Source organism: Streptomyces sp. NPDC056128 (genome assembly GCF_042263835.1).
Lineage (GTDB): Bacteria > Actinomycetota > Actinomycetes > Streptomycetales > Streptomycetaceae > Streptomyces.
The window spans coordinates 160,582-275,025 of the sequence record NZ_JBHJVQ010000002.1; the positions used below are offsets into that span (position 1 = coordinate 160,582).

Sequence of the window (114,444 nt, forward strand, 5' to 3'; positions counted from 1 at the left end):
AGGGGGGTTCCCGGCGTCCCCCCTGCCGGCCCACCCCCGCCAGCCCCCGCGGGCCCCCGGGCGCCGTGGCTAACCCCCCTTTCCGGGGTGGCGCGACGGCCCTTTCTGTATTTCCGCCTTTCTGTCCTTCCGTCTTTCGAGGGTCCGGAGATCTCATATGTCTTCCGGACGGTGGAGTTTCCGTGCCCGGTACAGGTCGTTGGAGAGGGCGTCAGTATTTCCTCCGGTGACACGGGTCGCCGAAGAAAGGAACACGATGAAGTCCCTCAAGGCCGCCGCGGTCGTCGCCGGTTCCCTGGTCGTCGCCGGCTCCGCCGTGCCCGCGTTCGCCTACGACGCCGACACCGCGAAGCTCACGCCCACCAGCCTCAACGGCGCCGTGAACGCGCTGACCGCGGAGCCCATCGACGTCATGCCGCTCAAGCATCAGTCGGACGCGCTCGACACCGAGAACAAGGACTCCGTGCTGCACACCGTGAAGGGTGCGACCACCGACCTGAACTCGAAGAGCGGCCGGCTCGGGGGCCTCCCGCTGGGCGGCTGAGTCCCGGGCCGTTTCCGCGTGCGCTCTTCCCGCCCGTTCCTCCCGCCTTCCCGCATTCTCGAAAGGGACCGTGCCTGACATGAAGTCGACCACCAGACGAACCCTGGCCGCCGTCGTCACCGGAGTGGCGGCCGCCGTGGGCGTGTCCGCGGCCCCCGCCGCCGCGGCCGACGCGATCCCCGTACCCGTGCCCCTGGGCGGCGCGGAGACGGCCCTCGGCATGGAACTGCCGGAGGCGACCGGGGAGCTGCCCGTGCCGACGGTGGGCGCACCCGAGGGGCCGCGCTACGTCGAGGGCCGGCTGCTGCCGGAGCGGACACTGCCGCAGTTGCCGGTGCACGGCGGGCTGCCGGGCGCCGACCTGCGCCAGCCCGTGCCGCACGTCCTCGGCGACGACTTCGACCATGCCGCCATGGACGCCCCCGCCGCCGGGCTGCGCACCCTGGCACCCGGTCTGTCCCTGGACGCGCCGCTCACCGCGCCGCGGGCCGACGCCCTCGGCCTGCCGGCGGCCAAGCTCCCGGAGGCCGGTGTGACGGCCCCCGTCGTCCAGACGGTCCCCGTGGCCGACCTGGGCGTCGGACCGGGGCTCTAGCCCGCTCGGACCGGGGTTGTAGCCCGCTCGGCCCGTCACGCGCCCGGGCCGTCCGTGCTCCGACTGGCCCTGCGAGCGGTGACCGAGTGGCCCGTCGACGGGTTAGCGGTGCGGACCACCGGAACCGGACGAGGAGCGAGCCATGGCCGTTGACGCGGGCGCGGCAACGAGCGACACCGAGCAGGAGCAGTATCAGAGGCACGAGCGGGATCGCGGGGCGGAGAGCCGGGCGAGAGGCGGCCCGGCGCACGGCACCCGGCGGCAGCTGATGCGAGGGCTGCTCGCCCCCGCTCTCGCGGTCACCCTGACACCGCTGGTCGCCGCCTCCCGCCCCGAGCCGCACACCGCCGAGCCGGCAGGGAGCGGCGCCTTCGACGAGACCTACCGGGGGCGCCGGATCCGCGGCATCCGGTCCGCCGCGGGACGCGCCGTCGGCGCCGGCACCTGGCACGTCACCGTGGACGGTCGCCCGCTGCACCTGATGCGCCGGGCCGACGGCAGCTGGCTGACCATGATCGACCACTACCGGTCGTACCCCACCCCCCTTTCCGCGGCCCGCCGCGCCGTCGATGAACTCGGCCCCGGCGAGCACCTGCGCGACACGCCGGCCGCCGAGGAGCACGACTCCCAGGGGCACGACCACCGCTCCGGGGGGCGGCATGGCGTACACGCGTAGGGACGTCAGCACGCTGACCCGCACCGAGCGACGACGGTTCGTCAGCGCGCTGCTGGAGATCAAACGGCGAGGCGAGTACGACGAGTTCGTCCGCACCCACATCGAGTACTACGTCTCGGACGGCGAGAACGGGCTGCGTACGGCGCACATGGCGCCCTCCTTCCTGCCCTGGCACCGCAGGTTCCTGCTGGACCTGGAGGAGGCGCTGCGCCGGGTCGACTCGTCGGTCACCGTGCCGTACTGGGACTGGACGAAGGACCGCAGCACCACGTCCGCGCCCTGGACCGCCGACTTCCTCGGCGGCACGGGGAGACGCTCCGACCACCGGGTCACCACCGGGCCGTTCGCGTACGCCGAGGGCAACTGGACCCTGAAGGTGAACGTCACCGACACCGAGTACCTCACCCGGGACCTCGGGCGGGCCGGCGATCCCCTCAAGCTGCCCGCCAAGAGCGACCTGGAGTGGGCCCTCGACGACCCGGTGTACGACACCGCGCCCTACGACTCCACGGTCCGCAAGGGGTTCCGCAACAAGCTGGAGGGGTGGGGGACCGGCCGGGGCAGCGTCTCCTGGCGCAACCACAACCGGGTGCACCGGTGGGTCGGCGGGGTCATGGTCGGCGGCGCCTCCGTCAACGACCCGGTCTTCTGGCTGCACCACGCCTTCGTCGACCTCCAGTGGTCCCGCTGGCAGGCCCGCCACCGAGGCGCCCGCTACCTGCCCGCGAAGCCGCCCGGCCGGGGCAGCGCACAGCACGGACGGATCGTCGCCCGGCACGAGCGGCTGCCGCCGTGGGACGTGACGCCGGACGAGCTGGAGGACGTCGGCCGGATCTACCGGTACGCCTGAGGGACCCACGGGAAGAGCCCCGGCTGGGAAGGCCGGGGCTCTTCGGGTGCCTACGGGACTCAGCCGCCGTAGCCGGCGTTCTTGCCGTTCTTGCCGTTCTTGCCGTGCTTGTCGCTCGTGTCCTTCTTCTTGTCGCTGGTGTCCTTCTTCTTGTCGTCGTCGCCGTTCTCGCAGCTGTTGCCGAACGCCGGGTTGAGCAGAGCGAAGATGTTGACGGTGTTGCCGCACAGGTTCACCGGCACGTGCACCGGGATCTGGATGACGTTGCCGGACAGGACGCCGGGCGAGCCGACGGCGGCGCCGCTGGCGTCCGCGTCCGCCATGGCCAGGCCGGTGCCGCTGAGCACCATGGCGCCGGCGCCGAGAGCGACGCCGGCAGCCTTCGCGATGCGAGACATCACGTTTCTCCTTCTGACTCGGGGAACACGGCGGCAGGACGCGCCGCCGCGCGGCCGGTTCAACGCACATGGTCGAAGCGGGTCACGGGCAGAATGTGAGGATCACCCTTTTTGCACAGAGGGCGAGGGGCGGCGAGGGAGCGGGCGGCGCCGGAAAACCAGTGCCGCTCCCGCGCGGACGTCCACTAGCCTCCCCGCCATGTCGAACGACCTGCCCGACGCGTCCATCGATCCCTCCGAGCCCTTCGAGGCATCCGCGCTCGCCGCGCTGCCCGGCCTCTTCTCCGAGGAGAGCAGGGTGCGCGCCTTCGCCGCCGTCGCCCTGGGCGCCGGCGGCAACGCGGAGGTGGCCCGGATGGCCGGACTGTCCGCGAAGGAGACGGCTGCCGCGCTGCGCCGACTGCGGGAGCAGGGCGTGGTGGCGTCCGGGGACGGCGGTGAACTCGTCGTCGCCCACGACCGTTTCAGGGAACTGGCCCGCGCGGCCCGCCCCACGGCGGCCCCGGCCGGTGCCCCCGCACCGGTGGCCGACGGCGACCGCACCGGCATGATCCTGCGGACCTTCGTGAAGGACGGGCGCCTGGTCCGCCTCCCCGCCCGCTGGACGCGCAAGAAGGTGGTGCTGCGGCACATCGCCGAGCGGACCTTCGCCCCCGGCGTGGAGTACCCGGAGCGCACCGTCGACCAGAAGCTGCGGGCGTGGTGCGAGGACGGCGAGGTCGACCATGTGACGCTCCGGCGCCATCTGGTGGACTTCGGACACCTGCGCCGGAGCGGCGGAATCTACTCGCGCCCGGCGGAATCCGCCCGGGTGGGAACCGCCTGAGCGTCCTGGGCCGGGGCCACGGGCAGGCGGCGTACGGGGGAGCCGTCGAGGTGGGCCCGGATCGCCTCCACGGCCTGGCCGTAGTACGTGGCGTAGTTGGCCTGTGAGACGTAGCCCAGGTGGGGCGTCGCGAGCAGGCGCGGGGCCGTGCGCATCGGGTGGCCGGCGGGCAGCGGCTCGGTGTCGAAGACGTCGACGCCCGCGCCGGCGATCCGGCCCTCGTGCAGCGCGGCGAGCAGGGCGTCCTGGTCGACGATCGCCGCGCGCGAGGTGTTGATCAGGTAGGCGGTCGGCTTGAGCAGGGCCAGTTCGGCGGGGCCGAGCAGGCCGCGGGTGCGGTCGCCGAGCGCCAGGTGGACGGAGACGAAGTCGGCGTCACGCAACAGCGCCTCCTTGGAGGGGGCGAGTTCGACGCCCACCTCGTCGGCGCGCTCCCGGGTGAGGTTCCGGCTCCACGCGCTCACCCGCATGCCGAAGGCGAGGCCGACCCCGGCCACCCGGCTGCCGATCTTGCCGAGGCCCAGCAGGCCCAGGCGGCGGCCGTGCAGGTCGGCACCCACCGTCTGCTGCCAGGGGCCGCCCTCGCGCAGCCCGTTGCCCTCCTGGACGATGCCGCGGGCCAGGCCGAGGAGCAGCGCCCAGGTCAGTTCGACGGGCGGGGCCGAGGAGGAGGCCGTGCCGCACACGGTGACGCCGTGCGCCTCGGCGGCGGCGTAGTCGATCACGCTGTTGCGCATGCCGGAGGCGACGATGAGTCTCAGCCGGGGCAGCCGGGAGATCAGCGATCCGGGGAAGGCCACGCGTTCGCGCAGCGTGACCACGATGTCGAAGCCGGCGAGGGCGGCGGCGAGAGCGTCCTCGTCGCCGAAATGGGTGTCGAAGGACACGACGTCCACGTCGTCGGCGACCGGGGACCAGTCGGCGATCTCGGTCGCCACCCGCTGGAAGTCGTCGATTACGGCGCAGCGCAGTCGCACGTGGTCCGGTCCCCCTCGCCAAACGGGCAGTGGCGCCCCCGGCAGGACTCGAACCTGCGGCCAAGCGCTTAGAAGGCGCCTGCTCTATCCACTGAGCTACGGGGGCCTGGTGTGGTGGCCTCGTTCGTGGTGCCCGGGTGTGGGCGGGTCCGTGACGTTGCCGGGGACAAGGATAGGGCTCCCGGCTCCATGTCCCTGATGCTTCCCCTCCGTGGCTCGATGTGGAGGTTCGGTGAAGCGGTTCTGATAATCGCAGGCAGGTACGAATCGTGCATCGCTTTTGGCCGCTCGCGCATCGGGTGTTGTCCACTCGTTATGCCTGGACTGCGCTCACGTCCCAGTAGTGGCTTCCGTCCGGAGTGTCCGGTCGGCGCGCAGACATGCTCATATGCTTCAGAATTCCCCTAAAATTGGGCATTCTTCACATGTGGTGACCTTGGACGTACGGCCTCAGCTGCTTGACGCACTCTCCGCGCTGCGCGACCGCGTCGCGGCCGCACGCTTCCCGCTGCCCCTGGCGGGTGCGCCACGCGCGCGTGCCAACCGCGACGAGCTGCTCGCCCAGCTCGACGACTACCTGATGCCCCGGCTGAAGGACCCCGAAGCACCCCTGCTGGCCGTGGTGGGCGGATCCACCGGCGCCGGGAAGTCCACCCTGGTGAACTCCCTCGTGGGGCAGCGGGTCAGCGAGGCCGGCGTGCTGCGGCCCACGACCCGCACGCCGGTGCTGGTGTGCCATCCGGAGGACCACCACTGGTTCAGCGGGATGCGGGTGCTGCCCGACCTCACGCGCGTGTGGGTGCCGCACCGGGAACCGGACGACGACCTGCTCCTGCCCGGCGAGAACCCCGCGCGTGTGCTGCGGGTCGAGACCGCCGACACCCTGCCGCCGGGCGTCGCCCTCCTGGACGCGCCCGACATCGACTCCCTCGTCGCCGACAACCGCGTCCTGGCGGCCGAGCTGATCTGCGCCGCCGACATCTGGGTGATGGTCACCACGGCCGCCCGGTACGCCGACGCGGTGCCCTGGCACCTGCTGCGCACCGCCAAGGAGTACGACGCCACCTTGGTCACCGTCCTCGACCGGGTGCCGCACCAGGTGGTGGCCGAGGTGTCCCGGCAGTACGCGGCGCTGCTCACCAAGGCCGGCCTCGGCGACGTACCCCGCTTCACCGTGCCCGAACTGCCCGAATCGGCCTGGGGTGGCGGGCTGTTGCCGGCCAGCGCCGTGGCGCCGCTGCGGGCCTGGCTCGTGCACCGGGCCCAGGACCTGGACGCCCGGCACCACACCATGGCCCGTACGGCGCACGGCATCCTGGACTCGCTCAAGTCCCGGATGCCCGAACTGGCCGGCGCCACCGCGGCGCAGTACGCCGCCGCGCTGCGGCTCACCGCCGCCGTCGAGGGTGCGTACGACGGCGAGCACGCGCGCGTGCGGGGGCGGTTGCAGGCGGGCGCCGTGCTCGCCGGGGACGCCCTGAAGCGCTGGCGGGCCTTCCCCCTCGACTGCACCCCGGAGGAGCTCCTCGACTCCCTGGTGGAGAGCCTGAGCGCCCTGCTGCTGTGCGCCGTCACCGCCGCCGACGAACGCGTCGACGAGGCGTGGCGGGGCGAACCGGCCGCGTCCGCCCCGGAACTCGCGCGCCACGACCCCACCCCGGAGAGCGCCGAGCACCGGATCGGGCTGGCCGTACGGCGGTGGCGGCGGGAGCTGGAGGAGTACGCCGAGGACGAGGTCCGCGAGCTGGACCGGAACCTCGCCCCGGATCCCGGGGTGGTGGCCGGGCTGGTCGCCACCGTGCTGCTCGGCGGGCGACGCGCGCGGGTCGCCGGGGAGCGGCTCGCCGAGCGGATCGGCGCCCACGGCGCGCTGCGGCTGCGCGACCGGGGCGGACGGCTGCTCGACGAACACGTCGACCGCGTCCTGCACGTCGAGCGCGAGCGCCGGCTGGCGCCGCTCGACGGGCTGGAGGTGCATCCCGAGCCACAGGCCGAACTCATCGCCGCGCTGTCCGTACTGCAGAAGGAGAGGTGACCGGTGACCGCCGTCACTGACCAGGACCCCACCGAGCACTCCGACCACACGACCCAGGAGGCGGACCGGACGGGCCGGGCCGGCGACACGGAGCCCGGGGACGGCCGGGCCCCGGAGAGCGCCACCGAGCCGGAGACCACGCGTGCGGACGGCGCCGAGGGCGCGTCCGGGGAACCGGTGCGGGGGACGTGGCTGCGGCGGCGCGGGGGCCGTACGGGGGGCGTGGTCGACCGGGAGCGGGCGGGCGGGGCCGAGGGGGCGGGAGGGGCTGAGCGTGCGGGAAGGGCTGAGCGTGCGGGAGGGGCGGAACGTGGGGGAGGGATGGAGCGTGCCGGAGGGATGGAACGTGCGGGAGGGGCCGAGCGTGCGGCGAGGGCCGAGCGTGTCGCCGGTGGTCCGTCTGGCTCCGGTGGTTCGTCCGGCTCGGGTGGTCCGTCCGGCTCCGGTGGTTCCTCCGGCCCCGGTGGTTCCTCCGGCTCCAACTCGGGCGGCGGTTCCGGGGACGGGGAGGGTGCCTGGGGTGACGGGCTGATCGCGCGGCGGGTGGACGAGAACGGTGGCACGGAGCAGTACGCGGTCCTGCCCAGCAGGCCCGCCGCCACCTCGGCCGCCCTGATGCCGCTCGCCTACGACGGACAGCTCAGGTCCCGGCTGGACGCCCTGCGCGAGCTGGTCGGGCTCTCCCGGGCCCGCCTCGACGGCGGGACCCTGGCCGAGGCGGGCCGGGTCCTCGACGAGGCCGCCGCGCGGCGCAGGCTCTCCGGGCAGCACACCGTCGTCGCCATCGCGGGCGCGACCGGCAGCGGCAAGTCGCAGCTGTTCAACACCCTCGCCGGGGTGACGATCTCCGAGACGGGTGTCCGCCGGCCGACCACCGCCGCGCCCATCGCGTGCAGTTGGAGCGACGGCGCGGCCAGCCTGCTGGACCGGCTCGGCATCCCCGGCCGCCTGCGCCGCCGCCCGATCCAGCACCCCGACTCCGAGTCGCCGCTGCGCGGGCTGGTCCTGATCGACCTGCCCGACCACGACTCGGCGGCCGTCCAGCACCGCGAGCAGGTGGACCGCATCCTGGAGCTGGTCGACGCCGTCATCTGGGTCGTCGACCCGGAGAAGTACGCCGACGCGGTCCTCCACGAGCGCTATCTGCGGCCGATGGCGGGCCACGCGGAGGTCACCCTCGTCGTCCTCAACCAGATCGACCGGCTGCCCGGCGAGGCCGCCGAACAGGTCCTCGACGATCTGCGGCGCCTGCTCGACGAGGACGGCATCGCGCTGGGGGAGTACGGCGAACCCGGCGCGACCGTGCTCGCCCTGTCCGCGCTCACCGGGGAGGGCATCGGCGAGCTGCGCGAGGTGCTCGGCCAGTTCGTCGCCGAGCGGCAGGCCCCGGCGCGCCGTATCGCGGCCGACGTGGACGCCGCCGCCTGGCGCCTGCGCTCCGTGTACGTCACCGGGCGGCGGACCGGCCTCAGCGAGCAGGCCCGGGAGGAGTTCTCGGACCGGCTCGCGGACGCGGTGGGCGCCACCGCGGCGGGCGACGCGGCCGAGCGGGCCTGGCTGCGCAACGCCAACCGCGCGTGCGGTACGCCCTGGCTGCGGCTGTGGCGCTGGTACCACGAGCGGCGTGAACCGGCCACGGGGCGGCTCCCGCTGCGCGCCCAGCCCGACGAGGAGGCCACCGCGCGGCAGCGCGTCGAGCAGGCGGTGCGCACGGTCTCCGAGCGGGCGTCGGCCGGACTGCCGGCGCCGTGGGCGCAGGCGATGCGCGAGGCGGCCGTGCGCGGCGCCCAGGGGCTGCCCGAGGCCCTGGACGAGCTGGCGGAGCGCACGGGGCTGCCGCCGGGGCGCCCACCGAGGCCGGGCTGGTGGCCGGTGGCCGTGCTCGCCCAGGCGTCCATGACCCTCACCCAGGTGGTGGGCGGCCTGTGGCTGCTGGGCCAGATCGTCGGCTTCATGCCACCGAACCTGGGCGTGCCGGTGCTGCTGATGCTGGCGGGCATCATCGGCGGTCCCCTCATCGAGTGGGCCTGCCGCATGGCGGCCCGCGGCCCGGCACGCCGCTACGGCCACGAGGCGGAACGCCTGCTGCGGGAGGCGGCCGCCGGGTGCGGCCGGGCCAGGGTGCTGGATCCGCTGGCGGCGGAACTGCTGCGGTACCGGGAAGTGCGGGAGCAGTACGGGCGGGTCACGGGGGTGGGGACTGCGGCGAGGTAGGCGCGGATCGGCGACTCTCACCCGCAAGGGTGACGGAGTTCTCCACAGGCGGGGCGGCGGTCCACAGCCCTCGGCGGGCCGGGGGCTGGCCGGGGCAGTCTGGCCTCGCGGCGGTCGCGACGAACGCGGTCGCCGGACGCAGCCGTACGGGACGGGCCCGTGCGGGAGGGAGGACTCGCGATGAACGAGACGATGATCTGCGCCGTGGGCAACGTGGCCACGCAGCCGGTCTTCCGGGACCTGGCGAACGGACCGTCGGCGCGCTTCCGGCTCGCGGTCACCGCGCGCTACTGGGACCGCGAGAAGAGCGCCTGGACGGACGGCCACACCAACTTCTTCACCGTGTGGGCCAATCGGCAGCTCGCCGCCAACGCGTCGGCGTCGCTGGCGGTGGGCGACCCCGTCGTCGTCCAGGGCCGGCTGAAGGTCCGCACGGACGTGCGCGAGGGGCAGAACTGGACCTCGGCGGACATCGACGCGGTGGCGATCGGCCACGATCTCGCGCGCGGCACGGCCGCGTTCAGGCGCACCGGGAAGGCGGAGGCGGCGGAGGTAGCGGCCTCCCCGCCGCGACCGGAGCCCAACTGGGAGACACCGGCGGGGGAGTCGGCCGACTCGGACCTCGAACAACGCCCGGAGCCCGCCCCGGTGGCCTGACACGGGCGGCTCCGCCGGAACTGACCGAAGTACGGGCTTATCGACCCATGCGCCCGGACGAACCCGGGTGGATTTGTCGATAAGCCCTGCTCACAGGGCCGGTCGGCGATAACGATTCCGATTCGGATCACCGTGTGGGCGAACATCACCCGGGGGCACGGTCCGTCAGGTCCTTAGGATGCCGAACGAGCCCTGTGGGGCTGCTGATTCTGCTGGTGGGACCGTTCCCCCCATGCCAACGGGTCCTGCTCGAAGGGGAATTTGGTGTTTTCTTCGCTCGCTGCACTGTCTCTGCCCGGCCGGAGGACGGCACGTACCGCCGCCACGGCCCTGGTGTCCGCGGCCGCCGTCGCCGGTCTGGTGACCGGTGCGGGACCGGCCGCCGCCCAGGAGAGAGCGGGGGGTCAGGGCGGGGCGACGGCCACCATAGGCGGGCTCAAGACGCACGGCACCGCGGTCATCCACGGGGAGGGCGGCGACCAGGAGGTGCCGGCCGGCCTGTTCGAGATGTCCGTCGAGGGCGGCGGGATGCTGCAGACGTACTGCGTCGACATCCAGAACCCGACGCAGAAGGACGCCAAGTACTACGAGACGCCGTGGAGCGGCACCTCGCTGGGCACCAACAAGGACGCCGGCCGCATCCGTTGGATCCTGGGCAACTCCTACCCCCAGGTCAACGATCTCGCCGAGCTCGCGAAGAAGGCGGGTGTCCGCGGCGGGCTCACCGAGCAGGACGCGGCGGCCGGCACCCAGGTGGCCATCTGGCGCTACTCCGACCACACGGACGTCGAGGCGACCGACCCGCAGGCCGAGCGGCTCGCCGACTACCTGGAGAAGAACGCCCGCGACCTCGCCGAGCCCGCGGCCTCGCTCACCCTGGACCCGCCCGCGGTCTCGGGCCGTCCCGGCGAGCGGATCGGTCCGGTGACCGTCCGCACCAACGCGGGCGGCGCGACGGTGACGCCCCCGGTGGACGCCACCACCAGCGGCGTGCGGATCGTCGACAAGAAGGGCGAGCCGGTCACCGAGGTCACCGACGGCACCCAGATCTTCTTCGACGTGCCCGAGGACGCGGAGGCCGGTACGTCCGCGCTGACCGTCCAGGCGTCGACCACCGTGCCGGTCGGTCGGGCCTTCGCCTCCGAGAGCCGCAGCCAGACCCAGATCCTGGCGGGCTCCAGCGAGTCCACGGTCGCGGCGACGGCCACGGCCACCTGGGCCGGCCAGGGGGCGATACCCGCCCTGTCCGCCGAGAAGAACTGCGCCGAGGGCGGCCTGGACGTCACCGCCGTCAACAAGGGCGACGAGCCGTTCACCTTCGCGCTGCTCGACGCCGAGTACACCATCGCGGCCGGTGAGACGCGCACCGTGACCGTCCCGCTGCCGGAGGACCGGCCCTACGACTTCACCATCCGCGGCCCCGCCGGTTTCGAACAGCGCTTCTCCGGCGTCCTCGACTGCCGCACCCAGGGCGCCACGACGGGTGACGCCACCCAGACCCTCGGCGAACCGGCCCCCGCGACGGCCGTCACCCCCACCCCGAACCCCAACCTCGCCGAGACCGGCAGCTCAGGGGCGACCCCGCTGATCGGCGGCGCGGCGATCGGCCTGGTGGTCATCGGCGGTGCGGTGCTGGTGTTCCTCCGGAGGAAGAACGAGCGGTGACCCTCTAGGGCTCAGGTTCCAGATCCCCGTCCGAGTCCCCGGCTGCCGCGTGCGCGTGGCGCCGGGGACTTTGTTCGGAAGGCTTGACGAGACGAACCGTATCGTCTAGCTTTACGGACGTGCCAGTTGGTGGGCGAGCTTCCGGCTCCCGCTGCCACCGGCCCCCTACTCCCTCCCGCCAAAGGACTGCCCTTGCGCCCTGCTTCCTCCGTCACCACCGTGAACGCCGCCCCCGTCCGCCCCACGTCTCAGATCGCCCTCGCCGACGTCACCAAGCGCTACGGCGACCGAGTCGTCCTGGATCGCGCGTCCCTCACCGTCCGACCGGGCGAGAAGGTCGGCATCGTCGGGGACAACGGCTCGGGCAAATCCACGCTGCTGCGGCTGCTCGCCGGACAGGAGCCGGTCGACAACGGCACCCTGACCGTGACGGCACCGGGCGGCATCGGTCATCTGGCCCAGACCCTCGACCTGCCCGGCACGGCGAGCGTGGGCGACGCCGTGGACCACGTACTGCGCGAACTGCGGTCCCTGGAATGCCGTATCCGGACCGCGGAGTCCGCACTGGGCACGGCCGGTCCCGAGGCCTTCGAGGAGTACGCGGCGCTGCTGACCGAGTACGACGCACGGGGCGGCCAGGGAGCGGACCGGCGTGTGGAGGTGACCCTGCGCCGCCTCGGTGAGCGCGCGCCGCTCGACAGCGAGCGTCCGCTCGGCACCCTCTCCGGAGGGCAGCGCTCCCGCCTCGCGCTCGCCGCGACGCTGGCCTCCGACCCCGAACTGCTCCTGCTCGACGAACCGACCAACGACCTGGACGACGAGGCCGTGGCCTGGCTCGAAGCCCGCCTGCGCCGTCACCGGGGCACGGTGATCGCGGCCACGCACGACCGGGCGTTCCTGGAACGCGTCACCGGCACCGTGCTGGAGGTGGACCAGGACCGGCGCACGGTACGGCGCTACGGCAACGGATACGCCGGCTACCTCACCGCCAAGGCGGCGGCCCGGGCGCGCTGGGCGTGGGAGCACGAGCAGTGGCGCGACGAGGTCGCCCGGCAGCGCGCCCTGGCGGACTCCGGCATCGGCATGCTGTCCGAGATCCCCCGCAAGGGCCCGTGGGCCTTCAGCGGCGCCGGCGCCTTCCGGGCACGCTCACGGTCCCACGGCGCCCAGAGCCGCATCCGCAACGCACGCGAGCGCTTGCAGCGGCTCACGGAGCACCCCGTACCACCGCCGCCGAGCCCCCTCCGCTTCACCGCCCGGGTCGAAGGCGCGCCGGTGACGGGCGAGTCGGCGACGGCAACCCATCTGGAAGGGGTGAGAGTTGGGGGCCGCCTCTCCGTCCCGCACCTGACACTCGCCCCCGGCGACCGACTGCTCGTCACCGGCCCCAACGGCGCGGGCAAGAGCACGTTGCTCCACGTACTGGCAGGTGAGCTGACACCCGACGCGGGCACCGTCCGCCGCCCGCGCCGGATCGGCCACCTGCGCCAACAGTGCGCACCCGAAGCCGCCTTCGACGCCCGCACCCTCCTCGCGGCCTACGCCGCCGATCGGCCGGGCCACCCCGACGACCACGCCGACGCACTGCTCGCACTGGGCCTGTTCCACCCCGCGGACCTGTCCGTCCCCGTACGCGACCTGTCCGTCGGCCAGCGCCGCAAGCTCGAACTGGCCCGCCTGGTCACGTCCGGCCCCCTCGACCTGCTCCTCCTCGACGAACCGACGAACCACCTCTCCCCGTCCCTGATGGAGGAGATCGAGGCGGCCCTGGCCCACTACACCGGCACCCTCGTGGTGGTGACCCACGACCGTCTCCTGCGTGAGCGCTTCCAGGGCCGACGCTTGGACCTGCCCTCGGCCGGCAGCTGATTGCTCCTCAGTTCAGGTCGAGGATCCAGTTCTGCCCGACGAGATCATGACCGAAGCTGTGATGGGGCTCCTCGTCCGCCAGACGGAAGCCGAAGCGCTGGTAGATCTTGCGGGCGGCCACCAGGACGTCGTTGGTCCACAGGGTCACCTGCCGGTAGCCGGCCCGGCGGGCGAAGTCCAGGCACTCCTCGACCAGGCGGGCGCCGACACCGAGCCCCCGAACCGTCGGCGCGACGAGCAGGATGCGCAGCTTCGCGACGCCCGGCTGGTCACCGGCGACGAGGAAGACGCAGCCCGCGCGCTCGCCGTCGACCTCGGCGAGCCAGGCGGCTTCCGTGGCCGGGTCGTGCTTGGCCGCGTACTCGGCGACGATCTTGGCCACGAGGGCTTCGAAGTCGGTGTTCCAGCCGAACTGCCGGTCGTAGATCTCGCCGTGGGCCATCACGACCCAGCCCAGGTCGCCGGGGCGGTCGGCGCGGCGTATGACGAGGCGCCGCTGGTGGTCTCGCTCGGACATGGATCGCACTCCGTGCCAATAGGTAACGCTTCGACTACTCCCCGATACTGAAACAATCGTGTCAGTAGATTTAGGCTAGGCCCATGTCCCCGAAAACGGCAACCCCGTCCGCGCGCCAGGTCGAGCTGCTGGAGGCGGCCTACCGGTACGTACTCACCCACGGCCTGGCCGACCTGTCGCTGCGCCCGCTGGCCGAGGCCATCGGCTCCAGCACGCGGGTGCTGATGTTCCTGTTCGGCAACAAGGACGGCCTGGTGCGGGCGTTGCTGGAACGGGCCCGCGCGGACGAACTGGCGCTCCTGGACCGCCTCCGGGACACCGACCGGCCCGTCGGCCTGGTCCCGGCGGTCGAACACGTCTGGGCCTGGCTCTCCGCCCGCGAACACCGGGCCCTGCTCCGCCTCTGGTCCGAGGCGTACGCGCGCTCTCTCGTCGAGCCCGAGGGCGCCTGGTCGGGCTTCGCCCGCGCCACGGTGCACGACTGGCTGGACGTCCTCGCCGCGTGCCAGCCCCAGCCCGAGCGGGACAGCGAGGACGGCGCCACCCGCCGCACCCTGGCCCTGGCGGTCCTCCGCGGCGCCCTCCTCGACCTCCTCGCCACCGACGACGAGCCCCGGGTCGGGGCGGCGGTCCGACGACAGGCCGTCCTGCTGGGCTCTTAGGCTGCGGCGTATGCACAGCACCCTGACCGAGCACGCCCGATGCCTCTACGGAGACGAGTACCGTCCGACACCGGCGTGCGGCAAGCAGCACAGAGAGCACTACTTCGTCGAGGAACTGACGTTTGCCGACGCGGACGCGATCCTCTCGATGATGCGTGAACTCTGCCCGAACGAGGTCGACGGTCACCTTCCCGTGTGGATCCGCAACCTCGCCTACCGCCTCGTGCTCCTTCAGCGGCCGGACGAGCCGGTTCTGCTGCGGGAGGCCGCGCAGAGCCTGTGGCTGCACGGGCCGGAATGGGACGACATCGCGGCAGAGCTGACGCGGCGGGCCGAGACCTTGGAAGCCGGCTGACCGGACTGGACCGGCTCGGTTCGACGAAGACTCCTCGCCGGGACCCGGTGTCCGGCGAGACGCTTGTCGGCGACCCAGCCGGTCACGGTCAGGCCCATCCCGACGAGTCGAGCCACCTGGCCAGTGCCGAGAAGTCGGCGTCCGTCAGGCCTCTCGCCGGGGCGACGTGATGGAGAAGCGAGGGCCCAGGGTGTTGGGCTGCTACCCACAGGCGATCCATGTCGCCGATCTCGTCGTCGACCCAGATGAACGGTCGGCGATCGGCCCACTCGACAAGGCGGGGTGTCTTCCAGTGGAGGCCGCGCGGGCCGGTCACGGCACTGTCGGCCGGCCACGGCACCACCGGCAGACGCGGCAGGCCGATCAGCGGGGCGACGATCGCGTTCGCGTCCTCTCCCCACGTCGTCGCCCACACCAGGTCACATCCCAGTGCCATGAGGCGCTGCCCGATCCCGGGGGTGAGGCGATCGAGGAGCGGATGCCCTTCGGCCGGAGCGGTGACGGATGCTTGCGCGCGGTCCGGTGACGAGCCGAACGGGATGAGCGGGCCGTCCACGTCGAGGAAGAGGAGGGGGCGCTCCGGTGCGCTTGTCACATCGCCACCCTAGTTCGGCAGGGCGCGAAACCCCAGGTCAGCATCCCGCCAGAGAACGCGCTTCCTCCCAGGGGTGGCGGTGCGGCAAGATGGGGTGTATCTGCCCACTGCCTGATTCAAGCTGCCGGACGGTTTCTCTTGGCTGAGTACATTTACACCATGCGCAAGGCGCGCAAAGCGCACGGCGACAAGGTGATCCTCGATGATGTCACCCTGAGCTTCCTGCCCGGCGCGAAGATCGGCGTTGTCGGTCCGAACGGGGCCGGTAAGTCGACCGTGCTGAAGATCATGGCGGGGCTGGAGCAGCCGTCCAACGGTGACGCGTTCCTGTCGCCGGGCTACACGGTCGGCATCCTGCTGCAGGAGCCCCCGCTGAGCGAGGACAAGAACGTCCTGGAGAACGTCCAGGAGGGTGTCGCCGAGGTCAAGGGCAAGCTCGACCGGTTCAACGAGATCGCCGAGCAGATGGCCACCGACTACTCGGACGCGCTGCTCGAGGAGATGGGCAAGCTCCAGGAGGAGCTCGACCACGCCAACGCCTGGGACCTCGACGCCCAGCTGGAGCAGGCCATGGACGCGCTGGGCTGCCCGCCCGGCGACTGGCCCGTCGCCAACCTCTCCGGTGGTGAGAAGCGCCGCGTCGCGCTGTGCAAGCTGCTGCTCGAGGCGCCCGACCTGCTGCTGCTCGACGAGCCCACCAACCACCTCGACGCCGAGTCGGTGAACTGGCTGGAGCAGCACCTCGCCAAGTACGAGGGCACCGTCGTGGCCGTGACCCACGACCGGTACTTCCTGGACAACGTCGCGGGCTGGATCTGCGAGGTCGACCGCGGCCGGCTGCACGGCTACGAGGGCAACTACTCCAAGTACCTGGAGACCAAGCAGACCCGTCTCAAGGTCGAGGGCCAGAAGGACGCCAAGCGCGCCAAGCGGCTCAAGGACGAGCTGGAGTGGGTGCGGTCGAACGCCAAGGGGCGGCAGGCCAAGTCCAAGGCGCGTCTCGCGCGGTACGAGGAGATGGCCGCCGAGGCCGACAAGATGCGGAAGCTGGACTTCGAGGAGATCCAGATCCCGCCGGGCCCGCGCCTGGGCAGCGTCGTCGTCGAGGTCAACAACCTCAGCAAGGCCTTCGGCGAGAAGGTCCTCATCGACGATCTGTCGTTCACACTGCCGCGCAACGGGATCGTCGGGGTCATCGGACCCAACGGTGCCGGCAAGACCACCCTGTTCAAGATGATCCAAGGCTTCGAGGAGCCGGACTCCGGGCAGATCAAGGTCGGCGACACCGTCAAGATCTCCTACGTCGACCAGAGCCGCGAGAACATCGACCCCAAGAAGACGCTGTGGGCCGTTGTGAGTGATGAGCTGGACTACATCAATGTCGGCCAGGTCGAGATGCCCAGCCGCGCGTACGTCTCCGCCTTCGGGTTCAAGGGGCCGGACCAGCAGAAGCCGGCGGGCGTCCTGTCCGGCGGTGAGCGCAACCGGCTCAACCTCGCGCTCACCCTCAAGCAGGGCGGCAACCTGCTGCTCCTCGACGAGCCGACCAACGACCTCGACGTCGAGACCCTCAGCAGCCTGGAGAACGCCCTCCTCGAGTTCCCCGGGTGCGCCGTGGTCGTCTCCCACGACCGGTGGTTCCTGGACCGGGTCGCCACGCACATCCTCGCCTACGAGGGTGAGTCCAAGTGGTTCTGGTTCGAGGGCAACTTCGAGTCGTACGAGAAGAACAAGATCGAGCGGCTTGGCGCGGACGCCGCACGTCCGCACCGCGCCACCTACAAGAAGCTGACCCGGGGCTGATCGATCTTGCGGCACATCTACCGCTGCCCGCTGCGCTGGGCGGACATGGACGCGTACGGCCACGTCAACAACGTGGTCTTCCTCCGCTACCTGGAGGAGGCACGTATCGACTTCCTGTTCCGCCCGGAGAAGGACTTCAAGCAGGGGTCTGTGGTGGCGCGCCACGAGATCGACTACAAGCGGCAGCTCGTCCACCGGCACCACCCGGTCGACATCGAGCTGTGGGTCACGGAGGTGAGGGCGGCCTCCTTCACGCTCACCTACGAGGTCAAGGACGGAGACGTGGTCTACGTCCGCGCCTCGACCGTGATCGTGCCGTTCGACTTCCAGACGCAGATGCCCCGCCGCATCACCGCTGAGGAACGGGAGTTCCTGCGGGAGTACACGGACGACAAGGAGGAGGCCGTCGCCGCATGACGGTGCTCCATCTGGCCGACGAGGGGGAGGCCGCGGATCTCGCGGCCTTCCTCTCCCGGCTGCTCCACTACGACCGTTCGGCCGCCGTCCGTCTGCAGGCCGCCGGTACGGCTCTCGCGGTCTTCGGCCGGCCTCCCTCCTTCGAGGTGCTGGCCGTGCGCGCGGTACGGCTGGCCAAGCCGTACGAGAACGGGCTCGACGTCACGCTGGACGTGACCGTGTCCGCCGGTGAGCTGCTGGAGACGGTGGACGAGCAGTCGGCCACCGCTGGGGTTCCGGGTGCCGTGACCGGGCCGCCCTGGGCCGGGGTGCTGCCCCCGCGCGGCGGCTGGCGGCCCGAGCCGGGACTGCCCGCGCCGGACGCCCTGCGCGCGCTGGTCGCCGCCGCGGTGGCGGAGTTCCGTTCCCGTACGGGGGAGTTGGCGGCGGACATGCGTACCCGGGCCGAGCTGGACCGGATCGGCCGCGAGATCTGGTCGCGGACGGTCGGCGACACCGGGCTGCCGGTGCGGGCCGTGCACGCGGCCCAGTCACTGGGGTTCCTGCGGCCCGGGGCGGAGTCCGCCGAGGACGCGCCGGTTCTGTTCTCCTCGGGCGCCTGGCTTCGGCTCCGTACGCCCTACGGGTCCGTCGCGCTGCGCCGGGCGGGCACCGGCGCCCTCGGCATCAGCGTGCGCTGACCTCCGCCGGGGGCACCATCACTGATCGCTGTCGTCCGGGCGTACGGCGATGTGGTCGGCCTCCAGTTCCAGGGCGACGCGGTCGCGCATGCCGAGGGCCGCGGTGTAGTCGGCGGGCAGCTGGAGCCGTCCGGCGCGGTCGAGCATGGCGTACTCGCGGGCCACCACCGTCTCGTGGCCGGTCGCGGCGTCCACCTCGCTGCGGCGCAGGACCTCCGTGGAGGTGCGGCCGTCGCGGATGGCGACCGTGCGGCGGACCTCGCCCGCCACCGCCTGGTCGTGGGTGACGATGACGATGGTGGTGCCCAGGCGCTCGTTCGCGGTGCGGAACGCGGCGAAGATCTGCTCCGCCGTGTGGGAGTCCAGCTCGCCCGTGGGCTCGTCGGCGAGCAGCACCGAGGGCGCGCCCGCGAGGGCCACCGCGATGGCGACGCGTTGCTGCTGGCCGCCGGACATCTCCCGCGGGCGGCGGTCGCGGCAGTCGGCGACGTCCAGCAGCTCCAGGAGTTCCAGGGACCGTTCGGCACGGGCCCGTCGGCCGGTCCGGCCGCGGGTGCCCGCCAACCGCATGGGCAGGGCGACGTTCTGGGCCGCCGTCAGGTATGGCAGGAGGTTGCGTGAGGTCTGCTGCCAGACGAAGCCGACCACCTCGCGGCGGTAGGCCAGCCGGTCCTTCGCGGTCATCGTGAGCAGGTCGCGGTCGGCCACCCGGGCCGCCCCGGCGGTGGGGGTGTCCAGGCCGGCGAGGATGTTCATCAGCGTGGACTTGCCGCTGCCCGACGCACCGACCAGAGCCATCAACTCGCCCTCGCGGACCAGCAGGTCGAGGCCCTGGAGGGCCTGCACCTCCACGCCGTCCGCGCTGAAGATCCGGACCAGGCGGTCGCAGGTGATCAGCGCGTCGTGGCCGTAGGCGGGCCGGTCGCGGGACGCGGTGGCGCGGTCGGCCAGGTCGGCGAGGGTCGGGTTCGTCGTCATCGTGCCTCCTGCGCGGATGCGGCTCGTCGTCCAGGGGTGGCGGTGGGGGAGCGGTCCTGCAGACCCGCCGGGAACGCCCGGCCCGCCGGGGACGCCCTCACCGCGCGTCCCCCGCCCTCAGTTCGGTGACCGACCCGCGCCGGCCCGACCACCACGCCTGCACCGCGGCGACGCCCACCGCCACCACCAGTACCGCGACCGCCGGCAGGGCCAGTGACCACGGGTCGGTGCGCAGTTCGGCGCGGCCCACCGGGGACGCGGCGCCCGCCAGGGCGATCGTGGTCAGGTCGAGGCCGGGGGCGAGCAGGCGGATCGCCGCCCAGCCGGTCAGGGCGCCTCCCGCGGCCGCCAGGACGGCCTGGGGGAGGGACTCCAGGACGAGCAGGCGGCGGCCCTGCGCCCGGGTGAGGCCCATGGTGCGCAGCCGGGCCAGCAGGGCGGCGCGTTCGGGAGCGGCGCGCAGCAGGGACAGCAGCAGGGCGAGGACGGCGTAGCCGGTGCCCGCGGCGACGGCACCGGCGTAGACGCGTTCGGCGCCGGACTGGAGGGGCGAGTCGACGTACCGGTCCCGCTCCTCGGACCGCAGCTTCACGGCACTGGTCTCGGCACCGGCGTCGTCGCCCGCGGCACGGCGCAGTGCGCCCGCGTCCACGTGGTCGCCGGTCAGCAGCAGTACGGTCGGGCGGGCCGCCTCGGCGGAGAGTCCGGCCCGGTCCACGACCAGGAAGTCCTCACCGGAGACGGCGGGGGTGCGGTCGCGGACGAGGGCGATCCGGACCGTGACGGAGGTGCCGTCCTCCACGCGGATCCGGAACGGCCCGGTGCCGAACCGCTCGGCGATGGACGGCGAGGCCAGCGCCCGCAGCGGCTCCTCGGAACCGCCGCGCCGCTTCAGCTCGGCCGCCTCGAAGGCCCCCAGCCCGGTCTCCGCCGCGAGCCGCGCGTAGGCGGCCGGGTCCACGCCGGCCACCGGCAGGGTCTGGCGGCCGTCCGAGCCCTTGGCCTGGTAGGTCAGTCCGACCTCGACCACGTCCCGGACCCCGGAGGTGCCGCGCACGCGGTCGGGCAGGCCGGCCGGGAGCGGCCCGGTCTCCTCGATCCGGGCGTCGGCGCCGACGGTCAGCAGCGCCGCCCGGTCGCGGGCGTCCGTCACCCCGGCGAGTACCGAACCGCCGAACGCGGCCGTGGTGAGCGCGGTCAGCAGGGCGAGGAGCGGCAGCACCGCCGAGACCGACGTACGGCCCGCGCGGGCCAGCGCCAGGTGGCCCACCGCGCCGCGCAGGCGTCCCGCCGGGCGGGCGAGGCGGCGCAGGGGCAGCGGGTACAGGCGTACGAGCACCAGCGCGGCGATCACTCCGACCAATACCGGTGCCGCCGACACCAGGTCACCGCCGCTGCCGGACGCGCCGCGCCGGCGCAGGGTCTCGACCGCGCCGAGCGCCAGGGCGACGGCGGTGAGTTCGGCGACCGTACGCCGCCGGGACGGACGGGCGGAGGCCACGTCCCGCCGGCCGTCGTGGACCCGTACGGTGCGGTGCGCGACGGCCGCGCGCAGGGGCAGTGCGGCGCAGGCCACGGCGGTGACCGCGACGGCCGCCCAGACGGCGGGGGCGAGCCGGCCACCGGGCAGCGCGAACAGCGCGGCGGCGAGGCCGAGGGCGCCCGCGGGCAGCGCGACCACGGCGGTCTCGGCGAACAGCCGTCCGGCGACGCCCCGCAGGGAGGCGCCGCGGGCCCGCAGCAGGGCGAGTTCGGCGCGGCGGCGGTCGGCGGCCAGGCCGCCCGCCATCAGCAGCACGACCCCCGCGACCGTGCCGGCCCCGGCGGCGGCGACCGCGACCAGCGGGCCGATGCCCGACCGCAGCCCGTCGAAGGCGAGCGCCGTCTCGTCCAGGTCGGTGCTGACGTCCGCGAGCGGGTCGACCCCCGAACGCACCTCGCGCAGGCCAGGACCGGACTCCAGGGCGGCGACGGCCGAGGTCAGCCCGTCCACGTCGTGGGCGTGCAGCGCGTCGGTGTCGGGGGCCAGCTGCCAGTAGCGGACGGGGGTCCCGGCCGTGCCCAGCAGGGCGGGCCCGGCGTCCGGGGCGAGCAGCAGCGTGCCCAGCCAGTAGCGTTCGCGGTCCGCGCCCGCCGACCCCGGCACCGTCATCAGCGACGGCTCGCGCAGCACGGACTGGGTGGACCAGTAGGCGCCGTCGGGGTCGCGCGGGGCGAGCACCCCGGTGATCCGGACGGTGAGCGGGGCGCGTTCGACGCCGGGCACGTGCAGGACGGAGCCCACCTTGATGCGCAGCGTGCGGGCCGTCTCGGTGGTGACCGCCGCCTCCAGCGCGCCGGTCGCGGCGGTCACCGGGTCGCCGGTCACGCGCGGCAGGCGGCCGGAGCCGATCCGGGCGTGGTCGCCGAGGCCGTGCTGGGCGGCGAAGTAGAACTGGGCCGGCAGCCCGCTCGGCTGCGGCAGCCAGGGTTCCGGCACCGGGAGACCGTCGGTGGTGCGCACCCCGTACGTCGACTGCGCCCGGTCGACGGCGAGCGGAGCGCGGCGGTCCACGGCGGCGACCGCCTTGGCGTACCGGCGGCCCAGCGGGTCCGGGCGCAGCGACTCCTCCCGCTCTCGTGGCGGGAGACCGAAGTCGGGCTGCGGGGCGACCACCAGCACGCTGGTCCGGTCGGGGCGGGCCTGCGCCAGTGCCCGGTCGAGGCCCGCGTCCGCGTACCGGTCCAGTGCCCTCGGGAAGGCGGCGGCCAGACACGCGGTCAGTGCCACCAGCACCGCGAGGGCCCAGGCGGCACCGGGCGCGGCCCGAAGCCGGGTGCGGACCCAGGGAACGCTCACCGGTTTCACCGCGCCTCACCTCTCTGTCGTCCCTGTCCTGTGACGCGCGCTCGCGCGGTGGACGGGGCGCTCGCGCGGGTGACGGCCCCCGCGGCGGGGCGAACGTGGATCACCGCGCCTCACCTCCCTGCTCGCGCAACGCCGACGCCGGGTCCGTGCGGCGCAGGGCCAGGGCCGCCGTGACCAGGAGGGGCGTGACGGCGACACCCGCAAGGAGGAGCGCGACCCGGCCGGCGGGCAGGGCGACCAGCACGTCCGGGACCGGGTGGGTGGCCTGCGGGGTGAGCACGATCAGGGGGATCACCGCCCGGGTCAGCACCGCGCCCAGGGCCGTGCCCACCAGCAGGGCCAGGACCAGCAGCACCGCCTGCTCGACGGCGACCGTGCGGGCCAGCCGGCGGCGCGGGGCGCCCAGGGCGCGCAGGATCGCGAACTCGGCGCCGCGTTCCCGCAGCGACCCCGTCGCGCTCACCGCGAAGCCGACCGCCGCGAGCGCCGCCGCCACTCCGGCCGCCGCGGTGAACGCCGCCTCCGGGCCGGCGCCGAACGGGTCGTCGCGCAGGCCCGCGGCCAGTTCGTCGCGCACGACGACCTGCGAGGGCTCCAGGTCCGGGAAGGCGCGCAGCGCCGTGACGACCCCGCTCGTGCCGCCGGGTTCCGGACGCAGCCACCACTCGGTGGGGGCGAGGGCCTCGCCGTACTCCGCCTGGAGCACCCGGTTCACGGACGGCAGGTCGAGCAGCAGGGCGCCGCCGTCCTTCGTGGCGGTCGTGGCGGTCGTGGCGGTCGCCGCGGTCGTCGCGTCGGGCGCGGCCGTGGTCGGCAGGGCGCGGACCGAGCGCACGATCCGCACCGGGAGGCTGTGGCCGTCGAGCTGGACGTCCACGCTCTGCCCGACGCGGGCGCCCGCCGAGTCGAGGTACCGGTCGGTCGCGACGGCCGTGAGCCGCGGCGGCGCGGGCTGTACGACGTCCAGGCGCAGCGTCACCGCCGACGTCAGGGTGCTGTACGGGTCGGCCGGCTGGTACCCGGTGCCGTATTCCACCGACGGCGGTCCGGACGGGGCGAGCCGGGGCTTGGTCGGACTGGTGTCTCCGTCCGGCGACGAGGACGGCCCGTCGCCGCGCACCGAGGCCGTCCAGGAGCGGGGCAGCGCCGGGCGCCGCACGGTCCCGTCGGCCGCCGTGGCGGTCAGCTCCGTCAGCGTCAGGCGGTGCCGCTCCGCGCGGCCGACCGGCTGGGCCGTGACCAGTTCCACGCCGGTCACGGTGAGCGGGCCGCCCGGGGAGACGTCCAGCTCCAGCGTGTGGCGGCGGCCGTCCGCGGGCAGCTCGCCGGCCGGCAGCCGGAAGGGGACGCCGTAGCGGTCCCGCACGGTGACCGTCACGTCCGCCGGTCCCGTGGCGCTCTCCCCGCCGCCGCCCGGGCCGCCGCGCAGGGTGGCGGTCACCCCCAGCCGCACCGTCCCGGCGGGCACCTCCGCGCCCGCCGCCCGCTCCTCCGTGCCCAGCGCGGCCAGCAGCGTCCCGGCCGGTTCGTCGGACAGGTCCGGGCGCAGCAGCATCGTGTCCGCCGCGCGCCCGGTGTCCAGCGCCAGCACCGTCGCCGCGCGGTCGGCGGACAACTGCAGCGTGGAGCGCGCCGCGGGGGCCACCTCCCGTACGCCCTCGACGTCCGCGTAGGTCTCGGTGCGGCCCGGGCCCACCGAACCGGTGGCCAGGACCCGCACCGGGGCCCCGGCCAGGAAGTCCGCCTGGTCGTCCTGCGAGCGCTCCCAGGAGGTGCCCTGGCCGATCGCGAGCATGCCCAGGGCCACCGCGAGCACCAGCAGCAGCACCGGACCGGCGCCGCGCATCGGCCGGCGGCTGAGCTGCCAGCCCGCCAGCGCCGAGGTCAGCCCCCGCCCGCCGGCCGCCCGCCGCTCCGCCAGCCGCGCCACCGGCGGCAGCAGCCGCAGCGTCAGCACCGTCCCCGCCAGCAGCGCCAGCGCGGGCGCCGCCACGAGCAGCGGGTCGATGCCGAGGGCCCCGGTACCGTCGCCGCTCACCGCGCCCGAGGTCTGCCGGGACAGCTGCCAGTACGCGACGCCCGCGACCACCAGCAGCCCGACGTCGGCACCGGCGCGCAGCGGAGCGGGCAGCGCGCGGGCGCGGCCCCCGGCGTTCAGCGAGGAGGCCAGGGCCGGCAGCGTCACCGCCAGCGCGCACCCGAGGGCCGCCGCACCCGCCGTCAGCCACACCCAGCCGCCGCCCCAGGCCGGTACCTGGAGCCGCAGCCCGATCCGGTCCAGCGACCCCTGGCCGGCCAGCAGCCGGGTCAGCGGCCCGGCCAGCAGCGGCGCGAGGACCAGCGCCGGGACGGCCAGCAGCAGCGCCTCCAGCGCGGCCAGCGACCCCAGCCGCGCCCGGGAGGCGCCGCGCGCCCGCAGCAGCCGCCGCTCGGCCGCGCGCTCGGCGCTCAGCAGCCGGGCCACCAGCAGCAGCGCGCACCCGGCGAGCAGGGCCAGCTGGAGGGCGACGACCAGCAGCGTGGAGCGGGAGACCAGCAGGGAGCGGTCGAGCCGGTCGAGCACCTCGGGCAGGGAGGTGGTCGCCGCGGTGGAGCCGCTGAGGACCGGGCGCTCGCGCAGCCACGCCATGCCGCCCCGGGCCGCCTCCCGCAGCTCGTCCGTCCGCCCGGCCGTCACCGAGGAGAAGTCGGCCGTCGCCAGCCACCCCGAGGGCCCCGCGCTCACCGCGCCCCCGGTCAGCACCCCGGGGACGGCGAGCAGCGGCCCGTACGTCGTGAAGCCGCCCTTCTTGACGCCGCGCCCGGCGAGGTCGTCCAGCCGCCAGTAGGGGGCCGCGGCATCGGCGGGCCGGTACAGGCCGGTCACCTCGACGACCACGTCCGGGCCGTCGAACCGGTCGGCGAGGGTGAGCCGGGCGCCGGGCCGGACGTCCAGCCGCTCGGCGGCGGCCGTCGGCAGCGCGACCTCGACGGCTCCGCCGCTCCCTCCGGCGCCCTCCCGCGGCAGCCGGCCCTCGGTGACGCGCACCTGCGCCGGGTCCAGGGCCGCGAAGTAGGTCAGGTCCGGGTCGTCCCCGCGCTCGCCGGGCGGCCGCAGCGTGGCGGGCAGGCTGTACGCCCCCGACCGCACCATCTCCCGGACGGTGACTGGCAGCCCGCCGAAGGTGTCCCGGGCGCCCTCGCGCACCGTGCGGTCGGCCTTCTCGCGCCCCTCCTCGGGCACGTCCGCCTTGACGACCAGCGCGGTGTCCGCCGCGTTGCGGGGATCGGCCAGGGCGTGGCGCAGGGCCGCGTCGCCGACCGCGCCCGAATAGGCGGTCAGGGTCGTCAGGACCGCCGTGGTGAGCAGCACGGTGAGCAGGGCGGCGGCGAGCAGCAGGCGGTGCGCCCGCGCGCGCAGCAGCACGAACCCCGCGAATCCCCCGTACCCCGCCACCCGGTCCCCCGCCGATGTTGTCCAGACCTCTCGGCGATGCTGTCAGAGGAGCAGGTACGGAAGTAAGCGTCTGGGGCTCGGACTTGACCGGATCGTGACCGGAATCCGGCGTCGGACGACCGGAATCCGCCCGTTACCCCGCCCCGGCCCCCATGGACGGACCGGTCAGCCGGCGGTGTTGACCATCGAGGCCGCCGCGTACGTCAGGTACTTCCACAGCGTCTGCTCGTGCTCCTCGGAGAGCCCCAGCTCGTCGACGGCGACCCGCATGTGCTTCAGCCAGGCGTCGTGCGCCGCCCGGTCCACGGCGAAGGGCGCGTGGCGCATCCGCAGCCGCGGATGGCCCCGGTTCTCGCTGTACGTCGTCGGTCCGCCCCAGTACTGCATGAGGAAGAGCGTGAAGCGCTCCTCGGCCGGGCCCAGGTCCTCCTCCGGGTACATCGGCCGCAGGATCGGATCCTCGGCGACACCCTGGTAGAAACGGTGGACGAGCCGGCGGAAGGTCTCCTCCCCGCCGACCTGCTCGTAGAAGGTCTGCTCCTGAAGCGTGCCGCGCCGAATCTCATTCACGTCGTCCATGGTCTCAGACGCCTGGACATAGGACTTCGGACTTAGGTCCCCCGCCCGGGCCCGTACTGTGGAGGCATGGGCGGGCACGAGGACCTGGACCGCCTCGCGGCCTCGGCGCGGGCGGAGCTGGTGCGGGAGATCGAGCTGAGCGGTGCCTGGGCGGCCGACCCGGTCTGGCGGGAGGCGTTCCAGACGGTCCCGCGCCACCTCTTCGTGCCGTACTACTACGTCGGCTTCGGGGGCGGTTACGAACGCCGGTGGGGCGAGGACCCCGACCGGGACGCCCGGGAGCGCTGGGTGCGCGGCGCGTACGCCGACGCCCCGCTGGCGACCCGGATGCGCGACGGCGAACTGGTCTCCTCCAGCAGCCAGCCCTCGCTGATGGCGATGATGCTGGCGGAGCTGCACGTGACGGACGGCGACCGGGTCCTGGAGATCGGCGCCGGCACCGGCTACAACGCCGCCCTGCTCGCCCACCGGCTCGGCGACGACGACCTCGTCACCACCGTCGACCTGGAACCGGAGATCACCGAGTCGGCCCGCCGGCACCTGGCCGCCGCCGGGTACCGTCCGGCCGTCGTCACCGGCGACGGCGCCCGCGGAGTGCCCGAGCGCGCCCCCTACGACCGGATCCTCGCCACCTGCTCGCTGGCCTCGGTGCCGCACGCCTGGCTGGCCCAGTGCCGTCCCGGCGGCAGGATCCTGACCCCGCTCGCCACCGGGCTGGTCGTCCTCACCGTCCACGACGCGGGGCACGCCGAGGGGCGCTTCCTGCACACGCCCGCGTACTTCGTGCCGCTGCGCGGCGCGGACGCCTCCGCGCCGCAGCCGCAGGGCCTGGGCGGGGTGCCGCGCCGGGCCCGGGAGAACGACCTGTTCCGCTTCCTGCTGGCGCTGAGCCGGGGCAGCCTCGACCCGCAGGAGGCGTACGCGCTCTGGGACCGCGAGGACGCCCCGCACCGCGAGCGCTTCGGCATCACCCTCAGCGGCGCACGGGCCTGGGCGTGGCTGGACGACCCCGAGGGCCCGTACGCCTGGCCCTTCACCTGACGGACGGGCCCGCCGGGCTATCCCCGGCGGATCGTGATCGTCGTCCAGGCGCCGACGTGCACGCGGTCGCCGTCCTGGAGCGGTACCGGTACGAAGGGCTGGATCGGCTCCTCGCCGCCGTTGACCGTCGTGCCGTTCGTCGAGTTCTGGTCGACGACCGCCCAGCTGCCGTCCGGCTGCTGCACCAGCACCGCGTGCTGGTGCGAGACGCCCGGGTCCTCCGGCGGTACCGCCAGATCGATGTCCGGGGTGTCACCGGTGGAGTGCCGGCGGCGCCCGATGGTGATCTGGTTGCCGGTGAGCGTGCGCTGCTGCTCGGGCGAGTACGCGGGCAGGTTCAGGCCCGCGGCCTCGGGGCCCGAGCGGTGCATCATCGCCATGAAGTAGTCGCGGTCCGGGCCGATCGTCGCCGACCAGGTCGTCGGCTGCGGGAAGCCCTGGCCGGGCGGGGTCTGGGTGGCACCCGTCTGCGGGTAGCCGTAACCGCCCTGCGGGGCACCCGGGCCGCCGGGACCGGTGGGCGACGGCGGCGCCTGGGTGGCACCCGTCTGCGGGAAGCCGTAGCCGCCCTGCGGGGCACCCGGGCCGCCGGGACCGGTCGAGGACGGCGGGGAGAGCACCCAGTCGTCGTCACCGCCGCCGAAGCCCTGGCCGGGCGGGGCCTGAGTGGCGCCGCGCTGCGGGTAGCCGTAGCCGCCCTGCGGGGCGCCCGGACCGCCGGGACCGGACGCGGGCGGAACGGGCCCGGGCGGCGGCGGAACCGGCCGCGACGGGTCACCGCCGAACGGGGGCGGGGCCGGGGGGCCGGAGGGGGCGTTCTGGCCGCCGGGGCCACCGGGGCCACCGGGGCCGCCAGGACCGCCCGGGCCACCGGGACCGTTGGGGCCGCCAGGACCGCCGGGTCCGTTGGGGCCACCCGGACCACCCGGACCACCCGGACCATGGGGCCCAGCGGGACCGCCAAGGCCACCGGGGCCGTTGGGACCACCCGGACCACCTGGACCATTGGGCCCACCGGGGCCGCCGAAACCGCCGGGGCCGCCGGGACCATGAGGACCGTTGGGGCCACCTGGGCCGCCCGGGCCGCCGAAACCGCCGGGGCCATTGGGGCCGCCCTGGCTCCCGAAACCACCGGGACCGTTGGGTTCGCCGGAACCATCGGGACGACCCGGGCCGCCGGGACCGCCGGGACCACCGGGGCCAAACGGGCCCGAGGGGCCGTTAGGACCGCCAACCGGACCGCCAGGGCCGCCGGGTCCACCAGGGCCGCCGGGTCCGAACGGGCCCGAGGGGCCGTTAGGACCGCCAGGACCACCGCCCGGACCGCCGGGCCCGCCAGGTCCACCGGCCGGACCGCCAGGTCCACCGGGACCGGCAGGACCGTTGGGACCGCCGGGCCCGCCCGGACCCCCGCGCCCCGACGGGTCGCCGCCGAACGGCGGGCCCGGCGGGATCGGCTCGGCGGGGCGGTTCATCTGGGACGGGCGTGAGCCCTGGTAGCCGTACGCGTCACCGCCGCCGTACGACGGACCCCCCGGCGGCTGCTGGAAGGGTGCCGGGCCGCCGGAGGCCGGCGGGCGCGGGGCGGCCGGGGTGTACGAGGTGGCCGTGTTGGTGAGGAAGTTCCACCGGCACTCCTCGCAGAAGGGCGCGCCGCCCTCGCGGGGCGTACGGCACTGAGGGCACAGCTGCGGCTCGCCGCCGGGACCGCCGGGACCACCGCCCGGACCGCCGGGCGGCGGGAAGCCGTAGCCGCCGCCGGGGGGCGGTGGCGGCGGAGGGGGCGGCACGGCACCGGCCATGCGGTGACCGCAGACCTCGCACCAGTCGTCGGAACCCGACTGGTGTCCGTTCGGGCAGGTCGGCATGTCGGGGCTTCCCTCTCTTGCGGGCGTGTCGCGCGGATGGTCCTGCGTCACTTCTTCACACGAACGGTCTTGGTCGACCGGGTCTCGAGAGTCATCTCGTCGGCCTCCTCCACCTTCGCTTTCAGTCGCACAGTACCCGCCGCCGCGTCCACCACGTCCACCACCTTCGCAAGCAGTTTCGCCGTATCGCCGTTTCCGGAGACCCCCGCTAGCTGAACCGCGCGGCCCAGTTTGGCCGTTGCTCCGTCCATGTCGCCCGCTTTGCGCAGATCCAGCCCCTGCTGGATGACCTGTGCCAGTTCGGCCTGCCCGGTGTAGTGGGCGACCTGCGGGTTGATGGACGTGGAGGCGGTCATGTCGTCCGTCCACACGGCCCGTACGAGCCCCTGCGCGCCGAGGTTCTGAACCGTGCCGTCGGGCTCCGGGATGACCAGCGAGACGCGGGCGGCCAGCATCTCCCGGCCCAGCTCAGCGGCCGGTACCCGCACGCAGACGTGGTAGTCGCGGGACTCGTCGCCCCAGGAACCGGTGGGGTAGTCCCCGGCCCGCGGCCCCGCCTCGGAGCGGCGGCCGGTCAGCTCCTCGACCGTGGGCGCGACCTGCTTGACGAACGTCACGGTGGTGCCGACCGGGGTCCACAGGCGCAGCGCGACGTCCGCGACCTCCTTGCCCATGGCCGTCTCCATCATCTGCGTGAAGTCGGCGGCCAGGCCCGCCGGATCGGCGACGATGTCGGCCGTGCCGAGCAGGGCGGAGGCGATCCCTGTGACTTCTTTCACTTCCCAGTCGGTGCCCACGCCGCGTGCGTCACAGGTGAACCGCCCGGCGCAGGCGTCGAGCGCCGCCTTCAGGTCCTCCGGCGACTCGTGCTCGTTGCGGCCGTCGGTGAGCAGGATGCCGTGCCGGATGGCGACGTCCGCGGTGGACAGCAGCCGGTCGGCCAGCCGCAGCCAGGTGCCGATGGCGGTGCCGCCGCCCGCGCTGAGGCCGCGCAGTGCCTGCTTGGCCTGCGCCCGGGTGGTGGCGTCGGCGACCGCGAGCCGCCCGCCGCCGGGGTAGACCTCCTTGGCCACGTGGGTGCCGCCGACCACCGCGAAGTGCACGCCGTCGCGCAAGGTGTCGATCGCGGCGGCCGTCGCGTCACGGGCGTTGCGCATCTTGGTCGGCGGGTAGTCCATCGAGCCCGAGCAGTCGACCAGCAACGCCACGGCCGCCGACGGGCCCTGGCCCGGCGAGTACAGGTGGGGCGCGGCGACCGCGCTCCCGACCGTGCCGCCGCCGGTCGCGGTGACCGTCACGATGGCGTTGACCTCTTGGCCGCCCTCGGGCAGGTACTCGTTCTGGTAGACGTCCACCGCGAACTGCGGCACGTTCGACTTCGAGAAATTGGCCATGCCGGATCGCATCCCCCTCTACGTCCCCACGGAGGTGGGGCCTTGGCTGCTGGCACGGACCGCCCCCTGCGGCCCGCGAGGCCACCCCGCGCGCGTACCCCTACCCGTACGGGGGCCTCAGGCCGATCCTGCCCCCTGCGGCACGGCCGGGAACGGCACGAGGGCCACTGTTACGTTGTCGTGGCCCCCGCCGTCCAGGGCGTGGCCGACCAGGACGCGGGCGCCGTGCAGCGGTCGGGCGGCGGCGTCGAGGGGCATGGCGTCGGCCATCTCCTCGGCGGACTCCGCGTAGTTCCACAGGCCGTCCGTGCAGACCACGACCACGCCGGGGCGGTCCGGCTTGAAGGACGCGGTGTGCGGCTCCAGTTCGTAGGCGTCGGCGCCCAGCCAGCCGGTGATCGCGTGGGCGCGTTCGTCGGCGTACGCCTCGGCCTCGCTCATCAGACCGGCGGCGACCATCTGCGCCGCCCACGAGTCGTCCTCGGTGAGCCGGGCGGGCGGGGTGGCGCGGTCGGCCGGCACCCAGTAGACGCGGCTGTCGCCGACCCAGCCGACGACCAGCAGGCCGGCGGTGACCACGGCGCCGACCAGAGTGCAGGCGGGCGCGTTCTGGTGGGGGCCCTGTTCGCGGGCGGTGGCGGGCTCGTCGGCCAGCGCGTTGACGGCGTGCGAGGCGGCGAGGATGGCGTCGTGCATGGCCTGCTGCGGGTGCGTGCCGCGCGGCAGGGCGGTCAGCAGCAGCTCGCCGGCCGCTCGGGACGCGGCGAGCGAGGCGTCGTCGGGGCGGGTCGCGGAGGAGACGCCGTCGCAGACGATCGCGACGTTCGCGGGGGCGCCGTCGGGCAGTGCGGTGCAGCCCACCGAGAACGCGTCCTCGTTGCGGTGGTGGCGCAGGCCGCGGTCGCTGACCGCAGCGACGGGGCCCGACTCCTGCTCCATGTGGTCGCGTTCGCGGGGCTGGGCGTGCCCGCAGTTCTCGCAGTAGCCGTCGTCGTCGACGCGGCCCGCGCGGCAGGCCACGCACACCTTGTCAGCGGCGGCCGGAGCCGCTGCCGGGGCGGCGGGCGCGGCCGGTTCGGCTCCCTGCTCGGCGTGCGGCGCCGCTGAGGCGGTCAGCCGCGGGTCGGGCGCCTGCAACGGGTACTCCTCGGGTTCGCGGGGCCGGTCGAAGCGCACACCGGGCGCGGGCGGCGCCGACGGGGCCGGTGGGGCCGCCGGGGGCGGCGGCAGTGCGGAGCCGCCCGAGTCGGTGCCCGGCAGTTCGGCGGCCGCGTGCACGGGGACGGGACGGCCGTGGCCGTCCGAGTCCCGGGCCGCGGGCCAGTCCACGCCGTCCGGCGCGGGCGCCGGGGCGGGCACCACCGCGCCGCCGACGGCGACGGTCGGGTGGTCGTCGGGCCGCGGGGGCACGGCGGACAGGTCGTATCCGCACGCACCGCAGAAACGGTCACCCGACTCGAGGGGTTCCTCGCAGCTCGGGCACTTGGACACAGCGGCCTGCTGGGGCATCTGCGACATCAACTACACCCACGTCCGGGGGCGGTAACGATTTGCACGTTCCACCAGGTCGATCCTCTCCTCGCCGTCCCGCGCCAGCCGGGCCAGCGTGCGGTACGAACGCTCCAGGCCGAAGCGCAGGCCGCGTTCGTCCAGGGCGCTGCCGAGCAGCGTCCGTCCTCCGGCGGCGGGCGGGACGGAACCCCGACCTCCGGAGAGTACCCAGTCCAGCGCGCAACCGAGGACCTCGGCCGACAGTTGCTCGCGCCGCGCCGGATCCAGACCGTACACGTCCAGCGCCTCGACCTGCCGGGCGGCGGCCGTCAGGTCGTCCAGGAAGGCCACGTCGCCGGCGTTCGCCGTACGCCGCCGCAGCCGGGCCCGGACGGCCGCGACCCGCGCGGCCGTGCAGTGCACCGACGACTCCGGCACCGACTCCAGCGTCCGTACGGCACCGGTCCGGTCGCCGCCGGCCAGCTGCACCCGGGCCAGGCCGAACGCGGCGCTCACATGGCTCGGGTCGGTCGACCACACCAGGCGGTAGTACTCGGCGGCGTTGTCGAGCTGTCCCAGCACCTCCGCGCACAGGCCGAGCGCCAGCTTGGGCGCGGTCTCGCCGGGGAAGGCGTCGTAGATCGCGTCGAAGGCCAGCGCGGCGTCCTCGTGCCCGCCGGTCACCAGTGCGGCCAGCCCGCGGTACCAGACCACCCGCCAGTCGTCGGGCCGTTCGCCCTCCAGCGACTCCAGGGCCGTCAGCGCGCCGGGCGCGTCGCCGTTCTCCAGCCGGGCCCTGACCTGCCGCAGCCGCGTCTCCGTCGACGGCGCCGGCGCGGCGGCCAGCGCGGTCAGCAGCTCGCCCGGCGCGGACGCCATGAGCCCGGCCAGGAAGCCCGCGTTGGGGTCGCCCGCGTCGACCCGGGGGACCGGCAGGGCGAGGGACGCGGTGGGCGCGTCGGCGTCCTTGACCAGCCCGGAGGTGCCGCCGTCGAGCCCGCCGACCGCGCTCACCGCGCCCGGCAGCGACGCGCTCGCGCCCCCGCCGGCGGCCGCGCCCACCCCCGCGGCTCCGACCGGCCCGGCCGTCGTACCCGCAGCGCCGCCCGCAGCGCCACCCGGCGTGGCCCCCGCGACCGTCCCGCCCGGCGCTCCCACGGCCGGTCCCGTCCCGCCCGGCAGCGCGGGCGCGGACCCCGGGCCGCCCGGCAGGGACGCACCCGCGCCGGTGCCGCGCCCGCGCGTGCGGACCGTCGTCCGGGCGCCCAGCGGCGACACCTCGCCGTCCAGCCGGGGGAACAGCTCCGTGTCCGTCACGCGGACCTCGGGCCCGAACAGCGTGGAGAGCGCGGGCCGGGCACGCCCGGTCTGGAGCGAGACCACCTCGCGCAGCACACCGGTCAGCTGCTCCGCCATCTCCTGCGCGGAGGCGAACCTGCGGGCCGGGTCGGGGTCGGTGGCGCGCACCAGCAGCCGGTAGAAGGACTCGTACTGCCGGAACACCTCGATGGTGTCGGGGTCGGGCAGCGAGTCGGCGTAGACGTTGGTGTACCCCTGGAAGTCGAACGTCAGCACGGCCAGGGTGCGTCCCACGGTGTACAGGTCGGACGCCACCGACGGGCCCACGTCGGCCACCTCCGGCGCCTGGTAGCCCACCGTGCCGTAGATCGCCGACTCGTCGTCGTCCATGCGGCGGACCGCGCCCATGTCGATGAGCTTGAGCTGGTCCTCGGTCTGGATGGCGTTGTCGACCTTGAAGTCGCAGTACAGCAGCTTGCGGCTGTGCAGGTGGCCGAGCGCCTCCAGCGCCTCGATGCCGTACGCGCAGGCCTGCTCCACCGGCAGCGGGTCGCGTCTGCCCGCGGGGGAGCGGCGGGCGTTGGCGATCTCCTTGAGCGACTTGCCGCCCACGTACTCCATGACGATGTAGCCGTCGAGGGAGCCGGTGCGCTGGTCGAGGTGCTCGACGAAGTTGTAGATCCGCACGATGTTGGCGTGCTCGATCTCGGCGAGGAACCGCCGTTCGGAGATGGCCGCCGCCATCGCGTCCTGGTCGCCGGTGTCCAGCAGGCCCTTGAGGACCACCCAGCGGTCGGAGACGGCCTTGTCGACGGCGAGGTAGATCCAGCCCAGCCCGCCGTGCGCGAGGCAGCCCACCACCTCGTACTGCCCGTGCACGACGTCACCGGTCTTCAGCTTGGGCACGAACGAGTACGGGTGGCCGCACTTGGTGCAGAAGCCCTCCGTGCGGCCCGGCCGCTCGCCGCGGGACCGCCCGACCGGCCCCCCGCAGTCCGAGCGCGAGCAGAACCGCTTCCGCTCCGGCACCTCCGGACGCTCCATGACCATCTCGCGCGGGTCGGGCCGCGGGACCGCCGGGACCTCGACGAGTCCGGCGCCCAGGCGCCCCCGCGCGGTGGAGCCGGCGCCCGAACCGGAGCTGCGCACCGACACCGAACGCCCCGTGGACCGTCCCGACACGGCCCGCGAGAGGCGCCCCGACACGGAGCGCCGAGACCTCGACGAGCGTGACGAGCGCGACGACTGCGACGACGTACGCGAACTGCGGGCGCTGGAGCGCGAACCGGCGCTGCCCGCCGAACCGCGCGAGCCCCGGCCGCCGCCTCCGGTGACGCCCGTCGGGGTCGAGCCGACCATGCCGTTCGACGCGACGACCGGCGCGAGACCGCACGTGTCGCAGTACAGCTCCCCGCCGCCCATGTCCTCGTAGGTCCCGCCGCAGCCGGGACGCTGACACGTCCGCCCTGCCTCACTCATGACGCTGCCTCCCCCTCGTCGCTCATACGCCGGGCCCCGTCCGGTCCACCGGCCCGCCCTGCCCGGGCACGCGCCGCGGGGAGCCCAGCGTCTCGGCGGCCGCGTGCTGGTAGCGCAGCACGGCCTGCTCGGCGACGCGCAGGTCGCAGGGCGCGCTCCACAGCATGCGGCGCGCCTTCTCGTACTTCTCCGCCAGCTCCGGGTCCTCGGCGAAGCCGAGGCGGGCCACCTTGGCCTTGTAGGCGTCGAGCCGGCCGCGCAGCTCGGCGCGGACCGCCAGCGGGGCGGTGACGGCGGTCAACGACTCGCGGGCGCGCAGCAGTTCGTCCTCCGCCTTCTCCTCCAGGGACTCCAGGAGCGGGGAGAGCCGGTGCCACTGCGCGTGCCTGCGGTACTCGGCGGCCGCCGCCAGCTGCTCCTGGAGCACGATCGGCGGTCCGCCGACCACCGGCACCTCCGTCGCGGCGATCTTCGCCAGCACCTCGCCGCGCGCGGTGCGCGCCTCGGCGAGCGTGCGGTCCGCGCGGGAGAGCACGTCCCGCAGCCGCACGATGCGCTGCTCGGCGTCCTGGCGGACGGCCAGCACGGCGTCGATCTCGCGGCGCACCTCCTCCAGGGCGCGCGCCTCACGGTCGTACACCGTCGTGTCGGGACGGCCGCCGCCGGGCGCCGAACTGCCCTCCGTGGGCAGCCAGAAGGCCAGCGGGTCGGACACCACCCGCTCGCGCAGCCGCGTCAGGGTGCGGGTGATCCGCTCCAGGTCGTCGCCGGACGGGTGCTCGCCGGGCCGCACGCCCACGGAGTGCGCGAGCTTGCGGGTGCGCTGCAGCTCGGCGGCGAGTAAATCGATCCGGGCGGGCAGCGCCGACCACACCGCGTCGGCGGCGACGACCATGTCCAGGGAGGTCGCGTACAGCTGGTTCATCCGCTCCACCAGCGTCGCCAGGGAATAGCGCTCGCTGAGCCGTCCGGGACCGCCGTCCGGGGTGGGCGCCTGGGCGAGGGCCGCCGCACCGCCGGCCACGGTGACGGCCTCGCCGCGCAGCAGCTCCGTCAGCTCCGCCAGGTCCTCGCGGCTGGACCAGCGGCGCCGGGAGCGGATCTCCCGGGCGGTGCGCAGCGCGCCGGTGTACGCGTCGAAGTAGGACCACAGCAGCGTGATCGACGCCTCCGCGGTACTCCAGCGCTCGACCGTGACGCCGGTCAGCTCGGCGCCTTCGAGGAGTCTGCGGCCCGCGTGGTCCTGGAGGGCGAGCAGCGAGGTCTCGACCGCCTCGTGCTCCGCGCCGAGCCGCGCCAGCGCACGGTCCACCTCGTCCCGGTCCATTACCGGCCCGGTGGGTCCCGTGTCGCCCATCGATCACCCTTCGCTGTCGCGGACTCGTGCTCTCTGCCTGTGTACGGCGGCCGTTCAGCTCTTGCGCAGGTACTCCGGGGCCGGCGGCTCCGACTGCGCCGGGTCGTCGCCCATGGTCGGGGACAGCCACTCGTCGTACGAGTTCTGCCAGCCGTCGGTCCGGTCGGCGCGCCACTCCTCCAGGATCCGGTTGACCCGGCGTACCAGATCGTCGGCGTCCTTCTTCATCGCCACGCCGTAGTACTCGGTGGTGAAGGGGTCGCCCTTCAGCTGCACCGTCGGGTCCTGCGCGGCCTGGCTCGCGGCGAGCGCGCCGTCGGTGACCACCGCGTCGACCTCGCCGAGCTGGAGCCTTACCAGGCAGTCGAGTTGGTTGGGCACGGTGGTGCCGAGGTCGGCGTCGGCGGCGAGCCGGCCGTCCTTCTGGTCCTGTTCCAGTGTGCTCAGCGCGGTGGAACCGGCCGCCGTGCAGATGCTCTTGCCGGCCAGCGTGCCGTCGTACCCGGTGATCGGGGACGACTTGGGGGCGAGCAGCTGCTGGCCGGTCCGGAAGTAGGGGGCGGAGAAGGCGACCTTCTCCAGGCGGGCGCAGTTGATGGTCATGGTGCGGACCACCATGTCGACCCGGCCGTCCTGGATCGCCGGCTCGCGCTGGTTGGTGGGTATGGCCTTGAACTGCACGGCGTCCGCGTCGCCGAGGATGTCCTCCGCGATGCGGTGCGCCAGGTCGATGTCGAAGCCCTCCAGCTCGGCGCCGCCGCCGCTGTTCGGGTCGCGGTAGCCCCAGCGGTAGCTGTTCTGGTCGACTCCGACGATCAGCTTGCGCTTCTCGCCCTCGCGGCCGCGGATCTCGTCGATGGTGGGGCCGTCGGCCCCGGACGGGGCGAGGGTCTGCTTCTCCGGGGCCGGGCACTCCTGCGCGGCCCGGGCCTGGCCGCCGTGGGCGAGGCCGTGGCCGTCGTCGGCGCCGCCGCTCTCGCCGTGCGAGCGGACCAACGGCAGGAGCAGGGCGAACAGCACCGCGAGGGCGCAGGCGAAGGCCATCGCTCCTACCCCGCCCCAGCCCTTCAACCCGGTCCGCAATCGCATGGCACGCATCCTCACGCCCCCTTCGCCTCCTTCCAAGGGTTCCCCTTCCCACCGGCCGGCCGCGCGCGCCGCCTCACCGGTACTCCGACAGCCTGCGTCCGATGCCCAGCAGCGCGCCGGCCGCGCCCAGTCCCGCCAGTATCCCGGCGCCCTGGGGCAGGAGCGTCATCGCGTCCAGGCCGTCGCCGGCCGACCGCTCGAACTCGTCCTTCTCGTGCGCGAGCGCGGTGGCCAGCGAGTCGTCCACGCCGTCGAAGCACTCGACGGTGGCGCCCTCGCCGCCTATCACCAGGTCCAGTGCCTGCTGGTAGTTGCCGTAGTCGTCCTGCTCACGGGCCGAGGCGTGGCGCTTCTTCCACTCCGTCATGTTGCCGTTCGCCGCGTCCACGGGCGACTCGCCCGCCTTGTCGTCGGCGAGCCTTCCCGCCTCGGCGAGCGCCTTGCCGAGGGTGTCCATGTTCTTCCCGAAGGCCAGGTCGTAGGAGTCGTACGTCTTGTCGCCCACCTTGGTGGTCTCCGCGCCGCGCGACACCAGGGTGAGGTTCTCGTTGCCGCGGGCCTTGAGGGAGGCGATGCGGGCCTCGTTGAGCGCGTTCAGCGAGCGGACGCCGTGCTCGTAGGAGTCGGTCAGGTTCGACCGGGCGACGCTGTGGCCGACGACCAGCCAGAGCATGACGATCGTGGCGGTGGCGGTGGCGGCGACCAGGCCGTGGTTCAGGACCCGGTTGGTACGCCGGTAGTTGCGGTGCTGTGCCCAGGCCAGCGCGGCGAGCACGACGACGCCGAGGGCGATCGCGGCCCAGGGGTAGGGCTTGGCGTCGCCGTAGTCGGCGCTCAGCCGCCCGTTCTCCGTCTTGTAGAGGTCCTCCGCCGCGGGGAGCATCTCCTTCTGCATCTTCTCGTTGGCGTAGCGCAGGTAGGCGCCGCCGACCGGGAAGCCCTGCCGGTTGTAGGTGCGGGCGCGCTCGACCAGGCCCTTGTACTCGGGCAGCAGCCGGTTCAGCCTGGCGATGGTCTTCGCGGCCGGTGAGTCGGGGTCGGAGTTGGCGGCGGCGGTGACGAGTCCTTCGGCGGCGGCGCTGATGCCGTTGTCGTACCGGTCGCGGGAGTCCTTCGTCTCCTGGCCGCCGGCGAGGAAGCCGCTGGAGGCCGCCGTGTTGGCCTCGGCCAGGGAGCGGTAGATGCCGGCCGCGGCGGAGCTGAGGGGCTGGCTGCGGGTCAGCACGTCGTCGGCCGCGGTGGACCGGTCGTTCATCTGCCAGGCGGTGACGGCGCCGAAGACGACGACCAGCGCGGCGAGCAGCGCGCCGATGATGCGCAGCCGCCCGGGTTCGGTGACCGCCGCCGCGCGCAGCCGGTCCACGCCCTCGGCGAAGGCGGTGCGCCGGGGCGGGGCGGGCGGCTGCGGGGGAGCCGCGGGTGCGCCGCCGGCCGGGCCCCGTTCGGGCGCCGGAGGGCCGGACTGCGGCGGCACGGCGGGCGGCGCGGGCACGCCTGAGCCCTGCGGTGCCGCGCTGCCCTTCGGCGGTCGAGTCACTCCTGACCTCCCCCATGGTCATCCGTCGCCGCAAGTATCGCTGCCCGCACCGACATTCGCACCGGCCTTCACCCGATCTTGATTTGATCACGGTGCAACGCACCACCCCTGCCCATGAATACGCCGGCGGAACCGGTTCGGTTCCCCGAGCCGGTCCCGCCGGCCGTCCGGCGCGGTGTCAGACCGCGAACCGCTCCCGCACCCGCGCCCGGGCCCCGGCCGCCGCGCCCACCCGGTCCAGACCCAGCAGCGCCGCGCCCAGCACCGGCCGCGCCGTCACCACCGTGGGGACGGCCTTGGGGGCGCGGGCCGCCAGCAGCTCCCGTATCCGGTCGTCGAGTTGCGGATGGCGCGCCGCCAGGACGCTGCCGCCGAGCAGGACCGGCGCCGGTTCGGACAGCAGGTCCAGCCGGGTCAGCGCGACCGTCGCCATCGCCACCACCTCGTCGGCCTGCCGGTCCACCACCGACCGGGCGAGCGGGTCGCCGGCCGCCGCCGTGGCGAACAGCACGGGGGTCAGCTCGTGGCGCCGGGCGGGCTCGACGTGCCGCAGGTGCAGGGCCTCGATGAGGGCGTACATCGAGTCGAGCCCGAAGTGCGCCGGCAGGGTCCGGGCCAGTTCGGTGGGTCCGCCCCGGCCGTCCTCCGCGCGTGCCGCGTGCCACAGCGCCTCCTCGCCCAGCCCCCAGCCGCCGCCCCAGTCGCCGGACAGGCGGCCGATGGCGGGGAAGCGGGCGGTGCGGCCGTCGGGGCGCATGCCGACGCAGTTGACGCCGGCCCCGCACACGACGGCGACGCCGAGCGGCTCGTCGACACCGGCCCGCAGGATCGCGAACGTGTCGTTGCGCACGTCGACACGCGCGCCCCACGCGCGCGCGTGCAGCGCGGTGGCCAGTTGCTCCTCCTCCACGGGCAGGTCGGCGTTGGCCAGGCACGCCGACACGTGCTCGACGGAGCCGACACCGGCCGCCGCGAAGGCCCGCGCCACCGCCTCCGCCAGGGCGTCCACGGCCCGCTCGACGCCCACCGCGGGCGGCCGGAAGGGGCCGCCGCGGGCCGTGGCCAGCACCTCCCCGTCCGCCGTCACGACGGCCACGTCGGTCTTGCTGTTGCCCGCGTCGACGGCGAGCACGCTCGCGGTCAGGCCCACGCCAGGTGCTCCCGGTTGTGTGCGATCAGCCGGTCGGTGAGCTGCTCGGCGTACCCGTACTGGCCGACGAGGGGGTGGGCGAGCAGCGCCCGGAACACCCGGTCCCGGCCGCCGCGCAGGGCGGCGTCCAGGGCGAGGTCCTCGTACGCGGTCACGTTCGCCATCAGGCCCGCGTACAGCGGGTCCACGGCCGCCACCGGCAGCGGGGCGGCACCCTTGGCGCCCACCGCGGCCGGCACCTCGATCACGGCGTCGTCGGGCAGGAAGGGCAGCGTGCCCCGGTTGTACGTGTTGACCACCTGGTACGGGGAGCCGGCGCCGCCGAGCAGGGCGGCGGCCAGGTCCACGGCGGCCTCCGAGTAGTAGGCGCCGCCGCGCTTGGCGAGCAGGGCGGGCTTCTCGTCCAGGGCCGGATCGCCGTACATCTCCAGCAGCTGCCGCTCCATCTCGGCCACCTCGGCGGCCCGGGAGGGCTTGGTGTGCAGTTCGTCCACGACCTCGTCGTGCGCGTAGTAGTAGCGCAGGTAGTAGGAGGGGACGACGCCCAGGCGGTCCAGAAGGGGGCGGGGGAGGCGCAGGTCGGCGGCGACCGCGTCCCCGTGGTCGGCGAGCAGCCGGGGCAGGACGTCCTCGCCCTCGGGGCCGCCGAGCCGGACGCCGGTCTCCCAGGTGAGGTGGTTGAGGCCCACGTGGTCCAGGTGGACGTCGGCGGGCGTCACGCCGAGCAGCGCGGCGAACTTGCGCTGGAGCCCGATCGCCACGTTGCACAGGCCGACCGCCCGGTGTCCCGCCTGGAGCAGTGCGCGGGTCACGATGCCCACCGGGTTGGTGAAGTCGATGATCCAGGCGTCCGGGTTGGCCCGCCGGACCCGCTCGGCGATGTCCAGCACCACCGGCACCGTGCGCAGCGCCTTCGCGAGGCCGCCCGCGCCGGTCGTCTCCTGGCCGACGCAGCCGCACTCCAGCGGCCAGGTCTCGTCCTGCTCGCGGGCCGCCTGGCCGCCGACGCGCAGCTGCAGCAGTACGGCGTCGGCGCCTTCCACGGCCGCGTCCAGGTCGGAGGTGGTGACGACGCGGCCGTCGTGTCCCTGCCGGGCGAAGATGCGGCGGGCGAGGCCGCCCACCAGCTCCAGCCGGTCCGCCGCCGGGTCGACGAGGACCAGTTCCTCGACCGGCAGGGTGTCCCGCAACCGGGCGAAGCCGTCGATCAGTTCGGGCGTGTAGGTCGAACCGCCGCCGACCACGGTGAGTTTCATGCAGTCATCAACCCTTTACTCCGGTCAGTGTGACGCCCTCGACGAACGCCTTCTGCGCGAAGAAGAACACGAGGATCACGGGGGCCATGACCAGCACGGTCGCGGCCATGGTGAGGTTCCAGTCGGTGTGGTGGGCGCCCTTGAAGGACTCCAGGCCGTAGGACAGGGTCCAGGCGCCGGGGTTCTCGGAGGCGTAGATCTGCGGGCCGAAGTAGTCGTTCCAGGCGTAGAAGAACTGGAAGAGGGCCACCGCCGCGATGCCCGGTTTCGCCATCGGCAGGACGACCTTCAGCAGGGTGCGCAGCTCCCCGCAGCCGTCGACCTTGGCCGCGTCCAGGTACTCGTCCGGGATGGTCAGCAGGAACTGGCGCAGCAGGAAGATGGAGAAGGCGTCGCCGAAGGCCATCGGGATGATCAGCGGCCAGAGCGTGCCGGACAGGTCCAGCTGCTTCGCCCAGAACAGGTACATCGGGATGATGATCACCTGCGGGGGCAGCATCATCATCGAGATCACCAGCATCAGGGACAGCTGCCGGCCCCGGAAGCGGAACTTGGCCAGCGCGTAGGCCACGGGCACCGAGGACACGACGGTCAGGACGGTGCCCAGACCGGCGTAGAGCAGCGTGTTCCGCCACCAGGTGAGGAAGCCGGGCGTGTCCAGGACCGTGCGGTAGTTGCCCCACTCCCAGGTGTGCGGCCACAGGTCCCGGGTGAGGGCCTGCTGGTCGCTCATCAGCGAGGTGAGCACCACGAAGACGAACGGCAGGGTGAAGAACAGGGCGGCGGCGACGCCCAGGGCGTGGACGCCGATCCACTCCAGCAGCACGCGCCGGCGAGCGGCACGCCGTTCGGCGGGCGGTGTCGTGCCGGCCACCACGGGCCGGTCCAGTACCTGGGTCATCGGTCACCTGCCTGGATCAGTCCGCCCCGGCGGCGCATCAGCAGCGCCGTGCACGCCATGGCCAGCGCGAACAGCACGAGGGCGACCACACACGCGGAGCCGTAGTCGAAGCGCTGGAAGCCGAGGTTGTAGACGAGCTGGGGGAGCGTGAGGGTCGACTTGTCGGGGTAGCCCGGCTCGAAGGACTGGCCCGAGCCGCCGATGACCCCGGAGGCGACCTTCCCCGCGACCAGCGGCTGCGTGTAGTACTGCATCGTCTGGATCACGCCGGTGACCACGGCGAACAGTACGATCGGCGAGATGTTCGGCAGCGTCACGAACCGGAACCGCTGCCACGCCGACGCCCCGTCCAGCTCGGCCGCCTCGTACTGCTCCCTCGGTACGTCGAGCAGCGCGGCCATGAAGATGACCATGAGGTCGCCCACGCCCCACAGCGCGAGCGCGGTCAGCGCCGGCTTGGACCAGGCCGCGTCCGTGAACCAGCCGGGCGCGGGGACGCCCAGGCCCTCCAGGACGGAGTTGACCGGTCCGGTGCCGGGGTTGAGGAGGAAGACGAAGGCCAGCGTCGCGGCGACCGGCGGGGCGAGGTAGGGGAGGTAGAAGAGGGTGCGGAAGACCCCGGCCCCCGTCCTGATCTTCGTGATGAGCAGCCCGATCCCGAGCCCGAACACGACCCGGCAGGTCACCATCACCACGACCAGCCACAGGGTGTTGCGCAGGGCCGGCCAGAACAGGGGGTAGTCCTGGAAGACGTACACCCAGTTGTCCAGGCCCCGGAACTCCGGGACTCCGAAGCCGTCGTACTTCATCAGCGAGAAGTACACGGTGGACACCAGGGGATAGGCGAAGAAGACGCCGAACCCGACGAGCCACGGTGACATGAAGGCCAGCGTGCGCAGCGCCGAGGAACGGCGCTTCGCGCGGAGGGTGTTCGTGGTCATGGACGTGGTCATGTCCGCTACTTCGTCTGCTCGATGTCGCGGTCGATCTGCTGGGCGGTCTTCTCCAGCCCGGCTTTGAGATCCTTCACCTTGCCCGACTCGTACTGGTACCCGAAGTCCTGGAGCGTCAGCTGGTACGTGGAGCCGTTGACGGAGGCCGGCGGGGAGTTCGACTCGGGGTGCTGGGCGATGTCCAGGAAGGTCTTGAACGCGGGGTCGGTCTCGAGGTCCGGGGACTTCAGGGCCGGGAACGTGGAGGGCACGTTGCGGATGGCGTTGGCGAAGGCGACGACGGCCTCGGTGTCGGTCGTCATGTACTTCACCAGCTCCCACGCGGCGTTCTTCTTCTCGCTCTGCGGCGCGATGCCCATGACGGTGCCGGACAGGAACCCCTTGCCGTACTCGTCCACCTCGTCGTCGGCGACGGGCATCGGCGCGGTGCCGATCTCGAAGTCCACCCCGGCGTCCTTCGCCATGCCGAGCCGCCACTCGCCGTCGAGCTGCATCGCCACCTGGCCGGTGTGGAAGGGGTGTTTGGCGCCCCACTCGTCGCCGAAGGTGTTGCGGTACTTCTCCAGCCTGTCGAAGCCGCCGAGGTCGTCGACGAGCTTCTTCTGGTACGTGAACATCTCCGCGAAGGCCGGGTCCTCGGCGACGCTCGACTTGCCGTCGTCGCCGAAGTAGGCGTGGTCCCACTGGGACATGTAGTGGTCGACGACCGTCTCGTAGCCGTGGTAGTTCGGCATGAAGCCGAGCTGCTCGTAGCCGTCGCCCTTCGGCTTGGTCAGCTTCTTCGCCACCTCGGCGAACTCGGACCAGGTCTTGGGCGGGGCTTTGATCCCGGCCGCCGCGAAGGCGTCCTTGTCGTAGTAGAGGCCGTAGGCGTCGCCGAGCAGCGGCAGGGCGCAGCGCGTGCCCTCGAACTGGGTGTAGTCCAGCATCGGCTTCGGGATGAGCGCGTCCAGGTCGAGCTTCGACTTCTCGATGAAGGGCTTCAGGTCGGCGAAGGCGCCCGAGGAGCAGAACTTGCCGATGTTGGAGGTGGTGAACGAGGACACCACGTCCGGTCCGCTCGAACCGCCCGCGCGCAGGGCCTGGTTGAGCTTGTCGTCGTTGATGTTGCCGACGACCTTCACCTTGATGTTGGGGTGCGCCTTCTCGAAGCGGTCGACGTTGGCCTGTACGGCCTTCACCTCGGCGGGCGCGCTCCAGCCATGCCAGAAGGTGAGGGTGGTCTCGGCGTTCGGGTCGTCCGAGGCGCCGGATTCGGCCTGGCCGGTACAGGCGGTGGCGAGCAGGGCGAGGGAGGCGGAGGCGGCGACCGCGAGGGCGGCCTTTCTGGATATTCCGGGCATGGCGAGGCTCCCTGGGGCAGGGCGTGGCGGGACGGGGGTGGTGGTGCGGGGTGGGTCGTGCCGTGCGGAGGTGGCTCAGCGCGAGGTGTCGAAGACCTCGTCGCGGGTGGTCGCGAGGGCGCTCTCCAGCGCGCCGCGCAGTACGGGGTGGTCGGTCACGTCACCGACGACGAGCCGGGGCCGGGAGGCGGCCAGCTCCTCCAGCTCGTCCTGGACCAGGTCGCGCAGCGCCTCGCCGCCGGCGGCGAGCGAGGTGCCGCTCAGGACCACCAGCTCGGGGTCGAGCACCGAGACGAGCGAGGCGAGGCCGGTGGCCAGGCGGGTGGCGTAGGTCTGGAGCAGCCGGCGGTGCGGTTCGTCGTCGGTCGCGGCGGCACGGGCGACAAGGGCGGCGGCGGCCTCGTAGTACGGCCCCGGGGGGAGGTCGGTGAGTCCCAGCTCCCGGGCGAGCCCCGGCAGGGCCTGGGAACCGGCGAGTTCCTGGAAGCCGCCGCTGCCGGTCCGGCTGACCTTGCGGACCAGCGGCGCGCCCGGCACCGGCAGGAACCCGACCTCGCCCGCGCCGCCGGTCCAGCCGCGGTGCAGCCGGCCGCCGAGGACCAGGGCGGCGCCCAGGCCCTCCTGGTTCCACAGCAGCACGAAGTCCTCGTGCCCCCGGGCCGCGCCGAGGCGCTGCTCGGCCACGGCCGCGAGGTTCACGTCGTTCTCGTACTCGACCGGCATCGGCAGCGCGGCGGCGAGTTCGTCGAGGAGGGTGGGGGAGTGCCAGCCCGGCAGGTGGGAGGCGTAGCGCAGCCGCCCGGTGCCCGGGTCGAAGGCGCCCGGGGTGCCGATGACGAGGCGGTGGACGTCGGCCCGGGCGAGCCCGGCGGCCTTCACCGCGCCGTCGAGGGCGTCGGTGACCTGCTGGACGACCGGGGCGACGGGCCGCCGGCCCGGGGTCGGCAGCTCGAAGCGGCCGACGGTGCGCCCGGTGACGTCGGCGACCGCGGCCAGGACGCGGTCCGGGGTGACGTCGAGTCCGGCGGCGTACGCGGCGGCCGGGTTGACCTCGTAGAGCTGGGCGCCGGGGCCGGGGCGGCCCTCGGTGGTGCCGCCGGCCAGCACCAGGCCCGCGGCCTCCAGGCGGGCCAGCAGCTGGGAGGCGGTCGGCTTCGACAGGCCGGTCAGCTTGCCGATCCGGGTCCGGGACAGCGGCCCGTGCTCCAGCAGGAGGTCCAGGGCGGCCCGGTCGTTCATGGCGCGCAGGACGCGCGGGGTGCCCGGCGTTCCGGCGGTTCCTGCCATGCGTGTCCACACCTGCCTCTCGCCGCTCAGCCTTTCAGTGGGGGACGGGCAAGTCCACTGCCCGTCTGCCCGCCCCATCGAAGGTGACTGTTAGGAAAGTTTCCTGTTGGCTGAACGTAGGCCCGCCCGGGAGGGGGCGTCAAGAGACCGCCCCCGAGGCAACGGAGTCGTTACCTCGGGGGCGGTCTCGTGGCGGAGAGGGGCCGGTCCCGCTACTTGGTGGTGCTCGGCGGAGGGATGGGGGACGCCGCGACGGACTGCGGCGAGACCGTGCTCGCGTACGCCGAGGGCGCCGCGACACCCGCCGTCGGGTCGGCGGCCTGGACGCCGTCCACCGGGAGCGTGGCCCCGCCGACGATCGCGATGCCGGCCTCGTCGAAGCCCCGCTTGATGCGCCAGCGCAGCTCACGCTCGACGGTGAGGGCCTTGCCGGGCATGGTCTTCGCGGAGACCCGCACCACCATGGAGTCGAGCAGGACGGAGTCCAGGCCGAGGACCTCGATCGGGCCCCAGAGCATCTCGTTCCAGGGCTCCTCCTTGCTCATCCGCTCGCCGACCGCGGCGAGGGCCTCCTTCACCTTGTCCAGGTTCTCGTCGGAGCGGACGGTCACGTCCACGCCGGCCGTGGACCAGCCCTGGGAGAGGTTGCCGATCCGCTTGACCTCGCCGTTGCGGACGTACCAGATCTCGCCGTCGACGCCGCGCAGCTTGGTCACCCGCAGCCCGACCTCGATGACCTCGCCGGAGGCCACACCCGCGTCGATGCTGTCGCCGACGCCGTACTGGTCCTCCAGGATCATGAAGACGCCGGACAGGAAGTCGGTGACCAGGTTGCGGGCGCCGAAGCCGATCGCCACGCCCGCGACGCCGGCGGACGCCAGCAGCGGGGCCAGGTTGATCTGGAAGGTGCCGAGGATCATCAGCGCGGCGGTGCCGAGGACGAGGAAGCTGGCCACCGAGCGCAGGACGGACCCGATCGCCTCCGACCGCTGCCGGCGCCGCTCGGCGTTGACCAGCAGCCCGCTCAGCGCGGTGCCGCCGGACGAGCCGGTCCTGCGGTTCATCCGCTCTATCAGCTTGGTGATCGCCCGCCGCACCACCGCCCGCAGTACCGCCGCGATCACCACGATCACCAGCACCCGCAGCCCGATCGCGAGCCACGTCGACCAGTTCTCCTCGACCCAGCCCGCGGCGTTCGTCGCGCGTTCCTGGGCGTCCTGGAGCGAGGGCACCGGTGTCGTCGTCGGCTCCGAGGGGGTCGGGGACGGCGACGGACCGGCGGCCATGCGGACGGCGGCGGACAGGGACACGACGGTTTACCTCCAGGTGCGGCGGCCCGTCCTGAGAGGTCCGGTCCAAGGTCACGGAAAGGTCACCGGACGGGCAGATGCACCACACTAACGGGGCACCGGGCGCGGAACGGCCCGAAATGGGCGGGAGAGACGGTCCTCACCCGCGCTCGGACTGGTCACGCCCCCGGCACCGCGCTCCGTGTGGTCGAAAACACTCCCAGCCCGTTACCGGGACATGGTGGCGCTTCGACCAGCCATGAGGGGAGACTGAACCAGATCGTCCCGGCGCGAGCCACGCGCCGCCGACGCCCAAGGAGGCACCCGTGCCGCATGTCCTGGTCCTCAACGCGTCGTACGAGCCGCTCGGCGTCGTACCGCTCCGCCGCGCGCTCGTCCTCGTCCTCGAGAACAAGGCCGTATGCCTCGAGGAGTCCGGCGCCTACCTGCACAGCGCGACCGTCACCGTGCCCGCACCCAGCGTGGTCCGGCTCAAGCGGTTCGTGCGGGTGCCCTACCGGGGACCCGTCCCGCTCACCCGCCGTGCCCTCTTCGCCCGCGACGGAGGCCGCTGCATGTACTGCGGCGCCGTCGCCACCAGCGTCGACCACGTCATTCCGCGCAGCCGCGGAGGGCTGCACGCCTGGGACAACGTGGTGGCCTCCTGCCGCCGCTGCAACCACGTCAAGGCCGACCGCCACCTCGGCGAGATCGGCTGGCGCCTGCACCACAAACCCGCCCCACCCACCGGCCTGGCCTGGCGCATCATCGGCACGGGCCATAGGGACCCGCGCTGGCTGCCCTACTTGCAGCCGTACGGCGCGGAGGACGCGATGGCCCGGATCGACGGCATTTCCGCCTGACGGTCCGGGCCTTCGCGTACGCCGGTGCGGGGCCGCTCAGCGCACCCAGTTCTTCAGTCGCTCGGTGTCCAGTGCGATCCCGACCGGCTCGGGCAGGACAACCTCCTTGCCGAAGGGCAGCGTCTGCACGGTCTCGTACCGCCCCCCGTCCGGTCGGCTGTGCACCTTGACCTCGCAGGTGTCCCGGTCGATCAGGAGATACACCGGGATGCCGGTCTCGGCGTAGGCCCGGGGCTTTTCGACGCGGTCGCGCCGGTCGGTGTCGGAGTCGTACGAGGTGACTTCGACGACCATGAGGACGGGGGTGGGGTCGGCCCATTCGCCGGCTCCGGCGAAGGCGTGGCTGGGGGTGAGGGAGCCGTCGGGGTGGGCGCGCCCCTCGCGGCCGGCGCCGACGATCAGACCCTGCCGGGAGTTCAGCCACAGCTCGGGGCGCTGTTGCAGGCAAGCGCGGGTGAGCCACTGCAGCGTGCTTCCGCGGTTGCCGTCGGGCGATGCCTTCCCGCTCAGACAGCCGTGAATGAACTCCAACCGCGCGCCCTCGGCCGTCCTGAAGGCATGCCGGGCCAATTCCTCGAACTCGGTGACGAGCATCTGGGGCGAGTCGGCGGTCACGGGCTTCAGCGTAGGTGAGGCCCGGTTGGGGTGGGGACGTCCCACTCGGCGTATACGGTCTTGCCGACGATGCGCGGTTCCCAGCCCCACCGCGCGGTGACCGCCTCGACCAGTAAGAGCCCTCGTCCGAACTGGCCGGCGGCGCCCCCAGCCGGCCGCGGGCTCGGCAGCCGCTCACCGCGCGGGTCGCTCACCTCGACCCGCAGGGTGTGGTGACCGAGGGTGACGCGCACGCGGATGAGCCGTCCCCGGAGGCTGCCGTGCAGCAAGGCGTTGGTCATCAGCTCCGAGACGACGAGGGCGATGTCTCCGGCGAGTCCCGGCTGTCCCCACTCGGCAACGAGCCGGGCGGCTCTGCGCCGGGCGAGGGGGATGCTGCGCTGGGTGGGGGTGTAGTCGAGGCGGTCCTCGTGGAGGGGCGGTGCGGGCAGGGGCGCGGGTTCTGTCATGGAGAGGCCTCCTGGAGCGTGCGGCGGTGGCTCTGCCGTGCCTGCGCGGGGCAGGACGGTGCACTTCCGCCGGGAGCGTGGGCCGCGGAGTGAGCGGCTGGATACTCAACGTAGCGGGATGGTCTATCCGGGGGCAATCGCTACGGGGAATTAATTCCCCAGAGTTGGACGCGGTAGACGGATCGGCGCGACACTGTGGCGGTGACGCGATCAACTCAAGCCGCAGGAAACCGGATCTCGACGGTTCTGGGCCGCAAGCTGGGTGCCGAGCTGCTGCGTCTGCGTGACGCATCGGGCAGGACGCAGCAGCAGGCGGCCGGTGCCATCTCCGCCACCGCGACGAAGGTCGTGAAGATGGAACGCGGCTGGGTTCCCATGCGGGACCCGGACATCCGCGCGCTCTGTGAGTTCTACGGGGTCCACGAGGACCGGACCGTCAACCGGCTGCTCGGCCTTGCTCGGCTGGACCGGGAACGCCGTAAGGCGAAGGGGTGGTGGAGGCAGTCGCCGCAGGCCGAGGCGGTGGCGGAGTACATCTCCATGGAGGATGTGGCCAGTCGGGTCCGCACCTGGCAACAGTCCTTCGTGCCCGGTCTGCTCCAGACGCCCGAGTACACGAGGGCGCTGGTGGTCAGCGAGGGTGTCTGGACGGATCCGGACGAGATCGAGGGGGTCGTCGACGTCCGGAAGAAGCGGCAGGAGCGTCTGGAGGGGAGCGAACCGCTCCAGTTGTACGCGGTCATCTGGGAAGCGGCTCTGCGGCAGCAGGTCGGCGGGCCTGACGTGATGCGCGCGCAGCTCCACCGCATCCTGGAGCTGGCTCAACTTCCCAACGTGCGGCTTCAGGTGCTGCCGTTCCGTGCGGGCGGGCACGCCTGTATGGCTGGATCCTTCAGCATCGTCTCGTTCGTCGAGCCCGAGGCCGTGGACGTGGTCCACGTCGACACCATCGCGGCTACCGTGTGGGTCGAGGACGGAGGCGAAAGCGCCACGTACAGCTCGTTCTTCGACCGCACCGCACGACTGAGCCTGGCTCCCAAGGACTCGCTCAGACTGATCGAGAGCATCAGCGAGGACATGCATTGATGAACGGCTTCGACTTCGTGAAGTCCAGCTACAGCAGCGGAAGCGGCGAGTGCGTGGAAGTCGCCCTCAACGTCCCCGAAGCCGTGGCCGTCCGCGACTCCAAGAACCCCGGCGACGGCCCGATACTCCGCCTCACCCCGGAGGCGTGGACGGAGTTCACCGCGTCGCTGAACTGACCTCCGCCTACGCGGACTCGCCGTCAGCCGAGTACGTCTGACGGGTGGTCGATTCGGGTCGGGAACGGGGATCCTGTGGCCGAATCGGCTGCGAAGGGCGGAGTCATTCCGGACAGGCTGAGGTATCCGTTCACACTCTGTGTGAGAGCGAACCCGTACCCGTCGGGTGTCCGCGTACCGCAGCCGCGCGGGCGTGAATCCCGGTCGGTCTCGATCGTCCAGCCCTGGCCCTTCCAGACCCGCAACGTCAGATCGTAGTACCGGTCGGAAGTGTCGGGGGTGGTGCCGAGAATCCAGTACCGGATGTCGAAGAAGTCCAGGGGGTGGTCCGGGTCGTCGTTCGAGGGCAGGGTCACACCGTCGTGGAACGCCGCCTTGGGAAGGTCCGGATGCCGCAGCGCAAGCGCCAGTTCGGGAGGTAGCGCCCCGAGCGTCTCGGTGAAGTACCACAGCAGCCGGGCCCGGAGCGCGGCCTGGGCCGGTTCCGCCGGCATGCGGTCCTCGTTTCGTCGTGGCGGGGAGGACTGTGCGCCGCCGCTGGGGAGACACCAGTGTTGGAGGGGGACTCGCGGGTATCAACGGCCCGTAGATCGAACGAAGTCGAGCGCACGATCAACGCGTTGAAGAACTCCCGGGCCGTGGCCACGAGATTCGACAAGCGCGCCTACATCTTCCACGGCACCATCACCGTCGCCTCGATACGCCTGTGGCTCAGGCCATGACGTGACCGGCCCGGGTCCTCAAGGCATGGGATCGGGAATCGGCACCTGGATGACTTCAGGCACGCGGCAGGAAGCGAGTGATCTCCGCCGCCACGTCCTCCGGGACAACCGACGGCGCGAAGTGCATCTGACCGGGGAAGGTCGTGTAGATGACGTGGGGCAGTGCGGACGCGAGCCGGTCAAGCGTCGCCGGCATCGGCTGCCAGGTGTCGGCGCCCCGCATCAACAGCGTGGGAACGGTGACTGCGGACCAGCGTTCCACGTCCACTGAGTCGGCGGCCATCGATTCGAGGTCACGGCACCAGCCGGGCGCGTCGGCGGGTTCATTGTCGTCGGAATCGCCCGCATCCATGAGGTCCAGCAGCTCGGCCGGGACGCGGGCCACCTTCTCCGCCAGCAGACGATCGGCCCGCCGTCGGCCACCGTGTGCAATCAGGTCCTCGAACTCGGCGAGTACGGGAACCAGTTCCTCACCGGCTGCGTACAGCGGCGGCTCCCACAGCACCAGGGAGCGAACCGGCAGTCCGGCTGCCGTGGCGTGCAGGGCGACCGTGGCGCCATAGGACATGCCAACCAGGTGCACTGGGCACCCGATCTTGTCGATCAGCGCCTTGAGGTCCCCCACCTCGTCGGTGAATCGCTTCGGTGGCCGGCCTGGCCCGCTCGGAGCGTACCCGCGCCGGGCAGGTGTCCACAGCTCGAACCGGTCAGCGAGTCGTTCGGCCACCGGCTGCCAGGAGTGCAGGCCGCCGCCGGAGCCGTGGACCATGACGACCGGCGGCCCAGAGCCCAGCTGTTGACAGCTGATGACGGTCCCATCGAAGGACTCAAACGATTCAAAGGACCCGAAGGACTCCGACAACTCGATCACGCTCGACATGCCAGGACCGTTGCACGGTCCGCCCAGGCCGGTCCACCGGATTTCCGCAGCTCATGCAGCCGCCCTCAGCCCGACTGCATGATCCGCCGGACAGTCTCTGGTCCGCCCGCTTGCCGTGCGAGTTTGCGACTCCGAGTTGGACCGTGACGGGCGGGCGCCGCCTACACGAACCGCAGTTCCCCGGCCGCACCGAGCGCCCCAGCATCGTCTCATTCGTCGAGCCCAAGGCTAAGGACTACCCGCCGCATCCCTGCGGTACCTGCCAGGCGAAATGCCGAACTCTCGCTTGAACGCCTTGGCGAAGGCGAATTCGGAGGAGTAACCGCTTCGGGCCGCCACGACGTGCAGCGGGGCGTCGCTGTTGGTCAGGAGGCGGCCGGCGACGGTCATGCGCCACCAGGTCAGGTAGGTCAAGGGAGGCTGGCCCACGATCGTCGCGAAGCGGCGTGCGAAGGCCGCCCGCGACAGGCCGGCCCTCGCGCCCAGCTCCTCCACGGTCCATGGTCGGGCCGGGTCGTGGTGGAGGGCGTGCAGCGCGTCGGACACCGCCGGGTCGGCCAGCGCGGCCGCCCAGCCGGTGGCCGCCTGCTCGGCGTGCTCGTTCAGCCAGGCGCGCAGGATGTAGAGGAGCAGCGAGTCGAGCAGCGCTGTCACCAGCGCGTCGGAGCCGGGTCCCGGCCGCTCCAGGTCGGCGCCCAGCAGATCGACCGCGGTGCGCAGCTCGGTGTGCGCGCCGATTCTGGCCGGCAGGTGGACGACATCGGGGAGTCCGGTGAGCAGTGGGTGCGCCCGTGTCCGGCTGAGCTGGTAGGCGCCGCACAGAAGGTGCGTGGGCGGGCCCGCGACCTGCGGGGGCTCCTCGGTGAGGACCCAGTCCCCGTCGTCGTTCGGTACGACGTCGACCAATCGGCTCGCGGGATCGTCCGCGAGCGCGTGCCCGCGTCCGTGCGCGAGGAACACCACGTCGCCAGGGGCGAGCGGGGCCGGTTCCCGCCCGGGCGACAGGAGCCAGCATGACCCCCGCAGGACCACGTGGAAGCCCGCACCGTCGGAAGAGGCGAATCTCAAGCCCCACGGTGCGGACAGGACGGTGCGAGAGGAATGGGGGATGCCGGTGCGCATGGCGGCGATCGCGTCGCTGAGCACATCCATGAGGGCGAGCCTAGCCAGACGATCGGACATAAATAGAGGACTTCGTGACATGGGGAGTCTCACTCGCCGTCAGTAGCGTCCTCATCCATGAGCATTCACGCACGAGCGGTCCGCTTCCACGAGGTCGGCGGTCCCGACGTCCTGAGGATCGACGAGGTCCGGCTCGAAGCCACGGGCCCGGGCGAGGTCCGCGTCCGTGTGGACGCCATCGGCCTCAACCGCGCCGAGGCACTCTTCCGCGCCGGCGCCTACTACTACCAGCCGACCCTCCCCGGGTCCCGGCTCGGCTTCGAAGCAGCCGGCATGGTCGAGGAAGTGGGCCCCGGCGTGGCGGACTTCGCGCCGGGCGACGCGGTCAGCGTCGTCAGCGACGAGGACATGTCACGCCACGGCGTCTACGCCGATCGCGTCGTCGTCCCGGCCCGGTCCCTGGTGCCGCGCGCCGACGAGGTCGACGCGCCCACCGGCGCCGCCGTGTGGACCACCTACCTGACCGCCTATGGCGCCCTGATGGAAGTCGCCCGCGTGCGCCCTGGCGACAGCGTGGTCATCACCGCTGCCTCCAGTGGCGTCGGGCTCGCGGCCATACAGATCGCCAACCACCTCGGCGCCGTCCCCATCGCCGTCACCCGGACCGCCGCCAAGACCACCCGGCTGTTAGAGGCCGGTGCGGCCCATGTCGTCACCGGTGACGACGGAGACCTTGTCGGCCAGGTGCGGGCCCTCACCGGCGGCAAGGGAGCGAAGGCGGTCCTCGACGCCGTCGGGGGCCCCGGCCTGCCTGACCGGGCCGAGACTGTGGCGGCCGACGGCACACTGATCGTCTACGGCTGGCTCGACCCCCGGCCCGCACCTCTGCCCATGAACTGGCCCCTCACCGTGCACGGCTTCAACGTCGACCTGATCACCCGCGACCCCGCCCGCCTGAGCCGCGCTCGCGCCTTCGTCGAGGCCGGACTCCGCGCCGGCTCGCTGAGACCCGTCATCGACCGCACCTTCGACCTCGCGGACATCGTGCGGGCGCACCGCCACCTGGAGTCGAACACCCAGGTCGGCAAGGTCGTCGTCACCGTCACGCACTGACCGTGCGCGGTCACACGTACCGCAGCTCCCCCGGCCGCACCGAGCGTCCCAGCAGGGGCAGGGCCGTCGCCGCCGCGAGGAGGCAGGCGGCGTACACCGCCGGTGCGATCAGGAGGGCCGTCCACGGGAATGAGCCGTCGCCGTGCAGGGACGAGTACCAGACGCCGACCGCCAGGCCCCCGGCGCAGGCCAGGAGGAGGGCGGGGGCGAGTGGAAGGGCGGTTTCCAGCAGTAGGGACCGGTTCAGGACCGTACGCGGGACCCCCGCCGCGACCTGCGCGGCCAGCGTCCGGCGCCGGTTGGTCAGCGACTCGGCGGTGCCCACGGCCAGGCCCGTGAGCGTGATCGCGAGGGTGACGAGAAGCGCGGCGCCCGTCAGGTCGAGGCCGGTCGTGTAGTACGCCAGGTCGGCGCCGGGGTGCCCGTCCCTGGCACGCAGGTCGGTGAGCATCGCGTGCCGGATGCCCAGGAAGGCCGTTCCGGCGACCGTCACCACCAGGACGGCGGCGTGCGTGCGGGCCGGGGCCCAGGGATCGTCCCGCAGCCGCTCCGCGGCGAGCAGCGGCGCCGCGGTCCGGGCCCGGGGGGACAGGAGCCGGCCGGTGAGCCGGGCGGTGGCCCCGGCCAGCCACACTGCGCCCGCGCCGAGCGCGACGACGAGGAGGAAGACGGTCAGCGGAGTCCGCCAGTCGACCCGGTTGCCCGCGCCGCCGGAGCCGTCCGTGGCGAGCGTCGTCACCGCGATCAGCAGGATCAGCCCGCCCAGGAACAGCAGGCCCGGCCCCCGGCCCGACTCCGGCCCCACCCGGCGCAGCCGGCCCATCGGTGAAGCCACCACCCGGCGCAGCGCCACCCCGCCCGCCACCGCACCCGCCACCGGTACGCCGACGGTGACCAGCGCGATGCCCGCCCAGGTCAGCGCGTTCGGCCCGGTCCACAGACGCAGCAGGAGCAGGACCGAGAAGACGGTGGCCAGCGCCGAGCCCGCCAGACAGGCCAGCCCGGTCTCCAGCGCCGCGATCCGGCGCACCTGCCAGGGTGTAGCGCCGGCCAGCCGCAGTCCGGCCAGTCGCCGGTCCCGGTGCACGGCGCCGATCCGGGTGCACTGGCCGAGAAAGGCCAGCACCGGTACCAGCAGCAGCAACAGCCCGGCGATCACCCCGGAGCGGGTGCCGCCCTCGTTGACCAGGCCGTGGAAGACGGAGACGCTGTAACCGTCCGGGATCGAGGCCAGCGTGACCGCCGCCAGCGCGAACCCCGTGGCGAGCGCGGCGCCCGCCGCCGTGAGAGCGATCCGCCACCACTCCCGCCGGTCCGACCCGCTCACGAGCTGCCGGGCCAGCCGGACGTCCGCACCCCATGTGCTCATGCCGTCACCCCCAGCGCCACGGCGCCGTCCCGCAGCCGGACCTCGCGGTCCGCGTACGCCGCCACCTGGGCGTCGTGCGTGACCAGCAGCACCGCCGTGCCCGACTCCCGGGCCGTGCGCGCCAGCGCCGTCATCACCTGCTCGCCCGCCAGCGAGTCCAGCGCCCCGGTCGGTTCGTCCGCGAACACCGCCTTCGGCCCGCTGGCCAGCGCGCGGGCCAGTGCCGCCCGCTGTGCCTGCCCGCCACTCATCTCTCCCGGGCGCAGCTCCTCCTGCCCGCGCACCCCGAACCGTTCCAGCCACTCACCGGCCCGTGCCCGCGCCTCGGCCCGTGCGGTGCCGGCCAGCATCAGCGGCAGTGCCACATTGTCCAGCGCCGTCAGTTCCGGGATCAGCTGCCCGAACTGGAAGACCACCCCGAAGTCGGTGCGGCGCAGCTCGCTCAGCCGATGCTCCGGCAGCCCCTCCAGCGGCCGGCCGGCGTACGTCACCGAACCCGCGTCCGGCCGGACGATCCCGGCCAGGCAGTGCAGCAGCGTGGACTTGCCGCTGCCGCTGGCCCCGGTGACGGCGAGGATCTCGCCGGCCCGCAGGTCGACCGAGACTCCCCGCAGGGCCTCTGTCCTGCCGTACGTCTTCACCAGGTCGCGGGCCGCGAGCAGCGGTCCCGTCGTGGCCTCGTGCGTGTCCCCGTTCGTCATGCGGTGCGGACCTCCGTGGTCAGTGTGGTGAGCCGGGCCGCGGTGGTGGTCATCCAGCGGAGGTCGGCATCGAGGTGGTTGAGGGCGTAGTCGGCCGAGAGCACGGTCGCGAGGTCGGTGCCCGGCGTCGTCTTGAGCGCCGTGAGCTCCCGCATCCGTCCCATGTGGGCGCCGCGCTGGGCCAGCAGGTAGGCGCCCGCGTCGCCGCCGGTGAGGATCGAGACGACGACCTTGGCGAAGATCTCGTTCGTCACGAAGGGCGCGGGCGGTGCGATCTCGCCCGCCCACCGCGCCAATTCGCGCGCGCCCTCGTCCGTCGCGCGGTACGCGGTGCGTTCCGGGCCGCCGTCGGACGCGGTGCCTTCGACCTCCGCGAGGCCGTCCCGGACCAGCCGCTGCAGGGTTGTGTAGACCTGCCCATAGGCCAGCGGACGGGCCTGCGGGAAGCGTTCGTCGTGGCGCCGTTTGAGGTCGTAGCCGTGGCTCGGCCCCGAGGCGATCAGGCCCAGGAGGAGATGGCGGGTGCTCATGAAGATCAGTATTCACTACGTACATGTATTGAGTGAATAGCTTGAAGGATTCTGCTGGAGATTTCTTTTGCCCGGATCATGGGTATTTGGGAGGAGTGAGATGTGACCAGGGCCACGTTGCGGGTGTCAGGGCGTCTGTCCCCGCACCTTCTGGGTAGGGGGCTGCCGTAACCCGCAAGAAGCGTGCTCGCAACACAGCCCGACCCAAAGGAGATCTCCGTGGCTGCACCCCTCCTGCTCCCGGCCCCTTCCAAACCCGTGGCGGAGCCGTCCACCCCCTGGGCCAAGCCCTCCGCCGCCTCCGAGACCCCGCACTACTGCGTCTTCGGCGCCGCCCAGAGCTTCGCCGAGACCCCGCTGACCAGCGAACCTCCGCTGCCCGACGCCGAGCCCCTGACCAGCGAGTCGCCGTTCGCCGACGCCGTACCGCTGACCAGCGAGTCCTCGCCCGAGCTCACGGCTGACGTGCCGGAGCAGGGCGGACCCTCCTTCGCCGTTCCCGAGCCGACGAGGTCGTAGAGGTCACAGATGCCAGCAGCCGGGCCGGCCGAGCCCCCCGCCGAGGACCTTCCCGAGGATCTGACCAGGCTCGCCGCCCTGCACGGCGTCGCCACCGCCTACCGCCCGTCCCCGGACCGCACCGTCCCGGCCTCGGTCACCGCGGTGACCCTCGCGCTGGCCGCCCTCGGCGTGGACACGAGCACCCCCGAGGCCGTACGGGCCGCGCTCGCCGCGCGCGAGACCGGGCTGCGTGACCGCCTGCTGCCGCCGACCGTCGTCGGCTGGAGCGGCGGCGGCACGCCGGCCGCCCTCGCCGCGCTGCCCGAGGGCACCCGGCTCCGCGTCGACACCGAGCAGGGCGAGACCCGCGACGACGCCGGGCGGCTGCCGCCCGGCGTCCACAGCCTGACCGCCACCACGCCCGACGGCCGCACCGCGCGGGCCCACCTGATCGTGGCGCCCGCCCGGCTGCCCGCACCCGCCGGGCGCTCCCACGGACTCCTCGTCCAGCTCTACTCCCTCCTCTCCCGCCGCTCCTGGGGCATGGGCGACCTCGGTGACCTCCGCGAACTGGCCGACTGGGCCGGACGCGCCCTCGGCGCCGGGTTCGTCCAGGTCAACCCGCTGCACGCGGCCGTGCCCGGCGCCCCCTCCGACCCCTCCCCGTACCGGCCCTCCTCGCGCCGCTTCCCGGACCCCGTCCACCTGCGGATCGAGGACGTGCCCGAGTACGCGTACGTCACCGAACCCGACCGCGCCCGGAAGCTCGGGGAACGGGCGGGACGGCTGCGCGACGCCGTACTGGACGACGATGCCCTGATCGACCGCGACGCCGTGTGGGAGCTGAAGCGCGACGCCCTCGACCTGCTCCACGAGGTCCCCCTCGGACCCGGCCGCCGCGCCGCCTACTGCGACTACCTCGCCGCACAGGGCACCGCGCTGGAGGACCACGCCACCTGGTGCGCGCTCGCCGAGATCCACGGCCCCGACTGGCACCGCTGGCCCGAGGGCCTGCGCGACCCCGGCTCGGCCGCCACCGAACGCGCCCGCACCGAGCTGATGGACCGCGTCGACTTCCACTCCCGGCTCACCTGGCTCACCGACACCCAGCTCACCGCCGCCCAGCACACCGCCCGCGAGGCCGGCATGCCGGTCGGGATCGTCCACGACCTCGCCGTCGGCGTGCACCCGCGCGGCGCCGACTCCTGGGCGCAGCAGGAGTACTTCGCCCGCGGCATGTCGGTGGGCGCCCCGCCCGACGCCTTCAACGCCCTCGGCCAGGACTGGGGCCTGCCGCCCTGGCGCCCCGACCGCCTCGCCGACTCCGGCTACGCGCCCTTCCGGGACCTGCTGCGCGGCCTGTTCCGCTACGCCGGCGCGCTGCGCGTCGACCACGTCATGGGCCTGTTCCGGCTCTGGTGGGTCCCCGAGGGCCACCCGCCCACCCAGGGCACCTACATCCACTACGACGCCGAGGCCATGCTCGCCGTCCTCGTCCTGGAGGCCACCCGGGCCGGCGCCGTCGTCATCGGCGAGGACCTGGGCACCGTCGAACCCGGCGTGCGCGAGGCGCTGCGCGAACGCGGGGTGCTCGGCACCTCGGTGCTGTGGTTCGAGCGCGACTGGACCGGCGACGGCCGTCCGCTGCCGCCCGAGCAGTGGCGCGCCGACTGCCTGGCCACCGCCACCACCCACGACCTGCCGTCCACCGCCGCCCGCCTCACCGGCGAGCACGTCGAACTCCGCGACCGCCTCGGGCTGCTCACCCGCCCGCTGGAGCGGGAGCGCGCCGAGTCCGCGGCGGATACCGCGGAGTGGCTGGAAGTCCTCGCCCGGCTCGGGCTGCTGGACGGCACCGGCGGCGACACCGGAGCCCCGGCCGAGGAGGCGGAGATCCAGGCCGTGCACCGCTTCCTGCTGCGCACCCCGGCCCGCATGGTCGGCATCTGGCTCCCGGACGCCGTCGGCGACCGCCGCCCGCAGAACCTCCCCGGCACCTGGGACCAGTACCCGAACTGGCGGCTGCCCGTCGCCGACGCCGAGGGCCGCCCGGTGACCCTGGAGGACCTGGCCGCCTCGCCCCGCCTGCACGCCCTGATCGACGTCGTACGGGAACGCGGCGGCGGCCGGGACGGCTGAACCGGGCGCCCGCGGGCCCCGTACGGGCACCCCGGGCGCGCGGTCCCTCCGGCCGTTCGCTAACTTGGCACCGTGGACAAGAAGAACGCCCTGCGCGCCGGCGCCCTGGCAGCCGGTACGACGCTGATGATGCTGCTCATGTCGTCCCCCGCGCTCGCGCTGACCCGCGACGACGGCGACGACCCCGGCACCGGCCTGAGCGTCATCGAGACGCTGGGCTACTACGTCCTGGCCCCGCTCGCGCTGTTCGCGGTCATCACCGGTCTGGTCATGGCCCTGGACAAGTCCAAGCCGGAGCACCGGGTGATCACCCCCGGCACCAAGGGCAAGACCAAGACCAAGGCCAAGGTGGCCGCGAAGGCCTGAGTCACCGAGGCCTGAGCCCCGAAGGTCTGAGCCGCGAAGGCCCGGCCGCACACCTCAGCTCCGCCAAAGGGCGCCTCTCCCATCGCACGGATGGGGGTGGCGCCCTTTGGCTTGTTCACGGGCTGGGCCGCGTGTACGTTCCGGGCCGCGGTCACCACCGTCCTCGGCCGCGTCGGCCCGGCCCGCCGCCGGGTCACCGGCCGGATCACGGGCATCGGCTACCGCTACCCCGCTCCCCGCGGCGCCCACCGGCTGACCGGCACCCGCGTCCCCGACCTGCCCCTCGCGGGCGGGGGCCGGCTCTACGAGGCGCTGCGCGGCGGACGGTTCGTGCTGGTCACCCCGGCGTCGGCCCCGGGCGCGGAGGCGTACCCGGACGGGGAGGGCCGCAAGGAGCGGCTGTCCGTGGAGTGCTGGGCGAGCGGACGCCGTACGACGGTGCTGGTGCGCCCCGACGGGTACGTGGCCTGGGCGGCGGACGACGCCGGCGCGGCGGAGACCGGGTCGGCCGTCGCCGCGCACGTGGGCTGAGCGGGCCGCCTGCTTCCCGGTCTACTTCTCGGTACCGGCGAGCAGGACCCGCAGCAGGCCGGCCACCTCGGCGGCCTGACGCGCGTCCAGGGCGGACAGGGCCTCCGTCTGGGCGGCGAGGCCCGCGCCGACCGCCTCGTCGATCAGCTCCAGGCCCCGGTCGGTGAGCGTGACCTGGAGTCCCCGGCGGTCGTGCGGGTCGGGGGAGCGGCGCAGCAGTCCCGCGCGTTCGAGCTTGTCCAGGCGTCCGGTCATGCCGCCGGTGGTGAGCATCAGCGTGGCCGAGAGCTGCCGGGGCGAGAGCGTGTAGGGCTCGCCGGAGCGGCGCAGGGTGGCCAGGGCGTCGAACTCCCCGCGGGAGATCCCGAAGCGGGCGTACGCCTTCTCCATCCGGTCGCCCATCGCGCGGGCCAGCCGGAAGACCCGGCCGAACACCTCCATGGCGGCCGTGTCCAGGTCGGGACGGACCACCGCCCACTGGTCGACGATCGCGTCGACGGGGTCCTTGCGCGGCTCGGGGGAGGGCTCGGGAGGTGGCCCGGGGCGTTCGGTCATGGCACGAGTATCGGGAGGATTCCGCTCGACCGCAAGAAAGTAGCTTGACGGAAACTTGCTTACAAGTAAGCTAGTTTCATGTTGTCCGCCGGTCGCACCACCCTCATAGCGCTCACCGCCCTCGCCCCCGTCTCCTGGGGCACCACCTACGCCGTGACCACCGAGTTCCTCCCACCGGACCGGCCCCTGTTCACCGGTCTCGCGCGCGCCCTGCCCGCCGGTCTGCTGCTGCTCGCCCTCGCCCGGGTGCTGCCGCGCGGCGCCTGGTGGTGGAAGGCGGCGGTGCTGGGCGCGCTGAACATCGGCGCCTTCTTCCCGCTGCTGTTCCTCTCCGCCTACCGGCTGCCGGGCGGCATGGCGGCCGTCGTCGGCTCGGTCGGCCCGCTCTTCGTCGTCGGTCTCTCGGCCCTGCTGCTGGGGCAGCGGCCCACCACGCGGGCGGTGCTCACCGGTGTCGTCGCCGCGTTCGGCGTCAGCCTGGTCGTGCTGAAGGCGGCCGGGGGACTGGACGCGCTCGGCGCGCTGGCCGCCCTCGCCTCCGCCGCGTCCATGTCCACCGGCACCGTGCTCACCAAGCGCTGGGGCCGCCCCGAGGGCGTCGGCCCGCTCGCCCTCACCGGCTGGCAGCTGACCGCGGGCGGGCTGCTCATCGCGCCGGTCGCCCTGCTGGTCGAGGGCGCTCCGCCCGCCCTGGACGGCGCGGCGGTCGGCGGCTACCTCTACCTGGCGCTGGCCAACACGGCGGTGGCGTACTGGCTCTGGTTCCGCGGCATCGGCCGGCTCTCCGCCACCCAGGTCACCTTCCTCGGCCCGCTCTCGCCGCTCACCGCCGCGGTCGTCGGCTGGGCGGCGCTCGGCGAGACGCTGACGCCGGTGCAACTGGCGGGCATGGCGCTGGCGTTCGGGGCGACGGTCGCGGGGCAGCGGGCGCCGCGCACGGAGGCGGACACGGCGGCCGTACCGTTCAGTTCTCCTTCAAGGAACGGTCGAAAAGATTCGATGGACCTGACGGGTTCGGGCCTGCGACGGTAGCTCCACCACGACCGCCGACAGTGAAAGGACCTCCGTGGCCGTAGCCGACCGCCGGACCGTCACCCCCGCTCGCACCCCTGCCGCCGCCCTCGCCGCCCTCGCCGCGCCCGCCGCCCCCGTCGCGCTCGGGATCGGGCTCGCCGTGCTCGCCACCGTCGTCTGGTCCGGCAGCTTCGTCGCCTCCCGTGCCCTCGGGGACAGCGTCCCGCCCGTCCAGCACGCGTTCTGGCGCTGGGTGGTGGCGCTCGCGGTCGTGGCCCCCTTCGGCGCCCGGCGGGCCTGGCGGCAACGCGCGCTCATCCGGCACCACCTCGGCTTCGTACTCCTCGCCTCCCTGCTCGGCGTGGCCGTCTACAACACCCTCGTCAACCAGGCCGGCGTCACCACGCCCGCCGCCAACATGGGCATGATCATGGCGGCGTCCCCGGTGCTGATGGCGGTCTACGAACGGGCGGGCGGCGTACGGCTCGGCGCCCGCCGGGTGGCGGGGCTGCTCGTCGCCTGCGCGGGCGTGCTGCTGCTGATCGGAGGAGGGGCGGGCTTCTCGGCCGGCGACCTGTGGATGATCGCCGCGGCCTGCTGCTTCGGGTCGTACAGCGCGCTGCTGCGGCGCAGGCCCGCCGGTCTGGACGGGGCCGGGTTCCTGTTCACCACCTTCCTCCTCGGCACCCTCATGCTGCTTCCCGCGCAGGGCGTCAGCCTCGCCGCGCAGGGCGGCTTCAACCCGGAGCCGGGCACCGTCCTCGCCCTCCTCTACGTCGGTGTCGCCTCCTCGGCCGTGGCCTTCTTCGCCTGGAACAAGGCGATCTCCCTGATCGGTCCGTCCCGCGCCGGCGTCGTCTACTACCTCCAGCCGGTGTGCGTCGCCCTGCTGTCCTGGGCGCTGCTGGCCGAGCCGACCGGCTGGGCGCAGGCGGGCTGCATGGCGCTGATCCTCGGCGGCGTCGTCCTCGGCGCGGGGTCGCGTCGGTGACGGGGGCCGGGCGCGGATAGGTTGCCGCCATGGCCGACTGGGACATCCGCAAGCTGCAGATCCTGCGGACGCTGCGGGAACGGGGCACGGTGACCGCGACGGCCGAGGCGCTGAACATGACGCCGTCCGCCGTGTCCCAGCAGCTGACGAACCTCTCCCGGCAGCTCGGCGTGGAACTGCTCCGGGCCCAGGGCCGCCGGGTCCGGCTGACGGACGCGGCCCGCCTCGTACTGCGGCACACGGAGGCGGTCTTCGAGCAACTGGAACGGGCGGACGCCGAGTTGGCGGCGTACGTCCGGGGAGAGGCCGGCGAGGTACGGGTCGGCGCCTTCTCCACCGCCGTGCCGGCGCTCGTCGTACCGGCCGTCACCGCGCTGCGGACGAGCCACCCCGCCGTCGCGGTGCGGGTGCGGGAGGCCGAGGCGCAGGAGGCGTACGAGCTGCTGGCCGCCGGGGAGGTGGACCTCGCCCTGTCGCTGGCCGCGCAGGCGCCGAGCGCCGCCGACCCCCGCTTCACCCGGGTCCCGCTGCTCGCCGACCCGCTGGACGTGGCCCTGCCCGCCGACCATCCGCTGGCCCGCGCGGAGGGGCTGCGGCTGGCCGACCTGGCCGCCGAGCCGTGGATCTTCGGCGGCAGCGGCCCCTGGTCCGCCATCACCCGTGCGGCCTGCGAGACGGCCGGCTTCCGCCCGCACCAGGCCCACACGGCGGCCGGCTGGACGGCGATCCTCGCGATGGTCGAGGCCGGGATGGGCGTGGCCCTGGTACCCCGCATGGCGGCCGTCCCGCGCGACGGCGTGGCCATGCGCGAACTGCACGCCGACCGCCCCGTCCGCCACGTGGTCGCGGCCGTACGCAGGGGAGCGGCGGAGGCCCCCGCCGTCGCGACGGTACTCAGGGCTCTCCAGGGGGCGGCGGCCGCCCGCCCCTGAGCCGACGCCGCAGCCCCGACGCGACCCACGCCACCGGGCGTGGCGGGCGAATGCGATGGTCCTCTTGGTGCCGCAGGGCGGCCCGGTAGTGCGCCGCGACCCACCTGATCACAGGCCGGGCCCCCGGCGCGGCTTGCGCCACAGGGCGTGGTGGGCGGACGCGAACGAGTCTGGCGGGCGTGGTGATGGGGGCGCCGTGCGTCGACCCGCCCGGGCACACAGCGGGGGCGTCCGGTCCGACGTACGGACCGGACGCCCCCTGTGGCGTGAAGGTCTACTCCGTGGTCGCCGCCGCGTCCGCCGCCTGGGCCAGCAGGGCGCGTTCGATGCCCGAGCGGGATTCCGAGACCAGGCGGCGCAGGGCCGCGTTCGGCTCGGCGGAGGACAGCCAGGCGTCCGTGCGGTCCAGGGTCTCCTGGGACACCTGCACCGCCGGGTACAGGCCGACCGCGATCTGCTGGGCCATCTCGTGCGAACGGGACTCCCAGACGCCCTTCAGCGCCTCGAAGTACCGCTCCGTGTACGACGCCAGCAGCTCGCGCTGGTCGGTCTGGACGAAGCCGGCGATGACCGCCTCCTGGACGGCGTTCGGCAGCTTGTCGGACTCCACGACCGACTCCCAGGCCTCCGCCTTGGCCTGCTCGGTGGGGCGGGCGGCACGCGCGGTGGCGGCGTGCCGCTCACCGGCGGCCGTCTTGTCCCGCTCGTACTCCGACGCGATCTCCGAGCCGCCGAACCGGCCCACGGCCGCCAGCCGCTGCACGAACGCCCAGCGCAGCTCCGTGTCGACGGCCAGGCCCTCGATCGTCTGCGTGCCGTCAAGCAGCGCGTCCAGCAGGTCGAGCTGCTCCGGCATCCGCGCCGTCGCCGCGAACGCGCGCGCCCACGCCAGCTGGTGGTCGCTGCCGGCCTCGGCGGCCCGCAGGTGGGCCAGGGTGGCCTCGGTCCAGCGGGTGAGCAGCGCCTCGCGGGCGGTCGGGGCGGCGTACTGGTCGATGGCCAGCTTCACCTGGCGGTGCAGCGACTGCACGACACCGATGTCGGATTCCTTGCCGATGCCGGACAGGACCAGGGAGAGGTAGTCCCGGGTGGCCAGCTCCGCGTCCCGGGTCATGTCCCAGGCCGACGCCCAGCACAGCGCGCGCGGCAGCGACTCGGTGAAGTCGCCGAGGTGCTCGGTGACGACGGCCAGGGACTGCTCGTCCAGCCTGACCTTCGCGTACGACAGGTCGTCGTCGTTCAGGAGCAGCACCGCCGGGCGGGGCTTGCCCACCAGCTGCGGTACGTCCGTCAGCTCGCCGTCCACGTCCAGCTCGACGCGCTCGCCGCGCACCAGCTTGCCGTCCGCGTCGAGGTCGTAGGCGCCGACCGCGATGCGGTGCGGGCGCAGCGTCGGCTCACCCTTGGCGCCGGCGGGCAGCGCGGGGGCCTCCTGGCGGATGGCGAAGGACGTGATGACCCCGTTCGCGTCCGTCTCGATCTCGGGGCGCAGGACGTTGATGCCGGCCGTCTCCAGCCACGCCTTCGACCAGGTCTTCAGGTCCCGCCCGGAGGTCTCCTCCAGCGCGCCCAGCAGGTCGGACAGGCGCGTGTTGCCGAACGCGTGCCGCTTGAAGTACGCCTGCACGCCCCGGAAGAACGCGTCCTCACCGACGTACGCGACGAGCTGCTTGAGCACGCTCGCGCCCTTGGCGTACGTGATGCCGTCGAAGTTGACGAGCACGTCGTCCAGGTCGCTGATGTCCGCCATGATCGGGTGCGTGGACGGCAGCTGGTCCTGCCGGTACGCCCAGGTCTTCATCTGGTTGGCGAACGTCGTCCACGAGTGCGGCCACTTGGAGCCGGGCGCGTCGGCCTGGCAGGCGGCCTCGGCGTAGGTGGCGAACGACTCGTTCAGCCACAGGTCGTTCCACCACTCCATGGTGACCAGGTCGCCGAACCACATGTGCGCCAGCTCGTGCAGGATCGTCGCCGCCCGCACCTCGTACGCGGCGTCCGTCACCTTCGAACGGAACACGTACTGGTCCCGGATGGTCACCGCGCCCGCGTTCTCCATCGCGCCCGCGTTGAACTCCGGCACGAAGAGCTGGTCGTACTTCTTGAACGGGTACTGGTAGTCGAACTTCTCCTGGAACCACTCGAAGCCCTGCCGGGTCACCTCGAAGATGGCGTCCGAGTCGAGGTGCTCGGCGAGCGACGGGCGGCAGTAGATGCCGAGCGGGACGGACTGGCCGTCCTTCTCGTACACGCTGTGCACCGAGTGGTACGGGCCGACGATCAGGGCCGTGATGTACGACGAGATGCGCGGGGTCGGCTCGAAGACCCAGACGCTGTCCTTCGGCTCGGGCGTCGGCGAGTTGGAGATGACCGTCCAGCCCTCGGGCGCCTTCACGGTGAACTGGAACGTCGCCTTGAGGTCCGGCTGCTCGAAGGACGCGAAGACCCGGCGCGCGTCCGGCACCTCGAACTGCGTGTACAGGTACGCCTGGTCGTCCACCGGGTCGACGAACCGGTGCAGGCCCTCGCCGGTGTTGGTGTACGCGCAGTCGGCGGCCACGCGCAGGATGTTGCGCCCCGGCAGCAGCCCCGGCAGGGCGATGCGGGAGTCCTGGAACACCTCGTCGGCGTCGAGGGAGTCGCCGTTCAGCGTCACCTCGTGGACCGCCGGCGCGACCAGGTCGATGAAGGACTCGCCGCCGCCCTCCGCGACGTCGAAGCGCACCGTGGTCACGGACCGGTAGGTGCCGCCCTCCTGCGCGCCGGTGAGGTCGAGATCGATCTCGTACGAGTCAACGCTCAGCAGCGTCGCCCGCTGCCGCGCCTCTTCGCGAGTCAGGTTTGTGCCAGGCACGCGGTCATCTCCTCGTTATGTGTCGGTTGCGCCATCCTTCCACGGTGCCCGCACGGAGCGCGATGTCCATTTCCCGCCGGTGGGCGGGCCGGGCGGGCGCGAGCCTGGGGCCATGCAGCACTACACCGCACACCCGGTCCCCCCGGCCACCCTGACGGAACTGCGCGCCGCCGACGACGCCGGCCGCGCCCCCGACCCGCTCACCGACACCGAGGGCGGCGCACCCCTGCGCTGCTGCCTGCGCCGCAGCGTGCCGGGGGAGAGGATCGCCCTCGTCTCCTACGCCCCGCTGCGCCGCTGGGCGGCCCGCACCGGCGCCGACCCGGGCGCGTACGACGAACAGGGGCCGGTCTTCGTCCACGCCGAGGAGTGCGCGGGACCGGACGGGGACGGCCTCGCCTTCACCAACGCCCACCGCACGGTGCGCCGCTACTCGTCCGAGGGGCGCATCCTGGGCGGGCGGCTGGTCGGCGGGGCCGACGCGTTCGACGACGCCCTCCGGAACGCGTTCGACGACCCGGCCGTGGCGTTCGTCCACGTCCGGGCCGTCGAGTACGGCTGCTTCCTCTACGAGGTGAGGCGGGGCTAGCCCAGCCCCCAGGTGCTAGCCCTTCAGCTCCGCCGCCACCAGCTCCGCGATCTGCACCGCGTTCAGGGCCGCGCCCTTGCGCAGGTTGTCGTTGGAGACGAACAGCGCGAGGCCGTTCTCCACGGTCTCGTCCTGACGGATGCGGCCCACGTACGACGGGTCCTGCCCGGCCGCCTGCAGCGGGGTCGGCACCTCGGCGAGGGCGACGCCGGGGGCGCCGGCCAGCAGCTCCTTGGCGCGCGCCACACTGAGCGGGCGGGCGAAGCGGGCGTTGATCTGCAGGGAGTGGCCGCTGAAGACGGGCACCCGCACGCAGGTGCCGGAGACCTTCAGCTCCGGGATCTCCAGGATCTTGCGGGACTCGTTGCGGAGCTTCTGCTCCTCGTCCGTCTCGTGCAGGCCGTCGTCGACGATGGAGCCGGCCAGCGGCAGCACGTTGTACGCGATCGGCGCGACGTACTTGTCGGGCTCCGGGAACTCCACCGCGGAGCCGTCGTGGGTGAGCTTGGGGGCGTCCGCGCCGACCTTCTGGACCTGCTCGAACAGCTCGTCCACACCGGCCAGGCCGGAGCCGGAGACCGCCTGGTAGGTGGCGACGACGAGGGCTTCGAGGCCCGCCTCCGCGTGCAGCGGACGCAGCACCGGCATCGCGGCCATCGTGGTGCAGTTCGGGTTGGCGATGATGCCCTTGGGGCGGTCCGCGATCGCGTGCGGGTTCACCTCGGAGACCACCAGCGGGACCTCGGGGTCGCGGCGCCAGGCGGAGGAGTTGTCGATCACGACGGGGCCCTGCGAGGCGACCTTCTCGGCCAGCGCCTTGGAGGTGGCGCCGCCCGCGGAGAACAGCACGATGTCCAGACCGGAGTAGTCGGCGGTGGTCGCGTCCTCGACCGTCACGCCGTCCAGCTCCTTGCCGGCGCTGCGCGCCGAGGCGAACAGGCGCAGCTCGGTGACCGGGAAGTCGCGCTCCGTGAGGATCCTGCGCATGACCGTGCCCACCTGGCCGGTGGCTCCGACGATTCCGATCCTCACGGTGACTCCTTCTCCGTTTGTGCGCGTGTCTTCACGCGCGCTTTGCTCGGCCGAGACTTTTCCATCATGGGGCGAAGCCCGGTCCGCCTGTCCAATCCTTTGCCCCGGGTGCCCGCACCCTGGGACGCAGGTGGCTCGGTCCGCCCCTGCCCATCCCGTCCCACCCCACACGACGATGTGACGTACGCCTCGCGCCGTTGACCGGCCGGACGGGCGAACGTTTCGGGCCGCTGCTGCGTCATAGGGGAGACGCGAGGACAGGTCCCAGGGGGAGGGGTGGCAGTGCTGCGCAGAAAGGCCCGCCGCGGCCAGGGGGACGCCGGACGCGACGATCCCCTGGACGCGGCCCAGGAACGCCGGGTGCGGGCGGTGCTCGCGCTGGGCGGGGTGCCGCAGGCGGACCTGCCGGACGGGGTGCAGCAGGTCCGCCTGCGGTTGCTGGAGCGGACGGCGAGCGGCAGGGAGGCGCCGCGCGACGTGTCGGCGTGGGCGGCGGTCGTCGCCTCCAACCTGGCGATGGACTGGCACCGCGCCCGGCGCCGCCAGGACCGGCTCGGGGAGCGCCTGGCCGCGCTCCGCCAGGCGGACCATCCCTCGGGGGAGGACACCAGCGTGCTCTCCCTCGCGGTCGCCCAGGGCCTGGACGAGCTGCCCGACGCCCAGCGCCAGGTCCTCGTCCTGCGGTTCTTCGCGGACCTGCCGGTGCGCGGCATCGCCGAGGAGCTGGGCATCCCCGAGGGCACGGTCAAGAGCAGGCTGCACACGGCGGTACGGGCACTGCGGGCCCGCCTGCACGAGGACGAGGTGGTGTGAGATGGCCGCCGAGAAGCACCCCGACGGGCACGCCGGGCACGACGCGCTCATGGCCGCGATCACGGGCGAGCCACTGCCGCCCGGCGCCGGCGCGGACGCCCACGGCGAGTACCGGTCCGCGACGGCCGACGTGGCGCTGCTGCGGGAACAGCTGGGGATCATCGGCCGCACGCTGAGCGAGCCGCCCCCCGAGCCGCTCCCCGAGCCCGGGATCTCCACGGTGGCCGCCCCCGCACCGCGCCGTACCCGGCGCCGTCCGCTCACCCTCGCCCTCGGCGCCCTCGCGGTGGCCTGCGCGGGCACCGTGGTGACGGGCCTCGGCTGGCTGGTGGCGCAGGGCGGGAGCGGTAGCTCCGACGACGCGGCCGGCAAGGCCGCGGCGAGCGACCAGCGGGCGGAGTCCGCCGGGTCCGGCGTGGCCTTCGGCAGCCCCCACTACCTCGCCTGCGCCCGACTGGTGGCCGAGGGCACGGTGACCCGCGCCGAACCCGTGCCGGGCACAGGCCGGCACCGGATCACCTTCGACGTGACCCGCACCTACAAGCCGGAGCCGGACGAACGGCCGGAGCCGGAGCAGGACGGCGGGCCGATCACCTTCGAGCTGGACGACAGCACGGCCCGCCTCGCCGCGGGCGACCGCGCGCTGATCGGCATCCCCCTGCACGGGGACACCCCGGACGCCGTGATCACCGGCGGCCCGGCCATCGCCGCCGAACGCGCCTGGATCACCGCGTCCCTCGCCGAGTCCCGCACCCTCACCTGCGACTGACCAACCGGACACAGGAAAGGGCGGGCGCCCCCGCGGAGCGCCCGCCCTCCCCGTACCGCACCGGACTACGGCACGACCTTCCCGATCCGCACGCTGCCCAGGCCCGCGGCCGTGCCGTGGGCGTTGACCAGCTGGACCCGGCCGAAGAACTCACGGCCCTCCGGGGCGGCGGCCAGCGCCGTCACCTGGGCGGTGACCGTCGCCGAGTCGCCCGTGCCGAGCTTCACCGGCGCCGCGTCGTCCACGGCGACCGAGCCGAGGGTGGCGGCGAAGTACACGTCCCGGTAGTCGTACTCCGTGCTGCCCGACGGCACCGAGTAGCCGGCGACCTCGACGGTGTACGTACCGGCGGCCGGCTTCGCGACGGAGACCGACTCCTCGGAGTCGCCGTCGGCGGACTGGCCGACCACGGCGCCGTCCGCGCCGTAGACCGTCAGGTCAAGGTCGGCGGCCGTGTCGGAGACGCCGCCGATGGAGACGTCCAGCGAGTCGGCGCCCTCGGGCACCTCGACCGTGGAGGTGGCCGTCGCGCCCTGCGCGATGGACGGGCGGGACGTCTCGGACGAGCCGAGCGGACCGCCGGCCAGCTTGCCCTCCAGCGGGGCGTACCGGTTCGTCACCTGCCAGGAGACGGCGGCCGGCGTGCCGGCCTTCGCCTCGGGCACGGTCACGGTCTCCGGGTCGAAGACGGCGCCGAGGACGGTGACGTCCAGCTTGAACGGGTTGTCCAGCACCGGCGAGGTGCGCCGCGACTCGACCTCGATCTCCCAGACGCCGGGCTGCGGGTCGGCGTACGCGCGCACGTCGGGCCGGCAGCCGTTGCCGTCGAGGTAGTTGTTGTAGCAGTACGGCGTGGAGGTGTTGTCGACCGGGACGCCGTACGGGTGGATGGCGATGAACCGGGTCTGGCTCCCGTCCCTCAGCCCGCTCATCGCCACCTCCAGGGCCTTCGCGCCCTCGGGGACGGTCACGAAGTAGGACTTGGTGGCGTTGCGCTGCACGGAACCCTTGGCGGAGACGTCGTACGTCAGCGGGGCCGAGACCACGACCGTGGACAGGACCTGCTTGTCGACGCCCTCGGTGCGCGGGTCGTCGACCTCCAGGATCGCGCTCTTGAGGCCCGCGGACCGGGGACGCGCCTCGACCTTGACGGTCACCGGCTCGTTCAGCGGCAGCCGCACCTCGTCCGGACCGACGATCCGGAAGGTGCGGCCGGAGTTGTTCTCGAACTCCAGCTCGTGCCGGACCGCCCGGTCGGCGCCGGACGTACGGGTGAGCGTGATCTCGTACGTCTTCCGCTCGCCCGCCTTCAGGCCGCCCTCGCGGTCGTAGAGGCCGGTGCCCTTGCCCGGGGTCTTCAGGAACTGGTCGATCGCGGTGTCGACCGGGGCCTGGACGGTGTACTCGTGGGCGGTGGCGCCCTTGCGGATCGCGCGCCAGGCGTCGGGGACGTTGATCAGACCCGCGCCCTCCTCGTACGCCTGCACACCCCTGATGTGGTCGGCGGTCGAGGTCAGCGCCGTGCGCAGCTTCGCCGGGGTGAGGTCGACGCGCGCCTGCTTCGCGGCGGACAGCAGCAGCGCGGAGGCGCCGGCGGCCTGCGGGGAGGCCATCGAGGTGCCCTGGAGCATGCCGTAGCCGGCCGGCAGGTCGTAGCCCGCCTCCGGGACCGGGGCGCCGGGCATCCAGGTCTGGATGGTGTTGACCGCGGCGCCGGGCGCGGTCAGCGTCGGCGTGAAGCCGCCGTCCTCACGCGGGCCGCGCGAGGAGAACGGCATCATCGCGTACTTGGTGCGCACCGCGGAGCCGTAGTTGGCGGCCCAGGTCTCGCGGGAGATGGACGCGCCGACGGAGATCACCTTGTCGGCGAGGCCGGGGTCGCCGATGGTGTTGGCGCCGGGGCCGGAGTTGCCCGCGGAGATGACGAGCTGGACGCCGTAGTCGTCGATGAGCCGCGTGTACAGCTCGGCGCGCGCGTTGTTGCCGTCGTTGAGCGCGGGCAGGCCGCCGATCGACATGTTGACGATGTCGACGCCGCGGTTGACGACGAGGTCGATCATGCCCTCGGTGAGCGCGACGTTGGTGCAGCCGCCGCTCCAGGTGCAGGCGCGGGAGGAGACGATCTTCGCGCCGGGCGCGGCACCGTCCATCCGGCCGCCGAACAGGCCGTTGGCGGCGGCGAGTCCGGCGACGTGCGTGCCGTGCTCGGACTCGATGACGCCGATGTTGACGAAGTCGGCCTTGGCGCCGGAGGAGTTGAGGACGACGTCCTTGCGGATCTCGATGACGAACGGCTGGCGCTCGGCCACGTCCGTCTTCGGGTCGTCGGTGCCGAAGTACCCGACCTGGAAGCCGTCCTTGTAGGGCTTCATCGGGGTGTCGTCGGCGAAGTCGTGGTTGCCGTTCAGGTCGACGCGGACCGTGCCGGCCTTCGCGTCGTACAGGACGCCCCAGGAGTCGGTGGTGTCGCCGTCCCGGTTGGCGTCGCCGGCCGCGTCACCGCCGGTGGTGTAGGACTCCAGGAAGCTGCTGACCTGGTAGGAGCCCGCGGGGGCGGTCCAGGTCTTCCCGCCGTAGGTGAAGGTCGGCCCGGACACCGAGGTGGTCATCGGGCGCCAGGTGCGGTCGCCGTCGACGACCGGGTCGGTGGCGGTGACCCAGTCGACGATCTTGCGCTCGCCGGTGGTGGTCTTCCGCAGCGCCGGGTGCCCGAGGTCGACGCCCGAGTCCAGGATGCCGATGGTGACGCCGCGGCCGTCCGCCTTCGGGTACTTCTCCACGAAGTCGACGGCGCCCGTCTCGAAGGACGGGTTGTACGGGTTCTCGGCGGGGGTGCGGCGGTCCGGCGCCGGGTAGGAGCGGCCCTTGTGGTGCGCGGCGCCCTTCGCCCGGTCCGCGCCCGGCGTCGGGTCGTCCAGCGGGATCTCCTCGCGCAGGTCGATGCCGTGCACGGAGGAGAGCTTCGCGGCGGCGGCGATGGCCGAGTCCGCCTTGGCGGTGGGGACGGTGGCGCGGACGTAGCCCAGCTCGTCGTAGGTCCGGCCGACGGTGCCGCCGGGGACCGCGTCCAGCTCCTTCGCCACCCGCTCGGTGCCGCCCGGCGCGGTGGCGACCATCATCGTGACGTTCTTCTCGCCGTCCGCCTTCGCCTCGGCGAGCCGGTCCGCGTCGTCGGAACCGAGCTTGTCGTGCGCGGACTTGACGGAGGCGTCGGCGGGGGGAGCGGCCGCCGGGCCGTCGGCGGCGAAGGCCGCGGGCACGGGCCCGGCCGCGGCGAGCGCGGCCACGAGGCCCGCGGCCACGGCGATGCGGGCCGCGCGTCTCGCGCCCGGTATCGGTTCGCGCTGGGGGGTGTGGGTCATCGGCATCCCTTGTAGGTAAAGGAACGTGCATGAACGACCGGAGCCGATCGGTCCCGGCCGCAGCAGTCCGGAATCCGATCCCGGACGACCGCTCAGCTTTACGCAAGGGCTCACTGTTTGGGGAGAGTTGTCCGGGACGGGAAGGAGCCATGGCGTACTTCCGCCATACGCCATCCGGGACACAAGGGGCGGGCCATGACAATCCCGCGAGCCGGACCGGGGGCGGCGTGAGGAGGGGCCGCCGGGCGTCGTGCCCCGCGGCCCCTCCTCTCCCCTCCTGGTGACCGCCCCGTCGTTCACTACTGGGGCAGCACCACGACATACGCGGCGGGTTCCCGGTCCCCCGCCGCCATCAACGCCGTACGGACGACGGTCGCCTGGTGCTCGAGCGAGTCCCGCAGTTTGCGCGGGGTGAGGTGCACGACCGTAATACCCAGCCGCTCCAAGTGCTCCCGCTTGCGCGCATGTTCCGCCCAGACCGCGTCGTCCTCCTGCTGCCGGTGCGCGCGCGTATCCAGCTCCAGCGCCACCGCCTGCTCCGGCCAGAAGGCGTCCACGCCGCCGAGGTGGGGGCCGCCGGGCATGCGCAGGTCGACGTGCCAGACCGGCTCCGGCAGGCCGTGCTCGCGCACCATCCGGTACAGGCGCTGCTCGGCCAGCGCCCGCCCCTCGGCGACCAGCGAGTCCACGGCGTCCACGACGTGCGGCCGGCTCAGCAGCCGCGCGCGGTTCAGCTCCCGTACCACCGCGGCCGGTTCGCAGTGCCCGCCGCGCACCGCCTCCGTCAGCAGCCGCCGCACGGCCTCCCCGTCCGTCAGCTCCGCCACCGCGTCGGCCAGCGCCCGCGCCACCGGCGCCACCGGCACCCCGGCGACCTCCTCGGCGACGGGCAGCGCGGCCGTGCGGACGATCCGCGCGCACCCCGTCGTCCGCAGCCGGCGCAGCCGCGGCACCAGTACGTCGACGACCTCCAGGGACGGCAGCGGGGGAGCGGCGGAGAATCCGTGCAGCGTCAACGCGGCCAGCCCCGTGATCATCGCCTCCGCGTACGCGGGGACGGGCGGGTGCTCGCCGCCCGGCTGGACCGGCACGGCGGCGGTGACGCCCGGGACCGTGCCGGGCGTGCGCTCCCGCGCCGCGTAGAGCAGCACGGCGTGCAGCCGCTCCTCGCCGGTCGGCGGGCCCGGGTGCAGCAGGACGACGTTCGGGAGCAGTTGCCGCCAGGGGCCGCCGGGCCGGCACTGTTCGTTGGTCTCGGCGGCGGAGACGCCGTGCGCCCGGAGCTGGGCGGCCGTCATCAGCCGGCGCCTGCCGTGCGCCAGTTCGTGCAGGGGGCGGGGGGAGAGCGGGGTGTTGTGCGTCATGACCGGGGGTTTCCCGCGCCCGATCCGTCCCTTAACCCCTGTTACACGCTCATCGCCGAACCCGGACAAGCCCGTCCTAAAGGACGGGTGTTCGGATGCCGAAAACCCCTGGTCCGCCGAGGTGCGGGCCAGGGGTTACGGCTGCTATTGACTGAATTCCGTAACGATGACGCAGCGCCCAATCATTGGCCAATGATCGTCGTCGTCCGGGACACGTTCGGCCTAGCGGGCCGCCGCCGCGTCACAGGCCTGCCCCCGGAGGGCCCGCGCCAGGTCGTCCCGTGCCTCAAGGACCAGCCTGCGCAGTGCCGGCGCCGCGTCCTCGTGCGCCGACAGCCACGTGTCCGTCGCGTCCAGCGTGTCCTGGGAGTCCCTCAGGGACGGGAACAGGCCCCGGACCACGTCCATCCCGATCTGGATGGACCGCTCGGCCCACACCCGCTCGATCGCCGCGAAGTACTTCTCCGTGTACGGCGCGAGCAACTCCCGCTGCGAGGACTGCTCGAAGCCCGCGATCGTCGCCTCCACCAGGGCGTTGGACAGCGTGTCGGACTCCACGACCTGCGCCCACGCCTGCGCCTTCACCGCCGCCGACGGCCGGGCCGCCAGGCAGCGCACCTGGTGGCGCTTGCCGGAGGCCGTGTCGTCGCGGGCCAGCTCGTCGGCCAGTTCCTTCTCCCCGACCACGCCGTGCACCGCGAGCGACTCCAGGAACGCCCAGCGCAGCTCCTGGTCGACGTCCAGACCCGGCAGCGTCATCGTGCCGTCCAGCAGCGCGGTCAGCAGCTCGAAGCCGGCCGGCGCGTCGGACACGCGCGCGAAGAACCGCGCCCACGCCAGCTGGTGCTCGCTGCCAGGTTCGGCGGCGTAGAGCTGGAGCGACGCGCCCTGGGCGAGCAGCCGGCCGGTCTGCTGCCGCCGGTCGGACGCCGTGTAGTGCACCGCCGCCGACTCCGCCCAGGCGTGCAGCATCTGGAGCACGCCGATGTCCGACTCGCGCCCCGCGAACCTCAGCACCAGGTCCACGAAGTCCCGCGCCGGCAGCAGCGCGTCCCGCGTCATGTTCCACAGCGCCGACCAGCACAGGGCACGGGCGAGCGGGTCGCTGATGTCACCGAGCCCGGCCCGCAGAGCGGTCAGCGAGGTGGCGTCGAAACGGGTCTTGCAGTACGTCAGGTCGTCGTCGTTGACGAGCACCAGCTCGGGCGCCTCGGCTCCGGCCAGCTCCGCGACGACCGTGCGCGGCCCGTCGACGTCCGCCTCGGCGCGCGCGTACCGCTCCAGTGCGCCTTCGGCGGTACGCCGGTACAGGCCCACCGCGACCCGGTGCGGGCGCAGTTCGGGATGCGACTCCGCGGCCTCCTGCACGACGGCCAGCTCGTCGATCCGTCCCTCGGCGCTCAGCAGCACCTGCGGGGTCAGCGAGTTGACGCCCGCCGTCTGGAGCCAGGAGCGCGCCCAGGCCGCCATGTCCCGTCCGCTGGTCTCCTCCAGCACCGACAGCAGGTCGCCGAGGCGGGTGTTGCCGTACGCGTGCCGCTTGAAGTAGCGCCGCACGCCCTCCAGGAACGCGTCCTGGCCGACGTACGCCACCAGTTGCTTCAGTGCGGAGGCGCCCTTGGCGTAGGTGATGCCGTCGAAGTTGAGCTTGGCGTCCTCCAGGTCACGGATGTCGGCCGTGACCGGGTGCGTGGAGGGGAGCTGGTCGGCGCGGTAGGCCCAGGCCTTGCGGCGGTTGGCGAAGGTGATCCAGGCGTCCTTGAAGCGGGTCGCGCCGACGTTCGCGAACGCGCCCATGAAGTCGGCGAAGGACTCCTTCAGCCACAGGTCGTCCCACCACTCCATGGTGACCAGGTCGCCGAACCACATGTGCGCCATCTCGTGCAGGATCGTGTTGGCGCGGCCCTCGTACGACGCCCGCGTCACCCTCCCGCGGAAGACGTACTCCTCCCGGAAGGTCACCAGGCCCGGGTTCTCCATGGCGCCCAGGTTGTACTCCGGCACGAACGCCTGGTCGTACTTCCCGAAGGGGTACGGGTAGTCGAAGTGGTCGTGGAAGAAGTCCAGGCCCTGCTTGGTGATCAGGAAGACGTCGTCGGCGTCGAAGTGCGGCGCCAGACCCTTGCGGCACAGGGCGCCCAGCGGGATCTCCAGCCGCGTGCCGTCCTCGAAGGTCCGCTCGTAGGAATCCGTGACGTAGTGGTACGGGCCCGCGACGACACACGTGATGTACGTCGAGACCGGCTTCGTCTCCGCGAACCGCCACACCCCGTCCACGCGCTCTCCGGCGCCGTTGCTCCACACCGTCCACTCCTCGGGCGCCCGCACCTCGAAGCGGAACGGTGCCTTCAGGTCCGGCTGCTCGAAGTTGGCGAAGACCCGGCGGGAGTCGGCCGGCTCGTACTGGGTGTACAGGTACACCTCGCCGTCCTCGGGGTCGACGAAGCGGTGCAGGCCCTCACCGGTGCGGGAGTAGGCGCACTGGGCGTCGACGACCAGCTCGTTGTCGGCGGCCAGGTCCTCCAGGGCGATCCGGGTGCCGTCGAAGACCTCGCTCGGGTCGAGGTCGCGGCCGTTGAGGGAGAGGGCGGTGACGCTCGGGGCGACCAGGTCGGCGAAGCTGCTCGCGCCGGGTTCGTTGCAGCGGAACCGGACCGTGGTGACGGAACGGAAGGTGCGGGGCCCCTCGCCCTGCGTGTCACCGACGGCCGAGCGCACGTCGAGGGACACCTCGTACCCGTCGACGGACAGCAGGGCGGCCCGCTCCCGGGCCTCGTCGCGGGACAGATTCTCACCGGGCACGGGTGGCACTCCCTCGGATGGTGTTCAGTATGCGGACAGCACCGATCCTGCCATGCGCCCCTGACGTGCGGCAGCCGGGGAATGGGTGGGGTACCCGGCCGTGTTGCCCGTACAAAAGCCTGCTCGTGCGCCTCATGAGGAGAGACATGTCGGACAAGACTCCCGTCGACTTCTGGTTCGACCCCCTGTGCCCCTGGGCATGGATGACCTCGCGCTGGGTCCTGGAGGTGGAGAAGGTCCGGGACATCAAGGTCCGCTGGCACCTGATGAGCCTCGCCGTGCTCAACGAGGACAAGCTCGACGAGCTGCCGGACGAGTACCGCGAGATGCTGGAGGTCAAGGCCTGGGGCCCGGTCCGCGTGGTCATCGCGGCCCAGGAGGAGCACGGCGCCGAGGTGCTCGGCGACCTCTACACGGCGCTCGGCACCCGCATCCACAACCAGGAGGAGGGCCCGGGCCGCGAGACGGTCGCCGCCGCCCTGAAGGACGTCGGCCTGCCCGAGTCCCTCATGGACCACTGGGACGCCACGCCCTACGAGCCCCAGCTGCGCGCCTCCCACAAGGAGGGCATCGATAAGGTCGGCCAGGAGGTCGGCACCCCGGTCATCGCCGTCCCCGGCGCCGACGGCGGCCAGCTCGCCTTCTTCGGCCCGGTCGTCACCCCGGCGCCCAAGGGCGAGGAGGCCGCCAGGCTGTGGGACGGCACCCTCGCGGTGGCCTCGGTCCCCGGCTTCTACGAGATCAAGCGCACCCGCACCAAGGGCCCGGACTTCAGCAACCTGTAGGCCGGAAGGAGTCCGGCAGATCGAACCCGGACCTCCAGTTGAAGTAGGACTGCACCCGCACGCAGCCCTCGCGCGCACAGCGCCGGTAGGTGCCCAGGTCGGCCCTGGACACCTGCGTGCGGGTGAGCGCGTACGCCCGCTCGGCCTCGTCGAGCGGGCGGAAGTCCTGGTCCGTGTCCCCGCAGTTGGGGCAACGCCGGTTCGGAAGACCCATGCCGGACACTGTGGCCCGGAACCACTCCCACCGGGAAGCCTCCGCCCGGCGGCGGTCATCTGTTCCCGTCGGCTCCCCTCCCGTAGGAGCATGGGCACACCCACTCACTGGAGGCGAGCCCCACCCCATGACGGAGATCGACACCTCGGTGCCGCACTCGGCCCGGATCTGGAACTACTGGCTGGGCGGCAAGGACAACTACCCCGTGGACGAGGCGGCCGGCGACGCCTACACGGCCGTCTTCCCCGGCATCGTCACCATCGCCCGCAGCAGCCGTGCCTTCCTCGGCCGCGCCATCCGGTACCTGGTCCTGGAGGCCGGGGTGCGCCAGTTCCTGGACGTCGGCACCGGGCTGCCGACCGTCGACAACACCCACGAGGTCGCCCAGCGGCACGCCCCCGGGGCGCGGATCGTCTACGTCGACAACGACCCGCTGGTCCTCGCGCACGCCCGCGCCCTGCTCACCTCCACCCCCGAGGGCGTCACCGCCTACGAGGACCTGAGCCTGTACGAGCCGGAGCGCATCCTGGAGGCGGCCGGACACACCCTCGACCTGACCCGCCCCACCGCCCTCATCCTCAGCGGCATCCTCGGACACATCGACGGCCACGACTGGGCCCGCGACCTGGTCCGCCGCCTGATGGCCGGCCTGCCCGCCGGCAGTTACCTGTGCGTCAACGACGGCTCCCGCGGCACCGACCCGGCCTACGAGGCGGCCCAGGACGGCTACAACGAGACCGGCGCCGTCCCCTACTTCCTGCGTCCCGTGGAGCAGATCGAGGCCTACTTCGAGGGCCTGGAACTGGTCGACCCGGGCGTGGTGTCGGTCCCGCTGTGGCGTCCGGACCAGGCCCCGGACGGAACGGCCCCGCAGCCGATCGGCCAGCACGGCGGGCTCGCCCGCAAGTCCTGACACCCCGCCCGGCACACAGAAAGCCCCCGCGAGTCAGGTCCTCGCGGGGGCTTCCCTCATTCCGCCTGCCGTCGTGAAGGGTGAGAAGACGATCACGAGGCAGGACGACTCGGGGAGTCGGTCGGCGTCAGGGCGCCAGCAGCAGCACGTTCGTGCGGGCCTTGGCGGCCTCGTAGCGCTTGGCCACGTCCTGCCAGTTGACGACGGCCCACATGGCGTCGATGAAGTCGACCTTCTGGTTCTTGTACTGCAGGTAGAAGGCGTGCTCCCAGGCGTCGAAGACCAGGATCGGCGTGGAGCCCTGGCCGACGTTGCCCTGGTGGTCGTAGACCTGCTCGACGATGAGACGGCCGCTCAGCGGCTCGTACGCCAGCACACCCCAGCCGGAGCCCTGCGTGGTCGCGGCGGCCTTGGTGAGCTGCGCCTTGAAACCGGCGAAGGAGCCGAACGACTCGGCGATCGCGTCGGCCAGCCCGCCCACGCCGTCCTTGTCCAGGGGCTCGCCACCGCCGTCACCGGTCATGTTGTGCCAGTAGATGGAGTGCAGGATGTGGCCGGAGAGGTGGAAGGCCAGGTTCTTCTCCAGGCCGTTGATCGAGCCCCACGACTCCTTGTCGCGCGCCTCGGCGAGCTGCTCCAGCGTGTCGTTGGCGCCCTTCACATAGGCCGCGTGGTGCTTGTCGTGGTGCAGCTCGATGATCTCGGGGCTGATCACAGGGGCCAGCGCGGAGTAGTCGTACGGCAGTTCAGGAAGCGTGTAGACGGACATGGCGGATCCCCTCCGAGCTTCTTATTGCAAAAGGCTTGCAAGTGCACGCTAGCAGCAGGTCACGGCGAGAGCGCGGACGGGCGGGCCGAACGAGCACGAAAGAGCCCCCGCACGCGTCCGTGCGGGGGCTCTCGGAGAGGTCGGGCGGTGGGCTACACGCGGGCGCGCCGCCGCTGCCAGGCGTAGCCGACGGCCGCCAGGACCAGCGTCATCCCGCCCGTCGAGTACAGCTGCACCCGGGTGTCCGGCTCGCGGGCCATCAGGACGAAGACCGCGGCCATGCCCGCCAGCGCCACCCACGTCAGCCACGGGAAGCCCCACATGCGCACGACCAGCTTCTCGGGCGCCTCCCGCTCCAGGCGGCGGCGCAGCCGCAGCTGGGCGACGGCGATGAAGATCCAGACGACCAGGATGACCGCGCCGATCATGTTCAGCAGCCAGGAGAAGACGTCGTCCGGCCGCCAGTAGCTGAGCAGCACGCAGCCGAAGCCGAAGAGGGAGGAGACCAGCACCGCGATCCGCGGCACCCCGCCCGACACCCGGCCCAGCGCCTTCGGGCCCTGGCCGCGCTCGACCAGCGAGTAGCCGATCCGGGAGGCACCGTAGATGTTGGCGTTCATCGCGCTCAGCAGCGCGACCAGCACGACGACGTTCATGAGCTGGCCGGCGCCCGGGATGCCCAGCTCGTCGAGGGCGGCGACGTAGGGGCCCTTCTCGACCACCTCGGGGGAGTCCCAGGGGACCAGGGTGACGATGACCGCCATCGAGCCGATGTAGAAGAGCGCGATCCGCCACATCGCCGTCCGTACGGCGCTCGCCACGCCCTTCACCGGGTTCTCCGACTCGGCGGCCGCGATGGTCACCGTCTCCAGACCGCCGTAGGCGAAGACCGAGGCGAGCAGGCCGATGATCAGGCCGTTGCCGCCGTTGGGCATGAAGTCGCTGAGGTGCGAGGTGCCGGGGGCGTCGGTGCCCGGCAGGACGCCGACGATCGCCAGCACGCCAAGCACCAGGAACAGCGAGATCGCGCCGACCTTGAGGGCGGCGAACCAGAACTCGAACTCGCCGAAGTTCTTCACCGCGGCCAGGTTCGTCCCGCAGAACACCACCATGAACAGCGCCACCCACGCCCACTCGGGCGTGCCAGGCAGCCAGCCGTGCACGATCTGCGCCGCGCCGATGCCCTCCAGGCCGACGGCGGTGCAGAGCAGCACCCAGAACGCCCAGCCCGCGGTGAACCCGGCCCAGGGGCCGATCGCCCGTTCGGCGTGCGCGGAGAAGGAGCCCGAGGACGGATAGGCGGCGGACATCTCGCCCAGCATCCGCATCACCAGCATCACGAGGAGGCCGGAGAGGGTGTAGGCGACGACGATCGAGGGTCCGGCGGCGGCGATACCGGCCCCGGAGCCGACGAACAGCCCGGCGCCGATCACGCCACCGAGGGCGATCATCGACAGGTGGCGCTGCTTGAGGCCGTGGGAGAGGGCGGCGTCGTCCGACCGCGGTGGCGCCTCGGTGGTGGTGCTGTTGGACATGGAGCGGCTCGTCCAATGCGTGGGGGAGGGGCAGGGCAAAAACGCCCACAGTCTCCGGGGTCGCGCCGGTGGGCGACAGCGGCTGCCCACGATGCGGACACTGTCGATACGGAACGTGATCGTCCGAATGCGGAATTCCGCTTACCCGTGACGCCCGCGTCACCCGCTCAGTGACCGGTGTCACCCGAGAGCAGGTGTATCCCGCGCGTTTGTCGGGAGCCCACCAAGCCGCCGATCGAGCCTTTGTCGAGCGCTGCTGGTGATCGGCCCCGGCCCGCTGGGATAGCGTCACGCTGTCCCGACATGTCCACACCACCGCGGAGTCCCCATGAGCACCGCCGCCGTCCCCACCGCCCGTTCCGGGCAGGTCCTCGCCGACCTCATTCCTTCCTCCCGCGTCCGGGACGTAGCGCTCGTGGCCGGCGGCGCCGTGCTCACCGGCGTGGCCGCCCAGATCGCGGTACCCGTGCCCGGCTCCCCGGTGCCGGTGACCGGCCAGACCTTCGCGGCGCTGCTCGTCGGCACCGCGCTCGGCGCGCGCCGCGGCCTGCTCTCGCTCGCGCTCTACGCGCTGGTCGGCATGGCCGGCATGCCGTGGTTCGCGGAGGGCGGCTCCGGCACCGCGGCCCCGTCCCTCGGCTATGTCTTCGGCATGCTGCTCGCCGCCACGGTGGTGGGCGCCCTGGCCCGCCGCGGCGCCGACCGCTCCGTGCTGCGCATGGCCGGCACGATGCTGCTCGGCGAGGCGATCATCTACGCCGTCGGCGTGCCGTACCTGGCCCTGGCCGCGGACATGTCCCTCACCGCCGCGATCGCGGCCGGCCTCACCCCGTTCCTGATCGGCGACGCGCTGAAGGCCGCCCTGGCGATGGGCGTCCTGCCCACCGCGTGGAAGCTGGTCGACAAGCGGTAGGACCGCGGTAGCGCACGAAAGGGGCTCGCCCGGTCGCAGCAGCAACCGGGCGAGCCCCTTTCGTGTCCCGGGTTCGGGCGGCGGTCAGCCCTTCTCGGCGACGGCCTTGTCGGCGACGGCCTTCCGCCCGGTGATCCGCTGCTTGACGAGGGCGACGACGATGACGAGCGCCGCGACGAGCAGCGACAGCAGCACGGTCGTGCGCCCGTTGTTCTCGGTGTCGGTGAGCATGTAGCCGAGCACGAAGACGATGACGGCGGCGGCCACCCAGGTCAGGTACGGGAACAGCCACATCCGCACCACCAGCTTCTCCGGCGCCTCCGCCTCGATGATCTTCCGCATCCGCAGCTGCGAGAGGCAGATCACCAGCCAGACGAAGAGGGCCACGGCGCCCGAGGAGTTGACGAGGAAGAGGAAGACGGAGTCCGGGAACTCGTAGTTGAAGAAGACGGCGACGAAGCCGAACACCACGGACACGAGGATCGCCGTCCGCGGCACGCCCTGCGAGGTCGTCCGGGCGAACGCCTTCGGTGCGTCACCGCGCCGGCCGAGCGAGAAGGCCATGCGGGAGGCCGTGTAGAGCCCGGAGTTCAGGCAGGAGAGCACCGAGGTCAGCACGATGAAGTTCATGATCTGACCGGCGTTCGCGATGCCGAGCGAGTCCAGGGCGGCCACGTACGAGCCCTTGTCGATGATCGACTGCGAGTCCCACGGCAGCAGCGCGACCACGACGAAGATGGAGCCCAGGTAGAAGACGCCGATACGCCAGATGATGCTGTTGGTCGCCTTGGTGACGGCGCGCTGCGGGTCCTCGGACTCACCGGCGGCCAGCGTGGGGATCTCGCTGCCCATGAAGGAGAAGACGACGAGCAGTACGCCGGTCAGGATCGCTCCCGCGCCGTTCGGCAGGAAGCCGCCGTGCTCCGTCAGGTTGGCCAGTCCGGCCTGGTCGGTGTCGGCGCCGGGCAGCAGGCCGAAGACGGCCAGCCCGCCGACGACGATGAACGCGGCGATGGCGACGACCTTGATCCCCGCGAACCAGAACTCGAACTCGCCGTAGGAGCCGACGGAGACGAGGTTGGTGGCGGTCAGGACGACCATCACGATCAGGGCCCAGCCCCACTGGGGCACGGCCGGTATCCAGCCTTCGAGGATCACGGCCCCGGCGGTCGCCTCCACCGCCAGGACGACGACCCAGAAGAACCAGTAGAGCCAGCCGATGGTGAACCCGGCCCAGGGGCCGATCGCCCGGTCGGCGTGCGCGGAGAAGGAGCCGGAGGTGGGGTTGGCGGCGGACATCTCCCCGAGCATCCGCATCACCAGCACCACGAGCGTGCCGACGAGGGCGTAGGAGAGGAGGATGCCGGGGCCCGCGGTGGCGATTCCCGAGCTGGAGCCGACGAAGAGTCCGGCTCCGATGACACCGCCGATGGCGATCATCGACAGATGGCGGTTCTTGAGCCCTGCCTGAAGCCCGGGCCCGGGTTCTCCGGGCCCCGCGGGCCCGTCCTCGGGCTTGGTCAAGGTCGGCTGCGAAGTCATGGGGGAGGTCTTCCTTTGCGCCGGTCGTGCACTTTCCCGTACGAGCGGTGTACGAGCCGGACCAGTGAAACGGAGGTGAACGGATTGGGGAACCTCTGAATCCGGATCGTTACTTGAGCTTCGCCTGAGGTTCCATAGTTTCACTCGGCGATTTCAAGGCTGACACCCGACAGGGCCCTCCCCTAGGGCGCATGTCACACTCGTCGCATGCGCGTGTATCTCGGCTCGGACCATGCGGGCTTCGAATTCAAGAACCACCTCGTCGACTGGCTCAGGGCGGCGGGCCACGACCCCGTCGACTGCGGCCCGCACATCTACGACGCCCAGGACGACTACCCGCCCTTCTGCCTCCGCGCCGCCGAGCGGACGGCCGCCGAGCCCGGCGCCCTCGGCATCGTGATCGGCGGCTCCGGCAACGGCGAGCAGATCGCCGCGAACAAGGTGAAGGGCGTGCGCGCGGCGCTGGCCTGGAGCGAGGAGACGGCCGCTCTCGGCCGCCAGCACAACGACGCCAACGTCGTCGCGGTCGGCGCCCGCATGCACACGCGGGACGAGGCGACGAAGTTCATCGAGACCTTCCTCGCCACCCCGTTCTCCGGCGACGAGCGCCACATCCGCCGCATCGACATGCTCGCGTCCTACGAGACCACGGGCGACCTCCCGCCGATCCCGGCACACCACCCGCAGCAGTAGCACGGAGCGCCTCCGGCGGTGCCATTCCCCGACGCGTGCGCGTCGGGGGCAGGGACGCCGGGGGCCGAGGTGACGTGCGGCCCGCGGGTGCTGGAACGTGCCGCGGGGCGCCTCCGGCGGTGCCTTTCCCTGGTGCGTGCGCGTCGGGGGGCAGGTACGCCCCGGGCCAAGGTGACCCGCGGCCCCGGGGTGCTGGAACGTGCGCCCGGGGGCCGGTGCTCCAGGGGTGCAGGGGACGGAGTCCCCGCCGGGGGCCGGGGCGGAGCCCCGGGTGAGTCCCGCCTCTCGACCGACCGAGTCGGGTGGGCGGGTGGGCCGAGGCAAGGAAAGGAAGGGACACCGTGCCAGAGGGGCACACCATCCACCGGCTGGCCCAGGACTACGCCGCCGCCTTCGCCCGGACGGCAGTCCACGTCACCAGCCCCCAGGGCAAGTTCGCCGACTCCGCCGCCCTCCTCACCGGCACCCGCCTCGTCCGCACCGAGGCCCACGGCAAGCACCTCTTCCTCGGCTTCGGCGCCGCCGAGCCCGCCCACTGGGTCCACATCCACCTCGGCCTCTTCGGCAAGGTCACCTTCGGACCGGCCCCCGCGCCACCCCCCACGGACACCGTCCGCCTCCGCCTCGTCAACGAGACGGCCTACGTCGACCTCCGCGGCCCCACCACCTGCGCCCTGATCACCGACGCGGAGAAGCAGGCGATACACGACCGCCTCGGCCCCGACCCCCTGCGCCCGGACGCCGACCCGCAGTCGGCGTACCGCCGCGTCTCCCGCAGCCGCACCACCATCGCCGCCCTGCTCATGGACCAGAAGGTCATCGCCGGCGTCGGCAACGTCTACCGCGCCGAGGTCCTCTTCCGCCACGGCATCGACCCGTACCGCCCCGGCAAGGCCATCACCCCCGCCGAGTGGGACACCATCTGGCACGACCTCACCGCCCTCATGCGCGAGGGCGTGCGGAACAACCGCATCGACACCGTCCGGCCCGAGCACACCCCCGAGGCCATGGGCCGCCCGCCCCGCGTCGACGACCACGGCGGCGAGGTCTACGTCTACCGCCGGGCCAACCTCTCCTGCCACCTGTGCGGCGACGCGATCCGCACCGCGGACCTCGCCGCCCGCAACCTCTTCTGGTGCCCGACCTGCCAGAAGCGGTAGCGCCCCGCCCTCAGAACCCGTACGGCAGCCACGGCACGACGGGCGACCCGAACCCCACCGACGCCTCCGTCAGCGCCCCGGGCCGCACCTCCCGCACCCGCCCGGCCGCGGCCAGCGAGGCCAGGCTCACGCCCCCGAGGTAGGCCGCGCCCAACTCCCGTACGGACAGGGCGAGATCGGCCGCATCGGACGTACGCTCGCAGGACGCGCCCTTGCGGTCGCCGCTCAGCCGCCAACGCCCCTCGTTCCAGGGGCAGAAGGCGTCCTCGACCTCGAACACCACGTCCACCGGCGCCTGGTAGGTCCGCGCCGCCAGCGCCGCCCCCACGTCCACCAGCCGCACGTACAGCGCGTCCCGCAGCGTCGGCCGGCACCGCCGGATGTCGGACACCTGGTACTGCCACGCCTCGTCGACCGGCCGTCCCCGCGCCGTCAGCGTCGAGGTCAGGTCGACGTCGAACAGGAAGCGCCACAGCGCCGCCTCGGTCGCCGCGTCCAGCCCCGCCAGCTCGTCCAGCACCACCGTGCCCTTGGGCCCCGCGGGCTCCCAGTCCGGCCGCACCCGGAACCGCGCGTACCCGGTGACCTCGCCGTCCCGCCGGGCGACCACGCACTGCAGCGGCGAGGCGCCGTCCCGCTCCTTCTCCGAGTCCAGCAGCCCCAGCCGGTCCCAGCCGGGCAGCCGGGCCAGCATCCCGGGCCGCCCGGGCACCTGCCGCGCGTACACCGCCTCGCACGCGTCGAGCACGTCGGCGGGCGCCGCGTACGCGAGCCGTACGTCATCCGTGCCCGGCGGCACCGACAGCCGGACCCGGTCCGTGTCGATCTCCGCGTTGACCTGGAAGGTCGCGGCGCCGTACCCGAACCGGCCGTAGATGGCCGGTTCGGAGGCGGTCAGTACGGCCAGCGGCTCGCCCCAGGACCGTACGTCGTCCAGCTGCCGCCGCATCATCGACGTGAGCACACCCCGCCGCCGGTGCGTGGCGGCGACGCTCACCATCGTCACGCCGGCCGCGGCCACCGCCGCACCGCCCGGCACGGTCAGCCGGAAGTCGAACGCCCCCGCCGTACCGACGCACGCGTCGCCCTCCCACACACCGATCGAGCGCTCGACCCGCGTCAGCTCCCGGTACAGGGCCAGCACCTCGGCCGATTCCGGGATCCCGCCGAAGGCACGGATCAGCGACCCGTACCAGATGTCCCATTCGTCGCGCCGCAGCACCCGCGGACCGGTCGTCATGTCGTCGCCGTCTGTTCCCGTGGAGCGTCCCATGCAGCATGCGTACCAGGGCGGTACGGAGAGGAGCGAGGCAATTTCCGCAGGGTTGCGGCGCGAAGGCCGTTCGTGAAGTTCACTGTGAAGTCGGGCCTCGGACGGGGGACAAGTGGGACCTCCCGTGCCAAGCAGCCGGTCCGATGGATAGGGTCCCGAACTAATGACAGCAGGACGACAGCGGCGCGCGGCGGCCGAGACGTTCACGGCCCGGTGGAAGAAGCAGTGGCACCGGGCCCGTGTCGGCGTGCGCCGATCCGCCGTCGACTACTTCCGCGGCGACGGCTCGGACTGGATCGCGCTCGCCGGACTGCTGCTCACGATCCCCGTCATCGCGGCCACCACGATGATGAACTCCGTATGGTGCGCCCCCTCCGCACTGGTCCTGCCGATCGTCGCGGGCGGCCTGCTGCTGCGCCCGGCCAGCCTGCTCGGCCTGTACGCGGCGGCCGCCACGGCGCTGATCGTGGAGTCGGTGCAGCTCGGCCCCTACACCGAGGGCCCCTCCCGGGTCACCCCCGGCGTGGTCCTGGTCGTCGCGGCCTGCGGTTTCTTCGGGCTGCTCGTCGCCCAGTTCCGCAGCCGGGTCGGCGTGCCCTGGCGGCGCGGCGGCACCATGCTCTTCGACCTGCGCGAACGCATCCGCGTCCAGAGCAAGCTGCCCCAGCTGCCGACCGGCTGGCACCGCGAGATGGCGCTGCGCCCGGCCGGCGGCCAGTCCTTCTCCGGCGACTTTGTCGTCGCCGCCCGCACCAACGGCGGCCGGACGCTTGAGGTGGTCCTCACCGACGTCTCCGGTAAAGGCATGGACGCGGCCTCCCGCGCCCTGCTGCTGTCGGGCGCCTTCGGCGGACTGCTGGGCAGCCTGCCCCCGCACGCCTTCCTGCCGGCCGCCAACGGCTATCTGCTGCGCCAGGACTGGGACGAGGGCTTCGCCACCTCCATCCACCTCGTCTTGGACCTCGACTCCGGCGACTACGAGCTGTACTCCGCCGGACATCCGCCGGGCCTCCAGCTCAGCGCCGGCACCGGCCGCTGGGAGGAGAAGTCGGCCGACGGACCGCTGCTCGGCGTGTACGACGGGGCGCAGTTCGACCAGGTGAAGGGCTCGCTGCGGCCCGGCGACGTGCTGATGCTGTTCACGGACGGCCTGGTGGAGACCTCCGACCGGGACATCTCCGAGGGCATCGACCGGCTCACCGGCGAGGCCGACCGGTATGTCGCGGGCGGTTTCCACGGCGCCGCCTGGCATCTGATCGAGGCGGTGGCCAAGGACGTCAACGACGACCGGGCGCTCCTGCTGATCAGCCGGGAGGGCCTGGCGGCCCAGGCGGCGCCGTCGGTGGCCGACTGACACAGTGGACTCCGTGTCCCGCACCTCTTCACCCACACCACCCCCGCCCGCCTCACGGCTCACCCCGGCCGAGGTCGAGGCCACCGCCCGGGCCGCCCACGCCGGACAGACCGACAAGGCGGGGCGGCCGTACGCCGAACACCTGCGGGCCGTCGCCGAGGGCGTGCGGCGGCGCGGCGGGGACGACGAGCAGATCGCGGCGGCCTGGCTGCACGACGCCGTCGAGGACGACGCGCTCTCCGAGCGATGGCTGCGCGAGGCCGCGCTGAGCCGCCGTACCAAGGACATCGTCCTCGCCCTCACCAGACGGCCGGGCGAGCCGCCCGAGGCGTACGCGGCACGGATCCTGGCCACGCCCGGCGCGGTCCTGGTCAAGGCGGCGGACCTGGCGCACAACGCCGACCCGGCACGCCTCGCGGTCCTCGACGAGGCCACCCGCACGCGGCTGACCGAGAAGTACACGCGGATGCGCGCACTCCTCGGCCTGGTCGAACCGGGTGCCTGAGGCGGGAGGACCCGTCGCTAGACGGAGACCTTCTCGCGCGGCTCGCTCACCGCACGCTTCTCGCTCTGCTTACTCTTCTCGCTCTTCTCACGGGCCCGGGCGGTGTCACCCGCGTCCCGCTTGAAAGCCCACTCCATCTTCGGCTCGACCACGAACCGCAGGGCCCGTTGGACGGGCTTGGTGCACAGCAGGGTGATGACGGAGGCCGCGAGGACGGTCAGTCCGACGGCGGCGAGCGGCTTGTCCCACACGGGCTTGTCGAACAGGCCCACGAAGAGGCCTTCCTTCACCAGGAAGCCGTGCAGCAGGTAGCCGTAGATCGTGCCCGCGCCCAGCGCCGTGAACCACATGCGGCGACCCGGCACCCAGGCGAAGAAGCACGCGGTCAGCACCAGCGAGCAGCCGAAGAGCGCGAGCGTCACGACGGGCCCGGACCACCAGGGGGCGCCCGTGGCCTGGACGGCGGCGTTGCGGTAGAACCAGCCGGTCTCCATGCGCGGCACCGACCACCAGGCGATGGCCACGGCCGCCGCGACGACCGGCACGGCCATGATCCGCACCGAACGGCGGCGCACCAGCTGGAAGTGCTCGGGGCGCAGCACGAGACCCAGCACGAAGCACGGCAGGAACTGCAGCACGCGCTGCATGTTCAGGTCGTCGCCGATCGAGGGTGTCACGGAGGCCAGCGCGGCGATGACCAGGGAGATGGGGAGCGGCCAACGCAGCGTCTGCCAGATGGGGGTGGTCAGCCTCCAGATGAACAGCGCGCACAGGAACCACAGCAGGTAGGTGGGGTCCAGCAGGCTGATGTCGTTGCCGGGGTCCTCGCTGACGCGGCGGTGCAGGGCGTAGGCGACCTCGAACACGAGGTACGGGACGGCGACACCGGTGATCAGCCGCTTGACCCGCTTGGGGCTCAGGTCGAAACTGCGCGAGAAATAGCCGGAGATGACGATGAACGCCGGCATGTGGAACGTGTACAGGACCCGGTAGAGGGTCTCCACGGTCCGGTTCCCGTCCAGGATTTGTCCCCAGGCGTGGCCGATGCCGACCAGCACGATCGCCAGGTACTTGGCGTTGTCGAAGAACGCGTCACGCCGGCGGCTCGGCTGGGGGCGCTGGGTCTGCTGGTCCGGAGGGGACGGCGTTTTCCGGTCACCGTGCGATCGCAGCGAGCTAGTCATGCAACCCCCCGCCGGAAACTCGGCGGGTCGTCACAGGACCTCGCTGCTCTGGTGGGGGACGGGGCAGCGTAGAACATCTGAGGCACCCTAGCGTTCTCCGTGTGATTCCGTAAAACCTCCGGCGTCATTCCTGCTATTCGACTCCGGCGTGTCCGTCGGCTACCCCGCATTTCGCGGAACGTGATCCCGCCGTTCGTGTGACGGCACCCACATAACCGGGTACGTCCTGTACAGACCAGTCCGTTGCCGCACCCCATTTGTCGTGACTCGTCATGATTAAGAACCCCATAAGACCGGCGGGCGACTCCGCTGGAATGTCCCCTTCAATGCGCTTACGGGACCCATGGGTGATCCTGTGATCTCCCTGTGATGTGCCCGGCGCTGTGGCCGCCGCGACAATTCGAAATACCTGCGAACGCGATGTGTGTGTATGGAAACGAACCGACCGGAATTCCCCGTACGGGTGACCGATCGAATTCACATGCGGGGTGCGATCGTTGGGTGGGCCCGCCCGCGCGGGGGCACCGAGTCAACCGGGAGCCGGCCGGACGATGTGTCACCCGCCGCATAGCGGGGCCCGGTTGGTGGCACGATGGTTCTGGCGGGGGTGTGCGGTGCGGCACCTCCGGGCCGGGAGAGCGGACCGACCGAGGGTGTGATCAGTTGTGGCCATTTCGCTGTCAGTGGTGCTGCTGTTGGCGATCATCCTGGTGGTGCTGCTCCGGGGAGGCTCCATCAAGGCGGGGCCGGCGATCGTCGCGGTCCTCTTCGGCTTCTTCCTGGCCTCGACGGGCATGGCCGACGACATCCAGCGGTTCCTGAACTCGATAGCGGACACGATCAACTCGATCCAGTTCTAGGGGACCGCCTCCGGGCCCGACCTGGCAGGAGCGCGCCGGGGAGGGTCAGGAGGGCTGCCGCCGGCGCTGCCGCGCCACGAACACGGCCGCGACGACCGAGATCACCAGGAAGAACAGGGCGCCCCCGCCCGACACCGCTGCCAGTACGGCTGCCCCGCCGCCGCCGACATCGGCTTCACGGGCGACCACGTGCGGGTCGTCTGCCTGGTACCGGACGGTCAGTGAACTGCCGGCAGAACTCTTGCCACCGCCACTGCCCACGGGAAGATCCGCCACCACGTTCTGCCCGTCGGCCTCGAACTCGACCCGGCAGTTGCCCGCCATGCACGCGCCGCTCGTATGCAAGGTCGCACGCGCCCGCACGCCGTCCTGGAGGGAGCGCAGATGCTGGGCCGCCGGAAGCATCACCAGCGCCGACAGCGCGCCCAGCAGCAGCGCGAGCACCAGCGGCACCAGGAAGGACGCACGAGGCCCCAGGGCACCGTTTCGCCGGTGCCCGCTGGAGGCACCCGTGTTCGCCAGGCCGTCCAGGGCCCTCACCATCCGTTTCGTCCAGCGAGTCCGATCGGGCCCCCGGAAAGCGGTCAGGGCCAGGTGGAGGAATGATCCTCCGCCTGGCCCTGAGCCGTATGGAGCGGGCGACGGGAATCGAACCCGCGTAGCTAGTTTGGAAGACTAGGGCTCTACCATTGAGCTACGCCCGCACAGCACGCGCCGCAGGTCGGTGACCGCGGCACTGAAGGCATCGTAGCGGGTCGTTCCCCCTCACCGCACACCCCTTCCGGTCGGCGCCGGGCCGGACCGGACGCACCGGAAACTCTGCGGTACCCGGTGCCCGGCGGCATGTACCCTACGTGTCGCACCAGACGGGGTGTGGCGCAGCTTGGTAGCGCGTCCGCTTTGGGAGCGGAAGGCCGTGGGTTCAAATCCCGCCACCCCGACCACCTCGGCCGATCACCGTCGAGCTCCACCGATCCTTCCGGACGGGCACCGGTGATCGCCTTTTGGGCCGTGTAGTCGCTGCCGTTACTATGCAAGCTGCACGCCCGTGTGTCTCAGCGTCTGAAGTCTCCGGGCGGCGAAATTTGCCGGATGCCGCTCTGGCTCCGGCAAAACCCAAGAAGTCAGCCACCAAGGAGACCGAACCGTGAAGAGCGCCGTGGAGACCCTGAACCCGACCCGGGTTCGGCTCACTGTCGAGGTGCCCTTCGAGGAGCTCAAGGACAGCCTCGACGCGGCGTACAAGAAGATCAACCAGCAGGTCACGGTGAAGGGCTTCCGCAAGGGCAAGATCCCGGCCCGGGTCATCGACCAGCGGTTCGGCCGCGGTGCGGTGCTGGAGGAGGCGGTCAACGACGCGCTTCCCAAGTTCTACACCGACGCGGTCAACGAGGCCGAGCTGAACCCGCTCGGCCAGCCCGAGGTCGACATCACGGAGCTGAAGGACGGCGAGACGCTGAACTTCACCGCCGAGGTCGACATCCGTCCGACCGTCGAGATCCCGGACTACTCCGGCATCGAGGTGGAGGTCGACGCCGTCGACGTCTCCGACGAGGACATCGAGAAGTCGGTGGAGCAGCTGCGTGAGCGCTTCGCCTCCACCTCCCCGGTCGAGCGCGCCGCCGCCGAGGGCGACGTGGTCACCCTCGACCTGCGGGCCGAGGTCGAGGGCGAGGTCCTGGAGGACGGCGTCGCCGACGGCGTCTCCTACACGATCGGCTCCGGCGAGCTGCTGGAAGGCATCGACGACGCCGTGACGGGCCTGGAGGCCGGTGGCGAGACCACCTTCACCTCCGAGCTCAAGGGCGGCTCGGGGGCCGGCAAGGAGGCCCAGGTCACCGTCAAGGTCAGCCAGGTCGCCGCGCGCGAGCTGCCCGAGCTGGACGACGACTTCGCGCAGCTCGCGTCGGAGTTCGACACGCTGGAGGAGCTGCGCGCCGACAGCCGCAAGCGCCTCGCCAACATGAAGCAGTACGACCAGGCCACGCAGGCCCAGGAGCGCGTGCTGGACAAGCTGCTCGAACTGGTCGAGGTCCCGGTCCCCGAGAAGCTCCTCGAGGACGAGGTCAACACCCGTAAGCACAACCTCGAGCACCACCAGCTCGGCCAGATGGGTCTCGACCTGGAGAAGTACCTGGAGCTCCAGGGCAAGACCGCCGAGGAGTTCGAGACCGAGACCCGTGAGGCCGCGGTCAAGGGCATCAAGACCCAGTTCGTCCTCGACGAGCTGGTCAAGCAGGAGAAGCTCAACGTCAGCCAGGAAGAGCTGACCGAGCACCTCATGCGCCGTGCCGCCTCCTCCGGCATGTCCCCCGACCAGTTCGCCCAGGCCGTCGTCGAGCAGGGCCAGGTCCCGCTCCTCGTCGGCGAGGTCGCCCGCGGCAAGGCCCTGGCCGCCGTGGTCGAGAAGGCCACGGTCAAGGACACCAACGGCGAGATCGTCGACCTGGACGACGAGGAGGACGAGACGGAGGCCACCGAGGCCGCCGCCGAGCCCGCCGAGTCGGGTGACGAGAAGGCCGAGGAGAAGACCGAGGGCTGACCCTCGAGCCGTCCCTGACGGATGTGGAACGGGCCCCGGACGTCTGACGCCGGGGCCCGTTCGTCGTACGGCTGGACAGCCCCCTCAGGGGCGCGGGGAACTGCGCGAACAACCACGACGAACCCGCACCCGGAGACGAACAGGAACCGTCACGGCGCTCTACGCCCCCGGCGAACACCCGCAGAACCGGGATGGCGCCGCAGGCCCACCGCGTTAGGGTCCATGAATACGAGGGCAGGGGAGTCCCCGAAAGCGGCTCCAGCCCCGCAGGGAAACGTGAGACGGCCCGGCGCCGTCGTAAGACGAGCAGGTGGATACGTGACGAATCTGATGCCCTCAGCCGCCGGCGAGCCCTCGATCGGTGGCGGCCTCGGCGACCAGGTCTACAACCGGCTGCTCGGCGAGCGGATCATCTTCCTCGGCCAGCCGGTCGACGACGACATTGCCAACAAGATCACCGCACAGCTGCTGCTCCTTGCCGCCGACCCGGACAAGGACATCTTCCTGTACATCAACAGCCCGGGCGGTTCGATCACGGCCGGCATGGCGATCTACGACACCATGCAGTTCATCAAGAACGACGTGGTGACGATCGCGATGGGCCTCGCGGCCTCCATGGGGCAGTTCCTGCTCAGCGCGGGCACCCCGGGCAAGCGCTTCGCGCTCCCGAACGCCGAGATCCTGATCCACCAGCCGTCCGCCGGCCTCGCCGGTTCGGCCTCGGACATCAAGATCCACGCCGAGCGGCTGCTGCACACCAAGAAGCGCATGGCCGAGCTGACCTCGCAGCACACCGGCCAGTCGGTCGAGCAGATCACCCGCGACTCGGACCGCGACCGCTGGTTCGACGCCTTCGAGGCCAAGGAGTACGGCCTCATCGACGACGTGATCCCCACCGCCGCCGGCATGCCGGGCGGCGGCGGCACGGGCGCCTGAGCCATCCCCCGCCCCGAGCCGACCGCCTCAGCCCCTTTACAGGAGACACTGTGAACGACTTCCCCGGCAGCGGCCTGTACGACCGCGCGCGTGCCGAGTACACCGGCCCGTCCGCCGAGTCCCGCTACGTGATCCCGCGCTTCGTCGAGCGCACCTCGCAGGGCGTGCGTGAGTACGACCCGTACGCGAAGCTCTTCGAGGAGCGCGTGATCTTCCTCGGCGTCCAGATCGACGACGCCTCCGCCAACGACGTCATGGCGCAGCTGCTGTGCCTGGAGTCGATGGACCCCGACCGGGACATCTCGGTCTACATCAACAGCCCCGGCGGCTCCTTCACGGCGCTCACGGCCATCTACGACACGATGCAGTACGTGAAGCCGGACATCCAGACGGTCTGCATGGGCCAGGCCGCCTCCGCGGCCGCCGTCCTGCTGGCCGCCGGCACCCCGGGCAAGCGCATGGCGCTCCCGAACGCCCGCGTGCTGATCCACCAGCCGTACAGCGAGACCGGCCGCGGTCAGGTCTCCGACCTGGAGATCGCCGCCAACGAGATCCTCCGGATGCGCGCGCAGCTGGAGGAGATGCTGGCCAAGCACTCCACCACGCCGGTCGAGAAGATCCGCGAGGACATCGAGCGCGACAAGATCCTCACGGCCGAGGACGCGCTGAGCTACGGCCTGATCGACCAGATCATCACCACCCGGAAGATGGACAACTCCTCTCTCCGCTAGGCGGGAGGCTGTATCGTCTGCCGCTCCTTGGCACGGTTTGACGCGGTTCACGTCAAAGCGAACCGTGCCAAGGGGGGCCCGGACGGGGGGCCCGGCAAGGTACCGTCGGACATAAGGCAGCACCAGGAGTCCGCTGCACGTTGACGTCAGGTCGACGTCCAGGAGTCTCCCAGGCGAAGGGGAAGCACACCGTGGCACGCATCGGTGACGGCGGCGATCTGCTCAAGTGCTCGTTCTGCGGCAAGAGCCAGAAGCAGGTCAAGAAGCTCATCGCAGGGCCCGGTGTCTACATCTGCGACGAGTGCATCGATCTCTGCAACGAGATCATCGAGGAAGAGCTCGCGGAGACCAGCGAGGTGCGCTGGGAGGAGCTCCCGAAGCCCCGCGAGATCTACGAGTTCCTCGAGGGCTACGTGGTCGGCCAGGAGGCGGCCAAGAAGGCCCTCTCCGTCGCCGTGTACAACCACTACAAGCGGGTCCAGGCCGGCGAGAACGGCGGCGCCCAAGGCCGCGAGGACGCCATCGAGTTGGCCAAGTCCAACATCCTCCTGCTGGGCCCCACGGGCTCCGGCAAGACCCTCCTCGCGCAGACCCTGGCGCGCATGCTGAACGTCCCCTTCGCGATCGCCGACGCCACGGCGCTCACCGAGGCGGGGTACGTCGGCGAGGACGTCGAGAACATCCTGCTGAAGCTGATCCAGGCCGCCGACTACGACGTCAAGAAGGCCGAGACCGGGATCATCTACATCGACGAGATCGACAAGGTCGCGCGGAAGAGTGAAAACCCCTCCATCACGCGTGACGTGTCGGGCGAGGGCGTCCAGCAGGCCCTGTTGAAGATCCTGGAGGGCACCACCGCCTCCGTCCCGCCGCAGGGCGGCCGCAAGCACCCGCACCAGGAGTTCATCCAGATCGACACGACGAACGTCCTGTTCATCGTGGGCGGTGCCTTCGCCGGCCTGGAGAAGATCATCGAGGGCCGGGCGGGCGCCAAGGGCATCGGCTTCGGCGCGCAGATCCGCTCCAAGCGGGAGATCGAGTCCAAGGACCAGTTCGAGCAGGTCATGCCGGAGGACCTGGTCAAGTTCGGCATGATCCCCGAGTTCATCGGCCGGCTCCCGGTCATCACCTCGGTCCACAACCTCGACCGCGAGGCCCTGCTCCAGATCCTGGTCGAGCCGCGCAACGCCCTCGTCAAGCAGTACGAGCGCCTCTTCGAACTCGACGGCGTGGAGCTGGACTTCGAGCGCGAGGCGCTGGAGGCCATCGCCGACCAGGCCATCCTCCGCCAGACCGGCGCCCGCGGCCTGCGCGCCATCATGGAGGAGGTCCTCCAGGGCGTGATGTACGAGGTCCCGTCCCGCAAGGACGTAGCCCGCGTCGTCATCACCGCCGACGTGGTCCTCTCCAACGTCAACCCGACGCTGATCCCCCGGGATTCGCGCGGGCGCGGCTCGGGCGAGCAGAAGACGGCGTAACCGCCGCACGTACGACGACGCCGAAGGGGCCCCGGTCGACTCCCGACCCGGGCCCCTTCGGCCGTCTCAACTGTCCCGCCCGGCTCAGGCCTTGACGCGGATCTCCTTGCGGAGCTTGGTGGTGATGTCCACGGCGACGTCCTTCGTGATGCCCTTGGTGGCGTCACCGGGGGAGACGACCGCGGCGGTGCTGTAGTCGGCCCACGCGCAGATCCAGTCGGTCTTCTCCTTCTTGGTCAGCTGGTTGGTGCCCTCGACCCCCTGGCACTTCATGACCGCCCCGTCGATGTCGACCGACTCGGGCTCACCGACCACCTTGCCGCCGGTGCCGCTGCCGGACGAAGAGCTCTTCTCGGACTGCTTCTTGAACTCCGCGAAGAACTTGTCGAGCGTCGCGTCGGGGTCGGAGATCTTCCCGTAGCCGCCGATGAAGGTGATGCCCTTGGCCGTCGCCATCTCCGAGGGGTCGGGCTGGGTGCTCGGGTCCGAGGGGTCGTAGTCGCTCAGGTCCGCGGTGGAGTAGAACCCGGTCACCCCCTTGCCGTCCTCGATCCCGGTCTTCGCGAGGTCCTCCGCGTCGCTGTCGGAGGAGGGCGCGGACTCGTCACCGGCACGCGTGTAGTCGCCCAGGACCGTCGCCGGCGTCGTCAGCTTGTGCGCGCCGTCGTCCTCCAGGCCGCCCGCGCCGCCGCCCCCGCCCAGCACGAAGTACGCGCCCACGCCGATCGCCGCCACGACCGCCACCGCGCCGATGATCAGGCCGGTCTTCTTCTTGCCGCCGCCCGGCGCCGGGGGCTGGGGCATGCCGTAGGGCTGCTGGCCGTAGGGCGGCTGCTGGCCGTACGGGGGCTGCTGGCCGTAGGGAGGGGTCTGCGGCGGGACGCCGCCCTGCTGGGGCTGCTGCGGATACCCGTAACCCGGCTGCGGGGGAGGCGTCTGCTGGGGGTAGCCGTAACCGGGCTGGGGCGCCTGCGGCGGCTGCTGGCCGTAAGGGCCCGGCTGGCCGTACGGTCCGGGCTGCTGGGGCTGCCCGCCGTACGGGCCCGGCTGGTTGTGAGACATTCCTGGGTTCCCCTCCAGATGCTTACGTGATGCTGACATCCTGACTCAGACCTGGCGTGCGCAGGTCACCGGGGGGCGCACCGTTACAAAGGAAACGCGTTTCGGGACAGGGCCGTGACGCCCTTAAACTGACCCCCGTGACCGAGAACTCTCAGCAGCCGCAGCCAGCCCCCAGCACCGAACTGCCGACCCAGTACGCGCCGGCCGAGGTAGAGGAGCAGCTGTACGAGCGCTGGGTGGAACGGGGCTACTTCGAGGCCGACGCCAAGAGCGAGAAGCCTCCGTACACCGTCGTCATCCCCCCGCCGAACGTCACCGGCAGCCTGCACCTCGGGCACGCCTTCGAGCACACGCTCATCGACGCCCTGACCCGCCGCAAGCGCATGCAGGGGTACGAGACGCTGTGGCAGCCCGGCATGGACCACGCGGGCATCGCCACGCAGAACGTCGTCGAGCGGGAACTGGCCAAGGAGGGCAAGTCCCGGCACGACCTCGGCCGTGAGGCGTTCGTCGAGCGCGTCTGGCAGTGGAAGGGCGAGTCCGGCGGCCAGATCAGCGGGCAGATGCGCCGCCTCGGCGACGCCGTCGACTGGTCCCGTGAGCGCTTCACGATGGACGAGGGCCTCTCCCAGGCCGTCCAGACCATCTTCAAGCGGCTCTACGACGACGAACTGATCTACCGCGCCGAGCGCATCATCAACTGGTGCCCCCGCTGCCTGACCGCGATCTCCGACATCGAGGTCGAGTACCAGGACGACGACGGCGAGCTGGTCTCCATGAAGTACGGGGACGGGGACGACACCATCGTCGTCGCCACCACCCGCGCGGAGACGATGCTCGGTGACACGGCCGTCGCCGTCCACCCCGAGGACGAGCGGTACAAGCACCTGATCGGCAAGCTCATCAAGCTGCCGCTCACCGACCGCTCGATCCCCGTCGTCGCCGACGAGCACGTCGACCCCGAGTTCGGCACCGGCGCCGTCAAGGTGACGCCCGCCCACGACCCGAACGACTTCGAGATCGGCCGGCGCCACGACCTGCCCGCCGTCGCGGTCATGGACGAGCACGCCGTCATCACCGCCCACGGCCCCTTCCAGGGCCTGGACCGCCTCGAGGCCCGCTCCGCCATCGTCGCCGCGCTCCGCGCCGACGGCCGGATCGTCGCCGAGAAGCGCCCCTACGTCCACAGCGTCGGCCACTGCTCGCGCTGCAAGACCACCATCGAGCCGCGCCTGTCCATGCAGTGGTGGGTCAAGGTCGGCCCGCTGGCCAAGGCGGCCGGCGACGCCGTCCGCGACGGCAAGGTCAAGATCCATCCGCAGGAGATGGAGAAGCGGTACTTCGACTGGGTCGACAACCTCCACGACTGGTGCATCTCGCGCCAGCTGTGGTGGGGCCACCGCATCCCGGTCTGGTACGGGCCGAACGGCGAGGTCGTCTGCGTCGGTCCCGACGACGAGGCGCCGACCGGTGAGGGCTGGACGCAGGACAACGACGTGCTCGACACGTGGTTCTCCTCCGGCCTGTGGCCGTTCTCCACGCTCGGCTGGCCCGAGCAGACCGAGTCGCTCGCGAAGTTCTACCCGAACTCCGTCCTGGTCACCGGCTACGACATCCTCTTCTTCTGGGTCGCCCGGATGATGATGTTCGGCCTCTACGCGATGGACGGTACCCCGCCGTTCCACACCATCGCCCTGCACGGCATGGTCCGTGACCAGAACGGCAAGAAGATGTCCAAGTCCTTCGGGAACGTCGTCAACCCGCTGGACTGGATGGACAAGTACGGCTCCGACGCGCTCCGCTTCACCCTCGCGCGCGGTGCCAACCCGGGCACCGACGTCCCGATCGGCGAGGACTGGGTCCAGGGCTCCCGGAACTTCGCCAACAAGATCTGGAACGCCACCCGCTTCGCGCTGATGAACGGCGCGACGGTCGAGGGCCCGCTGCCGGACGCGTCCGCCATGTCCTCGACCGACCGGTGGATCCTCTCCCGCCTCAACACGGTCGTCGCCGAGGTCGACGCGTACTACGAGGACTACCAGTTCGCGAAGTTGTCCGACGCCCTGTTCCACTTCGCCTGGGACGAGGTCTTCGACTGGTACGTCGAGCTGTCCAAGACCACCTTCCAGGCCGGCGGCGAGGCGGCCGAGGTCTCCAAGCGGGTCCTCGGCGAGGTCCTGGACGTCACGCTGCGGCTCCTCCACCCGGTCGTCCCCTTCGTCACCGAGACGCTGTGGACGACGCTCACGGGCGGCGAGTCGGTCGTCATCGCCGAGTGGCCCACCGACTCGGGCTTCCGGGACGCGGACGCCGAGCGGGAGATCGAGACCGTCCAGTCGGTGATCACCGAGGTCCGCCGCTTCCGCGCCGACCAGGGCCTCCAGCCCGGCCAGCGGGTCCCGGCCCGGCTGACGCTCGCGGGCAGCCCCCTCGCCGCCCACGAGGCGGCGGTCCGCCAGCTGCTCCGCCTCCAGCCGGAGGGCGACGCCTTCACGGCGACGGCCACGCTCCCGGTCGCGGGCGTCGAGGTCTCCCTCGACCTCTCCGGCGTGATCGACTTCGCCGCCGAGCGCAAGCGGCTCGCGAAGGACCTCGCCGCCGCCGAGAAGGAGAAGTCCCAGGCCACCGCCAAGCTCGGCAACGAGGCGTTCCTCGCCAAGGCCCCGGACAACGTGGTCGACAAGATCCGAGGCCGCCTCACCAAGGCGGACGAGGACATCACCCGCATCCAGTCCCAGCTGGAAAAACTGCCGCAGGCGTAACCGCCGTACGTCAATGAAGGCTCCCGGCACCGCGCAGACGCCGGGAGCCTTCAGGCCCCTCCAAGGGGCGCGGGGAACTGCGCGACCAGCCACAACGCACCCGCACACGCCACGAAACCCCAGCCACCCCACTCCCCGGCGCCACTGTCAGCGACCGTCCGTAGACTGGGACCCGTGAGTGACAACCCCGGCGACAACGACCAGCCCGACCCCGCTGACTCCTTCGAGCAGATCATCGCGGCGGAGACCACCCGCGACCCCGACCTCGCCGTCATCGAGGCCGGCAGCCGCACCCTGCGCACCCAGGGCGGCACCCCGCAGGCCGACGTGCCCGGGCGTCCCGAGGACCCCGAGGTGGACAAGGCCCTGCGCGAGGTCGAGGCGGAGCTCGCGACCCGCTGGGGCGAGACCAAGCTGGAGCCGTCCGTCGCCCGGATCGCCGCGCTGATGGACGTACTGGGCGACCCGCAGCGTTCGTACCCCTCCATCCACATCACGGGGACGAACGGCAAGACCTCCACCGCCCGCATGATCGAGGCCCTGCTCGGCGCCTTCGAGCTGCGCACCGGGCGCTACACCTCGCCGCACGTGCAGTCGGTCACCGAGCGGATCAGCCTGGACGGCGCCGCGATCTCCGCCGAGCGGTTCGTCGAGACGTACGAGGACATCAAGCCGTACGTCGAGATGGTGGACGCCCAGCAGGAGTACCGGCTGTCCTTCTTCGAGGTGCTGACCGGCATGGCGTACGCCGCGTTCGCCGACGCGCCCGTGGACGTCGCCGTCGTCGAGGTCGGGATGGGCGGCTCCTGGGACGCGACCAACGTCATCGACGGGGACGTCGCCGTCGTCACCCCCATCGACCTGGACCACACCGACCGCCTGGGCGAGACGCCCGGCGAGATCGCGACCGAGAAGGCCGGCATCGTCAAGCAGGACGCCACCGTGATCCTGGCCCAGCAGCCGGTGGACGCGGCGCAGGTGCTGCTGAAGAAGGCCGTGGACGTCAACGCCACCGTCGCGCGCGAGGGGCTCGAGTTCGGTGTGGTCTCCCGGCAGGTCGCCGTGGGCGGGCAGTTGATGACCCTGCGCGGCCTCGGCGGCGAGTACCCCGAGGTCTACCTGCCGCTGCACGGCGCCCACCAGGCGCACAACGCCGCCGTCGCGCTGGCCGCCGTCGAGGCGTTCTTCGGCGTCGGCGCGCAGCGTCCCGAGCCGCTGGACGTCGACACCGTCCGCAAGGCGTTCGCCGCCGTCGCCTCGCCCGGACGGATGGAGGTGGTGCGGCGCTCGCCGACCGTGGTGCTCGACGCCGCGCACAATCCGGCCGGCGCCCGGGTCACCGCGGAGGCCGTCGGGGAGGCGTTCGAGTTCAGCCGGCTCATCGGCGTGGTCGGCGCGAGCGGCGACAAGAACGTGCGGGGGTTCCTGGAGGCCTTCGAGCCGGTCTTCGCCGAGATCGTCGTCACCCAGAACTCCAGCCACCGCGCGATGGACGCCGACGAACTGGCCGGGATCGCCGTCGAGGTGTTCGGCGAGGACCGCGTCCAGGTCGAGCCGCGGCTGCCGGACGCCCTGGAGGCCGCGATCACGCTGGCCGAGGAGGAGGGCGAGTTCGCGGGCGGCGGTGTCCTCGTCACCGGTTCCGTCATCACCGTCGGCGAGGCCCGACTGCTCCTGGGGAGGGGCTGAGAAACCGTGCGTACGCTCTGTGCTTCCACTCTGATCGGCGAGGTCTTCGTCATCGGCTTCGCCGGACTGGTCGCCATGAAGGACCCGGACCTGTCCACGGGGACGGTGTGGACGGTCAGCGGCATCGCCATGTTCCTGTGCGTGGCGCTGTGCGGGGCGGTGACCCGGCCGGGCGGCGTCGCCCTCGGCTGGGCGCTCCAGATCGCCCTGATCGCCTCCGGCTTCGTGGTGCCGACGATGTTCTTCCTGGGGGCGGTCTTCGCCGCCCTGTGGTGGGCCTCCGTGCACTACGGGCGGAAGATCGACGAGGCCAAGGCGAGATTCGCCGCCCAGGCCGAGGCAGCCGCGCCCGACGCCGCCTGAGCGGGCCTCCCCGCCACCGCCTGACGCTGCGTGACCGGCGCCGCGACACGCCCGGTAACCTCAGTCATCACCCGCACAACCGCACACCTCCAAGGGAGCCCCTCGTGACGCAGCGCAGCCTCGTCCTCCTCAAGCCCGACGCCGTCCGTCGTGGCCTGACCGGCGAGATCATCAGCCGTATCGAGCGCAAGGCCGGCTGGCAGATCACCGCGCTGGAACTGCGCACCCTGGACGCCGAGACCCTGGAGCAGCACTACGGCGAGCACAAGGGCAAGCCGTTCTACGAGCCGCTGGTCGAGTTCATGGCGTCCGGCCCGGTCGTAGCCCTGGTCGTCGAGGGTGAGCGGGTCATCGAGGGCGTGCGCGCGCTGGCCGGCCCGACCGACCCGATCGCCGCCGCCCCCGGCTCCATCCGCGGTGACTTCGGTGTGATCGTCCGGGAGAACCTGATCCACGCCTCCGACTCCGAGGAGTCCGCCGAGCGCGAGCTGAAGATCTTCTTCCCGGGCCGGGTCTGAGTCCACTCCGGGACCCGCCGGACACCCTTTTTTCTGACAGCGCGTCAGTCGAACGGCCCAGGCGGAGCAGGGGGGCGGTCGCGTCAAAAGCGGCCGCCCCATGGCATATGCGCGCCTGATCGGGGGAACGGATCCCACCGTTGGCCCGTCTCCACAAGCGAGGCGGTGCGCCATCTGCTGACAATGGCGAAGACCCTCGCGCAGTGTTCGCGAAAGCGCGTCTACGATAGAAGCCTCCACGCGTCACTGCACCCACTTCGCCTACCTGAAAAGCCCTCAAAAGCTCCTGGGAAGGCCAGTCGAATCCTGATGGGGAACTCAATGTCGTTCATCGGCCGTGACATGGCTGTCGACCTCGGGACCGCCAACACGCTGGTGTACGTCAGGGGTCGCGGGATCGTACTCAACGAGCCGTCCGTCGTCGCGATCAACACCAACACCGGTGGCATCCTCGCGGTCGGCGCCGAAGCGAAGAAGATGATCGGGCGCACGCCCGGCAACATCGTTGCCGTGCGTCCGCTGAAGGACGGCGTCATCGCCGACTTCGAGATCACCGAGCGGATGCTCCGCTACTTCATCCTGAAGATCCACAAGCGGCGGTATCTGGCTCGTCCGCGGGTCGTCGTCTGTGTGCCCTCGGGCATCACGGGCGTCGAGCGCCGCGCCGTCATCGAGGCGTCGTCCCAGGCCGGCGCCCGGCAGGTGCACATCATCGAGGAGCCCATGGCCGCGGCCATCGGCTCCGGCCTGCCGGTCCACGAGGCCACGGGCAACATGGTGGTGGACATCGGCGGCGGCACCACGGAGGTCGCGGTCATCTCGCTCGGCGGCATCGTCACGGCCCAGTCCATCCGCGTCGCGGGTGACGAGCTGGACAACGCGATCATCCAGCACGTGAAGAAGGAGTACAGCCTTCTGCTGGGTGAGCGCACGGCCGAACAGATCAAGATCACGATCGGTTCTGCGTACGACCTCGACTCCGACGAGCACACCGAAATCCGCGGCCGGGACCTGGTCTCCGGCCTGCCCAAGACCGTCGTCATCTCCGCCGCCGAAGTGCGCAAGGCGATCGAGGAGCCGGTCAACGCGATCGTCGACGCCGTCAAGACGACCCTCGACAAGTGTCCGCCGGAGCTGTCCGGCGACATCATGGACCGGGGCATCGTCCTGACCGGTGGCGGCGCGCTGCTGCGCGGGCTCGACGAGCGGCTGCGCCGGGAGACCGGAATGCCGATCCACATCGCCGAGGACCCGCTCGACAGCGTGGCGCTCGGCAGCGGCAAGTGCGTCGAGGAGTTCGAGGCGCTCCAGCAGGTGCTGGACGCCTCGCCCCGCAGATGACGTAACACTTCGGTTCCGCCGTACGAGACGATCTCCTCTCGTGCGGCGGATCGTTGATATAGAGGGTTCCAGTACCGGACGTACGTGAAGCGCGCGATGCACCGCACGTACCGCGAAGTACCGAATCAGCTGAATTCCTGAACACCGCCACGTAAATTCCGAGATTCCCGAATTTCGACGAGGAAGGCACGGCCGCCGCACGTGAGGGACACGAAAGAGAGCCGGCTGCTCCTGGTACTGCTGATCGCCGTCGCGTTCGCGCTGATCACGGTGGACATCCGCGGTGGGGAGGACTCGCCGGTCGACGGTGCCCGGCAGGCCGCGGCCACCGTCTTCGGCCCGATCGAGAACGGGGTGTCGTCCGCGGTCGACCCGGTGGGCAACGCGGTCTCCGCGATCCGCGACTCCGGCGACCGGCACGACCGCCTCGCCGAGCTGGAGACGCAGAACGCGGCCCTGAAGGCGAAACTCGGCAGCGACGAACGCGGGCGCAGCCGGCTCCAGCAGTTCGACAAGATGCTCGGACTGGCCGGCGCCGGACAGTACGGGATCAAGGGCGCCCAGGTCATCGCCATAGGAGCCGCCCAGGGCTTCTCGTGGACCATCACCATCGACGTCGGTGCCAATGACGGCATCAAGCGCGACATGACCGTCCTCAACGGCGACGGCCTCGTCGGACGCGTCACCACCGTCGGCCCGAACACCGCCACCGTGCTGCTCGCCAACGACCCGGACTTCACCGTCGGCACCCGGATGGAGTCCGGCGACGAACTCGGCTTCGCCGCCGGCCAGGGCAGCCGCCCGCTGCGGGTCGAGCTGCTCAACGGCAAGGCCGACGTCAAGAAGGGCGACCGGCTGGTCACCTTCGGCTCCCAGGCCGACAAGCCCTTCGTGCCCGGCGTGCCCGTCGGCACCGTCTCCCGCGTCGACCCCAACGGCGGCGACCTCACCCGCATCCTCGAAGTCACGCCGTTCGTCAGCTTCACCAAGCTCGACATCATCGGCGTCGTCGTCCAGGCGCCGCAGAAGGACCCGCGCGACACGGTGCTCCCGGAGAAGTCGAAGCCGAAGCCCACCCCGACCGTCACGGTCACCGCGACCCCGTCCGCCGGGGCCGACCCCGAGGGCCAGACGCAGAACGGCCAGGACGAGCAGTCGCAACAGGACGAACAGTCGCAACAGGGCCAGCAGTCACAGCAGAACGACCAGACAGAGCAGAACGAGCAGACCGAGCAGTAGGAGTTCTCACCCCATGCGCGTCAACCGGATCCTGCTGTCCGTCGCCCTGGTCGTCGTCGCCCTGGTGATCCAGGTCAGCGTTCTCGCCCGCCTCCACCTGCCCGGCGCCGTCCCCGACCTGCTGCTGCTCACCGTCCTCGGCCTCGCCCTGGTCTACGGCCATGTCGGCGGCGCCCTCGTCGGCTTCGGCGCCGGACTCCTCGCCGACCTCGCCCCGCCCGCCGACCACGCGGCCGGCCGCTACGCCCTGGTGCTCTGCGTCATCGGCTACCTCGCCGGACTCGCCAAACCGGACAACGGCCGGCTCAGGTCGGCCACCGGCCCCATGGTCGTGGTCGTCGCCGCCGCCATCGGCACCACCCTGCTCTACGCCGGCGTCGGCGCCCTGGTCGGCGACACCGCCGCCCGCCACGTCGGCCTGCCCAGCCTGCTGTTCACGGCCGCCCTGTACGACCTGCTGCTCGCGCCCTTCGTCGTCCCCGGCATCATGGCGCTCGCCCGGCGCGCCGAGAACGACCCGCTGGCCGACACCAACGCCGCCGCCCAGAGCCCCGACATCTCCTCCGGCTGGCTCTCCGGCGGCACCGGCCTGCGCATCGGCAGACAGCGCAGCGGGCTGCGGATGAAGACCGCGCGGGCACGCGTGGCCCGGGCCGGACGCATCAAGGGGGTCAAGCGGCTGTGACGGTGACGACGCGGCAGCAGACAGGGAACCAGCACATCGCGAGGGGGACCCAGCAGTGACCAACATCCCCGAGACCGGCCGCAGCACACGCGTCCAGACCCGGCTCGTCGTCATCCAGATCCTCGTCCTCTCCCTCCTCGCCACCCTCGGCGGCCGGCTCTGGTACCTCCAGATCCGCCAGGGCGACGAGTACGCCGAGGAGGCGTCCGGCAACCACGTCCAGCAGGTCGTCCAGCCCGCCACCCGCGGCTCGATCCTGGACGCCCGCGGCGTGGCACTCGCCGACAACGAGACCCGGCTCGTGGTCTCCGCCTCCCGCACCGACCTGCTGAAGATGAAGGACGACGGCAAGGCGGTCCTCACCAAGCTCGCCGGCGTCCTCGGCATGAAGCCCCAGGACGTCATCGACAAGGTCCGGCTCTGCGACGCCGAGACCCCGCAGCCCTGCTGGAACGGCTCGCCCTACCAGCCGATCCCCGTCACCGACGAGGCCACCGTCAAGCAGGCCCTGCAGATCCGCGAGCGCGCCGAGGACTTCCCCGGCATCACCGCCGAGCCCATGGCCGTACGCCGCTACGCCGCCCCCGGCAAGTCCAACACCGCCCAGGTCCTCGGCTACCTCTCGCCGGTCACCGACGAGGAACTGCAGAAGGCCCAGGACACCGACTCGCCCTTCCTCCGCTCCGACCAGGTCGGCCGCTCCGGCCTGGAACGCCAGTACGACAAGGCGCTGCGCGGCAAGGCCGGCGTCACCCGCTACGAGGTCGACAACCTCGGCCGCGTCATCGGCGAGGCCGAGTCCGACCCGGGCACCCCCGGCTCCAACCTCGTCACCAGCATCGACTCGCGAGTCCAGCGGGTCGCCGAGTACGAGCTGAACGAGGCCATGAAGGCCGCCCGCAAGGAGATGGACCGCAACACCAACCGGCTCTACGAGGCCGACGCCGGCGCGGTCGTGGTGATGGAGGCCAAGACCGGCCGGGTCGTCGCCATGGCCTCCAACCCCGACTACGACCCGAACGCCTGGGTCGGCGGCATCTCCGCCAAGGACTACAAGCGGCTCACCGGCAAGGACTCCAACTACCCGCTGCTCAACCGCGCCACCCAGGGCCAGGCGGCCCCCGGCTCCATCTTCAAGGTGGTCTCCTCGGCCGCCGCCGTGGAGGCCGGCTACGACTTCGACGGCAGGTACGACTGCTCCAGCGCCTACAACGTCGGCGGCCAGGTCTTCAAGAACTTCGAGTCGGCCAGCTACGGCCCGATCAGCCTCGGCCGCGCCCTGGAGCTGTCCTGCGACACCGTCTTCTACCGCCTGGCGCACCAGGAGTGGAAGAAGGACGGCGGCATGAAGCCCAAGGACCCCAACGACTTCTTCTACAAGGCCGCCCACCAGTTCGGCCTCGGCGAGGAGACCGGCATCGACCTCCCCAACGAGGTCACCGGCCGCGTCCCCGACCGGCAGTGGAAGCAGGACTACTGGGAGGCCAACCACGAGGCCTGGTGCAAGTCCGGCAAGAAGGACGGCTCCTACGTCGAGAAGATCGCGTACGAGAACTGCCTCGAAGGCAACAAGATGCGCGCCGGTGACTCCATCAACTACTCCATCGGCCAGGGCGACACCCTCGTCACCCCCATCCAGATGGCCACCATCTACGCGGCCATCTCCAACGGCGGCACCCTCTACGACCCGAGCATCGGCAAGGCGGTCGTCAGCCCCGACGGCAAGCAGGTCAGCGCGATCGAGCCCGAGTCGCACGGCAAGCTGCCGATAAGCAAGACCACGCTGGCCAAGATGGACGACGCCCTCGCGGGTGTCGCCACCCGCGGTACCGCCGCCTGGCGGTTCGGCGGCTGGCCCCAGGACGAGATCCCGATGCACGCCAAGACCGGTACCGCCGAGGTCCACGGCAAGCAGACCACGTCCTGGTTCGCGACGTACACCAAGGACTACTCGATCGTCATGACGATCTCCCAGGGTGGTACGGGCTCCGGCGCCTCCGGCCCCGCCGTCCGCAACATCTACAACGCCCTGTACGGCGTCTCGGACGACGGCGCGATCGACAAGAAGAAGGCGCTGCTGCCCCAGCCGCAGGCGAAGCTCCCGACGATCAAGGCCGACGGGACCATCCCCGCGCCGAAGATCTCCAAGGACATCGTCAAGGACCTCCAGCCGGACGAGAAGGTCTCCCCCGAGGAGGAGTACGCCCCCATCGACGGCCAGGAGCAGGGCGCCACCCCGCCCACCCAGAACACCGAGAACCGCGACACCAGGCGCCGCCGACGGCGCGGCGGCCCGGGCAGGCGCGGCACCGGCGGCGGACACGGAAGCCGGAGGGCACGCGCATGACCGGCGCCAACAGCTTCCAGGTCTCCGGGTACGGCCCCGAGAAGGCCGGCTGGACCCGGCTCTTCGCCCGGGACTCCATGGCCCGGCGGCTCGACTGGCCGATACTGCTGGCCTCCGTCGCGCTGTCGCTGCTGGGCTCGCTGCTGGTCTACTCCGCGACCCGCAACCGCACCGAACTCAACCAGGGCGACCCGTACTACTTCCTCACCCGCCACCTCCTGAACACGGGTATCGGGCTCGCCCTCATGGTCGGCATCGTCTGGCTCGGCCACCGCGCCCTGCGCACCGCCGTGCCGGTCCTGTACGGCGCCTCCGTCTTCCTGATCCTGCTGGTGCTCACCCCGCTCGGCTCGACCATCAACGGCGCCCACTCCTGGATCAAGCTGCCCGGCGGCTTCTCCCTCCAGCCCTCGGAGTTCGTGAAGCTCACGATCATCCTCGGCATGGCGATGCTGCTGGCCGCCCGCGTCGACGCGGGGGACCGGCAGCACCCGGACCACCGGACCGTGCTCCAGGCCCTGGGCCTGGCCACCGTGCCCATGCTGATCGTGATGCTCATGCCCGACCTCGGGTCGGTCATGGTCATGGTCATCATCGTGCTGGGCATCCTGCTCGCCTCCGGGGCCAGCAACCGCTGGGTCTTCGGACTGCTCGGCGCCGGCACGGCCGGGGCGCTCGCCGTGTGGCAGCTCGGCATCCTGGACGACTACCAGATCGCCCGCTTCGCCGCCTTCGCCAACCCGGCCCTCGACCCGGCCGGCGTCGGCTACAACACCAACCAGGCGCGCATCGCGATCGGCTCCGGCGGACTGACCGGCTCCGGCCTCTTCGAGGGCTCGCAGACCACCGGCAGGTTCGTACCGGAACAGCAGACCGACTTCGTCTTCACGGTCGCCGGCGAGGAACTGGGCTTCCTCGGCGCGGGCCTGATCATCGCCCTGCTCGGTGTGATCCTCTGGCGCGCCTGCAAGATCGCCCGCTCCACCCCCGACCTGTACGGCACGGTCGTCGCCGCCGGGATCGTCGCCTGGTTCGCCTTCCAGACCTTCGAGAACATCGGCATGACGCTCGGCATCATGCCGGTCACCGGTCTGCCCCTGCCCTTCGTCTCCTACGGCGGCTCCTCCATGTTCGCCGTGTGGATGGCGGTCGGGCTGCTCCAGTCGATCACGGTGCAGAGACCCATGTCGGCCTGAGCGCGGGCCGTGGACGGTACGGGGGACCATCCTCGCCGGGTTAGGCTGGATGGTCCCCCTTGTCAGCACACGAAGGTTCCGTGAGATGCCTGCCGAAGCCGCCGAGTCTGTGAAGTCTGTGTTTCCGCAGCTCGAAGCTCTGCTCCCGCATGTGCAGAAGCCGATCCAGTACGTCGGCGGAGAGCTCAACTCCACGGTCAAGGACTGGGAATCCTGCGACGTCCGCTGGGCCCTGATGTACCCCGACGCCTACGAGGTCGGACTGCCCAACCAGGGCGTCATGATCCTCTACGAGGTGCTCAACGAACAGCAGGGCGTCCTCGCCGAGCGCACCTACAGCGTCTGGCCGGACCTGGAGGACCTGATGCGGGAGCACTCCGTCCCGCAGTTCACCGTCGACAGCCACCGCCCGGTCGGCGCCTTCGACGTCTTCGGCCTCTCCTTCTCCACGGAGCTGGGCTACACCAACATGCTCACGGCCCTGGACCTGGCGGGCATCCCGCTGGAGGCCAAGGACCGCGGCATCGACGACCCGGTCGTCCTGGCCGGCGGGCACGCGGCGTTCAACCCCGAGCCGATCGCCGACTTCATCGACTGCGCCGTCATCGGCGACGGCGAGCAGGCCGTCCTGGAGATCACCGCGATCATCCGTGCCTGGAAGGCCGAGGGCCGCCCCGGCGGCCGCGAGGAACTCCTCCTGCGCCTGGCGAAGACGGGCGGCGTGTACGTCCCCGGCTTCTACGACGTCGAGTACCTGCCCGACGGCCGCATCTCCCGCGTCGTACCCAACCGCAGCGGCGTCCCGTGGCGGGTCAGCAAGCACACCGTCATGGACCTCGACGAGTGGCCCTACCCCAAGCAGCCCCTCGTCCCGCTCGCCGAGACGGTCCACGAGCGGATGTCCGTGGAGATCTTCCGCGGCTGCACCCGCGGCTGCCGCTTCTGCCAGGCCGGCATGATCACCCGCCCGGTGCGCGAGCGTTCCATCACCGGCATCGGCGAGATGGTCGACAAGGGTCTGAAGGCGACCGGCTTCGAGGAGGTCGGCCTGCTCTCCCTCTCCTCCGCCGACCACACCGAGATCGCCGACGTCGCCAAGGGCCTCGCGGACCGGTACACGGACGACAAGATCGGCCTGTCCCTCCCCTCGACCCGCGTCGACGCCTTCAACATCGACCTGGCCAACGAGCTGACCCGCAACGGCCGCCGCTCCGGCCTGACCTTCGCCCCCGAGGGCGGCTCCGAGCGCATCCGCAAGGTCATCAACAAGATGGTCTCGGAAGAGGACCTGATCCGTACCGTCGCGACGGCCTACGGCAACGGCTGGCGCCAGGTGAAGCTGTACTTCATGTGCGGCCTGCCCACCGAGACCGACGACGACGTCCTCCAGATCGCCGACATGGCGACCAGGGTCATCGCCAAGGGCCGCGAGGTCTCCGGCGCGGGCGACATCCGCTGCACGGTCTCCATCGGCGGCTTCGTCCCCAAGCCCCACACCCCCTTCCAGTGGGCCCCGCAGCTCTCCTCCGAGGAGACCGACGCCCGCCTGCAGAAGCTGCGCGACAAGATCCGCGGCGACAAGAAGTACGGCCGCTCCATCGGCTTCCGCTACCACGACGGCAAGCCCGGCATCGTCGAGGGCCTCCTCTCCCGCGGCGACCGCCGCCTCGGCGCCGTCATCCGCGCGGTCTACGACGACGGCGGCCGCTTCGACGGCTGGCGCGAGCACTTCTCGTACGACCGCTGGATGGCCTGCGCCGACAAGGCCCTGGCGCCCACCGACGTCGACGTCGACTGGTACACCACCCGCGAGCGCGGCTACGAGGAGGTCCTGCCCTGGGACCACCTCGACTCCGGCCTCGACAAGGAGTGGCTCTGGGAGGACTGGCAGGACGCCCTCGACGAGACGGAGGTCGACGACTGCCGCTGGACCCCGTGCTTCGACTGCGGCGTCTGCCCCCAGTTCGACACATGGCCACAAACGGGCCCGACGGGCAAGAAGCTGCTGCCGCTGACGGTCAAGAACAACGCTCCGACCAGCTGATACGGGGATCCGAGGGTGAGTGAGGCGCTGCGGCGGGTCGTTGAGGCTGTGGCTGATGTCACGGAGGAAGACGTGGCCGCAGCGCTGACCGAACTTGGGGTAGTGAAGGGGCGGCAACGTCACGCACAGAGGGCGACGAGGACGCCGCTGCCGCCGCCTGGGGGCTCCGAACGGATCCAGTCCGAGGTGGAGTGGGTCTGACTCCTCCTGGCCTGCGAGTGTCGCCGTCCAGGCATCTACTGCCCGGCTCCCTCATCGACGACACGAAGCACTTGCCTAGCAGGTCTGCGCTGACCTATTGCCCCGTTATCCCACGGATCGCGTCTATCTTGTGGAGTGCTCGCTTTCCGTAGCTCACGCTCACTGTCAACAGGATGGAGCCGGACACTACGAGTGGCTCCAGACTGGACGGCATTTTAAGAGCGGCGACTGCGTAAAGTGAGCCCGCCGCGATCACGATTGCCGCCGCCGCCGTAAGTAGGAGGCGGAGGGACTCCCGCTCGGGTACTACTACGTCAGCGATAGTGTCTTCCTCCAGGATGCTGCCGAACTTCCCATCTGCGCACCGTTCGGCGATACGTAGAACCGTGTTTGCCAATTGCTTCAGGTCGGCGTCATTCATCTCCTCGACTGATTTTTCAAGCTGTGCAAGATAGGTCGAAACGCGCAGCGCGTGTGATTTGACGTGCTTTCGCCGGGCGCGTTTTGAAAATCCTCTGGTGAAGCGATGTGCTGTCCGCAGGGAAGTGCGGACATAGCTCAATTCTTCGCCAACTTTTTGGAGTGCCTTGCTGCGCCTCTCTCCGGTCTTGCCGAGTGGCTCTGCGCATGCCACGAGGGCGTCTGAGCAGCAGTAAACGAGGAGTGAGCGGCGATAGGTGAGAAATACCTTCCGCCCAGGGGTTGGTATTCCGGCGAACCCCAGAGCGACACGTGCCCCGAGGATTACTGGACCTATGGTGATTACCGCATAGAATGCGGCGAGAAATACGGACCCTGCTGCTATCTGAAGAAGGCTGGACACGAGATCGGCCGAATCGTTTGAGTGCTTCACTGTGTCCGTTGCAGAGCTGATTACTGTTCCCGTTACGTCGCGCATCGATCCAGGCCTGGTGTCGAGGGCAAAGATAATCGGCATCGGCCACCAGACGCCGACGACTACGCCATGTAGAAATCCTATTAAGTGGCCTTTGCTTTGAAAGCGCTCATGGACTCTCAAGGCAAGCCGAACGCGTGGGGGTACCGAACGACCTAAAGAGAGTCGTTCCATGCTTGCCTTGAGCTTTTCGATCTCTTTATCGGCGGCTTCGCGTCGCTTCCGCGTCAGCCTTCTCCGTACCCCGCTCAGCATGAGGCTCATCTTTGCACGTTATATCCGATAGGGCGGGCGATATCGAGGAAGCAGTCGCAAGAAGCGTGAGCTGACGTGGGGTCGCCTGAGGGTGATCTACTCGATACCGTCGATGCATGTCCAGTGCGCGTCGGGTTGGTCACCCGATGGCGTGCGCTGGTTGATCGCGCGCAACTAGGGGAGCTGGTACGGGCATGGCGGTTGACGCTGCTCGATCGGATGAGGGGTTCACGTCGGCGAGGGTTACGCGGGTAATGGCCACCGCGTGCCGGGCTGCTGGGCTCGACGGCAACGAGGCGGAGCTGATCCGGCTCGGAGAGAACGCGTTGTTCCGGCTGGCCTCCGCGCCGGTGATCGTGCGTGTGGCAAGGGGACGAGAGTGGCTGCCTACGGCGCGTAAAGAGGTGGCTGTCTCCAGGTGGCTGGCGGGGGAGGGGTTCTCCGCAGCGCGCATCGTGGAGGATCTTGAACAGCCCTTGTTGATCGACGGGTACCCGGTGACCTTCTGGCGTCAGATTGTCGAGGGTGATCGCAAACCTGCCTACGGGGAGCTGGGGGCCGTGCTCCGTGACCTGCACACGCTCACCGTTCCGGCCGGTCTTGAACTGTCCCGGTTTGATCCATTTGGTAGGCAAGAACTACGGATTGACCGTGCCTCGATTCCCGAGGATGACAGGACGTTCCTGCGTAAGCGTTGGCGTGAACTTCAAGATCGCTACAAGGAGTTGGAGTTCGAGACGCCCAAGGGGCCGGTGCACGGGGATGCGCACGTGCAGAACCTCATGGTGGACGACCGTGGTCGGGTCGTCCTGATCGACTTCGAAGCCTTCTGCTACGACCACCCTGAATGGGATCTGATGGTCACGGCCGTTGAGCATCACAGTCTTGGGTGGCAGAGCAAAGCGCAGTACGCCGACTTCGTGCGTGCTTACGGGCGGGACCTGCACGACTGGCCGGGCTACGAAACCCTTCGCGGCCTTCAAGAGTTCGGCATGACGACGTGGCTCATGCAGAACATCGGAGAGGACGAGAAGACGGCTGCGGAGTACCGTCGGCGCATTGCGGCACTTCGTGATGATGCGGCTCCGCGGGATTGGCGTCCCTGGTAGGGCGTTACTCGTCGTCGTCCAGGCGGGCCAGGGCATCCCGTACCTGGTCGTTGAAGGCGGCCACCACGGGGTTGCCCACGTGTCCGCCTACCTCGGCCTGGAAGTCGGTGACGTAGCGGTGGAAGCGGTTTGACTGGAGGCTGTCGCCGCCGTCCACGGCCAGGCTGGCTGTTTGGACGGCGGCTTCCAGTTCGCCGTTGAGTA

General features: G+C 72.0%; 99 protein-coding genes, 3 tRNA genes and 1 pseudogene (1 of these 103 only partly in view). 55 read left to right on the plus strand and 48 right to left on the minus strand.

Annotation, left to right across the window (positions count from 1 at the left end):
* Positions 1-256: 256 nt before the first annotated feature.
* From ACFC1X_RS04695 to ACFC1X_RS04710, 4 genes are all read left to right on the plus strand, one after another.
* Positions 257-544, plus strand: coding sequence for a hypothetical protein (locus ACFC1X_RS04695; RefSeq protein ID WP_376348771.1), 288 nt, complete (start codon positions 257-259; stop codon positions 542-544).
* Positions 545-623: 79 nt separating this feature from the next.
* Positions 624-1,139, plus strand: coding sequence for a hypothetical protein (locus ACFC1X_RS04700; RefSeq protein ID WP_376348773.1), 516 nt, complete (start codon positions 624-626; stop codon positions 1,137-1,139).
* Between the two features lie 142 nt (positions 1,140-1,281).
* Positions 1,282-1,815, plus strand: a complete 534-nt coding sequence (locus ACFC1X_RS04705) for a tyrosinase family oxidase copper chaperone (protein WP_376348774.1) — start codon at positions 1,282-1,284, stop codon at positions 1,813-1,815.
* On the plus strand, positions 1,799-2,665 hold the full coding sequence (locus ACFC1X_RS04710; RefSeq protein WP_376348776.1) for a tyrosinase family protein: 867 nt from the start codon (positions 1,799-1,801) through the stop codon (positions 2,663-2,665). The genes ACFC1X_RS04705 and ACFC1X_RS04710 overlap by 17 nt, the downstream gene beginning before the upstream one ends.
* A gap of 59 nt (positions 2,666-2,724) precedes the next feature.
* On the opposite strand, the gene ACFC1X_RS04715 is transcribed toward ACFC1X_RS04710, so the two are convergent.
* A complete protein-coding gene (locus ACFC1X_RS04715; RefSeq protein ID WP_376348778.1) occupies positions 2,725-3,063 on the minus strand; it encodes a chaplin in 339 nt (112 codons plus the stop codon).
* Between the two features lie 199 nt (positions 3,064-3,262).
* Here ACFC1X_RS04715 and ACFC1X_RS04720 point away from each other — a divergent pair, with 199 nt between their 5' ends.
* The gene (locus ACFC1X_RS04720) at positions 3,263-3,889 is read left to right on the plus strand and encodes a DUF2087 domain-containing protein (protein ID WP_376348780.1); all 627 of its coding nucleotides are present in this window, start codon (positions 3,263-3,265) and stop codon (positions 3,887-3,889) included.
* On the opposite strand, the gene ACFC1X_RS04725 is transcribed toward ACFC1X_RS04720, so the two are convergent.
* Positions 3,847-4,866 (minus strand): D-2-hydroxyacid dehydrogenase family protein, encoded by a 1,020-nt coding sequence (locus ACFC1X_RS04725; protein ID WP_376348782.1) that lies wholly within the window; start codon positions 4,864-4,866, stop codon positions 3,847-3,849. The genes ACFC1X_RS04720 and ACFC1X_RS04725 overlap by 43 nt on opposite strands.
* A gap of 30 nt (positions 4,867-4,896) precedes the next feature.
* Positions 4,897-4,972 (minus strand) — tRNA-Arg (locus ACFC1X_RS04730).
* A gap of 321 nt (positions 4,973-5,293) precedes the next feature.
* On the opposite strand from ACFC1X_RS04730, the gene ACFC1X_RS04735 reads away from it, so the two are divergent.
* From ACFC1X_RS04735 to abc-f, 5 genes are all read left to right on the plus strand, one after another.
* Positions 5,294-6,901 carry a dynamin family protein gene (locus ACFC1X_RS04735; RefSeq protein ID WP_376348784.1) on the plus strand — a complete coding sequence of 536 codons (1,608 nt, stop codon included), beginning with the start codon at positions 5,294-5,296 and terminating at the stop codon, positions 6,899-6,901.
* Between the two features lie 3 nt (positions 6,902-6,904).
* Entirely contained in the window at positions 6,905-9,115 is a 2,211-nt protein-coding gene (locus ACFC1X_RS04740; RefSeq protein ID WP_376348786.1) for a YfjP family GTPase, read from the plus strand.
* Positions 9,116-9,295: 180 nt separating this feature from the next.
* The gene (locus ACFC1X_RS04745; RefSeq protein WP_376348788.1) at positions 9,296-9,772 is read left to right on the plus strand and encodes a single-stranded DNA-binding protein; all 477 of its coding nucleotides are present in this window, start codon (positions 9,296-9,298) and stop codon (positions 9,770-9,772) included.
* Positions 9,773-10,036: 264 nt separating this feature from the next.
* The gene (locus tag ACFC1X_RS04750; RefSeq protein ID WP_376348790.1) at positions 10,037-11,437 is read left to right on the plus strand and encodes a Cys-Gln thioester bond-forming surface protein; all 1,401 of its coding nucleotides are present in this window, start codon (positions 10,037-10,039) and stop codon (positions 11,435-11,437) included.
* A 219-nt stretch (positions 11,438-11,656) separates the two neighbouring features.
* The gene (gene abc-f / locus ACFC1X_RS04755) at positions 11,657-13,306 is read left to right on the plus strand and encodes a ribosomal protection-like ABC-F family protein (protein WP_376349764.1); all 1,650 of its coding nucleotides are present in this window, start codon (positions 11,657-11,659) and stop codon (positions 13,304-13,306) included.
* A 7-nt stretch (positions 13,307-13,313) separates the two neighbouring features.
* On the opposite strand, the gene ACFC1X_RS04760 is transcribed toward abc-f, so the two are convergent.
* Positions 13,314-13,823, minus strand: a complete 510-nt coding sequence (locus ACFC1X_RS04760; RefSeq protein ID WP_376348792.1) for a GNAT family N-acetyltransferase — start codon at positions 13,821-13,823, stop codon at positions 13,314-13,316.
* Between the two features lie 83 nt (positions 13,824-13,906).
* On the opposite strand from ACFC1X_RS04760, the gene ACFC1X_RS04765 reads away from it, so the two are divergent.
* A complete protein-coding gene (locus tag ACFC1X_RS04765) occupies positions 13,907-14,485 on the plus strand; it encodes a TetR family transcriptional regulator (RefSeq protein ID WP_376348794.1) in 579 nt (192 codons plus the stop codon).
* 10 nt (positions 14,486-14,495) lie between these two features.
* Complete coding sequence (locus tag ACFC1X_RS04770) at positions 14,496-14,840, plus strand: hypothetical protein (RefSeq protein WP_376348796.1); 345 nt, start codon at positions 14,496-14,498, stop codon at positions 14,838-14,840.
* Positions 14,841-14,928: 88 nt separating this feature from the next.
* On the opposite strand, the gene ACFC1X_RS04775 is transcribed toward ACFC1X_RS04770, so the two are convergent.
* Positions 14,929-15,435 carry an HAD domain-containing protein gene (locus ACFC1X_RS04775; RefSeq protein ID WP_376348797.1) on the minus strand — a complete coding sequence of 169 codons (507 nt, stop codon included), beginning with the start codon at positions 15,433-15,435 and terminating at the stop codon, positions 14,929-14,931.
* Positions 15,436-15,573: 138 nt separating this feature from the next.
* On the opposite strand from ACFC1X_RS04775, the gene ettA reads away from it, so the two are divergent.
* The 3 genes from ettA to ACFC1X_RS04790 are packed head-to-tail and all read left to right on the plus strand — an operon-like array spanning position 15,574 to position 18,335.
* Positions 15,574-17,238: an energy-dependent translational throttle protein EttA gene (gene ettA, locus ACFC1X_RS04780; RefSeq protein WP_376348799.1), complete on the plus strand. Its 1,665-nt coding sequence runs from the start codon at positions 15,574-15,576 to the stop codon at positions 17,236-17,238.
* A gap of 6 nt (positions 17,239-17,244) precedes the next feature.
* A complete protein-coding gene (locus ACFC1X_RS04785) occupies positions 17,245-17,655 on the plus strand; it encodes a thioesterase family protein (RefSeq protein ID WP_122620070.1) in 411 nt (136 codons plus the stop codon).
* Positions 17,652-18,335, plus strand: coding sequence for a hypothetical protein (locus ACFC1X_RS04790; RefSeq protein ID WP_376348801.1), 684 nt, complete (start codon positions 17,652-17,654; stop codon positions 18,333-18,335). The genes ACFC1X_RS04785 and ACFC1X_RS04790 overlap by 4 nt, the downstream gene beginning before the upstream one ends.
* A gap of 18 nt (positions 18,336-18,353) precedes the next feature.
* Here the strand turns inward: ACFC1X_RS04790 and ACFC1X_RS04795 are convergent, their stop codons facing one another.
* The 4 genes from ACFC1X_RS04795 to ACFC1X_RS04810 all read right to left on the minus strand — a co-directional run bounded on the left by ACFC1X_RS04795 (position 18,354) and on the right by ACFC1X_RS04810 (position 26,176).
* Positions 18,354-19,313 carry an ABC transporter ATP-binding protein gene (locus ACFC1X_RS04795; RefSeq protein ID WP_376348803.1) on the minus strand — a complete coding sequence of 320 codons (960 nt, stop codon included), beginning with the start codon at positions 19,311-19,313 and terminating at the stop codon, positions 18,354-18,356.
* A 97-nt stretch (positions 19,314-19,410) separates the two neighbouring features.
* A complete protein-coding gene (locus tag ACFC1X_RS04800; protein WP_376348804.1) occupies positions 19,411-22,161 on the minus strand; it encodes an FtsX-like permease family protein in 2,751 nt (916 codons plus the stop codon).
* 100 nt (positions 22,162-22,261) lie between these two features.
* Positions 22,262-25,597 (minus strand): FtsX-like permease family protein, encoded by a 3,336-nt coding sequence (locus ACFC1X_RS04805; protein ID WP_376348806.1) that lies wholly within the window; start codon positions 25,595-25,597, stop codon positions 22,262-22,264.
* 165 nt (positions 25,598-25,762) lie between these two features.
* Complete coding sequence (locus ACFC1X_RS04810; protein ID WP_234960292.1) at positions 25,763-26,176, minus strand: globin; 414 nt, start codon at positions 26,174-26,176, stop codon at positions 25,763-25,765.
* 66 nt (positions 26,177-26,242) lie between these two features.
* On the opposite strand from ACFC1X_RS04810, the gene ACFC1X_RS04815 reads away from it, so the two are divergent.
* Positions 26,243-27,217 carry a methyltransferase domain-containing protein gene (locus ACFC1X_RS04815; protein WP_376348807.1) on the plus strand — a complete coding sequence of 325 codons (975 nt, stop codon included), beginning with the start codon at positions 26,243-26,245 and terminating at the stop codon, positions 27,215-27,217.
* 17 nt (positions 27,218-27,234) lie between these two features.
* Here the strand turns inward: ACFC1X_RS04815 and ACFC1X_RS04820 are convergent, their stop codons facing one another.
* The 14 genes from ACFC1X_RS04820 to ACFC1X_RS04885 form a co-directional block, all read right to left on the minus strand.
* Positions 27,235-29,085 carry an FHA domain-containing protein gene (locus ACFC1X_RS04820; protein ID WP_376349766.1) on the minus strand — a complete coding sequence of 617 codons (1,851 nt, stop codon included), beginning with the start codon at positions 29,083-29,085 and terminating at the stop codon, positions 27,235-27,237.
* 47 nt (positions 29,086-29,132) lie between these two features.
* The gene (locus tag ACFC1X_RS04825; protein WP_376348809.1) at positions 29,133-30,479 is read right to left on the minus strand and encodes a VWA domain-containing protein; all 1,347 of its coding nucleotides are present in this window, start codon (positions 30,477-30,479) and stop codon (positions 29,133-29,135) included.
* A 117-nt stretch (positions 30,480-30,596) separates the two neighbouring features.
* A complete protein-coding gene (locus ACFC1X_RS04830) occupies positions 30,597-31,997 on the minus strand; it encodes a PP2C family serine/threonine-protein phosphatase (RefSeq protein ID WP_376348810.1) in 1,401 nt (466 codons plus the stop codon).
* A gap of 3 nt (positions 31,998-32,000) precedes the next feature.
* Entirely contained in the window at positions 32,001-34,748 is a 2,748-nt protein-coding gene (locus ACFC1X_RS04835) for a tetratricopeptide repeat protein (protein ID WP_376348812.1), read from the minus strand.
* A gap of 22 nt (positions 34,749-34,770) precedes the next feature.
* The gene (locus ACFC1X_RS04840) at positions 34,771-36,105 is read right to left on the minus strand and encodes a hypothetical protein (protein WP_376348814.1); all 1,335 of its coding nucleotides are present in this window, start codon (positions 36,103-36,105) and stop codon (positions 34,771-34,773) included.
* Positions 36,106-36,159: 54 nt separating this feature from the next.
* A complete protein-coding gene (locus tag ACFC1X_RS04845; RefSeq protein WP_376348816.1) occupies positions 36,160-37,203 on the minus strand; it encodes a glutamate ABC transporter substrate-binding protein in 1,044 nt (347 codons plus the stop codon).
* A gap of 64 nt (positions 37,204-37,267) precedes the next feature.
* Positions 37,268-38,731, minus strand: coding sequence for a hypothetical protein (locus tag ACFC1X_RS04850; protein ID WP_376348818.1), 1,464 nt, complete (start codon positions 38,729-38,731; stop codon positions 37,268-37,270).
* 178 nt (positions 38,732-38,909) lie between these two features.
* Positions 38,910-39,881 (minus strand): N-acetylglucosamine kinase, encoded by a 972-nt coding sequence (locus ACFC1X_RS04855; RefSeq protein ID WP_376348820.1) that lies wholly within the window; start codon positions 39,879-39,881, stop codon positions 38,910-38,912.
* Entirely contained in the window at positions 39,872-41,137 is a 1,266-nt protein-coding gene (locus ACFC1X_RS04860) for a 6-phospho-beta-glucosidase (RefSeq protein ID WP_376348822.1), read from the minus strand. The genes ACFC1X_RS04855 and ACFC1X_RS04860 overlap by 10 nt, the downstream gene beginning before the upstream one ends.
* 7 nt (positions 41,138-41,144) lie before the next feature.
* A complete protein-coding gene (locus ACFC1X_RS04865; RefSeq protein ID WP_376348824.1) occupies positions 41,145-42,038 on the minus strand; it encodes a carbohydrate ABC transporter permease in 894 nt (297 codons plus the stop codon).
* The gene (locus tag ACFC1X_RS04870) at positions 42,035-42,979 is read right to left on the minus strand and encodes a carbohydrate ABC transporter permease (RefSeq protein ID WP_376349767.1); all 945 of its coding nucleotides are present in this window, start codon (positions 42,977-42,979) and stop codon (positions 42,035-42,037) included. Before ACFC1X_RS04870 ends, ACFC1X_RS04865 begins: the two co-directional genes overlap by 4 nt.
* A gap of 17 nt (positions 42,980-42,996) precedes the next feature.
* A complete protein-coding gene (locus tag ACFC1X_RS04875; protein WP_376348826.1) occupies positions 42,997-44,334 on the minus strand; it encodes an ABC transporter substrate-binding protein in 1,338 nt (445 codons plus the stop codon).
* Positions 44,335-44,409: 75 nt separating this feature from the next.
* Entirely contained in the window at positions 44,410-45,621 is a 1,212-nt protein-coding gene (locus ACFC1X_RS04880) for an ROK family protein (RefSeq protein WP_376348828.1), read from the minus strand.
* A gap of 212 nt (positions 45,622-45,833) precedes the next feature.
* On the minus strand, positions 45,834-46,931 hold the full coding sequence (locus ACFC1X_RS04885) for a mechanosensitive ion channel family protein (protein ID WP_376348829.1): 1,098 nt from the start codon (positions 46,929-46,931) through the stop codon (positions 45,834-45,836).
* 305 nt (positions 46,932-47,236) lie between these two features.
* Here ACFC1X_RS04885 and ACFC1X_RS04890 point away from each other — a divergent pair, with 305 nt between their 5' ends.
* Positions 47,237-47,773 (plus strand): HNH endonuclease, encoded by a 537-nt coding sequence (locus ACFC1X_RS04890; protein WP_125495453.1) that lies wholly within the window; start codon positions 47,237-47,239, stop codon positions 47,771-47,773.
* Positions 47,774-47,809: 36 nt separating this feature from the next.
* Here the strand turns inward: ACFC1X_RS04890 and ACFC1X_RS04895 are convergent, their stop codons facing one another.
* Together ACFC1X_RS04895 and ACFC1X_RS04900 are read right to left on the minus strand one after the other, a co-directional pair.
* Positions 47,810-48,388, minus strand: coding sequence for a Uma2 family endonuclease (locus ACFC1X_RS04895; protein WP_376348831.1), 579 nt, complete (start codon positions 48,386-48,388; stop codon positions 47,810-47,812).
* Between the two features lie 5 nt (positions 48,389-48,393).
* Positions 48,394-48,837, minus strand: coding sequence for an ATP-binding protein (locus ACFC1X_RS04900; protein WP_376348833.1), 444 nt, complete (start codon positions 48,835-48,837; stop codon positions 48,394-48,396).
* A gap of 201 nt (positions 48,838-49,038) precedes the next feature.
* On the opposite strand from ACFC1X_RS04900, the gene ACFC1X_RS04905 reads away from it, so the two are divergent.
* Together ACFC1X_RS04905 and ACFC1X_RS04910 are read left to right on the plus strand one after the other, a co-directional pair.
* A complete protein-coding gene (locus ACFC1X_RS04905) occupies positions 49,039-49,923 on the plus strand; it encodes a helix-turn-helix domain-containing protein (RefSeq protein WP_376348835.1) in 885 nt (294 codons plus the stop codon).
* Positions 49,923-50,099, plus strand: coding sequence for a DUF397 domain-containing protein (locus ACFC1X_RS04910; protein ID WP_376348837.1), 177 nt, complete (start codon positions 49,923-49,925; stop codon positions 50,097-50,099). The genes ACFC1X_RS04905 and ACFC1X_RS04910 overlap by 1 nt, the downstream gene beginning before the upstream one ends.
* A gap of 23 nt (positions 50,100-50,122) precedes the next feature.
* Here the strand turns inward: ACFC1X_RS04910 and ACFC1X_RS04915 are convergent, their stop codons facing one another.
* Positions 50,123-50,593: a hypothetical protein gene (locus ACFC1X_RS04915; RefSeq protein WP_376348839.1), complete on the minus strand. Its 471-nt coding sequence runs from the start codon at positions 50,591-50,593 to the stop codon at positions 50,123-50,125.
* Positions 50,594-50,692: 99 nt separating this feature from the next.
* Between ACFC1X_RS04915 and ACFC1X_RS04920 the strand changes: the two are divergent.
* Positions 50,693-50,821 (plus strand): annotated as a pseudogene (locus ACFC1X_RS04920) (IS5/IS1182 family transposase); the annotation flags it as partial.
* A gap of 55 nt (positions 50,822-50,876) precedes the next feature.
* On the opposite strand, the gene ACFC1X_RS04925 reads toward ACFC1X_RS04920, so the two are convergent.
* Complete coding sequence (locus tag ACFC1X_RS04925; RefSeq protein WP_376348840.1) at positions 50,877-51,701, minus strand: alpha/beta fold hydrolase; 825 nt, start codon at positions 51,699-51,701, stop codon at positions 50,877-50,879.
* A gap of 228 nt (positions 51,702-51,929) precedes the next feature.
* A complete protein-coding gene (locus ACFC1X_RS04930; protein WP_376348842.1) occupies positions 51,930-52,853 on the minus strand; it encodes an AraC family transcriptional regulator in 924 nt (307 codons plus the stop codon).
* 87 nt (positions 52,854-52,940) lie between these two features.
* Here ACFC1X_RS04930 and ACFC1X_RS04935 point away from each other — a divergent pair, with 87 nt between their 5' ends.
* Positions 52,941-53,936, plus strand: a complete 996-nt coding sequence (locus ACFC1X_RS04935; protein ID WP_376348844.1) for a zinc-dependent alcohol dehydrogenase family protein — start codon at positions 52,941-52,943, stop codon at positions 53,934-53,936.
* A 10-nt stretch (positions 53,937-53,946) separates the two neighbouring features.
* Here ACFC1X_RS04935 and ACFC1X_RS04940 read toward each other — a convergent pair whose 3' ends face one another.
* From ACFC1X_RS04940 to ACFC1X_RS04950, 3 genes are read right to left on the minus strand one after another with little or no spacing between them, the layout of a single operon-like run.
* Complete coding sequence (locus tag ACFC1X_RS04940; RefSeq protein ID WP_376348846.1) at positions 53,947-55,305, minus strand: FtsX-like permease family protein; 1,359 nt, start codon at positions 55,303-55,305, stop codon at positions 53,947-53,949.
* Entirely contained in the window at positions 55,302-56,006 is a 705-nt protein-coding gene (locus ACFC1X_RS04945) for an ABC transporter ATP-binding protein (protein ID WP_376348847.1), read from the minus strand. The genes ACFC1X_RS04940 and ACFC1X_RS04945 overlap by 4 nt, the downstream gene beginning before the upstream one ends.
* The gene (locus ACFC1X_RS04950) at positions 56,003-56,536 is read right to left on the minus strand and encodes a PadR family transcriptional regulator (RefSeq protein ID WP_376348849.1); all 534 of its coding nucleotides are present in this window, start codon (positions 56,534-56,536) and stop codon (positions 56,003-56,005) included. The genes ACFC1X_RS04945 and ACFC1X_RS04950 overlap by 4 nt, the downstream gene beginning before the upstream one ends.
* A gap of 213 nt (positions 56,537-56,749) precedes the next feature.
* Here ACFC1X_RS04950 and ACFC1X_RS04955 point away from each other — a divergent pair, with 213 nt between their 5' ends.
* From ACFC1X_RS04955 to ACFC1X_RS04970, 4 genes are all read left to right on the plus strand, one after another.
* On the plus strand, positions 56,750-57,055 hold the full coding sequence (locus ACFC1X_RS04955; protein ID WP_376349768.1) for a hypothetical protein: 306 nt from the start codon (positions 56,750-56,752) through the stop codon (positions 57,053-57,055).
* A 9-nt stretch (positions 57,056-57,064) separates the two neighbouring features.
* A complete protein-coding gene (gene malQ / locus ACFC1X_RS04960) occupies positions 57,065-59,176 on the plus strand; it encodes a 4-alpha-glucanotransferase (protein ID WP_376348851.1) in 2,112 nt (703 codons plus the stop codon).
* Positions 59,177-59,248: 72 nt separating this feature from the next.
* Positions 59,249-59,542, plus strand: coding sequence for a hypothetical protein (locus tag ACFC1X_RS04965; protein ID WP_376348853.1), 294 nt, complete (start codon positions 59,249-59,251; stop codon positions 59,540-59,542).
* A 111-nt stretch (positions 59,543-59,653) separates the two neighbouring features.
* On the plus strand, positions 59,654-60,073 hold the full coding sequence (locus ACFC1X_RS04970) for a hypothetical protein (RefSeq protein ID WP_376348855.1): 420 nt from the start codon (positions 59,654-59,656) through the stop codon (positions 60,071-60,073).
* 21 nt (positions 60,074-60,094) lie between these two features.
* Here ACFC1X_RS04970 and ACFC1X_RS04975 read toward each other — a convergent pair whose 3' ends face one another.
* The gene (locus ACFC1X_RS04975) at positions 60,095-60,628 is read right to left on the minus strand and encodes a MarR family winged helix-turn-helix transcriptional regulator (protein ID WP_376348857.1); all 534 of its coding nucleotides are present in this window, start codon (positions 60,626-60,628) and stop codon (positions 60,095-60,097) included.
* Between the two features lie 78 nt (positions 60,629-60,706).
* Here ACFC1X_RS04975 and ACFC1X_RS04980 point away from each other — a divergent pair, with 78 nt between their 5' ends.
* The 3 genes from ACFC1X_RS04980 to ACFC1X_RS04990 are packed head-to-tail and all read left to right on the plus strand — an operon-like array spanning position 60,707 to position 63,565.
* The gene (locus tag ACFC1X_RS04980; RefSeq protein WP_376348858.1) at positions 60,707-61,660 is read left to right on the plus strand and encodes an EamA family transporter; all 954 of its coding nucleotides are present in this window, start codon (positions 60,707-60,709) and stop codon (positions 61,658-61,660) included.
* A 34-nt stretch (positions 61,661-61,694) separates the two neighbouring features.
* On the plus strand, positions 61,695-62,633 hold the full coding sequence (locus ACFC1X_RS04985) for a DMT family transporter (RefSeq protein ID WP_376348860.1): 939 nt from the start codon (positions 61,695-61,697) through the stop codon (positions 62,631-62,633).
* Between the two features lie 29 nt (positions 62,634-62,662).
* Positions 62,663-63,565: a LysR family transcriptional regulator gene (locus tag ACFC1X_RS04990; protein WP_376348862.1), complete on the plus strand. Its 903-nt coding sequence runs from the start codon at positions 62,663-62,665 to the stop codon at positions 63,563-63,565.
* Positions 63,566-63,839: 274 nt separating this feature from the next.
* Here ACFC1X_RS04990 and pepN (ACFC1X_RS04995) read toward each other — a convergent pair whose 3' ends face one another.
* A complete protein-coding gene (gene pepN, locus ACFC1X_RS04995) occupies positions 63,840-66,416 on the minus strand; it encodes an aminopeptidase N (protein ID WP_376348864.1) in 2,577 nt (858 codons plus the stop codon).
* Between the two features lie 112 nt (positions 66,417-66,528).
* Between pepN (ACFC1X_RS04995) and ACFC1X_RS05000 the strand changes: the two genes are divergently transcribed.
* Positions 66,529-67,005, plus strand: a complete 477-nt coding sequence (locus tag ACFC1X_RS05000) for a DUF1203 domain-containing protein (protein ID WP_376348866.1) — start codon at positions 66,529-66,531, stop codon at positions 67,003-67,005.
* 15 nt (positions 67,006-67,020) lie between these two features.
* Here the strand turns inward: ACFC1X_RS05000 and ACFC1X_RS05005 are convergent, their stop codons facing one another.
* Positions 67,021-68,037: an aspartate-semialdehyde dehydrogenase gene (locus tag ACFC1X_RS05005; protein ID WP_376348868.1), complete on the minus strand. Its 1,017-nt coding sequence runs from the start codon at positions 68,035-68,037 to the stop codon at positions 67,021-67,023.
* Positions 68,038-68,313: 276 nt separating this feature from the next.
* Between ACFC1X_RS05005 and ACFC1X_RS05010 the strand changes: the two genes are divergently transcribed.
* On the plus strand, positions 68,314-68,850 hold the full coding sequence (locus tag ACFC1X_RS05010; RefSeq protein WP_125495873.1) for a sigma-70 family RNA polymerase sigma factor: 537 nt from the start codon (positions 68,314-68,316) through the stop codon (positions 68,848-68,850).
* Position 68,851: 1 nt separating this feature from the next.
* A complete protein-coding gene (locus tag ACFC1X_RS05015) occupies positions 68,852-69,619 on the plus strand; it encodes a hypothetical protein (RefSeq protein WP_376348869.1) in 768 nt (255 codons plus the stop codon).
* Between the two features lie 65 nt (positions 69,620-69,684).
* On the opposite strand, the gene ACFC1X_RS05020 is transcribed toward ACFC1X_RS05015, so the two are convergent.
* The 3 genes from ACFC1X_RS05020 to pepN (ACFC1X_RS05030) all read right to left on the minus strand — a co-directional run bounded on the left by ACFC1X_RS05020 (position 69,685) and on the right by pepN (ACFC1X_RS05030) (position 77,147).
* On the minus strand, positions 69,685-72,981 hold the full coding sequence (locus tag ACFC1X_RS05020) for a S8 family serine peptidase (RefSeq protein ID WP_376348871.1): 3,297 nt from the start codon (positions 72,979-72,981) through the stop codon (positions 69,685-69,687).
* A 299-nt stretch (positions 72,982-73,280) separates the two neighbouring features.
* Positions 73,281-74,345 (minus strand): hypothetical protein, encoded by a 1,065-nt coding sequence (locus ACFC1X_RS05025; protein WP_376348873.1) that lies wholly within the window; start codon positions 74,343-74,345, stop codon positions 73,281-73,283.
* Between the two features lie 222 nt (positions 74,346-74,567).
* The gene (gene pepN, locus ACFC1X_RS05030; protein ID WP_376348875.1) at positions 74,568-77,147 is read right to left on the minus strand and encodes an aminopeptidase N; all 2,580 of its coding nucleotides are present in this window, start codon (positions 77,145-77,147) and stop codon (positions 74,568-74,570) included.
* Between the two features lie 146 nt (positions 77,148-77,293).
* On the opposite strand from pepN (ACFC1X_RS05030), the gene ACFC1X_RS05035 reads away from it, so the two are divergent.
* Entirely contained in the window at positions 77,294-77,932 is a 639-nt protein-coding gene (locus ACFC1X_RS05035; protein WP_161328445.1) for a DsbA family protein, read from the plus strand.
* Here the strand turns inward: ACFC1X_RS05035 and ACFC1X_RS05040 are convergent.
* Positions 77,919-78,146, minus strand: coding sequence for a hypothetical protein (locus tag ACFC1X_RS05040; RefSeq protein ID WP_376348877.1), 228 nt, complete (start codon positions 78,144-78,146; stop codon positions 77,919-77,921). The genes ACFC1X_RS05035 and ACFC1X_RS05040 overlap by 14 nt on opposite strands.
* A 127-nt stretch (positions 78,147-78,273) precedes the next feature.
* Here ACFC1X_RS05040 and ACFC1X_RS05045 point away from each other — a divergent pair, with 127 nt between their 5' ends.
* Positions 78,274-79,059, plus strand: a complete 786-nt coding sequence (locus tag ACFC1X_RS05045) for an SAM-dependent methyltransferase (protein WP_376348879.1) — start codon at positions 78,274-78,276, stop codon at positions 79,057-79,059.
* A 127-nt stretch (positions 79,060-79,186) separates the two neighbouring features.
* Here the strand turns inward: ACFC1X_RS05045 and ACFC1X_RS05050 are convergent, their stop codons facing one another.
* Complete coding sequence (locus ACFC1X_RS05050; protein WP_352153282.1) at positions 79,187-79,828, minus strand: superoxide dismutase; 642 nt, start codon at positions 79,826-79,828, stop codon at positions 79,187-79,189.
* A gap of 152 nt (positions 79,829-79,980) precedes the next feature.
* Entirely contained in the window at positions 79,981-81,363 is a 1,383-nt protein-coding gene (locus tag ACFC1X_RS05055; RefSeq protein ID WP_376348881.1) for an amino acid permease, read from the minus strand.
* Positions 81,364-81,691: 328 nt separating this feature from the next.
* Between ACFC1X_RS05055 and ACFC1X_RS05060 the strand changes: the two genes are divergently transcribed.
* Positions 81,692-82,276 carry a biotin transporter BioY gene (locus tag ACFC1X_RS05060; protein ID WP_352153280.1) on the plus strand — a complete coding sequence of 195 codons (585 nt, stop codon included), beginning with the start codon at positions 81,692-81,694 and terminating at the stop codon, positions 82,274-82,276.
* Between the two features lie 84 nt (positions 82,277-82,360).
* Here ACFC1X_RS05060 and ACFC1X_RS05065 read toward each other — a convergent pair whose 3' ends face one another.
* Positions 82,361-83,818 carry an amino acid permease gene (locus ACFC1X_RS05065; protein ID WP_376348883.1) on the minus strand — a complete coding sequence of 486 codons (1,458 nt, stop codon included), beginning with the start codon at positions 83,816-83,818 and terminating at the stop codon, positions 82,361-82,363.
* A gap of 207 nt (positions 83,819-84,025) precedes the next feature.
* Between ACFC1X_RS05065 and ACFC1X_RS05070 the strand changes: the two genes are divergently transcribed.
* Both ACFC1X_RS05070 and ACFC1X_RS05075 read left to right on the plus strand, forming a co-directional pair.
* Complete coding sequence (locus ACFC1X_RS05070) at positions 84,026-84,511, plus strand: ribose-5-phosphate isomerase (RefSeq protein WP_376348885.1); 486 nt, start codon at positions 84,026-84,028, stop codon at positions 84,509-84,511.
* Between the two features lie 341 nt (positions 84,512-84,852).
* Positions 84,853-85,671, plus strand: a complete 819-nt coding sequence (locus ACFC1X_RS05075; protein WP_376348887.1) for an Fpg/Nei family DNA glycosylase — start codon at positions 84,853-84,855, stop codon at positions 85,669-85,671.
* A gap of 10 nt (positions 85,672-85,681) precedes the next feature.
* Here the strand turns inward: ACFC1X_RS05075 and ACFC1X_RS05080 are convergent, their stop codons facing one another.
* Positions 85,682-86,911, minus strand: a complete 1,230-nt coding sequence (locus ACFC1X_RS05080; RefSeq protein ID WP_376349769.1) for a GNAT family N-acetyltransferase — start codon at positions 86,909-86,911, stop codon at positions 85,682-85,684.
* Between the two features lie 196 nt (positions 86,912-87,107).
* Between ACFC1X_RS05080 and ACFC1X_RS05085 the strand changes: the two genes are divergently transcribed.
* Positions 87,108-88,298: a PP2C family protein-serine/threonine phosphatase gene (locus ACFC1X_RS05085; RefSeq protein ID WP_376348888.1), complete on the plus strand. Its 1,191-nt coding sequence runs from the start codon at positions 87,108-87,110 to the stop codon at positions 88,296-88,298.
* A gap of 13 nt (positions 88,299-88,311) precedes the next feature.
* Entirely contained in the window at positions 88,312-88,803 is a 492-nt protein-coding gene (locus tag ACFC1X_RS05090; protein WP_376348890.1) for an HD domain-containing protein, read from the plus strand.
* Between the two features lie 17 nt (positions 88,804-88,820).
* Here the strand turns inward: ACFC1X_RS05090 and ACFC1X_RS05095 are convergent, their stop codons facing one another.
* The gene (locus tag ACFC1X_RS05095) at positions 88,821-89,987 is read right to left on the minus strand and encodes an acyltransferase family protein (RefSeq protein ID WP_376348891.1); all 1,167 of its coding nucleotides are present in this window, start codon (positions 89,985-89,987) and stop codon (positions 88,821-88,823) included.
* A gap of 665 nt (positions 89,988-90,652) precedes the next feature.
* Between ACFC1X_RS05095 and ACFC1X_RS05100 the strand changes: the two genes are divergently transcribed.
* Positions 90,653-90,847, plus strand: a complete 195-nt coding sequence (locus ACFC1X_RS05100; protein WP_053130833.1) for a hypothetical protein — start codon at positions 90,653-90,655, stop codon at positions 90,845-90,847.
* Between the two features lie 45 nt (positions 90,848-90,892).
* Here the strand turns inward: ACFC1X_RS05100 and ACFC1X_RS05105 are convergent, their stop codons facing one another.
* Together ACFC1X_RS05105 and ACFC1X_RS05110 are read right to left on the minus strand one after the other, a co-directional pair.
* Positions 90,893-91,390 carry a DUF3592 domain-containing protein gene (locus ACFC1X_RS05105; protein ID WP_376348893.1) on the minus strand — a complete coding sequence of 166 codons (498 nt, stop codon included), beginning with the start codon at positions 91,388-91,390 and terminating at the stop codon, positions 90,893-90,895.
* Between the two features lie 87 nt (positions 91,391-91,477).
* A tRNA-Gly gene (locus ACFC1X_RS05110) sits at positions 91,478-91,551 on the minus strand.
* A gap of 163 nt (positions 91,552-91,714) precedes the next feature.
* On the opposite strand from ACFC1X_RS05110, the gene ACFC1X_RS05115 reads away from it, so the two are divergent.
* The 5 genes from ACFC1X_RS05115 (at position 91,715) to clpX (ending at position 96,534) form a co-directional block, all read left to right on the plus strand.
* Positions 91,715-91,791 (plus strand) — tRNA-Pro (locus ACFC1X_RS05115).
* A gap of 203 nt (positions 91,792-91,994) precedes the next feature.
* The gene (gene tig / locus ACFC1X_RS05120) at positions 91,995-93,389 is read left to right on the plus strand and encodes a trigger factor (RefSeq protein ID WP_376348895.1); all 1,395 of its coding nucleotides are present in this window, start codon (positions 91,995-91,997) and stop codon (positions 93,387-93,389) included.
* Positions 93,390-93,719: 330 nt separating this feature from the next.
* Positions 93,720-94,325, plus strand: coding sequence for an ATP-dependent Clp protease proteolytic subunit (locus ACFC1X_RS05125; protein ID WP_064731751.1), 606 nt, complete (start codon positions 93,720-93,722; stop codon positions 94,323-94,325).
* Between the two features lie 50 nt (positions 94,326-94,375).
* Positions 94,376-95,056 (plus strand): ATP-dependent Clp protease proteolytic subunit, encoded by a 681-nt coding sequence (locus ACFC1X_RS05130; RefSeq protein ID WP_077800182.1) that lies wholly within the window; start codon positions 94,376-94,378, stop codon positions 95,054-95,056.
* A 191-nt stretch (positions 95,057-95,247) separates the two neighbouring features.
* Entirely contained in the window at positions 95,248-96,534 is a 1,287-nt protein-coding gene (gene clpX / locus ACFC1X_RS05135) for an ATP-dependent Clp protease ATP-binding subunit ClpX (protein WP_122620118.1), read from the plus strand.
* 84 nt (positions 96,535-96,618) lie between these two features.
* Here clpX and ACFC1X_RS05140 read toward each other — a convergent pair whose 3' ends face one another.
* A complete protein-coding gene (locus tag ACFC1X_RS05140) occupies positions 96,619-97,596 on the minus strand; it encodes a hypothetical protein (protein ID WP_376348897.1) in 978 nt (325 codons plus the stop codon).
* A 137-nt stretch (positions 97,597-97,733) separates the two neighbouring features.
* Here ACFC1X_RS05140 and ACFC1X_RS05145 point away from each other — a divergent pair, with 137 nt between their 5' ends.
* The 10 genes from ACFC1X_RS05145 (at position 97,734) to ACFC1X_RS05190 (ending at position 111,780) form a co-directional block, all read left to right on the plus strand.
* On the plus strand, positions 97,734-100,358 hold the full coding sequence (locus tag ACFC1X_RS05145) for a valine--tRNA ligase (RefSeq protein ID WP_376348899.1): 2,625 nt from the start codon (positions 97,734-97,736) through the stop codon (positions 100,356-100,358).
* Between the two features lie 174 nt (positions 100,359-100,532).
* Positions 100,533-102,047, plus strand: a complete 1,515-nt coding sequence (locus tag ACFC1X_RS05150; RefSeq protein WP_376348901.1) for a bifunctional folylpolyglutamate synthase/dihydrofolate synthase — start codon at positions 100,533-100,535, stop codon at positions 102,045-102,047.
* Positions 102,048-102,053: 6 nt separating this feature from the next.
* The gene (locus tag ACFC1X_RS05155) at positions 102,054-102,410 is read left to right on the plus strand and encodes a DUF4233 domain-containing protein (RefSeq protein ID WP_376348902.1); all 357 of its coding nucleotides are present in this window, start codon (positions 102,054-102,056) and stop codon (positions 102,408-102,410) included.
* A gap of 104 nt (positions 102,411-102,514) precedes the next feature.
* Positions 102,515-102,928 (plus strand): nucleoside-diphosphate kinase, encoded by a 414-nt coding sequence (gene ndk / locus ACFC1X_RS05160; protein ID WP_356603389.1) that lies wholly within the window; start codon positions 102,515-102,517, stop codon positions 102,926-102,928.
* A gap of 321 nt (positions 102,929-103,249) precedes the next feature.
* A complete protein-coding gene (locus ACFC1X_RS05165) occupies positions 103,250-104,269 on the plus strand; it encodes a rod shape-determining protein (RefSeq protein ID WP_007449816.1) in 1,020 nt (339 codons plus the stop codon).
* A gap of 201 nt (positions 104,270-104,470) precedes the next feature.
* Positions 104,471-105,508: a rod shape-determining protein MreC gene (gene mreC, locus ACFC1X_RS05170; protein ID WP_376348905.1), complete on the plus strand. Its 1,038-nt coding sequence runs from the start codon at positions 104,471-104,473 to the stop codon at positions 105,506-105,508.
* A gap of 13 nt (positions 105,509-105,521) precedes the next feature.
* Entirely contained in the window at positions 105,522-106,193 is a 672-nt protein-coding gene (mreD, locus tag ACFC1X_RS05175) for a rod shape-determining protein MreD (RefSeq protein ID WP_376348907.1), read from the plus strand.
* 55 nt (positions 106,194-106,248) lie between these two features.
* The gene (gene mrdA, locus ACFC1X_RS05180) at positions 106,249-108,540 is read left to right on the plus strand and encodes a penicillin-binding protein 2 (RefSeq protein ID WP_376348908.1); all 2,292 of its coding nucleotides are present in this window, start codon (positions 106,249-106,251) and stop codon (positions 108,538-108,540) included.
* On the plus strand, positions 108,537-109,736 hold the full coding sequence (rodA, locus tag ACFC1X_RS05185) for a rod shape-determining protein RodA (protein WP_376348910.1): 1,200 nt from the start codon (positions 108,537-108,539) through the stop codon (positions 109,734-109,736). The genes mrdA and rodA overlap by 4 nt, the downstream gene beginning before the upstream one ends.
* Positions 109,737-109,821: 85 nt before the next feature.
* Complete coding sequence (locus tag ACFC1X_RS05190) at positions 109,822-111,780, plus strand: TIGR03960 family B12-binding radical SAM protein (protein ID WP_376348912.1); 1,959 nt, start codon at positions 109,822-109,824, stop codon at positions 111,778-111,780.
* Positions 111,781-112,075: 295 nt separating this feature from the next.
* On the opposite strand, the gene ACFC1X_RS05195 is transcribed toward ACFC1X_RS05190, so the two are convergent.
* Positions 112,076-113,140: a hypothetical protein gene (locus tag ACFC1X_RS05195; RefSeq protein ID WP_376348914.1), complete on the minus strand. Its 1,065-nt coding sequence runs from the start codon at positions 113,138-113,140 to the stop codon at positions 112,076-112,078.
* A gap of 185 nt (positions 113,141-113,325) precedes the next feature.
* On the opposite strand from ACFC1X_RS05195, the gene ACFC1X_RS05200 reads away from it, so the two are divergent.
* A complete protein-coding gene (locus tag ACFC1X_RS05200; protein WP_376348916.1) occupies positions 113,326-114,240 on the plus strand; it encodes an aminoglycoside phosphotransferase family protein in 915 nt (304 codons plus the stop codon).
* A 4-nt stretch (positions 114,241-114,244) separates the two neighbouring features.
* On the opposite strand, the gene ACFC1X_RS05205 is transcribed toward ACFC1X_RS05200, so the two are convergent.
* Positions 114,245-114,444, minus strand: partial view of a sporulation protein gene (locus tag ACFC1X_RS05205; protein ID WP_376348918.1) — the final stretch only. It continues 1,177 nt past the right edge of the window; 200 of the gene's 1,377 nt are visible here — the last part of the coding sequence; its start codon lies off the right edge, out of view; it ends in the stop codon at positions 114,245-114,247.

Coding starts and splice junctions, on each gene's coding strand:
- ACFC1X_RS04695 (WP_376348771.1), top strand. CDS start 257: ATGAAGTCCCTCAAGGCCGCCGCGGTCGTCGCCGGTTCCCTGGTCGTC.
- ACFC1X_RS04700 (WP_376348773.1), top strand. CDS start 624: ATGAAGTCGACCACCAGACGAACCCTGGCCGCCGTCGTCACCGGAGTG.
- ACFC1X_RS04705 (WP_376348774.1), top strand. CDS start 1,282: ATGGCCGTTGACGCGGGCGCGGCAACGAGCGACACCGAGCAGGAGCAG.
- ACFC1X_RS04710 (WP_376348776.1), top strand. CDS start 1,799: ATGGCGTACACGCGTAGGGACGTCAGCACGCTGACCCGCACCGAGCGA.
- ACFC1X_RS04715 (WP_376348778.1), bottom strand. CDS start 3,063: ATGTCTCGCATCGCGAAGGCTGCCGGCGTCGCTCTCGGCGCCGGCGCC.
- ACFC1X_RS04720 (WP_376348780.1), top strand. CDS start 3,263: ATGTCGAACGACCTGCCCGACGCGTCCATCGATCCCTCCGAGCCCTTC.
- ACFC1X_RS04745 (WP_376348788.1), top strand. CDS start 9,296: ATGAACGAGACGATGATCTGCGCCGTGGGCAACGTGGCCACGCAGCCG.
- ACFC1X_RS04760 (WP_376348792.1), bottom strand. CDS start 13,823: ATGTCCGAGCGAGACCACCAGCGGCGCCTCGTCATACGCCGCGCCGAC.
- ACFC1X_RS04765 (WP_376348794.1), top strand. CDS start 13,907: ATGTCCCCGAAAACGGCAACCCCGTCCGCGCGCCAGGTCGAGCTGCTG.
- ACFC1X_RS04770 (WP_376348796.1), top strand. CDS start 14,496: ATGCACAGCACCCTGACCGAGCACGCCCGATGCCTCTACGGAGACGAG.
- ACFC1X_RS04790 (WP_376348801.1), top strand. CDS start 17,652: ATGACGGTGCTCCATCTGGCCGACGAGGGGGAGGCCGCGGATCTCGCG.
- ACFC1X_RS04795 (WP_376348803.1), bottom strand. CDS start 19,313: ATGACGACGAACCCGACCCTCGCCGACCTGGCCGACCGCGCCACCGCG.
- ACFC1X_RS04810 (WP_234960292.1), bottom strand. CDS start 26,176: ATGGACGACGTGAATGAGATTCGGCGCGGCACGCTTCAGGAGCAGACC.
- ACFC1X_RS04815 (WP_376348807.1), top strand. CDS start 26,243: ATGGGCGGGCACGAGGACCTGGACCGCCTCGCGGCCTCGGCGCGGGCG.
- ACFC1X_RS04820 (WP_376349766.1), bottom strand. CDS start 29,085: ATGCCGACCTGCCCGAACGGACACCAGTCGGGTTCCGACGACTGGTGC.
- ACFC1X_RS04825 (WP_376348809.1), bottom strand. CDS start 30,479: ATGGCCAATTTCTCGAAGTCGAACGTGCCGCAGTTCGCGGTGGACGTC.
- ACFC1X_RS04830 (WP_376348810.1), bottom strand. CDS start 31,997: ATGTCGCAGATGCCCCAGCAGGCCGCTGTGTCCAAGTGCCCGAGCTGC.
- ACFC1X_RS04835 (WP_376348812.1), bottom strand. CDS start 34,748: ATGAGTGAGGCAGGGCGGACGTGTCAGCGTCCCGGCTGCGGCGGGACC.
- ACFC1X_RS04840 (WP_376348814.1), bottom strand. CDS start 36,105: ATGGGCGACACGGGACCCACCGGGCCGGTAATGGACCGGGACGAGGTG.
- ACFC1X_RS04845 (WP_376348816.1), bottom strand. CDS start 37,203: ATGCGTGCCATGCGATTGCGGACCGGGTTGAAGGGCTGGGGCGGGGTA.
- ACFC1X_RS04860 (WP_376348822.1), bottom strand. CDS start 41,137: ATGAAACTCACCGTGGTCGGCGGCGGTTCGACCTACACGCCCGAACTG.
- ACFC1X_RS04865 (WP_376348824.1), bottom strand. CDS start 42,038: ATGACCCAGGTACTGGACCGGCCCGTGGTGGCCGGCACGACACCGCCC.
- ACFC1X_RS04870 (WP_376349767.1), bottom strand. CDS start 42,979: ATGACCACGAACACCCTCCGCGCGAAGCGCCGTTCCTCGGCGCTGCGC.
- ACFC1X_RS04875 (WP_376348826.1), bottom strand. CDS start 44,334: ATGCCCGGAATATCCAGAAAGGCCGCCCTCGCGGTCGCCGCCTCCGCC.
- ACFC1X_RS04880 (WP_376348828.1), bottom strand. CDS start 45,621: ATGGCAGGAACCGCCGGAACGCCGGGCACCCCGCGCGTCCTGCGCGCC.
- ACFC1X_RS04900 (WP_376348833.1), bottom strand. CDS start 48,837: ATGACAGAACCCGCGCCCCTGCCCGCACCGCCCCTCCACGAGGACCGC.
- ACFC1X_RS04910 (WP_376348837.1), top strand. CDS start 49,923: ATGAACGGCTTCGACTTCGTGAAGTCCAGCTACAGCAGCGGAAGCGGC.
- ACFC1X_RS04915 (WP_376348839.1), bottom strand. CDS start 50,593: ATGCCGGCGGAACCGGCCCAGGCCGCGCTCCGGGCCCGGCTGCTGTGG.
- ACFC1X_RS04925 (WP_376348840.1), bottom strand. CDS start 51,701: ATGTCGAGCGTGATCGAGTTGTCGGAGTCCTTCGGGTCCTTTGAATCG.
- ACFC1X_RS04930 (WP_376348842.1), bottom strand. CDS start 52,853: ATGGATGTGCTCAGCGACGCGATCGCCGCCATGCGCACCGGCATCCCC.
- ACFC1X_RS04935 (WP_376348844.1), top strand. CDS start 52,941: ATGAGCATTCACGCACGAGCGGTCCGCTTCCACGAGGTCGGCGGTCCC.
- ACFC1X_RS04940 (WP_376348846.1), bottom strand. CDS start 55,305: ATGAGCACATGGGGTGCGGACGTCCGGCTGGCCCGGCAGCTCGTGAGC.
- ACFC1X_RS04945 (WP_376348847.1), bottom strand. CDS start 56,006: ATGACGAACGGGGACACGCACGAGGCCACGACGGGACCGCTGCTCGCG.
- ACFC1X_RS04950 (WP_376348849.1), bottom strand. CDS start 56,536: ATGAGCACCCGCCATCTCCTCCTGGGCCTGATCGCCTCGGGGCCGAGC.
- malQ (WP_376348851.1), top strand. CDS start 57,065: ATGCCAGCAGCCGGGCCGGCCGAGCCCCCCGCCGAGGACCTTCCCGAG.
- ACFC1X_RS04975 (WP_376348857.1), bottom strand. CDS start 60,628: ATGACCGAACGCCCCGGGCCACCTCCCGAGCCCTCCCCCGAGCCGCGC.
- ACFC1X_RS04980 (WP_376348858.1), top strand. CDS start 60,707: ATGTTGTCCGCCGGTCGCACCACCCTCATAGCGCTCACCGCCCTCGCC.
- ACFC1X_RS04990 (WP_376348862.1), top strand. CDS start 62,663: ATGGCCGACTGGGACATCCGCAAGCTGCAGATCCTGCGGACGCTGCGG.
- ACFC1X_RS05000 (WP_376348866.1), top strand. CDS start 66,529: ATGCAGCACTACACCGCACACCCGGTCCCCCCGGCCACCCTGACGGAA.
- ACFC1X_RS05015 (WP_376348869.1), top strand. CDS start 68,852: ATGGCCGCCGAGAAGCACCCCGACGGGCACGCCGGGCACGACGCGCTC.
- ACFC1X_RS05020 (WP_376348871.1), bottom strand. CDS start 72,981: ATGACCCACACCCCCCAGCGCGAACCGATACCGGGCGCGAGACGCGCG.
- ACFC1X_RS05025 (WP_376348873.1), bottom strand. CDS start 74,345: ATGACGCACAACACCCCGCTCTCCCCCCGCCCCCTGCACGAACTGGCG.
- ACFC1X_RS05035 (WP_161328445.1), top strand. CDS start 77,294: ATGTCGGACAAGACTCCCGTCGACTTCTGGTTCGACCCCCTGTGCCCC.
- ACFC1X_RS05040 (WP_376348877.1), bottom strand. CDS start 78,146: ATGGGTCTTCCGAACCGGCGTTGCCCCAACTGCGGGGACACGGACCAG.
- ACFC1X_RS05045 (WP_376348879.1), top strand. CDS start 78,274: ATGACGGAGATCGACACCTCGGTGCCGCACTCGGCCCGGATCTGGAAC.
- ACFC1X_RS05050 (WP_352153282.1), bottom strand. CDS start 79,828: ATGTCCGTCTACACGCTTCCTGAACTGCCGTACGACTACTCCGCGCTG.
- ACFC1X_RS05055 (WP_376348881.1), bottom strand. CDS start 81,363: ATGTCCAACAGCACCACCACCGAGGCGCCACCGCGGTCGGACGACGCC.
- ACFC1X_RS05060 (WP_352153280.1), top strand. CDS start 81,692: ATGAGCACCGCCGCCGTCCCCACCGCCCGTTCCGGGCAGGTCCTCGCC.
- ACFC1X_RS05065 (WP_376348883.1), bottom strand. CDS start 83,818: ATGACTTCGCAGCCGACCTTGACCAAGCCCGAGGACGGGCCCGCGGGG.
- ACFC1X_RS05070 (WP_376348885.1), top strand. CDS start 84,026: ATGCGCGTGTATCTCGGCTCGGACCATGCGGGCTTCGAATTCAAGAAC.
- ACFC1X_RS05080 (WP_376349769.1), bottom strand. CDS start 86,911: ATGACGACCGGTCCGCGGGTGCTGCGGCGCGACGAATGGGACATCTGG.
- ACFC1X_RS05085 (WP_376348888.1), top strand. CDS start 87,108: ATGACAGCAGGACGACAGCGGCGCGCGGCGGCCGAGACGTTCACGGCC.
- ACFC1X_RS05095 (WP_376348891.1), bottom strand. CDS start 89,987: ATGACTAGCTCGCTGCGATCGCACGGTGACCGGAAAACGCCGTCCCCT.
- ACFC1X_RS05105 (WP_376348893.1), bottom strand. CDS start 91,390: ATGGTGAGGGCCCTGGACGGCCTGGCGAACACGGGTGCCTCCAGCGGG.
- ACFC1X_RS05125 (WP_064731751.1), top strand. CDS start 93,720: ATGCCCTCAGCCGCCGGCGAGCCCTCGATCGGTGGCGGCCTCGGCGAC.
- ACFC1X_RS05140 (WP_376348897.1), bottom strand. CDS start 97,596: ATGTCTCACAACCAGCCGGGCCCGTACGGCGGGCAGCCCCAGCAGCCC.
- ACFC1X_RS05165 (WP_007449816.1), top strand. CDS start 103,250: ATGTCGTTCATCGGCCGTGACATGGCTGTCGACCTCGGGACCGCCAAC.
- mreD (WP_376348907.1), top strand. CDS start 105,522: ATGCGCGTCAACCGGATCCTGCTGTCCGTCGCCCTGGTCGTCGTCGCC.
- rodA (WP_376348910.1), top strand. CDS start 108,537: ATGACCGGCGCCAACAGCTTCCAGGTCTCCGGGTACGGCCCCGAGAAG.
- ACFC1X_RS05190 (WP_376348912.1), top strand. CDS start 109,822: ATGCCTGCCGAAGCCGCCGAGTCTGTGAAGTCTGTGTTTCCGCAGCTC.
- ACFC1X_RS05195 (WP_376348914.1), bottom strand. CDS start 113,140: ATGAGCCTCATGCTGAGCGGGGTACGGAGAAGGCTGACGCGGAAGCGA.
- ACFC1X_RS05200 (WP_376348916.1), top strand. CDS start 113,326: ATGGCGGTTGACGCTGCTCGATCGGATGAGGGGTTCACGTCGGCGAGG.